This is a genomic window from Mycobacterium sp. ELW1 (assembly GCF_008329905.1).
Taxonomy (GTDB): domain Bacteria; phylum Actinomycetota; class Actinomycetes; order Mycobacteriales; family Mycobacteriaceae; genus Mycobacterium.
On record NZ_CP032155.1, the window covers coordinates 3,887,374 to 4,002,408 of the forward strand.

Annotated in this window: 108 protein-coding genes and 3 pseudogenes (2 of these 111 cut by a window edge); 39 read left to right on the top strand and 72 right to left on the bottom strand. The window is 67.6% G+C overall.

Annotation, left to right across the window (positions count from 1 at the left end; all coding sequences use genetic code 11):
• Positions 1-2,711, top strand: the 3' portion of a protein-coding gene (locus tag D3H54_RS18440; protein ID WP_149380277.1) for an FAD-dependent oxidoreductase. 346 nt of this gene lie to the left of the window's left edge; the window shows 2,711 of its 3,057 coding nt (coding positions 347-3,057); its start codon lies off the left edge, out of view; the stop codon is at positions 2,709-2,711.
• Positions 2,712-2,718: 7 nt separating this feature from the next.
• Here the strand turns inward: D3H54_RS18440 and D3H54_RS18445 are convergent, their stop codons facing one another.
• Genes D3H54_RS18445 through dapB form a run of 4 tightly spaced genes read right to left on the bottom strand, consistent with a single transcriptional unit; the run spans position 2,719 to position 4,868 of the window.
• Complete coding sequence (locus D3H54_RS18445) at positions 2,719-3,171, bottom strand: flavodoxin family protein (protein WP_149380278.1); 453 nt, start codon at positions 3,169-3,171, stop codon at positions 2,719-2,721.
• 25 nt (positions 3,172-3,196) lie between these two features.
• Positions 3,197-3,679, bottom strand: a complete 483-nt coding sequence (locus D3H54_RS18450) for a nitroreductase family deazaflavin-dependent oxidoreductase (protein WP_149380279.1) — start codon at positions 3,677-3,679, stop codon at positions 3,197-3,199.
• Positions 3,676-4,098: a tetratricopeptide repeat protein gene (locus tag D3H54_RS18455; protein WP_149383615.1), complete on the bottom strand. Its 423-nt coding sequence runs from the start codon at positions 4,096-4,098 to the stop codon at positions 3,676-3,678. The genes D3H54_RS18450 and D3H54_RS18455 overlap by 4 nt, the downstream gene beginning before the upstream one ends.
• Positions 4,099-4,133: 35 nt before the next feature.
• Positions 4,134-4,868, bottom strand: a complete 735-nt coding sequence (gene dapB, locus D3H54_RS18460; protein WP_149380280.1) for a 4-hydroxy-tetrahydrodipicolinate reductase — start codon at positions 4,866-4,868, stop codon at positions 4,134-4,136.
• 100 nt (positions 4,869-4,968) lie between these two features.
• Here dapB and D3H54_RS18465 point away from each other — a divergent pair, with 100 nt between their 5' ends.
• Entirely contained in the window at positions 4,969-5,868 is a 900-nt protein-coding gene (locus tag D3H54_RS18465; RefSeq protein WP_149380281.1) for a PE-PPE domain-containing protein, read from the top strand.
• A gap of 67 nt (positions 5,869-5,935) precedes the next feature.
• Here D3H54_RS18465 and aldR read toward each other — a convergent pair whose 3' ends face one another.
• Entirely contained in the window at positions 5,936-6,448 is a 513-nt protein-coding gene (gene aldR, locus D3H54_RS18470) for an HTH-type transcriptional regulator AldR (protein ID WP_149380282.1), read from the bottom strand.
• A 95-nt stretch (positions 6,449-6,543) separates the two neighbouring features.
• Between aldR and ald the strand changes: the two genes are divergently transcribed.
• Positions 6,544-7,671, top strand: coding sequence for an alanine dehydrogenase (ald, locus tag D3H54_RS18475; protein WP_149380283.1), 1,128 nt, complete (start codon positions 6,544-6,546; stop codon positions 7,669-7,671).
• 76 nt (positions 7,672-7,747) lie between these two features.
• Here ald and D3H54_RS18480 read toward each other — a convergent pair whose 3' ends face one another.
• The 6 genes and pseudogenes from D3H54_RS18480 to rpsO form a co-directional block, all read right to left on the bottom strand.
• The gene (locus D3H54_RS18480; RefSeq protein ID WP_149380284.1) at positions 7,748-8,542 is read right to left on the bottom strand and encodes a VOC family protein; all 795 of its coding nucleotides are present in this window, start codon (positions 8,540-8,542) and stop codon (positions 7,748-7,750) included.
• A 60-nt stretch (positions 8,543-8,602) separates the two neighbouring features.
• Positions 8,603-9,519 (bottom strand): annotated as a pseudogene (gene bla / locus D3H54_RS18485) (class A beta-lactamase).
• Positions 9,516-10,541: a nitronate monooxygenase gene (locus tag D3H54_RS18490; RefSeq protein ID WP_149380285.1), complete on the bottom strand. Its 1,026-nt coding sequence runs from the start codon at positions 10,539-10,541 to the stop codon at positions 9,516-9,518. Before D3H54_RS18490 ends, bla begins: the two are co-directional and overlap by 4 nt.
• Positions 10,542-10,543: 2 nt before the next feature.
• A complete protein-coding gene (locus D3H54_RS18495; RefSeq protein WP_149380286.1) occupies positions 10,544-11,890 on the bottom strand; it encodes a M16 family metallopeptidase in 1,347 nt (448 codons plus the stop codon).
• Positions 11,868-14,117: a polyribonucleotide nucleotidyltransferase gene (locus D3H54_RS18500; protein WP_149380287.1), complete on the bottom strand. Its 2,250-nt coding sequence runs from the start codon at positions 14,115-14,117 to the stop codon at positions 11,868-11,870. Before D3H54_RS18500 ends, D3H54_RS18495 begins: the two co-directional genes overlap by 23 nt.
• Positions 14,118-14,383: 266 nt before the next feature.
• Positions 14,384-14,653 carry a 30S ribosomal protein S15 gene (gene rpsO / locus D3H54_RS18505; protein WP_115321047.1) on the bottom strand — a complete coding sequence of 90 codons (270 nt, stop codon included), beginning with the start codon at positions 14,651-14,653 and terminating at the stop codon, positions 14,384-14,386.
• A 177-nt stretch (positions 14,654-14,830) separates the two neighbouring features.
• Between rpsO and D3H54_RS18510 the strand changes: the two genes are divergently transcribed.
• On the top strand, positions 14,831-15,181 hold the full coding sequence (locus D3H54_RS18510) for an ArsR/SmtB family transcription factor (RefSeq protein ID WP_286198922.1): 351 nt from the start codon (positions 14,831-14,833) through the stop codon (positions 15,179-15,181).
• Positions 15,181-15,767, top strand: a pseudogene (locus D3H54_RS18520) (SRPBCC family protein). The gene D3H54_RS18510 and the pseudogene D3H54_RS18520 overlap by 1 nt, the downstream one beginning before the upstream one ends.
• Positions 15,768-15,773: 6 nt before the next feature.
• Here the strand turns inward: D3H54_RS18520 and D3H54_RS18525 are convergent.
• Positions 15,774-16,751 (bottom strand): bifunctional riboflavin kinase/FAD synthetase, encoded by a 978-nt coding sequence (locus D3H54_RS18525; RefSeq protein WP_210419572.1) that lies wholly within the window; start codon positions 16,749-16,751, stop codon positions 15,774-15,776.
• Between the two features lie 80 nt (positions 16,752-16,831).
• Here D3H54_RS18525 and mntR point away from each other — a divergent pair, with 80 nt between their 5' ends.
• Positions 16,832-17,536, top strand: coding sequence for a manganese-binding transcriptional regulator MntR (gene mntR / locus D3H54_RS18530; RefSeq protein ID WP_149380291.1), 705 nt, complete (start codon positions 16,832-16,834; stop codon positions 17,534-17,536).
• 14 nt (positions 17,537-17,550) lie between these two features.
• On the opposite strand, the gene truB is transcribed toward mntR, so the two are convergent.
• Genes truB through pptH form a run of 3 tightly spaced genes read right to left on the bottom strand, consistent with a single transcriptional unit; the run spans position 17,551 to position 20,041 of the window.
• Positions 17,551-18,444, bottom strand: coding sequence for a tRNA pseudouridine(55) synthase TruB (gene truB, locus D3H54_RS18535; RefSeq protein ID WP_286198923.1), 894 nt, complete (start codon positions 18,442-18,444; stop codon positions 17,551-17,553).
• Complete coding sequence (pptT, locus tag D3H54_RS31515) at positions 18,441-19,109, bottom strand: 4'-phosphopantetheinyl transferase PptT (RefSeq protein WP_149380292.1); 669 nt, start codon at positions 19,107-19,109, stop codon at positions 18,441-18,443. The genes truB and pptT overlap by 4 nt, the downstream gene beginning before the upstream one ends.
• A complete protein-coding gene (gene pptH / locus D3H54_RS18545; RefSeq protein ID WP_149380293.1) occupies positions 19,106-20,041 on the bottom strand; it encodes an ACP phosphodiesterase PptH in 936 nt (311 codons plus the stop codon). Before pptH ends, pptT begins: the two co-directional genes overlap by 4 nt.
• A gap of 181 nt (positions 20,042-20,222) precedes the next feature.
• On the opposite strand from pptH, the gene D3H54_RS18550 reads away from it, so the two are divergent.
• Positions 20,223-21,866: a CocE/NonD family hydrolase gene (locus D3H54_RS18550; protein ID WP_353620029.1), complete on the top strand. Its 1,644-nt coding sequence runs from the start codon at positions 20,223-20,225 to the stop codon at positions 21,864-21,866.
• Here the strand turns inward: D3H54_RS18550 and D3H54_RS18555 are convergent.
• Positions 21,777-22,322: a DUF1802 family protein gene (locus D3H54_RS18555; RefSeq protein ID WP_149380295.1), complete on the bottom strand. Its 546-nt coding sequence runs from the start codon at positions 22,320-22,322 to the stop codon at positions 21,777-21,779. The two genes, D3H54_RS18550 and D3H54_RS18555, sit on opposite strands and share 90 nt — an antisense overlap.
• Positions 22,319-22,582: a DUF2277 domain-containing protein gene (locus tag D3H54_RS18560; RefSeq protein WP_149383617.1), complete on the bottom strand. Its 264-nt coding sequence runs from the start codon at positions 22,580-22,582 to the stop codon at positions 22,319-22,321. The genes D3H54_RS18555 and D3H54_RS18560 overlap by 4 nt, the downstream gene beginning before the upstream one ends.
• A gap of 143 nt (positions 22,583-22,725) precedes the next feature.
• On the opposite strand from D3H54_RS18560, the gene D3H54_RS18565 reads away from it, so the two are divergent.
• The 3 genes from D3H54_RS18565 (at position 22,726) to D3H54_RS18575 (ending at position 25,517) form a co-directional block, all read left to right on the top strand.
• Positions 22,726-23,277: a TetR/AcrR family transcriptional regulator gene (locus tag D3H54_RS18565; RefSeq protein WP_149380296.1), complete on the top strand. Its 552-nt coding sequence runs from the start codon at positions 22,726-22,728 to the stop codon at positions 23,275-23,277.
• A gap of 134 nt (positions 23,278-23,411) precedes the next feature.
• Complete coding sequence (locus tag D3H54_RS18570; protein WP_149380297.1) at positions 23,412-24,737, top strand: hypothetical protein; 1,326 nt, start codon at positions 23,412-23,414, stop codon at positions 24,735-24,737.
• A gap of 21 nt (positions 24,738-24,758) precedes the next feature.
• Entirely contained in the window at positions 24,759-25,517 is a 759-nt protein-coding gene (locus D3H54_RS18575; RefSeq protein WP_149380298.1) for an enoyl-CoA hydratase, read from the top strand.
• A gap of 6 nt (positions 25,518-25,523) precedes the next feature.
• On the opposite strand, the gene D3H54_RS18580 is transcribed toward D3H54_RS18575, so the two are convergent.
• Positions 25,524-28,193 carry a Calx-beta domain-containing protein gene (locus D3H54_RS18580; RefSeq protein WP_286198924.1) on the bottom strand — a complete coding sequence of 890 codons (2,670 nt, stop codon included), beginning with the start codon at positions 28,191-28,193 and terminating at the stop codon, positions 25,524-25,526.
• A 447-nt stretch (positions 28,194-28,640) separates the two neighbouring features.
• Here D3H54_RS18580 and D3H54_RS18585 point away from each other — a divergent pair, with 447 nt between their 5' ends.
• Positions 28,641-29,201: a class I SAM-dependent methyltransferase gene (locus D3H54_RS18585; RefSeq protein ID WP_149380300.1), complete on the top strand. Its 561-nt coding sequence runs from the start codon at positions 28,641-28,643 to the stop codon at positions 29,199-29,201.
• Here D3H54_RS18585 and D3H54_RS18590 read toward each other — a convergent pair.
• The 8 genes from D3H54_RS18590 to rimP form a co-directional block, all read right to left on the bottom strand.
• On the bottom strand, positions 29,198-30,499 hold the full coding sequence (locus tag D3H54_RS18590; protein ID WP_210419748.1) for an MATE family efflux transporter: 1,302 nt from the start codon (positions 30,497-30,499) through the stop codon (positions 29,198-29,200). The two genes, D3H54_RS18585 and D3H54_RS18590, sit on opposite strands and share 4 nt — an antisense overlap.
• Positions 30,500-30,670: 171 nt before the next feature.
• Positions 30,671-31,669: a DHH family phosphoesterase gene (locus D3H54_RS18595; protein WP_286198925.1), complete on the bottom strand. Its 999-nt coding sequence runs from the start codon at positions 31,667-31,669 to the stop codon at positions 30,671-30,673.
• On the bottom strand, positions 31,644-32,177 hold the full coding sequence (gene rbfA / locus D3H54_RS18600) for a 30S ribosome-binding factor RbfA (protein WP_149380303.1): 534 nt from the start codon (positions 32,175-32,177) through the stop codon (positions 31,644-31,646). Before rbfA ends, D3H54_RS18595 begins: the two co-directional genes overlap by 26 nt.
• Positions 32,177-34,972: a translation initiation factor IF-2 gene (infB, locus tag D3H54_RS18605; RefSeq protein WP_149380304.1), complete on the bottom strand. Its 2,796-nt coding sequence runs from the start codon at positions 34,970-34,972 to the stop codon at positions 32,177-32,179. The genes rbfA and infB overlap by 1 nt, the downstream gene beginning before the upstream one ends.
• Before the next feature lie 80 nt (positions 34,973-35,052).
• Positions 35,053-35,436, bottom strand: a complete 384-nt coding sequence (locus D3H54_RS18610) for a YlxR family protein (RefSeq protein WP_149380305.1) — start codon at positions 35,434-35,436, stop codon at positions 35,053-35,055.
• A gap of 49 nt (positions 35,437-35,485) precedes the next feature.
• Positions 35,486-36,892: an NAD(P)-binding protein gene (locus D3H54_RS18615; protein ID WP_168214907.1), complete on the bottom strand. Its 1,407-nt coding sequence runs from the start codon at positions 36,890-36,892 to the stop codon at positions 35,486-35,488.
• A gap of 101 nt (positions 36,893-36,993) precedes the next feature.
• The gene (gene nusA / locus D3H54_RS18620; RefSeq protein WP_149380307.1) at positions 36,994-38,028 is read right to left on the bottom strand and encodes a transcription termination factor NusA; all 1,035 of its coding nucleotides are present in this window, start codon (positions 38,026-38,028) and stop codon (positions 36,994-36,996) included.
• A complete protein-coding gene (gene rimP, locus D3H54_RS18625; RefSeq protein ID WP_149380308.1) occupies positions 38,025-38,558 on the bottom strand; it encodes a ribosome maturation factor RimP in 534 nt (177 codons plus the stop codon). The genes nusA and rimP overlap by 4 nt, the downstream gene beginning before the upstream one ends.
• A 114-nt stretch (positions 38,559-38,672) precedes the next feature.
• Between rimP and D3H54_RS18630 the strand changes: the two genes are divergently transcribed.
• Positions 38,673-39,203: a hypothetical protein gene (locus D3H54_RS18630; RefSeq protein ID WP_149380309.1), complete on the top strand. Its 531-nt coding sequence runs from the start codon at positions 38,673-38,675 to the stop codon at positions 39,201-39,203.
• On the top strand, positions 39,200-39,697 hold the full coding sequence (locus D3H54_RS18635; RefSeq protein ID WP_149380310.1) for a ferritin-like domain-containing protein: 498 nt from the start codon (positions 39,200-39,202) through the stop codon (positions 39,695-39,697). The genes D3H54_RS18630 and D3H54_RS18635 overlap by 4 nt, the downstream gene beginning before the upstream one ends.
• On the opposite strand, the gene D3H54_RS18640 is transcribed toward D3H54_RS18635, so the two are convergent.
• Positions 39,698-41,443, bottom strand: a complete 1,746-nt coding sequence (locus tag D3H54_RS18640) for a proline--tRNA ligase (RefSeq protein WP_149380311.1) — start codon at positions 41,441-41,443, stop codon at positions 39,698-39,700. It lies immediately after the preceding gene.
• Positions 41,444-41,499: 56 nt separating this feature from the next.
• Positions 41,500-42,174: a 4a-hydroxytetrahydrobiopterin dehydratase family protein gene (locus tag D3H54_RS18645; protein WP_286198926.1), complete on the bottom strand. Its 675-nt coding sequence runs from the start codon at positions 42,172-42,174 to the stop codon at positions 41,500-41,502.
• Between the two features lie 114 nt (positions 42,175-42,288).
• Between D3H54_RS18645 and D3H54_RS18650 the strand changes: the two genes are divergently transcribed.
• From D3H54_RS18650 to D3H54_RS18660, 3 genes are all read left to right on the top strand, one after another.
• On the top strand, positions 42,289-43,011 hold the full coding sequence (locus D3H54_RS18650; protein WP_286198927.1) for an ATP-binding cassette domain-containing protein: 723 nt from the start codon (positions 42,289-42,291) through the stop codon (positions 43,009-43,011).
• Positions 43,012-43,013: 2 nt separating this feature from the next.
• Positions 43,014-45,020 (top strand): YhgE/Pip domain-containing protein, encoded by a 2,007-nt coding sequence (locus D3H54_RS18655; RefSeq protein WP_286198928.1) that lies wholly within the window; start codon positions 43,014-43,016, stop codon positions 45,018-45,020.
• A 94-nt stretch (positions 45,021-45,114) separates the two neighbouring features.
• Complete coding sequence (locus D3H54_RS18660) at positions 45,115-46,449, top strand: purine-cytosine permease family protein (RefSeq protein WP_149383620.1); 1,335 nt, start codon at positions 45,115-45,117, stop codon at positions 46,447-46,449.
• On the opposite strand, the gene D3H54_RS18665 is transcribed toward D3H54_RS18660, so the two are convergent.
• The 9 genes from D3H54_RS18665 to mqo all read right to left on the bottom strand — a co-directional run bounded on the left by D3H54_RS18665 (position 46,446) and on the right by mqo (position 57,047).
• Positions 46,446-46,709 (bottom strand): hypothetical protein, encoded by a 264-nt coding sequence (locus tag D3H54_RS18665; protein ID WP_149380313.1) that lies wholly within the window; start codon positions 46,707-46,709, stop codon positions 46,446-46,448. The two genes, D3H54_RS18660 and D3H54_RS18665, sit on opposite strands and share 4 nt — an antisense overlap.
• Positions 46,710-46,812: 103 nt before the next feature.
• Positions 46,813-48,306, bottom strand: a complete 1,494-nt coding sequence (locus D3H54_RS18670) for an MFS transporter (protein ID WP_149380314.1) — start codon at positions 48,304-48,306, stop codon at positions 46,813-46,815.
• A gap of 52 nt (positions 48,307-48,358) precedes the next feature.
• A complete protein-coding gene (locus tag D3H54_RS18675) occupies positions 48,359-49,927 on the bottom strand; it encodes an MFS transporter (protein WP_149380315.1) in 1,569 nt (522 codons plus the stop codon).
• Between the two features lie 33 nt (positions 49,928-49,960).
• The gene (gene cobA / locus D3H54_RS18680) at positions 49,961-51,184 is read right to left on the bottom strand and encodes a uroporphyrinogen-III C-methyltransferase (protein WP_149380316.1); all 1,224 of its coding nucleotides are present in this window, start codon (positions 51,182-51,184) and stop codon (positions 49,961-49,963) included.
• A complete protein-coding gene (locus D3H54_RS18685) occupies positions 51,181-52,554 on the bottom strand; it encodes a cobyrinic acid a,c-diamide synthase CobB (protein ID WP_149380317.1) in 1,374 nt (457 codons plus the stop codon). The genes cobA and D3H54_RS18685 overlap by 4 nt, the downstream gene beginning before the upstream one ends.
• Before the next feature lie 2 nt (positions 52,555-52,556).
• Positions 52,557-53,171 (bottom strand): cob(I)yrinic acid a,c-diamide adenosyltransferase, encoded by a 615-nt coding sequence (gene cobO, locus D3H54_RS18690; RefSeq protein WP_149380318.1) that lies wholly within the window; start codon positions 53,169-53,171, stop codon positions 52,557-52,559.
• Between the two features lie 20 nt (positions 53,172-53,191).
• The gene (locus D3H54_RS18695; protein WP_149380319.1) at positions 53,192-55,009 is read right to left on the bottom strand and encodes a VWA domain-containing protein; all 1,818 of its coding nucleotides are present in this window, start codon (positions 55,007-55,009) and stop codon (positions 53,192-53,194) included.
• Positions 55,006-55,479: a GNAT family N-acetyltransferase gene (locus tag D3H54_RS18700; protein ID WP_149380320.1), complete on the bottom strand. Its 474-nt coding sequence runs from the start codon at positions 55,477-55,479 to the stop codon at positions 55,006-55,008. The genes D3H54_RS18695 and D3H54_RS18700 overlap by 4 nt, the downstream gene beginning before the upstream one ends.
• A complete protein-coding gene (mqo, locus tag D3H54_RS18705) occupies positions 55,476-57,047 on the bottom strand; it encodes a malate dehydrogenase (quinone) (protein ID WP_149380321.1) in 1,572 nt (523 codons plus the stop codon). Before mqo ends, D3H54_RS18700 begins: the two co-directional genes overlap by 4 nt.
• Positions 57,048-57,229: 182 nt before the next feature.
• On the opposite strand from mqo, the gene D3H54_RS18710 reads away from it, so the two are divergent.
• The 7 genes from D3H54_RS18710 to D3H54_RS18740 all read left to right on the top strand — a co-directional run bounded on the left by D3H54_RS18710 (position 57,230) and on the right by D3H54_RS18740 (position 66,210).
• Entirely contained in the window at positions 57,230-58,189 is a 960-nt protein-coding gene (locus D3H54_RS18710; RefSeq protein WP_149383621.1) for an alpha/beta hydrolase, read from the top strand.
• Positions 58,190-58,199: 10 nt separating this feature from the next.
• Positions 58,200-59,612, top strand: coding sequence for a mycothione reductase (gene mtr / locus D3H54_RS18715; RefSeq protein ID WP_149380322.1), 1,413 nt, complete (start codon positions 58,200-58,202; stop codon positions 59,610-59,612).
• Positions 59,613-59,710: 98 nt separating this feature from the next.
• Positions 59,711-60,502 (top strand): DeoR/GlpR family DNA-binding transcription regulator, encoded by a 792-nt coding sequence (locus tag D3H54_RS18720; protein WP_149380323.1) that lies wholly within the window; start codon positions 59,711-59,713, stop codon positions 60,500-60,502.
• 95 nt (positions 60,503-60,597) lie between these two features.
• The gene (locus tag D3H54_RS18725) at positions 60,598-62,142 is read left to right on the top strand and encodes an amino acid permease (protein WP_432246347.1); all 1,545 of its coding nucleotides are present in this window, start codon (positions 60,598-60,600) and stop codon (positions 62,140-62,142) included.
• Complete coding sequence (locus tag D3H54_RS18730; RefSeq protein ID WP_149380325.1) at positions 62,139-63,566, top strand: FGGY family carbohydrate kinase; 1,428 nt, start codon at positions 62,139-62,141, stop codon at positions 63,564-63,566. The genes D3H54_RS18725 and D3H54_RS18730 overlap by 4 nt, the downstream gene beginning before the upstream one ends.
• Positions 63,566-64,963, top strand: a complete 1,398-nt coding sequence (locus tag D3H54_RS18735; RefSeq protein ID WP_149380326.1) for an NAD(P)/FAD-dependent oxidoreductase — start codon at positions 63,566-63,568, stop codon at positions 64,961-64,963. Before D3H54_RS18730 ends, D3H54_RS18735 begins: the two co-directional genes overlap by 1 nt.
• Positions 64,960-66,210, top strand: a complete 1,251-nt coding sequence (locus D3H54_RS18740) for an NAD(P)/FAD-dependent oxidoreductase (RefSeq protein ID WP_149380327.1) — start codon at positions 64,960-64,962, stop codon at positions 66,208-66,210. The genes D3H54_RS18735 and D3H54_RS18740 overlap by 4 nt, the downstream gene beginning before the upstream one ends.
• 6 nt (positions 66,211-66,216) lie before the next feature.
• On the opposite strand, the gene D3H54_RS18745 is transcribed toward D3H54_RS18740, so the two are convergent.
• The 5 genes from D3H54_RS18745 to D3H54_RS18765 form a co-directional block, all read right to left on the bottom strand.
• Positions 66,217-66,957: an energy-coupling factor ABC transporter ATP-binding protein gene (locus tag D3H54_RS18745; protein WP_149380328.1), complete on the bottom strand. Its 741-nt coding sequence runs from the start codon at positions 66,955-66,957 to the stop codon at positions 66,217-66,219.
• Positions 66,954-67,730: a cobalt ECF transporter T component CbiQ gene (gene cbiQ / locus D3H54_RS18750; RefSeq protein ID WP_149380329.1), complete on the bottom strand. Its 777-nt coding sequence runs from the start codon at positions 67,728-67,730 to the stop codon at positions 66,954-66,956. The genes D3H54_RS18745 and cbiQ overlap by 4 nt, the downstream gene beginning before the upstream one ends.
• A 1-nt stretch (position 67,731) precedes the next feature.
• A complete protein-coding gene (locus D3H54_RS18755) occupies positions 67,732-68,088 on the bottom strand; it encodes a PDGLE domain-containing protein (protein WP_149380330.1) in 357 nt (118 codons plus the stop codon).
• Positions 68,085-68,789 carry an energy-coupling factor ABC transporter permease gene (locus tag D3H54_RS18760; protein WP_149380331.1) on the bottom strand — a complete coding sequence of 235 codons (705 nt, stop codon included), beginning with the start codon at positions 68,787-68,789 and terminating at the stop codon, positions 68,085-68,087. The genes D3H54_RS18755 and D3H54_RS18760 overlap by 4 nt, the downstream gene beginning before the upstream one ends.
• Positions 68,790-68,887: 98 nt before the next feature.
• Complete coding sequence (locus D3H54_RS18765; protein ID WP_083116861.1) at positions 68,888-69,220, bottom strand: ArsR/SmtB family transcription factor; 333 nt, start codon at positions 69,218-69,220, stop codon at positions 68,888-68,890.
• Between the two features lie 78 nt (positions 69,221-69,298).
• Between D3H54_RS18765 and D3H54_RS18770 the strand changes: the two genes are divergently transcribed.
• The gene (locus D3H54_RS18770; RefSeq protein WP_149380332.1) at positions 69,299-70,009 is read left to right on the top strand and encodes a zf-HC2 domain-containing protein; all 711 of its coding nucleotides are present in this window, start codon (positions 69,299-69,301) and stop codon (positions 70,007-70,009) included.
• An 18-nt stretch (positions 70,010-70,027) separates the two neighbouring features.
• Here the strand turns inward: D3H54_RS18770 and D3H54_RS18775 are convergent, their stop codons facing one another.
• Positions 70,028-70,696, bottom strand: coding sequence for a DUF5134 domain-containing protein (locus D3H54_RS18775; protein WP_149380333.1), 669 nt, complete (start codon positions 70,694-70,696; stop codon positions 70,028-70,030).
• 106 nt (positions 70,697-70,802) lie between these two features.
• On the opposite strand from D3H54_RS18775, the gene D3H54_RS18780 reads away from it, so the two are divergent.
• Positions 70,803-72,713, top strand: coding sequence for a cytochrome c oxidase assembly protein (locus tag D3H54_RS18780; protein WP_149380334.1), 1,911 nt, complete (start codon positions 70,803-70,805; stop codon positions 72,711-72,713).
• A gap of 9 nt (positions 72,714-72,722) precedes the next feature.
• Here the strand turns inward: D3H54_RS18780 and D3H54_RS18785 are convergent, their stop codons facing one another.
• On the bottom strand, positions 72,723-73,343 hold the full coding sequence (locus tag D3H54_RS18785) for a superoxide dismutase (RefSeq protein WP_149380335.1): 621 nt from the start codon (positions 73,341-73,343) through the stop codon (positions 72,723-72,725).
• Between the two features lie 160 nt (positions 73,344-73,503).
• Positions 73,504-74,649, bottom strand: coding sequence for a GDSL-type esterase/lipase family protein (locus D3H54_RS18790; RefSeq protein ID WP_149380336.1), 1,146 nt, complete (start codon positions 74,647-74,649; stop codon positions 73,504-73,506).
• Between the two features lie 193 nt (positions 74,650-74,842).
• On the opposite strand from D3H54_RS18790, the gene D3H54_RS18795 reads away from it, so the two are divergent.
• Complete coding sequence (locus D3H54_RS18795; protein ID WP_149380337.1) at positions 74,843-76,126, top strand: amidohydrolase; 1,284 nt, start codon at positions 74,843-74,845, stop codon at positions 76,124-76,126.
• 3 nt (positions 76,127-76,129) lie between these two features.
• Here D3H54_RS18795 and D3H54_RS18800 read toward each other — a convergent pair whose 3' ends face one another.
• The 3 genes from D3H54_RS18800 to D3H54_RS18810 are packed head-to-tail and all read right to left on the bottom strand — an operon-like array spanning position 76,130 to position 79,283.
• Complete coding sequence (locus D3H54_RS18800) at positions 76,130-76,756, bottom strand: trimeric intracellular cation channel family protein (RefSeq protein ID WP_149383622.1); 627 nt, start codon at positions 76,754-76,756, stop codon at positions 76,130-76,132.
• 41 nt (positions 76,757-76,797) lie between these two features.
• Positions 76,798-77,013 carry a heavy-metal-associated domain-containing protein gene (locus tag D3H54_RS18805; protein WP_149380338.1) on the bottom strand — a complete coding sequence of 72 codons (216 nt, stop codon included), beginning with the start codon at positions 77,011-77,013 and terminating at the stop codon, positions 76,798-76,800.
• 20 nt (positions 77,014-77,033) lie between these two features.
• Positions 77,034-79,283, bottom strand: a complete 2,250-nt coding sequence (locus D3H54_RS18810) for a heavy metal translocating P-type ATPase (RefSeq protein WP_149380339.1) — start codon at positions 79,281-79,283, stop codon at positions 77,034-77,036.
• A gap of 136 nt (positions 79,284-79,419) precedes the next feature.
• On the opposite strand from D3H54_RS18810, the gene sigC reads away from it, so the two are divergent.
• From sigC to D3H54_RS18825, 3 genes are all read left to right on the top strand, one after another.
• The gene (sigC, locus tag D3H54_RS18815) at positions 79,420-79,971 is read left to right on the top strand and encodes an RNA polymerase sigma factor SigC (protein ID WP_149380340.1); all 552 of its coding nucleotides are present in this window, start codon (positions 79,420-79,422) and stop codon (positions 79,969-79,971) included.
• 84 nt (positions 79,972-80,055) lie between these two features.
• Complete coding sequence (locus D3H54_RS18820; RefSeq protein WP_149380341.1) at positions 80,056-81,120, top strand: sodium:calcium antiporter; 1,065 nt, start codon at positions 80,056-80,058, stop codon at positions 81,118-81,120.
• A gap of 71 nt (positions 81,121-81,191) precedes the next feature.
• Complete coding sequence (locus D3H54_RS18825) at positions 81,192-82,250, top strand: glucose 1-dehydrogenase (protein ID WP_149380342.1); 1,059 nt, start codon at positions 81,192-81,194, stop codon at positions 82,248-82,250.
• Here D3H54_RS18825 and D3H54_RS18830 read toward each other — a convergent pair.
• The 6 genes from D3H54_RS18830 to D3H54_RS18855 form a co-directional block, all read right to left on the bottom strand.
• Complete coding sequence (locus tag D3H54_RS18830; RefSeq protein WP_149380343.1) at positions 82,247-83,092, bottom strand: class I SAM-dependent methyltransferase; 846 nt, start codon at positions 83,090-83,092, stop codon at positions 82,247-82,249. The genes D3H54_RS18825 and D3H54_RS18830 overlap by 4 nt on opposite strands.
• An 88-nt stretch (positions 83,093-83,180) precedes the next feature.
• On the bottom strand, positions 83,181-83,903 hold the full coding sequence (locus D3H54_RS18835; RefSeq protein ID WP_149380344.1) for a FadR/GntR family transcriptional regulator: 723 nt from the start codon (positions 83,901-83,903) through the stop codon (positions 83,181-83,183).
• A 3-nt stretch (positions 83,904-83,906) separates the two neighbouring features.
• Positions 83,907-84,680 carry a 3-oxoacyl-ACP reductase gene (locus tag D3H54_RS18840; protein WP_149380345.1) on the bottom strand — a complete coding sequence of 258 codons (774 nt, stop codon included), beginning with the start codon at positions 84,678-84,680 and terminating at the stop codon, positions 83,907-83,909.
• On the bottom strand, positions 84,681-86,045 hold the full coding sequence (locus D3H54_RS18845) for an aldehyde dehydrogenase family protein (protein ID WP_149380346.1): 1,365 nt from the start codon (positions 86,043-86,045) through the stop codon (positions 84,681-84,683). It abuts the gene before it with no gap.
• Complete coding sequence (locus D3H54_RS18850) at positions 86,042-86,794, bottom strand: gamma-glutamyl-gamma-aminobutyrate hydrolase family protein (RefSeq protein ID WP_149380347.1); 753 nt, start codon at positions 86,792-86,794, stop codon at positions 86,042-86,044. Before D3H54_RS18850 ends, D3H54_RS18845 begins: the two co-directional genes overlap by 4 nt.
• Entirely contained in the window at positions 86,781-88,103 is a 1,323-nt protein-coding gene (locus D3H54_RS18855; RefSeq protein ID WP_286199300.1) for a glutamine synthetase family protein, read from the bottom strand. The genes D3H54_RS18850 and D3H54_RS18855 overlap by 14 nt, the downstream gene beginning before the upstream one ends.
• Before the next feature lie 265 nt (positions 88,104-88,368).
• Between D3H54_RS18855 and D3H54_RS18860 the strand changes: the two genes are divergently transcribed.
• The 4 genes and pseudogenes from D3H54_RS18860 (at position 88,369) to ngg (ending at position 93,756) form a co-directional block, all read left to right on the top strand.
• Positions 88,369-89,940: an amino acid permease gene (locus tag D3H54_RS18860; protein ID WP_149380349.1), complete on the top strand. Its 1,572-nt coding sequence runs from the start codon at positions 88,369-88,371 to the stop codon at positions 89,938-89,940.
• A 204-nt stretch (positions 89,941-90,144) separates the two neighbouring features.
• Positions 90,145-91,326, top strand: a pseudogene (locus D3H54_RS32370) (N-acetylglutaminylglutamine amidotransferase); the annotation flags it as partial.
• A 22-nt stretch (positions 91,327-91,348) separates the two neighbouring features.
• On the top strand, positions 91,349-92,002 hold the full coding sequence (locus tag D3H54_RS32375; protein ID WP_502707683.1) for an asparagine synthase-related protein: 654 nt from the start codon (positions 91,349-91,351) through the stop codon (positions 92,000-92,002).
• Entirely contained in the window at positions 91,999-93,756 is a 1,758-nt protein-coding gene (ngg, locus tag D3H54_RS18870) for an N-acetylglutaminylglutamine synthetase (protein WP_149380350.1), read from the top strand. The genes D3H54_RS32375 and ngg overlap by 4 nt, the downstream gene beginning before the upstream one ends.
• 2 nt (positions 93,757-93,758) lie before the next feature.
• Here ngg and D3H54_RS18875 read toward each other — a convergent pair whose 3' ends face one another.
• The 5 genes from D3H54_RS18875 to D3H54_RS18895 form a co-directional block, all read right to left on the bottom strand.
• Positions 93,759-94,322: an alpha/beta fold hydrolase gene (locus tag D3H54_RS18875; RefSeq protein WP_149380351.1), complete on the bottom strand. Its 564-nt coding sequence runs from the start codon at positions 94,320-94,322 to the stop codon at positions 93,759-93,761.
• Between the two features lie 61 nt (positions 94,323-94,383).
• Positions 94,384-95,052 carry a hypothetical protein gene (locus tag D3H54_RS18880; RefSeq protein ID WP_149380352.1) on the bottom strand — a complete coding sequence of 223 codons (669 nt, stop codon included), beginning with the start codon at positions 95,050-95,052 and terminating at the stop codon, positions 94,384-94,386.
• A 10-nt stretch (positions 95,053-95,062) separates the two neighbouring features.
• Positions 95,063-96,568, bottom strand: coding sequence for a cobyric acid synthase (locus tag D3H54_RS18885; RefSeq protein ID WP_149380353.1), 1,506 nt, complete (start codon positions 96,566-96,568; stop codon positions 95,063-95,065).
• A gap of 73 nt (positions 96,569-96,641) precedes the next feature.
• Positions 96,642-97,502: a type I methionyl aminopeptidase gene (gene map, locus D3H54_RS18890; protein WP_149380354.1), complete on the bottom strand. Its 861-nt coding sequence runs from the start codon at positions 97,500-97,502 to the stop codon at positions 96,642-96,644.
• A gap of 9 nt (positions 97,503-97,511) precedes the next feature.
• Entirely contained in the window at positions 97,512-98,087 is a 576-nt protein-coding gene (locus tag D3H54_RS18895; protein WP_149380355.1) for a DUF1707 SHOCT-like domain-containing protein, read from the bottom strand.
• A gap of 43 nt (positions 98,088-98,130) precedes the next feature.
• On the opposite strand from D3H54_RS18895, the gene D3H54_RS18900 reads away from it, so the two are divergent.
• The gene (locus tag D3H54_RS18900; RefSeq protein ID WP_168214910.1) at positions 98,131-98,532 is read left to right on the top strand and encodes a QcrA and Rieske domain-containing protein; all 402 of its coding nucleotides are present in this window, start codon (positions 98,131-98,133) and stop codon (positions 98,530-98,532) included.
• 1 nt (position 98,533) lies between these two features.
• On the opposite strand, the gene D3H54_RS18905 is transcribed toward D3H54_RS18900, so the two are convergent.
• On the bottom strand, positions 98,534-99,448 hold the full coding sequence (locus D3H54_RS18905) for an NAD(P)H-dependent flavin oxidoreductase (protein WP_149380356.1): 915 nt from the start codon (positions 99,446-99,448) through the stop codon (positions 98,534-98,536).
• A gap of 138 nt (positions 99,449-99,586) precedes the next feature.
• Between D3H54_RS18905 and D3H54_RS18910 the strand changes: the two genes are divergently transcribed.
• Positions 99,587-99,880, top strand: a complete 294-nt coding sequence (locus tag D3H54_RS18910) for a DUF3892 domain-containing protein (protein ID WP_149380357.1) — start codon at positions 99,587-99,589, stop codon at positions 99,878-99,880.
• Positions 99,881-99,889: 9 nt separating this feature from the next.
• Here D3H54_RS18910 and D3H54_RS18915 read toward each other — a convergent pair whose 3' ends face one another.
• From D3H54_RS18915 to dxr, 6 genes are all read right to left on the bottom strand, one after another.
• On the bottom strand, positions 99,890-101,713 hold the full coding sequence (locus D3H54_RS18915) for a penicillin-binding transpeptidase domain-containing protein (RefSeq protein WP_149380358.1): 1,824 nt from the start codon (positions 101,711-101,713) through the stop codon (positions 99,890-99,892).
• Positions 101,714-101,812: 99 nt separating this feature from the next.
• Complete coding sequence (locus D3H54_RS18920) at positions 101,813-102,916, bottom strand: glycoside hydrolase family 16 protein (protein WP_149380359.1); 1,104 nt, start codon at positions 102,914-102,916, stop codon at positions 101,813-101,815.
• A gap of 309 nt (positions 102,917-103,225) precedes the next feature.
• Positions 103,226-104,080: a GNAT family N-acetyltransferase gene (locus tag D3H54_RS18925; RefSeq protein ID WP_149380360.1), complete on the bottom strand. Its 855-nt coding sequence runs from the start codon at positions 104,078-104,080 to the stop codon at positions 103,226-103,228.
• A gap of 43 nt (positions 104,081-104,123) precedes the next feature.
• The gene (gene ispG, locus D3H54_RS18930) at positions 104,124-105,275 is read right to left on the bottom strand and encodes a flavodoxin-dependent (E)-4-hydroxy-3-methylbut-2-enyl-diphosphate synthase (RefSeq protein WP_149383624.1); all 1,152 of its coding nucleotides are present in this window, start codon (positions 105,273-105,275) and stop codon (positions 104,124-104,126) included.
• Positions 105,276-105,322: 47 nt separating this feature from the next.
• Positions 105,323-106,552: a M50 family metallopeptidase gene (locus D3H54_RS18935; RefSeq protein ID WP_149380361.1), complete on the bottom strand. Its 1,230-nt coding sequence runs from the start codon at positions 106,550-106,552 to the stop codon at positions 105,323-105,325.
• The gene (dxr, locus tag D3H54_RS18940; RefSeq protein ID WP_149380362.1) at positions 106,549-107,715 is read right to left on the bottom strand and encodes a 1-deoxy-D-xylulose-5-phosphate reductoisomerase; all 1,167 of its coding nucleotides are present in this window, start codon (positions 107,713-107,715) and stop codon (positions 106,549-106,551) included. The genes D3H54_RS18935 and dxr overlap by 4 nt, the downstream gene beginning before the upstream one ends.
• 192 nt (positions 107,716-107,907) lie before the next feature.
• Here dxr and D3H54_RS18945 point away from each other — a divergent pair, with 192 nt between their 5' ends.
• From D3H54_RS18945 to D3H54_RS18960, 4 genes are all read left to right on the top strand, one after another.
• Positions 107,908-108,570 carry a fasciclin domain-containing protein gene (locus D3H54_RS18945; RefSeq protein WP_149380363.1) on the top strand — a complete coding sequence of 221 codons (663 nt, stop codon included), beginning with the start codon at positions 107,908-107,910 and terminating at the stop codon, positions 108,568-108,570.
• Positions 108,571-108,671: 101 nt separating this feature from the next.
• Positions 108,672-109,262, top strand: a complete 591-nt coding sequence (locus tag D3H54_RS18950) for a fasciclin domain-containing protein (RefSeq protein ID WP_210419749.1) — start codon at positions 108,672-108,674, stop codon at positions 109,260-109,262.
• A gap of 120 nt (positions 109,263-109,382) precedes the next feature.
• Entirely contained in the window at positions 109,383-110,726 is a 1,344-nt protein-coding gene (locus D3H54_RS18955) for a cryptochrome/photolyase family protein (protein WP_149380365.1), read from the top strand.
• A 57-nt stretch (positions 110,727-110,783) separates the two neighbouring features.
• The gene (locus tag D3H54_RS18960; protein WP_115319363.1) at positions 110,784-111,038 is read left to right on the top strand and encodes a DUF2631 domain-containing protein; all 255 of its coding nucleotides are present in this window, start codon (positions 110,784-110,786) and stop codon (positions 111,036-111,038) included.
• On the opposite strand, the gene rlmN is transcribed toward D3H54_RS18960, so the two are convergent.
• The 6 genes from rlmN to D3H54_RS18990 all read right to left on the bottom strand — a co-directional run.
• Entirely contained in the window at positions 111,039-112,130 is a 1,092-nt protein-coding gene (gene rlmN, locus D3H54_RS18965) for a dual-specificity RNA methyltransferase RlmN (protein WP_149380366.1), read from the bottom strand.
• A 17-nt stretch (positions 112,131-112,147) separates the two neighbouring features.
• Entirely contained in the window at positions 112,148-113,014 is an 867-nt protein-coding gene (locus D3H54_RS18970; RefSeq protein ID WP_149380367.1) for a phosphatidate cytidylyltransferase, read from the bottom strand.
• A gap of 23 nt (positions 113,015-113,037) precedes the next feature.
• On the bottom strand, positions 113,038-113,595 hold the full coding sequence (gene frr / locus D3H54_RS18975; RefSeq protein ID WP_149380368.1) for a ribosome recycling factor: 558 nt from the start codon (positions 113,593-113,595) through the stop codon (positions 113,038-113,040).
• 12 nt (positions 113,596-113,607) lie between these two features.
• The gene (gene pyrH, locus D3H54_RS18980) at positions 113,608-114,360 is read right to left on the bottom strand and encodes a UMP kinase (RefSeq protein WP_149380369.1); all 753 of its coding nucleotides are present in this window, start codon (positions 114,358-114,360) and stop codon (positions 113,608-113,610) included.
• 125 nt (positions 114,361-114,485) lie between these two features.
• Positions 114,486-114,839, bottom strand: coding sequence for a Fe-S protein (locus D3H54_RS18985; RefSeq protein ID WP_149380370.1), 354 nt, complete (start codon positions 114,837-114,839; stop codon positions 114,486-114,488).
• A 39-nt stretch (positions 114,840-114,878) separates the two neighbouring features.
• Positions 114,879-115,035, bottom strand: the final stretch of a protein-coding gene (locus tag D3H54_RS18990; protein WP_149380371.1) for a class I SAM-dependent methyltransferase. Its footprint extends 521 nt past the window's final position; 157 of the gene's 678 nt are visible here — the last part of the coding sequence; its start codon lies beyond the right edge, outside the window; its stop codon occupies positions 114,879-114,881.

Genomic DNA, 115,035 nt, shown 5'->3' on the forward strand with positions numbered 1-115,035 from the left:
CGTACTACCTACACATCTGGGACATGTTCCAGCGCATTCCGGTTTACCAGCATGTCCACCGCGCCGACGACACAGCTCACTGGACGCCGACCTCGCGCACCGTCTATGACAACGTCCGACGGGTGGTCACTCAGGGCGCCACAGCAGACGGTGCGCCATCGTTGGTGTTTCCCCGGGAACTCCCGCGCAGCCCCGCTGAATTCCTCGGCGTCCTGAGTCAATTGACGACTCTGGGGTTCGCCCCCAGCGACATCGCCACCTATGAGAGCAGGCTGCTCCGCTATCTCGTCACGAGCCCACTGCGCCGCGCGGAAGAACTGCAGAACGTATCGGCATACGACTTCTTTGTCGGATACGACCCCCAAACCGGAACCGCCAAATACTCCTACACCCCGCAGTGCGACAAGCTGTTACGCCAAATGCCAAGGGTTTTGGTCGCGCTCGACTCACGCTGGGGAGACGCGCGCACGAACCTCAGCACGAATCTGCAGCTGTACCTGAGCATGGACCGCCGCGACAACAAGGCCGACGGTGTGCTCAACGGTCCCACCACCGAGTCGTGGTTCGATCACTGGTATCACCACCTGGTCGCTCTCGGCGTCCGCTTCGCCCGTAAGGCGGCAACGCGCATCGACCCGCCCACCGTCGATTCGACGAAGCCGCCCCACCTGCGTCCCCGTGCACAGATCACGTTCGCCGACGGGTCGCGCGTCACCGCGGATTATGCCGTCGTCGCCGTCGACGCCCCGGCTGCCGAGCACCTCGCCACCGCGCTGCACGCCGCGGGCACGGGCGGTACCGCGGCCAAGCTCGACGGTTTCACGACCATCGCTCCCCCACCCGACGGCCCCCTGCAGCCCGGCGCGACCCGACCCACGCGGCGGCGCAACCCTTACTCGATGGACGAGCTGGGTCGAGTGCCATGGGATCGGTTCCAGACACTGGGCGGTATCCAGTTCTACTTCGATACCGAGTTCCAGCTGGTTCGAGGTCACATGCTCTACGTCGGCAGCGAATGGGGGCTGTCGTCGGTCAACCAGACCGGATTGTGGGAGAACCGCCCGATTCTGGATCGCGACGGCCACGTTTCGGTGCTGTCGGTCGATATCGGCGATTTCAATACGCCGTCGTCGCACGTGGTGAACGAGTTCGGCCTGGGCAAAGCGGCACGCGACTGCACTCCTGACGAGATCGCCGCAGAAGTCTGGCGCCAGATCACCTCCGCACTGGCCAGTAACTCCGGGTCAGGCGGCCAAGGGGTGGTTCCCATGCCGATGTGGTACGCGCTCGATCGCGGTCTCGTCATGGCCGCGGGACCCGGTCAGGGGCAGGGCCGGGTGATCCGTAACGACACCCCGTATCTGGTCCCCATCGTCGGTGATTGGGACAACCGGCCGAGCGCTGAGCCGTGGAACCCGCACGGAACATCGTGGAGTTACGTACCGCCCGAGGATGTTTGGCTCGACAACCTCGAACAGCACAACGTCTGGCAAGCGCGCCACGGTGGCTATCAAGTGCACAACAATTCCGTCGTCTTCGCAGGCACGTGGAACAAGACGTTCACTCGGTTGACATCGATGGAAGCGGCGTGCGAGTCGGGTCGCCATGCTGTCAATGCCATTCTCGACCACTACATCTGGGTCGAAACGGGCGGTGCCGATCGTCGCGAGAAGAGCCCGGCTCTCGATTGGGTGTTTCCCTACGGCTTCCTCGATCAGAGTCTGTCGAGCCCGATTCGGATGCCGACACCCGCCGGTGACTACTGTTACGTGTTCGACATCGAGAACCGTGAACCGGCCGACACCCGCGCCCTTCGCAATCTCGACTCAGACTTCTGCGAGCAGTCGCTGCCGCATCCGTTGGACACGCCGATCCTTCCGCTCGGCAGCCCTACCGCCGTTCCCACCGCACCTGCAGGAGGTTTTGGAATGTTCACTCCGTCACCGGACTACATGCAACAGCTGTTCGCCTATCTCCAAGCAGGACAACAGCTTCTGCAGCAGTGGGCTACCTTGGCGGGAAGCCCGCCACCGCCGGCCAATCCGTTTGTGACGCCCACCGCCACGGCGGGTGGACAGTCCCCACCGTTCATGGCACAGCCCATTCCTCCCGCGCCGGCTGACTATGCGCAGCAGCTTTTCGGTTATCTTCAGGCTTGGCGTCAGTATCTTGAGCAAGCCGGCGCGGCACCATCGCCACCGCAGACACCGACTCCAGCGCCCTCGGCCGTGCCGACGCCGTTGTTCGGCGGGCAGCTGTTTGCGCCTACCCCTCATCACGTCCATGGCCACGGACAGGACATCGGCAACGAGCCGGAGAACGGCGCCGGCAGTAAGAGCAATCTGCTCAGTGGCGATGGCAAAGGGTCGAATTCGACATTTCCACCGGAGCTCCGGATGGCACCCACCGCCACCAACACCCAGGCACCCGACTCCGATCAACAGATTGGACGCCAGCAGCAGCAGATCCTCATCCGGCCCGGCAACTTCAATGTCCACCAGATCGACGGCGTGGGACAGCAGATCCTCGGGCTGAACCCGACCACGTCATCCCTCCGGGCCACATCCACCAGCGAGCAGTCGGACATCGCCAGTCCTGTTGCCGCGTCGGCATTCACCAGTGCGATGAATCGGGTGGATCCGGCGTCCGTGCAACCGATCAACGCGAAATCGCTGTTCTCTCAAGCAGACCTCGAAACACCATCCGGCTAAGCGGTATTCACTCCATCAGCCCAGCAGCGACCGTCGCGCCGAGATTCCAGCACGCCTCCAGGTCATCCTTGGTCGGCTTGCCGGACACGATCACCGTCTCGGCGGCTCGCACCCAGCCCAACCCGGCGGTGATGCCGTCGATGGCGCGCTGCGCCCCCTCGGTGCCCTCGTTACCGTGCAGGTAGACACCGAACGGCCTGCCCCGTGTCGCATCCAGGATCTGGTAGTAGGACTGGTCGAAAGCGTGTTTGAGCGCGCCGCTGATGTAGCCGAGATTGGCGGGGCTGCCCAGCAGGTAGGCGTCCGCCTCCAGCATGTCGACCGCCGACACAGTGAGTGCCGGACGCCGAATGACGTCCACGCCGTCGATCTCGGGGTCGGTCGCACCGGCGAGCACCGCCTCGAACAGCTCCTGGCAGTGCGGCGACGGCGTGTGATGCACGAGCAGTAGGCGTTTCATCTCCGACACCATGGGCTCCCAGCGCTCACGTCGCCGTGGGAGTCAGAACGATGACCGGGAACTGGCGCGTCGTCCTTGTCTCGTAGTCGGCGAAGTACGGATACATCTGCACCAGTCGTCGCCAGAGCTCGTCGCGCTCATCAGCGCCGGCTTCGGCGGCCTCGACGCGGACAGTCGCGCCCCTAACCTGCACGAGCGCAGAGGGATTGGCTTTCAGGTTCAGCCACCACACGGGGTCGGTGTCACTGCCGGAGTACGCCGCCGCGATCACGAACCGGTCGCCGTCCTCGATGTAGATCAGTGGCACGGTTCGCGACTTGCCGGTCTTTCGTCCGGTCACGGTCAGCAGCATCGTCGGATATTTCGGGTTCTGGGCCTTGCCGCCACTCAGGCGGTACGCCGCGGAGTGCAGTCCGCTGATCACGCGGGTCACCGGTCGCATGGCCGGGCGCCGCAAGACGTTACTCACGGCGTTGAAGAGACGCGCACCCGGGGAATCAGTTGTCACCGCGTCACCTCCGCCTGCAAGGCAACGGCTTTACGCATCGTCTCACGGGCTCGGCCGCGATCCCCCGCATAGTCATAGGCCCGCGCCAACCGGTACCACCGCTGCCAGTTGTCCGGATCGGCTTCCAGTTCGGCCCGCACCGTGTCGAACAGCGCGTCCGCGGCGTCGCGTTCGATACGTCCCGAAGGCGTCCGCGGCAGCTGGCTCACATCGAGTTCCATCCCGGCCTCGGCGGCCAGCCGCGCCAGCCTCTGGTGGGCAAAGCCGGCCCTCAGCGTCGCCACCATCGCCCAGGCCCCGACGACGGGCAGGATCAACACCCCGATGCCGAATGCGACGGCGACGGGAGTGCCGGTGCCGATCAGAGTGACACCGGTGCGGCCCAGCAGCAGAAAGTAGACCACCAGGGCCGCACACATGAGGCCGATCAGGAGCTGGACGCGCAGGGCAGAGTTCACAGGTCGAGCAGCGGTTCGATTCCGATGGTGAGGCCGGGCCGGGTGGCGATCTGGCGGACCGCGAGCAGCACACCGGGCACGAACGAGGTGCGGTCCAGGCTATCGTGCCGGATTGTCAGCGTCTCCCCGAGGGTGCCGAACAGCACCTCCTGATGCGCGACCAGCCCGGTCAGCCGAATGGAGTGCACCGGCACGCCGTCGACATCGGCTCCGCGAGCTCCTTCCAAGCCGGTACTGGTGGCATCGGGGTTGGGCGGCAAGCCTTTTCGCGCTTCGGCGATCAACCGGGCGGTGCGGGTCGCGGTGCCGGAGGGGGAGTCGGCTTTGTGCGGGTGGTGCAATTCGATCACTTCGACGGATTCGAAGTAGGGCGCGGCCTTCTGCGCGAAGTGCATCGACAGCACGGCCCCGATCGCGAAGTTGGGTGCGATCAGAACAGCGGACTCGGGCTTGTCGGCCAACCAGGAACGGACGGTGTCCAGGCGCTCGTCGGTGAAGCCGGTGGTGCCGACGACGGCATGGATCCCGTTGTCGATCAGGAACTTCAGGTTGTCCATCACCACATCGGGATGGGTGAAGTCGATGACCACCTCGGTGTCGCTGTCGGTCAACAGCGACAGCGCATCCCCGGCGTCGACTTCGGCGCTCAGCGTCAGATCATCGGCCGCACGGACGGCGTCACACATCGTGGTTCCGACTTTGCCTCTGGCTCCCAGGACCGCAACTCGCATACCTGCAGCCTATCGAGGCGCAGTCCACCCTCACCTCAATGCACCAATCACCGTTCACCGCGGGTTGCTAGGACCTACCATTTCCCTGGGGAGGTCGGGGATGTTCACAAAAACTGGATTGGCCATAGCAATCAGCGCCGCGTTGATCGCGGCGGCTCCGGTGAGTAACGCCGCAACAGTGCTCACACTCGAAGGCGGTTTCGTCGGGATGCAGCATCTTGTGCATTTCGTGCCGACGCAGCTGCAGGGTGACCTGTGCAAGAGCCCAAATCATTGTCAGCCGGTCGACTACTTCGCGTTTCCTACCGGCGCCTTCACTGACCAGGGCGCGACGAAGGTGCAACAGGCAATCGCGAAACTTCCGGGCGACGAGCAAATCGTCCTGTTCGGCCATAGCCAGGGCGGACAGGTGGTCTACTCCGACCTGCGCCGGTTTGCCGCCGACCCCGCCAACGCACCCGACCCGTCCCGTCTGACCTGGGTCTCGATCGGCAACCCGGAGAATCCGTACGGGGGTCGGCGACCCAAGACCGAGAGTTCGACCACCCCCTGGCTGCCGGTGGACACCGCCTACACGGGCACCGAGGTCATCCGGCAGTACGACGGCTGGGCCGACTGGCCGGACGACACATCCAACCTGCTCGCGGTTGCCAACGCCGTCGCCGGCATGTTCTCCATCCACACGAACTACCGCAACGTCGACCTGGCCGATCCCAACAACCTGCGGTACACACCGGACGTGGCCGGACAGCCGGGCAACGTCACCTATGTGTGGGTGCCGACGAAGACGCTGCCCCTCGTCGCCTGGGCTGGACCACTGGCCCCGGCGCTGGACAAGAAGCTGCGCCCGATCATCGAGAAGGCCTACCACCGGCCGGTCGACATTCCCGATCCGCATACGCCGGCCAGCGCGTCCCAGCGCACTGCCACCAAGGTCGCGAAACCGGACAGTAAGCCGAAACCGAAATCGTCGACGGCGTCTTCGGCGCGCCGAAAGTAATGCCACGGCGATGATCGGCGCGATTTCCCGCCGTGGCGTTACGTTGGGCGCCAGGGGCATTGGCCGACTAGAGCGGAGCGGCACCGCGCAGGTGCTCGAAGATCAACGACGTCTGGGTTCCCGCCACGTCGGCGTCGGAGTTGAGGTTTTCGACGACGAACGAGCGCAGGTCGTCGGTGTCGCGGGCGGCCACATGGATGATGAAATCGTCGGCGCCGGCCAGGAAGTACACGTCCATCACCTGCGGCTTGCGCCGGATGTGTTCGATGAAGCTGAGGATCTTTCCGCGGGCGTTGGATTGCAGGCTCACCGAGATCATCGCCTGCAACGACAACCCGATCGCGGCCGGATCGATATCGGTGTAGAAGCCGCGGATCACACCGATGTCCTGCAGCCTGCGCACCCGGCCGTGACAGGTCGACGGCGCGATACCGACAGCGTCCGCCAGTGCGCTGTTGGAGATGCGGGCGTCCGCGTGCAGGGTGGCCAGAATCCGCCGGTCGACGTCGTCCAATTCGGCCCGAACATCCTTCGGCGCAGCTGCCGGACGAGCACCCAATATCGCCGATTCTTCAACCATCACGACAATCTATCGAATTTTCGGCAATACGATTGCATTGTGCTCGAATTTTCTTCACACTTCTTCCCAAGCCAATTTCCAATCGAGGAGCGATCATGCGCGTCGGCATTCCGACCGAGATCAAGAACAACGAGTACCGCGTCGCCATCACCCCGGCCGGCGTGTCCGAACTGGTCCGCCGCGGCCACGAGGTCATCGTCCAGGCCGGCGCCGGTGAGGGTTCCGCCATCCACGACGACGACTTCAAGGCCGCCGGTGCACAGATCATCAACAGTGCCGACCAGGTGTGGGCCGAGGCCGACCTGCTGCTGAAGGTCAAGGAGCCCATCGAGGCCGAGTACTCGCGGATGCGCAAAGACCAGACCCTGTTCACCTATCTGCACCTGGCCGCCTCGCGTCCGTGCACCGACGCCCTGCTGGCCTCCGGCACCACGTCGATCGCCTACGAGACGGTGCAGACCACTGGTTCAGACGGATCGGTGGCGCTTCCTCTCTTGGCCCCGATGAGCGAGGTCGCAGGCCGGCTGGCCGCACAGGTCGGCGCCTATCACCTGATGCGCACCCAGGGCGGTCGCGGCGTACTGATGGGCGGCGTGCCCGGTGTGGCTCCGGCCAAGGTCGTGGTGATCGGCGGCGGAATGGCCGGCGACAACGCCGCCGCCGTTGCCTGGGGTATGGGCGCGCACGTCACCGTGTTCGACCTCAACATCAACATCCTGCGCAAGATCGACGCCGAGTACGGCGGTGCCATCGAAACCCGCTACTCCTCGCGGCTCGACCTCGAAGATGCCGTGAAGCAGGCCGATCTGGTCATCGGCGCCGTGCTGGTCCCGGGCGCCAAGGCTCCGAAGCTCGTCACGAATGCGACTGTGGCACAGATGAAGCCCGGCGCGGTCCTGGTGGACATCGCCATCGATCAGGGTGGCTGCTTCGAGGATTCCAAGCCCACCACGCACGACGACCCGACCTTCCGGGTGCACGACGCGGTGTTCTACTGCGTGGCCAACATGCCCGGTGCGGTCCCGCGGACCTCGACCTACGCACTGACCAACGCGACCATGCCGTACGTCATCAAGCTCGCCGACAAGGGCTGGCAGGATGCCTGCGGGTCCGATCCGGCGCTGGCCAAGGGCTTGTCCACCCATCACGGGCAGCTGCTCAACCACGAGGTCGCCAACGACCTCAATCTGCCGTACACCGATCCGGCCGGCCTGATGGCCTGAAAACCTCAGTGAGCCAACAGCTCACTACTGCACAGCGAACCGGGACTGCTCACCGCAGCGTCCCGGTTCGTTGGTCTCACATCCCGGCCGGCGGATGGCCGAGGCAGATCAGCGCACCCAAGGGATCTTTGATCGCCGCCAAGGTTCCGTACGGCGTCTCTTCGACGGGCATCAGCAGCTGGGCGCCGAGTCCCTCGGCCTGCTTCACCGTGGCGGACACATCGTCGACGGTGATGTACACCTGCCAGAAGGACGGCACCTCAGCGGGCATGAGCTTGGCGGCGTCCATGATCCCCGAATATGCGCTCTCCCCGGCGAACACCTGGCCGTAGTGTTCGGGGCCGACGGCATCCGGGGCGCCGCCGGTGCCGATCTCCTCGATCCGCGCCCCGAGCGCCTGGCGGTAGAACGCCAGTGATGCGTCGTAGTCCTTGCTTTGACATTCGAACCAGTACGGCGTGCCGTGCTCACCCCACTCGGTGAACCCGGGATGCGTCCCGGGCTGCCAGAACCCGATGACCGCCCCGGCGGGGTCGGTGACCACCATCATCGAGCCCAGATCGCCGACGGCCATCGGGGGCACCATCACTGTCGCGCCCGCGGCCTCCGCCGCCGCAACGGTGGCGTTGCCGTCACTGGTGTGCAGGTACACCGACCAGATGCTCGCCGGGCCCTCACCCATCGGCGGGATCAGCCCGGCGACCCGCTTACCGTTGCGGGTGAAATTCTGGTAGCCCCCGAACTCCGGGTTCGCCGGTCCCTCGAGCTCCCAGCCGAAGATCGCCTGATAGAACTCCGCCGCCCGCGCGGGATCGCTGCTCATCAGGTCGAACCAGATGGGTGCCCCGACCGGGGCGGCGTACTCACTCACGATGGATCCTTTCGGCTGATGTCGTCGGTCCTCAGTACTGACACCCAGCGGGACCGAAACTCATCGCGGGCGGGTCACCTCCGGCAACACCAGGGTCGTCACCTCGGCGATGAGCTGGCGCAGCGGCTCGGCATGCGCATCGTCGGATCGTGTACGGGTCATGATCGCCAGAAGAACGCGTTCGCCGCCCGGCCCGAACGCGATCCCGACGTCATTGGTGCTGGCATAGTCGCCTGATCCGGTCTTGTCGGCGGTTGTCCAGCCCGCCGGCAACCCGCCCCGCATGCTCGAGGTGGTGTTGGCACGCATCCAGTCCTCGAGCTGCTTGCGGTGCGACCCGTCGAGGACGTCCCCGGTCAACACCCGCGCGAACCCGCCGCCGAGCGCGCGCGCGGCGTGCTGGTGTCGCGCGGATCGCCGGGAAGAGCCGAATTCAGCTCTGTCTCCCAGCGGTCCAACCGGCTGCGATCATCCCCGATGGACCGGGCGAACGCGGTGATCGCCGGCGGGCCGCCGATGGTGCGCAGCAACATGTTGGCGGCGGTGTTGTCGCTGACTTGCAGCGCCGCCGCGCACAGATCCGAAATAGCCATGGGCTGACCAGCATTGGGCTCGGTGCGCGGGGAATTGGGTTTCAGTTCCGCGGGGTCGACCAGCATCGTGTCCGTCAGCCGCAACTCGCCCGCCTGCGCCTTCTGCAGCACCCGCGCCGAGAGGTAGGCCTTGAACGTCGAGCACATCGCGAACGGGTCGCCATCTCGATGCGCCAGCTCCACCGCAGAATCCAGGTTCTGGGCATAGAGCCCCACAAATGCGTTGTGCCGCTTCTCCAGATCGCCGATGCGCTGCTCGACGGGCGGCAGTGGCTCGGCCGGATCGCTGAGTGTCGGACGGGCGGGTGAGGGTTTCGTGCCACAGGCTGCGAGGACTGTCAGCGCGGTGCCGGTGACCAGAAGACGGCGGCGAGACAGGCTCATCGAGCATCCCCAGCCAATGCCGCCACGATGTCGGCTGCACTGCCCCCGCTGATCTCCCGCCACGCGGTGCCCGCCCACAGGTTGGTGCCATGGGGATCGCCTGCGGCGACGGCGCCGCGGCGCAGCGGACCGGTCATCTGGTTGACTTCCGGATAGCCCAGCGGCGCCACATCGTCATAGCGCGCGGTGAAGTCATTCGCCAGGCCGCGCGCATACCGGCCCGAAAAAGCCCGTGTCACCACGGTTTCGGTGAAGTTCTCATCGGTCAGTGCCTCGCGGTGGGCGGAGTTGGTCCCGGCCTCGTCGGCCAGCAAGAACGCCGTACCAGCCTGCGCCGCGACCGCTCCCCCGTCCAGCACCCGCCGGACATCCGCCGCACTGGACAGACCACCCGCCGCGATCACCGGCAGGGCGTAGGCCGCGACGATCGCGGACAGCAGCGAATCCAGCGGCTCATCGCCGGGCCGGACGACCGGATCGAACGTCCCGCGATGCCCACCCGCTTCGGGGCCCTGCACCACCAGAGCGTCGGCGCCCGCGCCCACCGCCACCCCCGCTTCGTCCAGGCTGGTGACCGTCACCGCGACCAGCACGCCCCGATCACGCAGACGGGCAATGATTTCCGGTGCCGGGCAACCGAACGTGAACGAGGCCACCTCCGGTGCGGTATCGGCGACCACATCCAGCTTGGCTTGCCAGGCGTCGTCGTCGGGATGGGGCCGCGGGATCTCGGCACCGTAGTGTTCGGCAAGTGGGGCGAGCAGGTCGCGGTAGCGTGCCAGCTCATCGACGTTTGCCGCCGACGGCTGCGGCACAAAGAGATTCACCCCGATCGGTGCCGACGTCAACGCGCGAGCACCGGCGATCACCTCGGCGAACTTGTCCGCTGTCAGATAGCCGGCTGCCACGAATCCCAGGCCACCGGCGTTGGACACCGCGGCCGCCAGGGCGGGCGTGCTCGGACCGCCTGCCATTGGTGCACCCAGAATCGGTACTGCCAAGTCCTGCAGGCTGAGAGGCACGGCTAGCTCCTGATCGTCCGAAGTGGCTGCGGCAGAGATCGTTTGGACTTGTGCGGCCCCAGGACGGCCGCACCGAAAGGCTTGGTGAGCACCTGGCGGGCAACCGCGTTGACCTGATCCAGGGTGACTTCGTCGATGCGCTCCAGAGTGCTCGCGACGCTGCGGTATTCACCATAGTTCAGCTCGCTGCGACCGAGACGGTGCATCCGCGACGCCGAATCCTCCAGGCCGAGCACCATGCCGCCGCGGATCGAGCCCTTGGCGATGCGGCACTCGGTCTCGGTGATGCCATCACGCGCGACACCCTCGAGGACTTCGGTGGTCAACCGCACCACCTCGTCGAAGCGCTCGGGAAGGCATGCCGCATACACCGACAATGCCCCGGCATCCGAGAAGCTGTCAACCGAGGAGTACACCGAATACGCCAGCCCGCGGTTCTCCCGAATCTGTTGGAAGAGCCGGGAACTCAGTCCGCCGCCGAGGGCGGTGTTGAGCACGGACAGGGCCCAGCGGTTCGGCCAGTGCCGCCCCGGTACCCGAACACCCAGCGACAGATGGGTCTGCTCGGCGTCACGAGTGATCAGCTCCAGTCGGGGTGCGCCGGGAGCCCGGCCGGTGCCCTTGCGTGGAGCCCGCGGTGTGCGGCCCTTGATCAGGTGTGACCCGAAGTGCTTGCGCACCAACCGGACTACCTCGTCGTGATCGATATTGCCCGCGACCGCCACGACCATTCGCTCTGGGGTGTAGCGGCGCACATGGAATGAATGCAGCTGCGATCGGGTCATCCCCGACACCGAATCGACACTGCCGATCACCGGCCGTCCGACTGGATGGTCCCCGAACATCGCCGACAGGAACACGTCGCCCAGGGCGTCTTCGGGATCGTCGTCGCGCATCGCGATCTCTTCGAGCACGACGTCACGTTCCAGTTCGACGTCGTGGGGCGCGCACACACCGTTGAGCACCACGTCGGCCACCAGATCGACCGCCAACTCCAGATCGTCGTCCAGAACGTGGGCGTAGTAGCAGGTGTGTTCCTTGGCGGTGAACGCGTTGAGCTCACCGCCGACGGCGTCGACGGACTGCGCGATCTCGACGGCAGTGCGACTCGGCGTCGCCTTGAACAGCAGATGCTCCAGGAAATGCGCGGCACCGGCAACGGTCGGACCCTCATCGCGGGAACCGACGTTCACCCAGACGCCCACCGAGGCCGATCGCACCGATGGCACATATTCGGTGACGACCCGCAGTCCGCCGGGAAGTACCGTACGCCGCACCGCAACCGGCGCCTCAGCGAGGCGCCGGCCGCGGCGAAGTGCGGGGCTCTTAGCTGCTGGCGGTCGCGGCATCGGCATCAACGGGTGCCGGTGCAGCGTCCTCGGGAGCGTCTGCCCCGTCTTCGGACACCAGGATCAGCGAGATCTTGCCGCGGTTGTCGATGTCGGCGATCTCCACGCGGAGCTTGTCACCGAGCTTGACGACATCCTCGACCTTGGCGATCCGCTTGCCCTTGCCCAGCTTCGAGATGTGCACCAGGCCGTCGCGACCGGGCAGCAGCGAGACGAAGGCGCCGAAATCGGTGGTCTTGACCACGGTTCCGAGGAACCGCTCGCCGACCTTGGGCAGCTGCGGGTTCGCGATCGCGTTGATCATGTCGATCGCCGCCTGCGCCGACGGGCCGTCGGTGGCGCCGACGAACACGGTGCCGTCGTCCTCGATGGAGATCGACGCGCCGGTCTGCTCGGTGATCGAGTTGATCATCTTGCCCTTGGGCCCGATGACCTCGCCGATCTTGTCCACCGGCACCTTGATGGCGGTGACACGAGGCGCGTACGGGCTCATCTCGTCGGGCTCGTCGATGGCCTCGGCCATCACCTCGAGGATGGTCAGGCGAGCGTCCTTGGCCTGAGCGAGAGCACCGGCCAGCACCTGCGACGGAATGCCGTCCAGCTTGGTGTCCAGCTGCAGGGCGGTGACGAAGTCCTTGGTGCCTGCGCACTTGAAGTCCATGTCGCCGAAGGCATCCTCGGCACCGAGGATGTCGGTCAGCGTGACGAAGCGACGTTCACCATCGACGTCGTCGGACACCAGACCCATCGCGATACCGGCGACGGGAGCCTTGAGCGGCACACCGGCGTTCAGCAGCGACAGCGTCGAGGCGCACACCGAGCCCATCGACGTGGAACCGTTGGAGCCCAACGCTTCCGACACCTGGCGAATCGCGTACGGGAACTCTTCGACACTCGGCAGCACCGGCATCAGGGCACGCTCTGCGAGCGCGCCGTGGCCGATTTCCCGACGCTTCGGGGAGCCGACGCGGCCGGTCTCACCGGTCGAATACGGCGGGAAGTTGTAGTGGTGCATGTAGCGCTTGGAGGTTTCCGGCCCGAGCGAGTCGATCTGCTGAGCCATCTTGACCATGTCGAGCGTGGTGACACCCATGATCTGGGTCTCGCCGCGCTCGAACAGCGCGCTGCCGTGCGCCCGCGGGATGATCGCGACCTCGGCGGACAGCGCGCGAATGTCGGTGACACCGCGGCCGTCGATGCGGAAGTGATCGGTCAGAATGCGCTGGCGGACAAGCTTTTTGGTCAGCGAGCGGTAGGCTGCACCGATTTCCTTCTCGCGCCCGGCGAACGTCTCGCTGAGCTCTCCGAGGACCTCGTTCTTGATCTCGTCGGTGCGCTCGTCGCGCTCCTGCTTGCCGGCGATGGTGAGCGCCTGCGACAGCGAGTCGCCGGCCACGTGCGCAACGGCCGCGTACACGTCGTCCTGGTAGTCCGGGAACAGCGGGTAGTCGGCAACCGGCTTGGCGGCCTTGTCGGCCAGCGCCTGCTGCGCATCGCACAGCGCGGCGATGAACGGCTTGGCGGCTTCGAGACCTTCGGCCACCACAGCCTCGGTCGGTGCGCCCGCGCCACCGGCGATGAGCTCGATGACATTGTCGGTGGCCTCGGCCTCGACCATCATGATCGCGACGTCATCGCCCGCCTTGCGGCCCGCAACGACCATGTCGAACACCGCTCCCTCGAGCTGCTCGACGGTCGGGAACGCCACCCACTGGCCGTTGATGAGGGCGACGCGCACGCCGCCGACCGGACCGGAGAACGGCAGGCCGGAAATCTGGGTGGACGCCGATGCGGCGTTGATCGCCAGCACGTCGTAGAGATCCTTGGGATCCAGGCTCAGGATCGTGACCACGACCTGGATCTCGTTGCGCAGGCCCGAGACGAACGTCGGGCGCAGCGGGCGGTCGATGAGCCGACAGGTCAGGATCGCGTCGGTGGAGGGACGGCCTTCGCGGCGGAAGAACGAGCCGGGGATGCGCCCTGCGGCGTACATCCGCTCCTCGACGTCGATCGTCAGCGGGAAGAAGTCGAAATGATCTTTGGGGGTCTTGCTGGCGGTGGTCGCGCTCAGCAGCATGGTCTCGTCGTCGAGGTACGCGACGACGGAGCCCGCGGCCTGCTGCGCCAGCCGACCGGTCTCGAAACGTACGGTGCGGGTGCCAAAGCTCCCGTTGTCGATGACGGCGGTCGCTTCGAATACGCCTTCGTCGATTTCAGCTACAGACATGGATGCCCGTTCAGCCTTTCTGAATTCACTGTTCAGCTGTTTCGCGTCATCACAGGTGAGTCCAGTCGGCTACGGCCGTCGATCGAAGCGGCCGGGCGCTCCCCAATCGTTTGGGGCCCGGCAGCCACTACCGAAGACCGCCCGATCAGGGAAGCTTCGCGTGTGACACGCAGGAACGGGACACGCGGATATGCATGCACCGCACCCGTTGTTCGAGCCGAAACCCGGCTCGCAACGCCCCTATGTTACACGGCGGGTCGTGCGCCTCAGCGGCGCAGACCGAGCCGCTCGATCAGTGAGCGGTAGCGTGCGACGTCCAGGTCGGCGACGTACTTGAGCAGCCGGCGACGGCGGCCGACCAGCAACAGCAGACCGCGCCGCGAGTGGTGGTCGTGCTTGTGCTGCTTGAGGTGCTCGGTGAGATCGGCGATGCGCTTGGTCAGCAGCGCCACCTGGGCTTCCGGCGAACCGGTGTCCGTCTCGTGCAGACCGTACTGGCCCAGGATTTCTTTCTTCTGCTCAACGGTGAGAGCCACGAAAACATCTCCATCAGATCGGTGCCGCGAGAGTAATCGAATGCCATGACATACGTGGCCGCCGCGGACTGCAGCGCACGCTGATCGCCGACTTTAGCAGCGCACACACCGCGAACCGAAATCGCAGCGGGCCGCCCCCTTGACAACATACAACCATTTGGTTGTATGTTGTCGTGTGTGAGCGTAGCTGCCGAAGATCGTGCGGACGCCCTGTTCCACGCTCTCGCCGACCGGACCCGCCGCGACATCATGCGCCGGGCATTGGCCGGCGAGCATTCGGTTTCCGCGCTCGCGCTGAAGTACGACATGAGCTTTGCCGCCGTGCAAAAACACGTCGCCGTTCTGGAGAAGGCCGGCCTGCTCACCAAGCGACGCCACGGTCGCGAGCAGTTGGCCAGCGGAGACGTGACCGCCGTGCGGTCCGTCGCGGCGATGCTCACCGAACTGGAAGAGGTCTGGCGCGGCCGCATCGGCCGCATCGACGACCTCATCGCATCCGAGAAATCCGAGAAGAGGGAGAACGACTAATGCCTGTCACCGACGTGAAGCACGATCCAGAGAACCTGACGCTGACCATCACCGCTGACTTCGCGGCGCCGGTACAGCGGGTCTGGCAGATCTACGCCGACCCTCGACAGTTGGAGAAGGTGTGGGGCCGCGACGTCGACCACACTCACGCCCGGACGGCGCGACACACTCTACGCCCCGACGTGGAGAACGCGTACGCGACCGGCGCAGCGACACTACGCCGTGGGGGCCGCCCTCGCATCCGGCGACGTTCGTCGACCACAGCCTCACCCCGGGCAGCCGGGTCACCTACTACATGACCGGCCCGGACGGCGAGAAATACGCCGGGTACTGGGACATCACCACCGTCGACGAGCCGACGAGCTTCACGTTCCGGGACGGGTTCGCCGACGCGGACTTGAACCCGAACCCCGATATGCCGGTCTCGGAGAACACCTACACCTTCACCGAACACAACGGCGGCACCCGCGCGGTCTACGTCAGCACGTTCGCCTCCGCCGAAGGTCTTCAGCAGGTGCTCGACATGGGTGTGGTCGAGGGCGCCACGTCGGCGATCAACCAGATCGACGAGCTGCTCGCGTCCTGAGGGCCGTCAGTCCTGGGCGGAGAGGATCGCGCGAGCCTTCTCGGTGTCCTTGCCCATCGCCTGGATCAGATCGTCCACCGAATCGAACTTGAGCTGGCCACGCAGCCGGGCGACAAAGTCGACCGCGACATGCTGGCCGTACAGGTCGGCAGCGGTGTCCAGGACAAACGCCTCCACGGTCCGGGTCCGCCCGGAGAACGTCGGGTTGGTACCCACCGAGACCGCGGCCTGATACCGCTCCCCGGGCGTCACCGAACCCGTCACTGGGCCGTGGCCCAGCACGGTGAACCACGCGGCGTACACCCCGTCGGCCGGAATCGCGGAGTACATCGGCGGTGCGACGTTGGCGGTCGGGAAACCCAGCACCCGGCCGCGGCCGTCGCCGCGCACCACCACGCCTTCGACGCGATGCGGGCGGCCCAGCGCCTCGGCGGCGGTCACCACGTCACCGGCGTCGACGCAGGAGCGGATGTAGGTCGACGAGAACGTGACGGTTTCGCTCTGGTGGTGCTCGGCGACCAGCGACAGGCTCTCGACGGCGAAGCCGAACCGTTCACCGGCCCTGCGCAAGGTGCCGACGTTGCCGGCCGCCTTCTTGCCGAAGGTGAAGTTCTCGCCAACGATCACCTCGACGACGTGCAGCCGCTCCACCAGCAGTTCATGGATATAGCGCTCCGGGGTGAGCTTCATGAAATCGGTGGTGAACGGCACCACCAGGAACACGTCGATGCCCAATTCCTCGGCCAGTTCGGCGCGCCGGGTCAATGTGGTCAGCTGAGCCGGGTGGCTTCCCGGGAACACCACTTCCATGGGGTGCGGGTCGAACGTCATCAGCACCGTCGGGACCCCGCGCGACCGGCCGGCTTTGACCGCACGCCCGATCAGCTCCGCGTGCCCGCGGTGCACCCCGTCGAAGACGCCGATGGTCACCACGCATCGGCCCCAGTCCGAGGGGATCTCGTCCTGTCCGCGCCACCGTTCCACGACGGCAAGCCTACGGCGCGCCGGGCCGCCCGGACACGCCAGATCCCCAGATCAGGTGATGATTGCCTAAACTTTTGGATGTGAGTCCTGACGAGCGCCCCAACCTCGGGGTACACGACCTGACCACGGTCGCCCAGGACTACCTCAAGACGATCTGGTCGGCCCAGGAGTGGTCGCTCGACAAGGTCAGCACCAAGCTGCTCGCCGAGCGCATCGGGGTGTCGGCCAGCACCGCCTCGGAATCCATCCGCCGGCTCGCCGACCAGGGCCTGGTGGACCACGAGAAGTACGGCGCGGTCACCCTCACCGAACGCGGACGGCTCGCGGCGCTGGCGGTGGTCCGGCGGCACCGGCTGTTGGAGACGTTCCTGATGCGCGAGCTCGGCTACAGCTGGGACGAGGTGCACGACGAGGCGGAGATTCTCGAGCACGCCATCAGCGACATGATGCTCGACCGGATCGACGCCAAGCTGGGCCATCCGGTTCGCGATCCGCACGGCGACCCCATCCCGACCGCCGACGGGCTTGTCCCCACACCGCCCGCCCGGCAGCTGTCGGCATGTGTCGACGGCGAACTCGGCACCGTGGCACGGATTTCCGATGCCGACCCCGAGATGCTGCGTTATTTCGACACCGTCGGCATCAGCCTGGACTCGCGGCTTCGGGTGCTCGCGCGGCGCGACTTCGCCGGCGTCATCTCGGTGTCGGTGGAGGCACCCGACGGCGCGGCAAGCACCGTTGAGCTAGGCAGCCCTGCCGCCCAGGCGATTTGGGTCACCGGCTAGGCCCCAGCCGGCGACTACAGCGTGGCAGGCCGAATCACCACGACTGATCTGGTGCGACCGCCCTTGTCTTCCAGCAGTGCGATCACCCGGCGATCAGGATCGGTTGCGGCATAGACCCCGTCGATTCCCGCCGCGCTCAGCGACCGGCCGTGGCTGGCGTCCTCGGCTTCGGTAGCGGTGATGTCGCGGCACGGGAACGCCAACAGGCAGGCGTCGTCGAGGGAGTAGCTCAGTTGCGGATGTTCGGCGAGTTCGTCCAGCGACCTGGCGTGATCAAGGCCGTAGCCACCAACACGGGTGCGGCGCAACGCCGTCAGATGTCCGCCGACACCGAGTGCATCACCCAGGTCGCGGGCCAGTGCCCGGATGTAGGTACCCGACGAGCAGTCCACCGCGACGTCGAGGTCCACAAACTCACCGTCGCGCCGGATGTCACACACGTCGAACCGGTCGATCCGCACGGTGCGCTCGGCCAACTCCACCTGCTGGCCTTCGCGCACCAGCTGATAGGCACGCTTGCCGCCGATCTTGACGGCACTGACCGCGGACGGCCGCTGCGAGATCTCGCCGCGCAGGTCCGCGATACCGGCGTGGATCTGCCCGTCGGTGATGTCAGCCGCGGAAACATCCTGCAGGACTTCGCCTTCGGCGTCATCGGTGGTGGTGGACCGGCCCAGCCGGACCGTCGCGGTGTACGACTTCGACGTGGCGGTCACCAGTCCCAGGATCTTGGTTGCCCGTTCGATCCCGATGACCAGCACACCGGTCGCCATCGGGTCCAGGGTGCCGGCATGGCCGACCTTCCGGGTCCCGAAGATCCGCCGGCAGCGGCCCACCACATCGTGACTGGTCATACCACCGGGCTTGTCGACGACGACGATCCCGGGCTCCGGTCCGCCGGACGTCACAACACGATCGCCGTCAGTACCAGGCCACCGCCCACCGACCACCGGCCGGCCAGTTCGTGTAGCGGCGGGCCGGAGCGCGCGGCCGGGTCGATCAGGATTCGCGACACGAACGTTCCCGTGACCCCGGAGGAGTCGACATCGAACGTGATGTGAGCATCCTCGAATCCCAGCCAACGCTCGGTCAACGGGAACCACACCTTGTAGGTTGCTTCCTTGGCGCAGAACAAGATTCGATCCCAGTGCAGTCCGCCAGGGAGGGCGCCCATCTCATACCGCTCGGCGGGCAGGCTGACCGCGTTCAGAACCCCGTCGGGCAGCACGCCGTGCGGCTCGGCGTCGATGCCGACCGAACGGACCGCCGTCGTGCGTCCGACCACCGCGCCGCGGTAACCCTGGGTATGCGTCAGGCTACCTACTACGCCGTCGGGCCAGCACGGCTCACCCTTCTCCCCTTTGAGGATCGGCGCCGGCGGGAAACCGAGTTGCCCCAACGCCACCCGCGCACAATGGCGGACGGTGATGAATTCGTTGCGCCGCTTGGCCACCGACTTCGCGATCAGCGGCTCTTCCTCGGGCAGCGGAGCCAAATCCGGCGGATCGTCGTAGGTCTCGGCGAACACCAGACCGTCGAGTTCGGGCAGCACCGCCCGCATGAGCTCGCTCATTCGCGCCGACTGCGCAGACGCTCGCGCAGCTTCGTCGACTGCTCCTTCATCTCCTCGGTGATGACGAAGTGGCCGCCGAAATCGTTGAGATAGCCCGGCGCGTACTGAGGGTCGGGCAGGATCTGGCGCAACCAGCGATAAGGCTTGCGGCGCCGCCACTCTCGGGGATAGCCGACGGACACCTCCTCGAAGCGCACATCGTCGTACCAGGTGGTCCGCGGGATGTGCAGGTGACCGTAGACCGAGCAGACCGCGTTGTAGCGGGTGTGCCAGTCAGCGGTCTCGGTGGTCCCGCACCACAGCGAGAACTCCGGAAAGAACAACACGTCGCAGGGCTCACGCCGTAACGGGAAGTGGTTCACCAACACCGTGGGCGTCATCCAGTCGAGTTCGTCGAGCCGAGCCTTGGTGTGGCGCAGCCGATCCCGGCACCACGCGTCGCGGGTGGCGTAGGGCTCGCTGGACAGCAGAAATTCGTCGGTGGCCACCACATTGCGTTCCCGGGCGATCGCCAGGCCCTCGGCCTTGGTCGTCGCGCCCGGGGGCAGAAACGTGTAGTCGTAGAGCAGGAACATCGGCACGATCGTCGCCGGGCCGCCCTGCTCGGTCCACACCGGAAACGGATGTTCCGGGGTCACGATGCCCATCTCGTCGCACATGTTGACCAGATAGTCGTAACGGGCCCGGCCGAACACCTGAACCGGGTCCTTGCCGGTGGTCCACAGCTCGTGGTTGCCCGGCACCCAGATCACCTTGGCGAAGCGCCGGCGCAGCAGATCCAGCGACCAGCGGATGTCGTCGGTGCGCTCGGCGACGTCACCGGCGACGATCAGCCAGTCATCGGGGGTCGAGGGATACAGCGATTCGGTGACCGGCTTGTTGCCGGTGTGACCCGTATGCAGGTCGCTGATCGCCCAGAGCGTGGGTGCCACAACATGCCAGCCTACGTGCGCACGTCACGCCGCCCCAGTTCTGGGTGATGAACCCCACCGGTGAACACGCCGGTTCGCGCTACATATTCTGAGAGGCGTGCACAGCAGTCGGGTTCGAAAGATCGTCGACCGATCGCTTTCCCGCGCTCTTCGCATATCGCCGCCGACCACGGACTATGCCGTGCATCGCGGCGTCGGGGTGCCGATGCGCGACGGCGCGATCTTGCGGGCCACCCACTATGCGCCCGAGGGCACACCGCTGGGCACCATCCTGGTCCGCTGCCCCTACGGCCGGTCCTTCCCGTTCTCCCTGGTCTACGCCCAGCTCTACGCCGCCCGCGGCTACCACGTCCTGCTGCAGAGTGTGCGCGGCACATTCGGCTCCGGCGGCGACTTCGTGCCGATGGTCCACGAAGCCGACGACGCCGCCGACACCGTGGTCTGGCTGCGCCGCCAGCCGTGGTTCACCGGCACCTTCGCCACCATCGGGCTGTCCTACCTGGGCTTCACCCAATGGGCGCTGCTGTCCGACCCGCCGCCGGAGCTCGTCGCCGCGGTGATCACCGTCGGGCCGCACGACTTTCATGCCTCGTCGTGGGGCACGGGCTCGTTCTCGCTGAACGACTTCCTGGGCTGGTCGGACCTGGTCGGTCACCAGGAGCAGGCCAACCTACGCCGCCTGGCCTTCCAGATCCGTGCGGCCCGCCGGCTCGAACACGCCACCGAGGGGCTGCCGCTGGGCGCCGCCGGCCGCGATCTGCTGGGCGCCGCGTCCCCGTGGTACGAGTCCTGGATCGACCACCCCGAGGCCGACGACCCGTTCTGGGACTCCATGCGGATGACCGCCGCGCTCGACCGCTGCGACGTGCCGGTGCTGTTGCTCAGCGGCTGGCAGGACCTGTTCCTGGAGCAGACCCTCACGCAGTATCGCCACCTGCGCGGCCGCGGCGTCGACGTCGCGATGACGGTCGGTCCGTGGACCCACACCGACATGATCAGGAAGGCGGGCGGCACCGCCGCCACCGAGACGCTGGAGTGGCTCGGTACGCATCTCGCGGGTACTCCCACCACCGGCCGCCGCAGCCCGGTGCGGGTGCACGTCGCCCATCACGGCTGGATCGACCTGCCGGACTGGCCACCACCCACCGGCCCCGGTGTCATGTATCTGCAGCCGGGCGGGCGGCTCGCCGCCACCCCGCCGCCGGCCGACGCCGCACCCTCGACGTTCCGCTACGACCCTGCAGACCCGACCCCGACCATCGGCGGGCGGCTGCTGTCTCAGCTGAGCGGCTACCGCGATGACGCGCAGCTCGCCGAGCGGGCCGACGTGCTGAGCTTCACCAGCGGCCCGCTGGACGCCGACCTGTATGTGTTCGGCGAGCCGGTGATCGAACTGGCTCACCACGCCGACATCGCCCACGCCGACGTGTTCGTGCGCATCAGCGAGGTCGATGCCCGCGGGCGCTCCCGAAATGTCAGCGACGGCTATCGACGGCTCGATGCCGCGGCACCGGGGCCGATTCGCATCGAACTCGACGCCGTCGCACATCGCTTCGCCGCTGGGACACGGATCCGGGTGCTCGTCGCCGGCGGCTCACACCCCCGGTACGCCCGCAATCTCGGGACCGGCGAACCGGTGCTCACCGGAGCCCGGATGGTCCCGTCGCTGCACACCGTGCACCACGGGGCCGGTGGGGTCTCCACGCTGCTCCTGCCCGCCTCGGCGGAGCTGCCGTCAGGTGACGGCAGCGCGGACCCGGGCGGCGATCGCGGCCAGGGCCGCGGCGTCGTGCACCGGGGCACCGACCGCGGCGGTCGCGGGTAGCTGCACCCAGCTGGTGCAGCCGCGGTAGTGCGGCTCCCGCGCCAACCGGATCGGCTGGGCGAGCGGAAAAGCTTGCACCACCAGCACGGTCAACTGGTGACGGGGCCGGAAGTCCAGCCGGTCGGCCTGCACCGATTCGGCGGTCCAGATGTGCAGGTCCTCGATGTCGGACAGCCCCTGCGGATCGGAAACCGCCACGGCCGCAACCACTTTGGCGGCAGCCCTGATGACGACGTGGCCATCGGTGCTGTCCGGCTCCGCGCCGGCGAGCAGGTCCCGATGTTGCGGGCGCACCCGCTCGGCATGGCTGTGCGCAACGGTGGGGAACAACAAGAACTCCTCGGCCGCCACGGCGAACCGCTTCTCGTGGATGCCACCCTTGCGTAGCAGCACGGTCTGCCGACCGTCCAGCAGCGCGTGCACGGCCGCGCTCCACTCCTTGAGCGCGGTGGTCATTTCGCCAGACGAGCGATGACCTCGGGGCGGCGCAGCGGCGGAATGGTTTTCGGTGGCTGACGCCGGGCGGGCAACTCGTCGAGCAGCCGGGTCGTGGTGGCCGCGACCTCGGCGACCGCGATCTCGAACGCTTCGGCCACAGCATCGGAAGGCCGGGTGATCCCACTGACCTTGCGCACATACTGTCGGGCCGCCGCGGTGATCTCTTCGTCGGTGGCCGCCGGCTCCAGGCCACGCAACTCGGTGATGTTTCGGCACATGACCCCCAGCATGCCCGCCTTCACGCCGGACTTCACGGCCGAAGTGCTGATCGGATTGATATCCGGCACCCATCTGGCTCACACGTTCACGACCTAGCCTGGCCGCCAAGAGCGTCGAATTTGTGTGACGAGAAGGGTGCACCATGACCGCGGGAGTGGCGTCACCCCGGCCTCGAGTGATCAAACGGGCAGTCGGCCGGCCGCCCGGCTCGAACACCGATGCGCGGCGCGAGATGATCATCACCGCCGCGATCCGCGTCTTCGCCTATCGCGGGTACGACGCCGCCACCGTCCAAGAGGTCGCCGATCTCGTCGGCATCACCCGACCGGCGATCCACCACCATTTTCCGGGCAAGGCACCGCTCTACCGGGCGGCGCTGGACCGGGCGTACGACATTGCCATGACCCCGGCCGGGATAGGAGCGCAGCCGTTCGCCGGCCCCGAACACGGCGGTTTGCGCATGGCCTGCGCACTTTTGGGCACCTCGCTGGCCCACTCGCATCGGATAGCTGACGTCGCACCCCGAATCACCGGTGTCTCGGCCCACCTGCGCCGAATGTGTGCCCAGACAGTCGGCGCGCACGATGATGCAGATCAGGTGGATGCCCTGGTCACCACGATCGTCGGCCGGTGGGTTCTGACCGCGTGCGACCTCACCTGGATCGATCTGGAGATGGACCTGGACGTGCTGTGAGCAAACTCCCGGCCACTGGCTCGGCACGGCTGCAGCCCAAGGATGCTGCGCGGGAGTAGATTTGCGCCTGGTCTGCGCTGAGCGCGTCACGCAAGCCGCAGTCCATGCGACGAAGGGTTGGAGGTCCGTTGCGAATGCGACGATGGGGCCGAACCTTTTCAGCAGTCGCCCTGCTCGCCGGAGCCGCTGTCATTCCGGGGTGCGGTGGTCCCGGCAATCTCACCGAGATCGCCAACAACCTCCAATCCGAGCTGATGTCGATGCCGGGAGTGACCGACGCGTGGGTGTATCACGACCAGAGCTACGCCGACGGCATCGTCTTCACCGTCGCGGTCGACGTCCCCGACGCGACACGGCCGCAGCTCGTCGCCGTCGCGAGCCGCATCGCCGAGACCCGGATCAGCCTGGTCTCGAACTACATCGAGGACGTCGAGTTCTGGGTGACACCGGACAAACCTGTGACCGTCAGACGGCAGTCACACGTCGACCCCGCGCAGATCGCCGACGACGCAGACCGACTGCGGGTGATCGCCGCGCACACCGACGGCCGGATCGACTGGTTCCGGGACGACGCCGACGCCAACCAGTTGACGGTCACCGACAGCCACACCCCGGGATCCGACCTCCTCGACACCGTGCGCGGAACCGCCGGTGACACCGGCCTGACGATGACGGTATCGCCGTCGTCGCCCTCGCCCCGAACACCGCGGATGCGGGTGTCGTTCCCACTGAGCGCCGAGGACCAAAACTCGGTCGAGCAATTCCTCGACACCGTCCCCGTCGATGTCTTCGGGGTGCGGATCGACCACGGCGGCGTGAGCGTGCTGCAGGCCATGGTGCCCGCCGACCCGGCCGTCGCCGAGCAGAAACTGTCCACGGTCATCCAGGAGAGCAGGGCTGCCGCGGCGGGCCCGATGTGGTTGGCGTGGTACATCCCCAGTGCGGTCGGCGGCGTTCCCATGTTCGGTGGTGTCGTCGACGTTCACGACTGTTCCGTTGCGGCAGCGGCGATCCATCAGGCGTCCCTGCGCTCGGAACCTCAGGAGACTCACTCGCTGCAGGACCGTCTGCAATCCATGATCGACACCTGCGCGGCGCCGGAGCAGGTCAGCGCCGACGTGGCTGCACCACCGATCCAGCAGCCTGGTTATCCTTCTCCCCCAACACCATTGGTTCAACGCCAGGTGCCAGATCGGGTGCGGATCCCCGAATCTGTCGCCGTCGCCGTTGCCGACCGCGCGGCGCCGAGCGGCACCACAGCCGGCCGCTCATCGCCCGCGGGAGCCGTGCGTCCGCCGCTGCCTCCGCGAACCGGCTCGACGGTCCCGCGCCCGGCGTCGGCCGTCAATCCGGGCGTGCCCCAGCCCGATACCGGTCCGGCCATCACCGCCGGCGGTCCACCGCGTCCCGCGACGGCACCTCACCGCTTGACGAGCCGGAGCGCACGCCCGGGCCGTTAGGGGTGCCGATACGGTGTCCCTATGACCGGCGACGACATCCTGCTCATTGACACCACCGACCGCGTCCGCACGGTGACGCTGAATCGGCCCAACTCGCGTAACGCGCTGTCGAGCGCACTGCGCAGCCGTTTCTTCAGCGCGCTGCGTCAGGCGGAAGCCGACGAGGGCGTCGACGTCATCATCGTCACCGGCGCCGACCCGGTGTTCTGCGCGGGCCTGGACCTCAAGGAGCTCGGGGACACCACCGAACTGCCCGACATCTCCCCCAAGTGGCCGCCCATGACCAAGCCCGTCATCGGCGCCATCAACGGCGCTGCCGTGACCGGCGGACTCGAACTCGCTCTGTACTGCGACATCCTGATCGCCTCCGAGAACGCCCGCTTCGCCGACACCCACGCCCGGGTAGGGCTGCTGCCGACGTGGGGCCTGAGCGTGCGGCTGCCGCAGAAGGTCGGCGTCGGGATCGCCCGGCGGATGAGCCTCACCGGGGACTACCTGTCCGCCGACGACGCGTTGCGGGCCGGGTTGGTCACCCAGGTCGTCCCCCACGACGAGCTGCTGCCCACGGCGCGGGCGGTGGCCGCCTCGATCGTCGGCAACAACCAGAAGGCCGTCCGCGCGCTGCTGACGTCATATCACCGCATCGACGAGGACCAGACCGGCTCGGGACTGTGGATCGAAGCGATGTCGGCCAGGAAGTGGATGGCGGCGACGTCCGGTGACGACATCGCCGCCAGCCGCGCGTCGGTGATCGAACGCGGTCGCAGCCAGGTGAAATAGCTTCTGCTACACCGCTTTCGCGGCGGCGATGAGACTCTGCCACTTGGCCAGCGTGCCGGCGTCCTTGGCGATGATGTTGCCGGCCTGCAGCTGACTCAACCTCACCCCCGACAGGGTGTAACTGCTGTTGTTGCCGACGATGGTGATCACCGTCGATCCGGTCTTGTCGGAGACGTCGAACTGGTTCGCCTGCATCCAGACGAAGTCCAACGTGTCCTTGGCCGGGTCGAAGGCCAGCAACTGATTGGCGCCCCACGCCCAGGTGACGGTGGTGGTCGTGCCGCCGGTCACCGGGGTGCCGCCGCCACCGCCGCCGGTACCGCCGGTGCCGCCGGTACTGCTGTAGTCGACGACGTTGATCGTGCCGTAATCGTTGAACACCTTGCTGAATGCGCCCTGCGGATCACTCAATCCAGAAGCCCCGGTGCTCGCCTGCCCCAAGGTTCCCGGGGTGTCGCGGAGCACCTGCCACATCGACAGCATGCCGATGCCGTTGGCGCGGGCGAAGTCCTCCAGCGCCTGCGCGTCGGCCACGGTGAACACCTCGGTGAGAACGTCGTTGACGCCGAGCATCGGAGTCACACCGATCTGGCTGTAGCCGAAGCTCTGCCCGTACTTGCCGTACAGCGACTTCAGCTGCGTGTACGTCGACTGGGCTGATTGAATCGCATACGCGCCCATGGTTTTAGCGCCCGCACCGGTTGTCGGGGCTGCGGACTCGCCATAGTCCATCGCCATCACGTTCACGCCGTCGAGTTTGACCCCGGCCTTGACTGCGGAGTCCACGACGTTGAGCCCGTCGGCGGTCAGCCCGGTCGGCAAGACCGGCAGCGTGTACCAGATGTGCAGCTCCGGCTTCTGCTTCTGCAGCAGCGCGAGGGCTTGGCTGTTGAGCGCGACCGACGCCGGGTCGGCGACGGCGGCACCCTCGATGTCGAAGTCGATATGGGTGATGCCGTAGGTGTCGATCACCGCGGCGTAGGCGTTGGCCAACTCCTGGGCGCTGCGACCCTTGGCCGCATACGCCTGAGCCAGGCTGGTGCCCGACGCGCCGCCGAACGAGATCATCACGTCGCCGCCGGCCGCCTTGAACGTGGCGATCGACGTGTTGATGGCAACCGCCTGTTCGTTGGTCGAACTCGGTTCCAGCGCAGCCAATCCCGCCCAGGCGAGGTTGCCGTTCTGGTCGGCCTGCATGAAGCCGAGCGTCACCAGCGAGGTGCCGTAGGTCTTCGACAGCGCGAGCAGATTCGGCACCGGGTAGGCGCCCATGTCGATGTACGGCGCGAAGAAGCTCTTGCCCCACTGCGCGGTTCCGCCCGGTGTCGTCGCGGTGTCGTCGTTGGTGATCGTGCCGACCGCCGAGCCGTCGCCGATGGTGGCGCCGGACGCGTTGGACAGCGTGACCGTGAACGTTTCGGTCGGCTCCACCGTCGTGTCCCCGAGCACGCCGACGTTGACGACCTGGGACACGACGCCGGGCGCGAACGTGATGATGCCCGAGCCGGCCGTGTAGTCCTGGCCGGCGGTGGCTGTGCCGTTGACCGTCGTGTAGTTCAGGGTGACCGTGGTGGTCGACGCTTTGGACAGCGTCACCGTGAACCCCATCGAGGTGCTGCCGCTGTTGCCCTCGGCCGCGGTGGCGTCCGCGATCGAGATGCTCGGCAGCACCGGTGCGGCGTCGTCAGTGGTGATGGTGCCCGTCGCGGTGGCTCGTCCGATGGTGGCACCCGACGGGTTCGACAGCGTGACCGTGAACGTTTCGGTCGGCTCGACCGTCGTGTCGCCGAGCACGTTGATGTTCACCACCTGGGACACCTGCCCCGCGGCGAACGTCACGGTGCCGGAGCCGGCCGCGTAATCCTGGCCGGCGGTGGCCGAGCCGTTGGCCGTCGTGTAGTTCACCGTCACCGGTTTGGTGCTGGCCTTCGACAGGGTGATCGTGAACGCGGCCTTCGTCGTGCCGCTGTTGCCCTCGGTCACCGTCGTGTCGGCGACCGACACACTGGGAAGCGCGGTCTGCGCACCGCTGATCAGCGACTGCCACTTGGCCACAGTGCCCGCGTCCTTGGCCACGATGTTGGTCATCGACAGCTGCCCCAGGCTGACGCCTTGCAGTGTGTAGGAGTGGTTGTTGTCGACGACCCCGATCACCACGGATCCGGACTTCTCGACGACGGTGAACTGGCTCGGCTGCATCCAGCCGAAATCGAGTTTGTCGGTGGCCGTGTTGAACGCCAGCACCGGATTCGAGCCCCACGCCCAGGTGACCGTGGTCGTGGTGCCGGTGGTGGCGGCCGACAGGCTGCGGGTGGCCGGGGCGGCAGTCCACGCCGTCACCTGGTTGACCACGGACTCGAGGTCGCGCCTGATCAGTGCCAGCGCACCGGTCAGTAGCTGGATCGGGGCCGGCGGCAGGCCGGTGCCCGGTCGCAGACCCAACAGCGACAGGAATCCCGACACGATGTTCGGTGGGCGAATCGCGGTGGCCGCGGCGTGCCGCGCCGGCGCAACCAGGGCCGCCGGCACCGGCGCTGCCGACGGCACGGGGGTGGTAGCTGGCAAATCAGGGTCGATTGCAGACGACGTGGCAGCGGGAGTGGTCTGCGCGCCGAGATCCACCGGATCAGCGGCCTGCGCTTTCACCGCGGGCGCGGCGTCCGCGGGGCTGGTCACTGACGCGTCCGACCGAGCCGCAGCACTGGGCCGCGTTGCCGGCGTCCGGCCGTTCGACTTTTTCTGCGGGTCGGCGGCATCGCGGGGCTGCTGCGCCGCTCGCCGGGACGAGCCGACAGCGCGTGGCCCTGAACGGTCCGAATCAGCGCAATCCGACGGATCGGTCGACTTGGAGGATGCCGATGAATGCGCGGTCGAGCCCGAGTCCGGACCTTCAGCTACCGCGACTCCGGGGTTGCTGGCAACCGCCACACCCAAGCCCATGGCGAACGCTGCGGAACCGATACGAAATCCAAAGTTGGTCGAACTCATGGGGCCCCCGTCACGAATCGATGTACCAGCAACGTCATTAATAGCTCACCAGCGACGTGCGGGGAAGTAACTCAGCAAAAATCGATACATAGGCATACAACATATTTGACGGCCTATTCATTTATCGTTGGGCGCATGAACGAGGCGCACGAGGTCTGCGGAAGTGACGAATGGCGCCAGATCATGCGGGAGCAGATCTTGCCGTGGGTCCTCGGTGATGCCGACCTCGGCGATGACGTCCTGGAAGTCGGGCCTGGCTTCGGCGCCGCCACCGACGTGCTGAGCCGGACCGCGCCACAGGTGACATGCGTCGAGATCGACGAACGGCTCGCGACGATGCTCACCGAGCGGTTCGCCGGGATGCCGTCGGTCCAGATCGTGCGCGGCGACGCGACCGCGCTGGACTTCCCCGACGGACGGTTCTCGGGTGCGGCGTGTTTCACGATGCTCCACCACGTTCCGACCGCCGAGCTGCAGGACCGGCTGTTCGCCGAGGTGGCGCGGGTACTGCGGCCGGGCGCCGCACTGGTGGCCAGCGACGGCATCGGCGACGACGACATGGCCGCCGCACACGTAGGCGACACCTACAACCCGATCGATCCGGCCGGCCTTGCGGACCGATTGACCGCAGCGGGATTCGAGCGAATCGACGTGCGCACCAACGACTTCGGCTGGGCGGCAATCGCCCGAAGCTAGTTGGTGCCGGACACCAGCCAGCGCCCGGAGAACGCCCGCCACCCGACGAACACCAGTCGCAGCACCATGAACGCGCTCAGGCCCGACCAGATGCCGAGCAGCCCCCAGCCGAACGCCAGCGACAGCCAGATCAGCGGCAGGAAACCGACCAGCGCGCTGACCAATGTCGCGGTACGCATGAACGCGGCGTCGCCGGCACCCAACAGCACCCCGTCGAGAGCGAACACGAGTCCGGCGATGGGCAATTGGGCCACCATGAACCACCACGGCACCCCGATCTCCGCCAGCACCGACCGGTCGTCGGTGAACAGCGACGGCAGCACCGACGCGCCGGCGGCGAACACGAAAGCCAGCATCGCGGCGGCGACCGCGGAGAACACCGTCACCCGCCACGCGACCGACTTCGCGTGCTCCGTCCGGCCCGCGCCGAGCGCGGCGCCGACCAGCGACTGCGCGGCGATCGCGAGTGAATCCAGCACCAGCGCAAGGAAATTCCACAGCTGCAGCACGACCTGATGCGCGGCGACCGCCGCGGCACCGAACCGGGCGGCCACGGCGGCGGCCGACACGAAACAGGCCTGGAAAGCCAGGGTCCGCAGCACCAGATCGCGACCCATCACCACCTGCGCGCGCAGCACCGACGTGTCCAGGCGCAGCGGAACCTTCTCGGCAAGCAGCGCCCAGCAGAAGAGAATCGCGGCCAGCCACTGCCCCACCAGATTGGCGATCGCCGAACCGGCCAGTTCCAGCCGCGGCAGGCCCAACCAGCCGTAGACGAGCAGCGGGCACAGCACCGCCGAGACACCGAAACCCACCAGCACGTAGCGCAGCGGGCGCATGGTGTCCTGCACACCGCGCATCCAGCCGTTGCCCGCCGCGGAGATGAGGATGGCCGGCACACCGAAGATCGCGATACGCACCCAGGGCAATGCGGCACCGGCGATGTCGCCGCCCCCGGACGTCGTGCCCGCGATCGCCGACACAATCGGAACCGCGGCCACCTGCACGGCAGCCACGATCGCGACGCCCATCCCGAGCGCCAGCCAGGTGGCCTGTACCCCTTCGCCGACGGCCGCGACCCGGTCACCCGCGCCGTAGAAGCGCGCGGAGCGAGCCGTCGTACCGTACGACAGGAAGGTGAGCTGGGCGCTGACGACCGACAGGATCAGGCCGCCGATCGCCAGGCCGGCCAGGCTCAGCGCACCGAGCCGACCGACAATCGCGATGTCGAACAGCAGATAGATCGGTTCGGCGGCAAGGACACCCAACGCGGGAAGCGCCAGCGCCGCGATCCGCAGGCTGGTTACCGGGCCTGCGTCGTCGTCGGCGTCGTATGCCGAGTCAGTCAAGCCAGACCACCGTCTTCGTCGTAGTGAGATCGAGTTTCACCTTGTGCACTCGAAGTACGAGTAGATCGCTACCAAAAGTGAAATTCGATGGTGCGGCAGCGGCGCCAGCCAAAACCAGACTCAGCCAAGGGCGGCGGTCAGCTGCGCCACCACGTCGTCGATCGGTCCGGCCGCGGAGTACCCGGCGGCCAACGTGTGCCCGCCGCCGCCGAAACCGCTGGCGACCGCCGCCAAGTCGAGGCTCTTGGCTCGCATCGACACCGACCAGTGCCCGGGTTCGATCTCCTTGAAGACCGCGGCGACCTCGGCTTCGTGCGTGGTGCGCACGATGTCGACGATGCTCTCGACCTCTTCGGAGCGGTTCTCCATCCACTCCTCGTGGGCGACCACCGCGTAGACCAACCCGCGCCCGCCTGCCGCCTCGGGCACCAGCTGCGCGCGGGACAAAACGCGCGACAGCAGAGGAAGCCACACGAACGGATGGGTGTCGAACAGCTCACGACTGATCGCGGCGTTGTCCACGCCGAGCTCGACCAGTCGGGCGGCCAGCCGCAACGCGCCCGGCGAAGCCCACCGGAACGAGCCCGTGTCGGTGGTCAGTCCTGCGTACAGGCACGACGCGACATCGCAGTCGATCGTCTTGCCCCACGCGTCGAGCAGCTCGGCCACCACCATGGTGGTCGAATCTGCCTTCGGATCAACAAGATTCACGCTGCCGAACAGGGTGTTGGACTTGTGGTGGTCGATGACGAGCACCGCGCAGCCGAGCTGAGTGAACTCCGACAGCGCGCCGAGCCGGTTCACGCTCGGGGCGTCGACCGTCACCACCAGATCGACGTCACGGCGCATCTCCCCGGGTGCCACCAGCAGGTGTCCACCGGGCAGCATGCGCAGCGATTCCGGCAGCGTCGACGGCGTCGCGAAACTCACTTCGACATCGACACCGTCACGCTCGAGAATCAACGCCAGCGCCAGCCCGGCCCCCACACTGTCGGCGTCGGGGTGGACGTGGCAGATGACGCTGACCGCGCCGGCGCCGCGCAGGACCTCGACGGCGCCGTGCGCGTCCACCCGCCGCGAGGGGCGGGTGATCTCAGTCGTCGAGTCGATCGCGGTCACCGGCGTCCTGGTCGTCCTGCGGGAGGGAAACGTTGTCATTGCCCGGGTCGCTGGGCTCCTGCCCAACGTCCCCCTCTTCTCCTACCACACGGTACGGCTGCGCGTCTCCCGCAGGAGTGGCCCCGGCCCGAATCCGGGCCACATCGGCATCAGCAGCCCGCGCCTTGGCGAGCAGCTCCTCCATCTTCTGCGCGGTGTCGGGCACCTTGTCCAGAACGAAGGACAGCGTCGGGGTGAACCGCACGCCGGTGCCCGCACCGACCTTGGTACGCAGTGTGCCTTTGGCGCGTTCGAGCGCCGCGGCCGCGCCCGCATAGTCCGGCTCGTCATCGAGGGTATTGCCGCGCACCGTGTAATAGACGGTGGCGTCGTGAAGGTCACCAGTCACCTTGGTGTCGGTGACCGTCACGAACGCCAGCGGCGGATCCTTGATCTCGAACTCGATGGCCGAGGCGACGATGGTGGCGATGCGCTTGGAGAGCCTGCGGGCCCTGCCAACATCAACCACTAGACGCGCTCCTTCTCGACCAGCTCGTAGGTCTCGATGACATCGCCTTCCTTGATGTCGGAGTACGTCAGCGTGAGACCGCATTCGTAACCCTCGCGCACCTCGGTGGCGTCGTCCTTCTCCCGCTTGAGCGAGGAGACCGTGAGGTTCTCGGCGATGACGACGTTGTCACGCAGCAACCGCGCCTTGGCGTTGCGCCGCATGATCCCGGACTGCACGAGGCAGCCGGCGATGTTGCCGACCTTCGACGACCGGAAGATCGCGCGGATCTCGGCGCGGCCGAGCTCCTTCTCCTCGTAGACCGGCTTGAGCATGCCCTTGAGCGCGCTCTGGATCTCGTCGATCGCCTGGTAGATCACCGAGTAGTACCGGATCTCCACACCCTCGCGGTTGGCCAGTTCGGTGGCCTTGCCCTCGGCGCGCACGTTGAACCCGATGATGATCGCGTCCGATGCCGACGCCAGGTTGACGTTGGTCTCGGTGACGCCACCGACACCGCGGTCGATGACGCGCAACTCCACCTCGTCGTCGATCTCGATGCCCAGCAAGGCTTCCTCGAGCGCCTCGACGGTGCCCGAGTTGTCGCCCTTGAGGATCAGGTTCAGCTGGCTGGTTTCCTTCAGTGCCGAATCCAGGTCTTCCAGGCTGATGCGCTTGCGAGTACGAGCGGCCAGTGCGTTGCGCTTGCGCGCGCTACGCCGGTCGGCGATCTGGCGTGCGATGCGATCCTCGTCGACAACCAGGAAGTTGTCGCCGGCACCTGGCACCGACGTGAAGCCGATGACCTGCACCGGTCGCGACGGCAACGCCTCGGTGACGTCCTCGCCGTGCTCGTCGACCATCCGGCGAACCCGGCCGTAGGCATCGCCGGCGACCACGGAGTCGCCGACCCGCAGCGTGCCGCGCTGGATCAGCACGGTCGCCACCGGGCCGCGGCCGCGGTCCAGGTGCGCCTCGATGGCCACACCCTGGGCTTCCATATCGGGGTTGGCCCGCAGGTCCAGTGCCGCGTCGGCGGTCAGCAGGACCGCCTCCTCCAGCGCCTCGATGTTGGTGCCGTTCTTGGCCGAGATGTCGACGAACATGGTGTCGCCACCGAAGTCCTCGGCAACCAGGTTGTACTCGGTGAGCTGGGCCCGGATCTTGGCCGGGTCGGCGCCCTCCTTGTCGATCTTGTTGACCGCGACCACGATCGGCACGTCAGCGGCCTGCGCGTGGTTGATGGCCTCCACCGTCTGCGGCATGACGCCGTCGTCGGCGGCGACCACCAGGATCGCGATGTCGGTGGCCTTCGCACCGCGCGCACGCATGGCGGTGAACGCCTCGTGACCCGGGGTGTCGATGAAGGTGATCGGGCGCACGACACCGTCGTGCTCGACGGTCACCTGGTAGGCACCGATGTGCTGAGTGATGCCGCCGGCCTCGCCCTCGCGGACGCTGGCCTTGCGGATCGTGTCCAGCAGTCGGGTCTTGCCGTGGTCGACGTGACCCATGACCGTGACCACCGGCGGACGGACCTCCAGGTCGCCCTCGTCGCCTTCGTCCTCGCCGTAGGTGAGGTCAAAGGACTCCAGCAGCTCGCGGTCCTCGTCTTCGGGCGACACGACCTGCACGACGTAGTTCATCTCGCCGCCGAGCAGCTCGAGCGTCTCGTCACCGACCGACTGCGTCGCGGTCACCATCTCACCGAGGTTGAACAGCGCCTGGACCAATGCGGCCGGGTTGGCGTCGATCTTCTCGGCGAAGTCGCTCAGCGACGCGCCGCGGGCCAGCCGGATCGTCTCGCCGTTGCCGTGCGGCAACCGCACGCCACCGACGACGGGCGCCTGCATGCTCTCGTACTCGGCGCGTTTGGCCCGCTTCGACTTGCGGCCACGACGCGGGGCACCGCCGGGACGGCCGAACGCGCCGGCCGCGCCACCGCGCTGACCGGGACGACCACCGCCACCACCGGGACCACCGCCACCGGGACGGCCTCTGAAACCGCCGGCAGCCGCGCCACCTCCGGCGCCACCGGCGCCGCCGGGACCGCCGGTGCGGTAGTTACCGCCACCGCCGCCGCCGGGACGACCACCGCCACCGGGGCCACCGCCGGGACGGGGACCGCCACCGGGACGCGGGGCACCGGGCCGACCGGGCGCACCGGGTCGGGCGCCGGGCGGACGAGGAGGCATGTTGCCGGGTGTGGCTCCACCCGGACGCGGCGCGCCGGGACGCGGGCCACCGGCACCGGGCCCGGGACGCGGGCCCTGGGGTCGCGGCGCGGGACGCTCGACCGGCTGAGCCGAGGAGAACGGGTTGTTGCCGACGCGCGGCGGCCGAGGCATGCCCGGCTTCGGTGCGGCCGGTCCCGGACGGGGACCGGGCGTCGGCCCGGGGCTGCTCGGCGCAGGTGCCGCGGGGGCGGCGGGGGCCGCCGAGGCCGCGGGTGCCGCCGGGGCTGCCGGCGCGGGGGGCGCCGGAGTCGGCGCAGCCGGGGCTGGGGCCGGAGCCGGAGCGGCCGGCTTGGGTGCCGGCGTCGCGGGCGGCGCGGTCGCGACAGCGCTATCGGAGACGGGGGCGGGCTTGGGTGCCGGCGCTCCGTTCCCGGCCGCGCTGGCCGGTGCGGCTTTCGCCGGGGCCTTGTCGGGCTTACCGCCGCCGAACGATTCCCTCAGCCGGCGTGCGACGGGGGCTTCCACCGTCGATGATGCGGATTTGACGAATTCGCCCTGATCGCTCAGTCGGGCGAGAACTTCCTTGCTGGTGACACCGAGTTCCTTGGCCAACTCGTGTACGCGGGCCTTACCTGCCACTACATCTCCTACTCAAGAGGCGACAGCGGTGGTAGGCCGCGCCTCGGGTTTAGCTACGACGCATGGTCATCGTCGGGACTTCACGGTGTGCTCATGTTCTTCGCTGCCTGTTCTCTTGCCGGGCTGGTCTGGCCCGTCGATTTCTCGACGTACTCGACCACCGCGGATGTATCCGGTGAACCGGTGATGCGCAACGCTCGGCCGAAAGCTCGCCGTCGGAACGCTGCCTGTAGGCACCGGTCGTCGGGGTGCAGCCACGCACCCCGCCCCGGGAGGTTACCTGCCTGATCAACGGTTAGGGCGCAATGGCCGTTCCCGTTCGACACAGCCACCACTCGGAGGAGATCGACGGCCAACTCTCGCTTCCGGCACCCGACACATGTCCGCACCGGACCTTCGGTACGTCGATGCGGTCTCTCGGGAGTCGGAGTCTCGCGCTGGATCACGGCACAGTCTACCGTCATCGCGGCGCCGCTCAGAACCACCCTTGCCTGGGCGATCCGAGTCCGGCCGTCAGCCCGCTTGCTCCTGATACCGCGAGTAACCGTCCCGCCCGACCACGCCCGCACAGTGGGCGGGCAAGGTGCCCACCCGGGTGCCCAGCTCCCTGGCCTGGTCGAGGTTGATGTAGATCCCGGCTCCCTGACGCCCCGTTGCGATGATCCCCTCGCCGAACCGGCGAAGCGCCGTGTCGAGCTCGCCGAACAGGTCGGCGGCGGCGTCGAAGTTGGAATACGCGTCGGCGGTCATCTCGGATCCGAGGAACTCGAAGGAACCCCCGTTGAGCAGGATCGACATGTCATTCGACGCGGTGGACCGGACGTCGAACATCTCCCCGGACGGCACGGCGTACTCCAGGCCGATGACGCCCGGCGGGCAGTTCAACGTCTTCCACTCGCCGTAGTTGTTGAACCGGTGCGCCCGCACGCCGGCGTCGTGGGTGTACAGCCACTGGTAGCCGTGCCAGGTCGGCGGCGCGTCCGGCAGTCGCACCACGCCGACGACGAGGTCTCGGCGTCCCGAGGCCTGCGAGATCGCCGTGGACAGCTCGGTCAGCCCCAGGCTTGCGGCCAGGTCATCAGGTCGCCCGGTCCAGATGATCCGGCCGCAGGACACGACATGTTCTCCGCCGGGCCCCGACACGGCGACGGTGAATCGTCCGTCCCCGGATCTGCTGATGGCAGCCACGGTGGAGTCGAACAGCCAGTCGACTTTCCTTCCCAGCGATGCGGCCAGGCGCGACCACAGGACTCCTGCCCCGCCGTGCGGGTAGATGAATTTGTCGGTCGGCTGATCGGGGCGCGTCGAGTCCCGCAGCCGCGGCAGCGCGGTGGCCAGTACCGAGGCGAGTCGCGGCGAGAGGATCCGCTGGGAGGCCCACGCCGCCGGAATGTTCTTCGGGTCGATCCCGAACACCTTCCGGGCGTGCGGGGCCATGAATTTCTCCGACAGGTACGGCCCATACCGGTTCTTGACCCAGTCGTCCAGGGTGTCGTCGGTGCGACCGGCCGGCGCCGTCAGCTTCCAGGCGATGAGTGAGGCTGCCCCGCGGGCACGCACTGACAGCGGCGCCGAATGGCGGAACTGCCGCCAGTCGAAGGGATAGCTGACGACGTAGCCTTCCCGCAGGATCCCGCTGTGCCGGTCGATGTCCGACATCGAGATACCGCCGAGCCGGTCGGCGAAGTCCAGCCACACCTGGCGCTGCTCCGGCGTCGCCGACAGCAGCCGGTGACCGCCGAGGTCGACGTCATGCCCGGCCACGGTCGCCGGACGGGCCAACCCGCCGACGTATCCGGTGCGCTCCACGACGGCCACCGAAGACCCGGCCGCCACACACGCATCGGCTGCCGTCAGGCCGGTCGGACCCGCTCCGGCGATGAGCACGTCGACGGACTGCGCAGCGCCGAGTTCAGCCAACGAATTCCCCCCTTTTGACGATGGTGCACCCACCAAATTGACGATGGTGTACCCACCAAACACCGATGCGGCTACATCAGCGGCTCAGCGCTCGGCTCGCGTCAGTGCTCCACGTCGTGCGACGCGGCAGGGTGCGGGTCCGCTTCCGGCGCCGCCGCGTCGCTGCGGATGTCGATGCGCCACCCGGTCAAGCGGGCGGCCAGTCGGGCGTTCTGCCCTTCCTTGCCGATCGCCAGCGACAGCTGGAAGTCGGGCACCACCACCCGCGCCGCGCGGGTGTTCGCATCGATCACGGAGACGGAGACGACCTTCGCCGGCGACAGTGCGTTGGCGACGAATCGCGCCGGGTCCTCGTCGAAGTCGATGATGTCGATCTTCTCGCCGGACAGTTCGCTCATCACGTTGCGCACCCGCTGGCCCATCGGGCCGATGCAGGCACCCTTCGCGTTGAGTCCCGGAACCTTCGAGTTGACGGCGATCTTGGACCGGTGTCCGGCCTCCCGAGCCACCGCGACGATCTCGACCGAGTTATCGGCGATCTCGGGCACCTCGAGAGAGAACAGCTTGCGAACCAGGTTCGGGTGGGTGCGCGACAGCGTGATAAGAGGTTCGCGCGCACCGCGGCTGACTCCGACGACGTAGCAGCGCAACCGGTCGCCGTGCTCGTAGGTTTCTCCGGGCACCTGCTCGGCGGCCGGGATGACACCTTCGGCGCCCTTGGTTTCACTGCCGAGCCGCACAACGACCAGGCCGCGTGCGTTCGCGCGGGCGTCGCGCTGGATGACACCGGCGACGATGTCGCCCTCGCGGGCGGAGAACTCCCCGTAGCTGCGCTCGTTCTCGGCGTCGCGGAATCGCTGCAGCATGACCTGGCGGGCCGTCGTCGCCGCCACCCGGCCGAATCCCTCTGGCGTGTCGTCCCATTCGCTGATCAGGTTGCCGTCGTCATCAGTCTCGCGCGCAATCACCTGCACCGCACCGCTTTTGCGGTCGATCTCGATGCGCGCGTCGGGCTGATGCCCCTCGGTGTGCCGGTAGGCGGTCAGCAACGCAGTCTTGATGGTGTCGAGCAACTCGTCGACCGAGATGCCGCGATCGATCTCGATCGCATGCAGGGCGGTCATGTCGATGTTCATGCTTCGGCCTCCGTTCCGGCTGCTCCCGCAAGTTCGAGCTCGCGTGGCTTTGGTGGTGAAAACTCAACTTGGACAACAGCTTTGACGATGTCAGCCAGCGGAACCCGGCGCACCGTCCAATCGTTGCGTTCGCGCACCACCAGGTCGACGGCGTCGTCGGACACCATGCCCAACCGGGCGGTGACTGTCGTTCCGTCGGCCAGTTCGGCGTCGACCAAGCGGGTGTGCGCACGGCGAAAATGCTTTTCGGCGGTCAACGGCCGGTCCACCCCGGGCGATGTGACTTCGAGAACGTAAGCGTCGTCGCCGCTGATCAGGTCGTCCAGCAGTGCCGCGGCCGAGCGGGACAGCGCGGCGACGGCGTCCAAGTCCAGCGGCTTGTCGCCGTCGGCGATGACGGTGATGCGCGGCGGCTGCGGGCGGCTGTCGATGAGGACGTCTTCGATTTCGTATCCGGCGCGCACGAACTCACCATCGAGTAGCTCGATCACCTGCTTCTGGGTTGGTAGCCCCGTAGAACGGCCAGCCACGGCGAGCTCCTCATCTTGAGTTGTCCTGATCAGCTGCGTCGGATGCAGGGCTCTCGAGAGAGCCAGCCCTCCACGATACGCCAGCACGGGGCGCCGCAATGGCAGGATGTTGGCGTGCTGAGCCGAGATCCCCGCCCGTTCGTCGGGATATCCCGACGACGAGTTCTCATCGACGGCGGCCGCGGGTTGGCGCTGCTCGCGGTGTTGGGCGCGGCGGCGACCGCCTGCGGAAACCCTGCGCCACCCGAGCCCGATCCGCTGGAGCAGCAGGCCGAGCTGGCCCGCCGTGACAGCGAACTGGCGGCCGCCGCGGCCAAGACTGCTCCCCCTGCGCTGGCGCCGGCATTGACCGAGCTGGCGGCCGAGCGCGGCACGCACGCCACGGTGCTGGCAGCCGAGGTCGCACGACTGTCCGGCAAACCGGAATCGACGACGAGTTCCACCGCTGCGACCACCACGTCGGCGCCCGGAGCGCCGGCGCCGACGGTGGGCGATGTGGTCGCCGCGCTGCGCAGCTCGGCGGACAGCGCCACCGCACTGGCGCCGACCCTGTCCGGGTACCGGGCCGGCCTGATCGGTTCGATCGCGGCGTCCTGCGTCGCCGGGTACACGGTGGCGCTTGCCGCCGGAAAGGCCGGGCAATGACGTCACCGACCTCACCGACATCTCCGACTCCGTCGACCACCCAGAATCCCGACCGCCCGTCCGATGCCGCCGCGGCGGCGCTGTTCGACGCGGTGGCCACCGAGCACGCGGCGATCTACGGGTACGGCATCGTGTCGGCCCACAGCTCCCCCGACGAGAACGACCTGGTCTCCGACGCGATGGCGCAGCACCGGGAGCGACGCGAAGCCGCCATCGCGATGCTGACCGGCCGTTCGGTCAAGGCCCCGGTGCCGGCCGCCGGATATCAGCTGCCGATGGCGGTGAACACCCCGACCGACGCGGGCAATCTCGCCATCCGCATGGAAGATGACTGCGCGACCGCCTGGCGTGCGGTGATCGAGCACGCGACGACCGATCAGGACCGCGTCTTCGGGGTCAGCGCGCTGACCGAGACAGCGGTTCTGACGGCACGCTGGAAGCAGGTGCTGGGTATCCGGCCGCTGACCGAGGCGTTCCCGGGCGGCACCGAGTAATCAGGACGCCAGCGTCGCCGCGATGTCTGCGACGGCACCGTCGGCAGCGACCTCGCGCTTCTCCCCGGTGAACCTGTTACGCAGCTCGACCACCCCGTCGGCCCAGCCACGCCCGACCACGACGATCCACGGCACCCCGAGCAGCTCGGCGTCCTTGAACTTCACCCCCGGCGAGGCGGTGCGGTCGTCGAGCAGCACCTCGATTCCCAGGCGATCCAGGTCGCGGGCCAACTCCTCGGCACCGGCGCGGGCCTGCGCGTCCTTGTTGGCGATCACCACGTGCACGTCGAACGGTGACACCGACGCCGGCCAGCGCAGCCCCAGTTCGTCGTGCTGCTGCTCGGCGATCACCGCGACCAGCCGGGACACCCCGACGCCGTAGGAACCCATCGTGAGCCGCACCGGCTTACCGTCCTCGCCGAGCACGTCGGCGGCGAAGGCGTCGGTGTACTTGCGGCCCAGCTGGAAGATGTGACCGATCTCGATGCCACGCGCCGACACCAGCGGTCCGGCACCGTCGGGCGACAGGTCGCCGTCGCGCACCTCGGCAGCCTCGATGGTGCCGTCGGCGACGAAATCGCGGCCGGCGACCAGGCCGACGACGTGCTTGCCGGTCTCATCGGCACCGGTGATCCACGCCGTCCCGTCCACCACCCGGGGATCCACCAGATAGCGAACTCCGTTGGCCAGCAAGCCTTTCGGGCCGATATACCCCTTCTTCAAGAACGGGTTCTTGGCGAAGTCGGCGTCGTCGAGCAGCGCGTATTCGGCGGGCTCCAGTGCGGCGCCGAGGCGCTTGTCGTCGACCTCGCGGTCACCGGGCACGCCGATGGCCAGCAGCTCCCAGTCGCCACCGGGCTCGCGGACCTTGAGCAGGACGTTCTTGAGGGTGTCGGCGGCGGTGACCTCCCGGCCGAGGCCGGCGGAGTTCGCCCAGTCGACCAGGGTGGCGATGGTCGGAGTGTCTCCGGTGTCGTGCACGGTCGGCTCCGGTAACCCGTCGAACGGCATCGCCTCGGGCACCGCGGTGACCACCGCCTCGACGTTGGCCGCGTACCCGGATTCCAGGCATCGGACAAAGGTGTCCTCGCCGATCTCGCTTTCGGCCAGGAATTCCTCGGAGGCCGAACCGCCCATCGCGCCGGACACCGCCGAGACGATCACATAGCGAATTGCCATGCGCTTGAACATGTTCTGGTATGCCTCGCGGTGCGCGTGGTACGCGGTCTTGAGGCCGTCGTCGTCGACGTCGAACGAGTACGAGTCCTTCATGATGAACTCGCGCCCGCGCAGGATCCCGGCCCGCGGGCGGGCCTCGTCGCGGTACTTGGTCTGGATCTGGAACATCAGCAGCGGGAAGTCCTTGTAGGAGCTGTACTCCCCCTTCACCGTCAGGGTGAAGAACTCTTCGTGGGTGGGCCCCAGCATGTAGTCGTTGCCGCGGCGGTCCTTGAGCCGGAACACCCCGTCGCCGTATTCGGTCCACCGGTTGGTGGTTTCGTAGGGCGCCTTCGGCAGCAGCGCCGGGAACAGGATCTCCTGGCCGCCGATCGCGACCATCTCCTCACGCACGATCTTCTCGATCTTGCGCAGCACCCGCAGGCCCAGCGGCAGCCAGGTGTACAGCCCCGGTCCCACCGGCCGGACGTAACCGGCGCGGATCAACAGTTTGTGGCTGGGCACTTCGGCGTCTGCTGGGTCGTCACGCAGGGTGCGCAAGAACAGCTCGGACATGCGGGTGATCACAGTGGGCAAGCCTAGCGATGAGCGCGTGCGCGACGAGCCGAGGACTCCGGTTGCCCTCAGTCGCGGCCCTGCCAGGTGCAGATGCAGGCTTCGTTGCCCTCGGGATCGGCCAGCACCCAGAACGCCGGCGCCTGGGCATCGGACAGAAGCGTTCCGCCCGCGGCGATCGCCGCGGCGATGCGCATCGACGCCATGTCGTGCGGCACGTCGATGTCGAGGTGGATGCGGTTGCGTTGTGGCCGCGGCGCGTCCATCTGCTGAAACCAGATCGCCGGACCGCGCCCGGCCGGGTCGATCAGACCGTCGGTCAGGTCCGACGGCCCGGCCTCGTCGACGTAGCCGGTGATCGCCTGCCAGAACGGCCGGACAGCGTCGATGTCCAGTGCATCGATGGCGATCTCGAGCGCCTGCACCGAGCCCGGCGAAAGGTGCAGGTCTCGTTCCGACAATGCCGATGAAATGGCTTGTGCCAGAGCGATATCCACATCCGTGACCGCCCCGACGGATGCCGACTGCAGCCGCACCACCACCCGATCGTCCCTGATGTCGATGCCCACGTGGCCCTGGCCACCCGCGCCGACAGCGGCCACCACCAGCGCGGCCGTCTCACCGGCGTCAGCCAGCGACGACACCGCCACCTCGGTGTAGATCGCCCCGAGCACCAGCCCCCAGCCCAGGCCGGTGACCGCGTCGGAGATTTCGTGGCGACTCGGTCGGTCCGACGGGCTCACAAAGGTCAGCCTAGCGATCTCGCCGGTCGCGCCCGCGGCATGCATAATTTCCCGCGCGCGCCACCGCCACGGCGTGTTCTGATGTGCGGGCACGCACGACGCGGGAGGTGCGCAGTGTTACCGGAACAGCCCGACAGCAACGACGACTCCGGTCCACCCGCTGTCGTCGCCCGTGGGATCAGGGTGCGTGGACCGTGGGGGCCGGTCTACGGTCCCGTCGACCTCGAGATCCCGGCCGGCGGCGCCAACGTCCTGATCTGTCCGGCGGGCTCGGGACGCACGGCGCTGCTGATGACGATTGCCGGACGGATGGCACCCCAGTCCGGCGAGCTGACCGTCTTCGGCGACAGCGACATCCGCAGCATCTTCGCCAAGTCCGCCCTCGCGGGGATCGACGAACTCGACACGGTTCCCGAGTCCGTCACCGTCCGCGATCTGATCACTGAACAATTGCGTTGGGACGCACGGTGGTATCGCCTCGTGCGCAAGGCCGACATGGCCGCACTGACCGCCATCTGCGCGCCGGTATTCGGTCCGCATCCGTTGCCTCCCCTCGACGAGTACTTCGAGGAGCTCTCCGAGCTCGACCGGCTGCTGCTTCGTATCGCCCTGGCCAACACCAAACGCCCGCCGTTGCTGGTCGTCGGCAACCTCGATTTCGTCACCAGCGACCTCAACCGGGACCTGCTCATCGAGCGGCTGGTCGACCTCGGCCGCGAACAGACTATCGTCACCGCGACGGTGAACGGGGTGACCGGCCACGACGTCCGGTCACAGATTCCGGTCGCCAACGCCGACCGCGCCGAATTGTCGGAATCCCAGAAAGGGACGGGTTGACCATGCTCGCCGGAATGTCACTGGGCACCGACCTCAAGCGATACTCCCGGGGCGTCCTGCCCCGCATCGCCCTGATCACCATCATCCTGATGCCGCTGCTGTACGGCGCGATGTATCTGTGGGCATTCTGGAACCCGTTCGCCGCGGTCGACAAGGTTCCCGCCGCCCTGGTCAACGAGGACCGCGGCGCCCAAGCTCAGGGCAAACCCCTGCGGGCCGGAGACCAGGTGGCCAAGGCGCTCAAGGATTCCGGCCAGCTGCAGCTGCACGAGACGTCGGCCGCCGACGCCGCCCGCGGACTCGCCGACGGCACCTACTACTTCACGATCACGATTCCGGCCGAATTCAGCGCCGACATCGCCTCGCCCTCCGGCAATGAGCCCACCCAGGCCAGCCTGAAGTTCACCTTCAACGACGCCAACAACTACCTCGGCTCGATCATCGGTCAAAACGCCGCGCGGGAGGTCATCAATCAGGTCAACTCCAGCGTCGGCGAACAGACTGTCGGCACGGTGCTGACCGGGCTCACCGACGCCGGCGCCGGCCTCAAGGCCGCTGCCGACGGCGCCGACCGGCTGGCGTCCGGATTGGACACCGCCGACGCCGGCGCCCATCAGCTCGCCGCCGGATCGACCACCCTGGCCACCAGCATGGCCACCGCTCGAGATGGTGCAGCCCAATTGGCCACCGGTACAAAGCAATTGAATGCTTCTGTCACCACGGCGACTGATCCGCTGGTGCACGTGCTGGAGCGGGTCGACGGGCTGGGACTGGATCCGGCCGAGGTCGGCGCGGTCGCCGAACACCTCAGCGGAGCGGTGCGCTCGACCTCCGACCGAATCGCGGCGTTGAACATCGACCAGCGGCAGGCCGCAGCCCTCGTCGATCAGGCGGTGGCCACGTTGTCGAACAATCCGGACCCCACGGTGCGCGATGTCGGGACAGTCCTCGCCGGCGCCCAGCGCCTGCTTCGGGCACAAGGTATCGATCCCGCGACCGACGACGGGCTCGCCCGACTGCGGGACAGCGCCGCCCAACTCGAAACCGAGCTGGGCGACCCCAAGAGCAAGTTGCGGACCTTCCTCACCGCGGCGGTCGACGGCACGCTGCGCGCTGATGTCCTGAAGCTGCGCAGCGGCGTCCAGCAGCTCGATTCCGGCACCCAGCGGCTCAGCGCGGGGCTGGTGGCTCTGACCGACGGCAGCCGTCAGCTGGCGGCGGGCGCACAGCGACTGGCCGACGGCACCGGCCAGTTACGTGACGGCAGTCAGGAGCTGGCCGGCAAGCTACGCGACGGCTCGACGCAGGTTCCGTCGTGGACGCCGCAGCAGCGCCAAGTGGTCGCCAAAACCGTTGCCTCCCCGGTGAATCTGGACATGGTCACGCACAACCCGGCGGCCACCTTCGGCACCGGATTCGCCCCGTTCTTCCTGCCGCTGGCGCTGTTCATCGGGGCGCTCATCATCTGGATGCTTCTGACGCCGTTGCAGTCCCGGCCGATCATCAACGGGCTCGGCGCGCTGCGCGTGGTACTGGCGTCGTACTGGCCCGCCCTTCTGGTCGCGGTGAGCCAGGTGTTGGTCATGTACGTCGTGGTGCACTACGGCGTCGGGCTGAAGGCCCGCTATCCGCTGGCGACGGTGGCGTTCCTGATCCTGGTCATCGCCGCATTCCTCGGCATCATCCAGGCGTTCAACGCCGTGTTCGGGGTGGCGGTCGGGCGCGTGGTCACGCTGGCGTTCCTGATGCTGCAGCTGGTGTCGGCCGGTGGCATCTATCCGGTGGAGACCACCGCCAAACCCTTCCAGGTGATCCACCCGGCAGACCCGATGACCTACGCCGTCAACGGTCTACGACAACTCATCAACGGTGGGATAGACCACCGATTGTGGATCGCGGTGGCGGTACTGTCCGGCGTCCTCGCCGCATCGCTGACGGCCACCGCCTGGGCCGCCCGGCGAAACCGCCAATACACGATGGAGCGGTTGCACCCACCCATCGAGGTGTGAGCCCGGCGGCCTCTAGGGTGGGTGAGTGACAACCGAATCGTCGCCCACAGGTTCTGCCGGGTCTTCGCTGGCCGCCCAGACGTACGCCGGCCGGATGCCGTCCCACGTCGGTGACATGGCAGTCGAAACCCACGGGATCGCCCCCATCCCGCCCGGCAACCGGTACGGCGGCGCGCGCCGGCTGTTCACCGTGTGGTTCGCCCCGCAGGTGAACATGACGGTGGTGTTCACCGGCACGCTGGCCGTGGTGCTCGGGCTGGGCTTCTGGCTGGGCCTGCTGGCGATGGTGATCGGCACGGTGATCGGCTCGCTGGCCGTCGCGTACCTGTCCACCTGGGGGCCTCGCACCGGTACCGCGCAACTTCCCAACGCGCGCATGGCATTTGGCGGCACCGTCGGCGTGGTGGCGGTGATCCAGTGGTTGTCGTCGATCGCCTGGGACGGCCTGGTCGGGTTGTTCGGCGGTGAGGCGCTCGCCGAACTTCTGGGCATGCCGTTCTGGTTGGCGGTGGTGATCGTGCTGGCGGCCCAGGGTGCGGTCGGCGTCTTCGGCTACGAGGTCATCCACCGGGTGCAGGCGGTGATGACGGTCGTGCTGATCGTTACGTTCGCGGTGTTCGCGTGGAAGCTGATCAGCGGTCATCAGGTGATCTCATTGCCCACCCTGGGCGGCGCGGACCTGGCCGGAGCATTCGCTCTGGAGGTCACCATCGCGCTGAGCCTGGCGATCTCGTGGGCCAGCTACGCCTCGGACTACAGCCGGTATCTGCCCGTCACCACCTCCCGCACGGCCGTGTTCGGCTACACCTTCGGCGGTCTGGCGGTGGCCTACATCGCCGTGCAGGCGATCGGGGTGGCCGCGGCGGGCACGCTCACCGACCAGACCGCGCAGGGCGTGCGCGACATCATGGGCGGCGGCGTGCTGGGCGCGGTGGCGCTGCTGGTGATCGCGCTGGGGTCGGTGGCCTCCAATGCGATGAACGACTACAGCGGCTCGCTGGCGTTGCAGACCGTCGGGGTGCGGGTGCGCCGGCCGGTGTCGGCGGTGGTGGTGGTGGTGATCGCGTTCGCGCTGATCATGTGGCTGCACTCCGGTGACCTGGCATCGCGCTTCCAGGGTGTGCTGTTGTTCGTCAGCTACTGGATTCCGGCGTTCGTGGCGATCGTGGCGATCGATTGGCGGTTCCGCAGCGCCGGTCGTGACGTCGTGAACCCGGCCGACGAGGTCACCCCCCGCACCGATGCGGTCGTCGCGTTGGCGGCGTTCTTCGTGGCGTTCGCGGCGGCGGTTCCGTTCATGCACACAAATCTGATCGTCGGCCCCGTGGCGACGGCCCTGCACGGCGCCGATCTGGCGTATTTCGTGAATTTCCTTGTCGCAGCAGCGGTTTACGGCGGCTATCGAATCTTAAGCGCGCGCAGGCCCTAGAGGTCGAAGCGGCGCTCCAGCGCGTCGAGGAGTCGACGCACCTCGTTGATCCGTGCGTTGAACCGTTGCAGGTCGTGACGCAGCCGGATCTCACTGTGATTGCTCCGCGCGGTCCGGATACGCGCGGCCTGGCTGCCGAGTTCGTCCAGCTCACGCAGCAGCATCTGCTCGAACACCCGCGCCTGCGCCTGATCGCCGGGATGTGCCGACCCGGCAGATCCGGCCCCGAGGTCCTCGTGCGAAACGGCCAACACGCTCATCGGCACAGCCTGGCCCGCGTTGGGCCCCGGGCAGTTACCGCGCCGTACCGGTCGGGTAAGCATCAGTTCACCCCGGCGCCGGCTGCGGTGTGAGGCGACGGTCCTAGAGCTCGCCGGCCTCGACGGCCTCACGGGTGTGCTGGGCGGCGGCGATGTCGCGGGTCGAGAACCCGATGCCCAGCGCGGCCACCCCCACCAGCACGGCGATGCCGGCCACCCACAGCAGCGAATACGTATAGCCCTGGCCCAGCGCATCGAGCTGGGCGGGCGTCATGTACTTGACCGGCCCCGTCGTCCCGCCCAGGTACAGCGTTCGCGACGTCTGCACCGCCTGGACGATCACCAGGACCAGCGGACCACCCAGGTTGAAGACCATCAACGTGACCGATGAGACGGGACCGATCTCGCGCGGTCCGACTCCGGCAAGCGTGCACAGCGGCAAGATCACCGAGATGATCCCGATGCCAAGACCACCGACGACGATCGGGACGAACAGGTCGGGGAAATACGGGATCGACCGATTCAACGTCGACCCGTAGAGCATCGCCGCCAGCACCAGCAGACCACCGCCCAGGATCACCCACCGCGGCGCGATCCGCAGCGCCAGTTTGGTGGCCGCGACATTGCCCACCACGAACGCCGCAGCGAACGGCATGAAGCAGATCCCCGCGCGCAACGGCGAGTAGCCGAGCACATCCTGGACCAGCAGGCCGATCATCACGCTCAGCGTGAGCATCACGCCGCCGGCCATGAAGTACGCCGCGAAAGACGCGACGCGGCTGCGATTGTCGAAGATCGAGAATGGCACCAGCGGGTTGTCGGCACCGCGCTCGACGATCAGGAACGAGATGAAGAACACCGCCGCGGCCACACCCGCCCCGATCACCCACGGATCAATCCAGCCGCGCGGCGGGCCCTGGGTGAAGACCAGCACGGCCGAGGTGCACGCCAGCGTGGCCAGCAGCGCGCCGGTGATGTCGAGCTTGAGTCTTTCGTGCCGGGTCTCCTCGAGCCGGGTCAGACCCACGACGATGATGAAGATTCCGATCGGGACATTGACCAGGAAGGCCAGCCGCCAGGACAGGCCGGTCACCGCACCGCCGGCGACGAGACCGAGCACCGACCCCAGGCCCTGCATGGCGGCCGAGACGGCGAGCGCCTGATTGCGGGCATGCCCGACGGCGTAGGTGGTGGCGATCAGCGCCAGGCCCGTCGGTGCGGCCACCGCGGCGCCCATCCCCTGCACGGCGCGCGCCACGATCAGCGTCCACTGGTCGTTGGCCAGACCGCAGGCCAGTGATGCGATGGTGAACACCCCGACGCCGGAGATGAATGCGCGTTTGTGGCCGACGGCGTCGCCGACACGACCACCGAGCAGCAGCAGGCCACCGAAGGCCAGCACGTAGGCGGTGATCACCCAGCTCTTGGAGGCATCCGACAGGCCGAGCTCGGCCTGCATCCGCGGCAGCGCGACGATCACGATCGTGCCGTCCAGCGTGGACATCAGCTGCATACCGGTGATCGCGACGATCGCCAGCCCCAGCACTCTGGAGGAAAGTGGTCTGGTGGTCGGCTGACGACCACTCACACCAGACATGGGTTACTACCCTACTGTCCGCCACGGCGGACGTTGGTGAACCCTCGCGGAGTTACAGCTCTCCGGCGTCGATCGCTTCCTTGACTTCCTGGGCGTGCGCGACCTGCTCAGCGGTGTAGCCGATGAACAGCGCGACGGCGCCGACGATCACCGCGACGGCGGCGACCCACAGCAAGCCGTAGGTGTAGCCCTGGTCCAGGGCGTGCAGCTGCACCTCGTTCATCTTCTTCACCGGACCGGTGGTGCCGCCCAAGTACAGGGTGCGCGAGGTGATCACGGCCTGGACGATGGCGAGCACGACGGGTCCGCCGAGGTTCTGCAGCATCAGCGCGATCGCCGACACAGGGCCGATCTGATCGAAGCCGACACCCGCGATGGCCGAGACGGTCAGCGGCACGACGATCATGCCGATGCCGAAGCCGCCGACGGTGATCGGCAGGACCAGGTTCGGGAAGTACGGGATACCGCCGTTGAGCGTGGAGCCGTAGAGCATCGCGGCCAGCACCAGCACACCACCGGCAATCACGAGGATCCGCGGCGGGAAGCGGGAAACCAACTGCGAGGATGCGCCGAGACCGATGCCGAGGGCGATCACGAACGGAATGAAGCCGATCCCGGCCTTCAGTGCGCTGTAGCCCATGATGTCCTGCACATACAGGCCGATCAGCACGGTCAGCGTGAACATCACGCCGCCGGCCAGGAACACTGCGGCGAAGGTGGCCAGCCGGTTGCGGTCGCGGAACAAGGTGAACGGCACCACGGGGTTGACCGCGCGCCGTTCGACGAACGCGAACGCGACGAAGGCCAGCACGGCCGCCACGCCGGAGGCCAGGGTGATGGGTGACTGCCAACCGTTCTCGGGCGCCTGGGCGAAGCCGAAGACCGCCGCGGTGCAGCCCACCGTGGCCAGCAGCGCGCCTGCGGCATCCATCTTCATGCGCTCGCGGTGGGTCTCGCGCAGGGTCCTTCGAGCCAGGTAGATCATCAGCAGGCCGATCGGCACGTTCACCAGGAACGCCAGCCGCCAGGACGCCTCGACCAGCGCGCCGCCGACCACCAGGCCCATCACCGAGCCGATGCCCGTCATCGCTGCGAACACCGCGGTCGCCGCGTTGCGCGCCGGGCCTTTCGGGAAGGTGGTGGCCACCAGGGCCAGCCCGGTCGGTGAGGCGATCGCGGCACCGACACCTTGGAGCAGCCGTGCGATCACCAGCGTCGCCTCGTCCCACGCGACACCGCACAGGACGGACGCGATAGTGAACAGCGCGACGCCGACGATGAAGGTGCGCTTGCGGCCGATGGTGTCGCCCAGTCGACCGCCGAGCAGCATCAGCCCGCCGAAGGTCAGCACATAGGCGGTGATGACCCAGCTACGGCCGGCATCGGACAGCGCCAGTTCGTCCTGGATCTTGGGCAGCGCGACGATCGCGACCGTACTGTCCATCGTGGCCAGCAGCTGCATGCCACCGATGGCGGTCACCGCGGCGAAGAACCGCCGAGACGGTAACCAGCTGGGGATGTACTTGTTGGTCTTCGCTAGAGCTGCCGGCTCGAGGCGCATAGGGACCGCGCGCTCAGAACTGTTGGCGGTCGCCCGCGCAGCGTCGTTGAGGGCCGTCATACCGAGCTACCCTACAGTAATCTTAAGGAATCTTTAAAGGCCGAAAGCTCCGGGAAGGCCCGCAACGGGGCCGATGACGATGATTGCCGGGGGCCTAATACCGTCGGCTCGAATCCGATCCGGCGCATCGCGCAGTGTGGTCCGGAGTACGCGTTCGGCGGCCGTGGTGCCGTGTTGCACCACCAATACCGGTGTTTCCGCAGGTCGGCCGCCCGACATCAGTGCTTGGGCAAACAACTCGATGCGTTCGACCGCCATCAACAAAACTAGCGTTCCCGACAATTGCGCCAGCGCATTCCAATTCACTAACGATTCCGGATGGTCGGGTGCCAAATGGCCGCTGACCACCACGAATTCGTGATTGACGGCGCGGTGGGTGACGGGAACACCAGCCATGGCCGGCACCGATATGGCACTGGTCACACCGGGTACGACTGTGACCGGGATACCGGCCTCGGCGCAGGCGAGAACTTCCTCATATCCGCGGGCGAACACGAACGGATCGCCGCCCTTGAAGCGCACCACGAACCGCCCCTCCCGGGCGCGATCTATAAGGATTTTGTTTATCGCCTCCTGCGCCATCGCCCGGCCGTACGGGATCTTCGCGGCGTCGATGACCTCGACGTGCGGGCCGAGTTCGGCGAGCAGTTCCGGCGGAGCCAACCGGTCGGCGACGACGACGTCGGCCCGGGCAAGCAGCCGCCGGCCGCGCACGGTGATCAGCTCGGGGTCACCGGGACCGCCGCCGACCAGGGCGACGCTGCCGGGCGTGACGTCGTCGGGAGCGTCGGTGGTGATCAGTCCCTGCTGGAAGGCTTCGCGGATGGCCGTGCGGATCGCCGCCGACCGGCGGTGCTCCCCACCGGCCAGCACACCCACGAGAAGCCCGTCGTGGTCGAACGAGGCCGGGGTGACCGCGCTGCCTTCGCGGGCGATGTCGGCGCGCACACAGAAAATCTGCCTGCGGTCGGCCTCGGCGACGATGGCGGCGTTGACGTTCGCGTCGTCGGTCGCGGCGATGGCGTACCAGGCGCCCTCGAGGTCACCGTCGCGGTAGTCCCGCAATTCCAGTGTGATGCCGGGGTCCGTGGTGGTCAGTACCTCGACGGCCGGCGTCGCGGCCCGCGCGATCACGTGCACATCGGCGTCGCGGGCCATCAGGAGCGGAATCCGCCGCTGGGCCACTGTTCCGCCGCCGATCACGACGACCTTCTTGCCGCCCAGGCGTAAGCCGACGAGGTAGGCGTTCTCGGTCACCGGGGCAGCCTAGTCAAGGTTGCGTGCGCGACAAATCGAGCGACCGAGTGCGGTTGGCCCACCGGGTGGGTGTGCAGATACGACGCGTGCACCCCGGCGTGGATCGCGCCCTCCCGCACGGGCTGGCCGCCAAGGTTCCGGAAGGCCCAGGCCGACTCGGGCGCTTGAGTGAATTCTGCTGTGGTGCGGTGGAATTCGTGGCCGACGACGCGTTGACCCGCGGGATACAGCGATGAGTCGCAGACCGCGACGGCCTCCCGGTAGCCCAGTGTCAGCCGCGGGGTGAACCGGGCAGAGCCGGCCAGCACGCCGCACATCGGGTGACCGTCCAGATCGTCCATCAGATAGGCCAGGCCGCCGCATTCGGCCTGCACGGGGGCGTGGCGGGCCAGCTCGTGGATCTGGGCGCGCAGTTCGGAATTCGCCGACAGGTCGGCCAGATGCTGCTCGGGAAAGCCGCCCGGCAGGATCAGTGCCGCGGTCCGCGCGGGCAGGCTGTCGCTGAGCGGATCGAATTCGACGACCTGCGCGCCGGCGGCCCGCAGCAGCTCGCGATGTTCGGCGTAGCCGAAGCTGAAGGCCTTGCCCGCGGCCATCGCGACCACCGGACGCCCCTCGCTCGGGTCCCCGACCACGTCCTCGGGTGTCCACGCCGGCACCGGAACCCGCGAGGCGCCGAGTGTGACGACGGCGGGCAGATCCACATGGCGGGCAACCAGTTCGGTCATCGCCGACACCGCGGCGCGGGCCTGCTCGCCGTGCTCGACGGCCGTGATCAACCCCAGATGCCGTGACGGCACCGCCAACTCGTCGTGGCGCGGGATCGAGCCCAGCACCGGTACCCCGACCGCCTCGCAGGCTTGGCGCAACACCTGTTCGTGGCGGTTGGTACCGACCCGGTTGAGAATCACCCCGCCGATGTGCACACCGGGGTGAAAGGTGGAGAAGCCCTGCAGCACCGCGGCGATGCTCTGCGACTGGCCGCGAGCGTCGACCACCAGGACGACGGGAGCGCCGAGCAGTTGGGCGACGTGGGCGGTGGAACCGCGCGCGGGTGTGACCGGGTGCTCGTCGATGCGGCCGTCGAAAAGGCCCATCACGCCTTCAATCACGGCGATGTCGGCATCGCGGCTGCCGTGCCGGTACAGCGGGCCGATCAGCTCCTCGGGCACCAGAACCGGGTCGAGGTTGCGGCCCGGCCGGCCGGCGGCCACGGCGTGATACCCGGGGTCGATGAAGTCCGGCCCTACTTTGAACGGGGCGGGCCGGTGACCGGCCGCCCGCAGTGCGCCGATCAATCCGGTTGCGACGGTGGTCTTTCCGCTGCCCGACGCGGGCGCGCCGATGATGACGGCGGGAATGCTGGTCATGCTCACCACTCGATGCCGCGCTGGCCCTTACGGCCGGCGTCCATCGGATGTTTGACGCATGCCATCTCGGTCACCAGGTCGGCGGCGTCGATAAGCCGCTGCGGCGCATCACGACCGGTGATCACCACGTGCTGGCCACCCGGCCGGTTGAGGAGCACCTCGACTACGTCTTCTACGGCAACCCAGCCCCATTTGAGCGGATAGGTGAACTCGTCGAGGACGTAGAAGTCGTGTCGTTGTTCGGCAAGGCGTCGGGCGATTTCGGTCCAGCCCTCGGCGGCTGCCCCGGCGTGATCGTCGGCGGTGCCGGCTTTCCGGGTCCAGGACCAGCCCGAGCCCATCTTGTGCCATTCCACCGCGCCGCCGAGTCCCTGCTCGTCGTGCAGCCGGCCGAGTTCGGCGAACGCCGACTCCTCACCGACCTTCCATTTGGCACTCTTGACGAATTGGAAGACCGCCACGCTCATTCCGGCGTTCCACGCGCGCAATGCCATTCCGAACGCCGCGGTGGATTTACCCTTGCCCGGCCCGGTGTGCACGGCCAGCACCGGGGTGTTGCGGCGGGCCCGGGTGGTCAGCCCGTCGTTCGGCACGGTGAGCGGCTGACCCTGCGGCATGGACGTTGACCTTTCGACGTTCAGGCAGCGCGGCGCACGGCCTGTGCCAGATAGTCTGCGCGCAGCTGCTCCAGTTGCAGCAGCGGGGCTTCCAGATGCTCGGCCAGATCAGCGGCCAACCCCAGCCGCACATACGACGTCTCGCAGTCCACCACCACCGCGGACGCGCCCTCGGCGACCAGTCGGCGAGCCGCGGAACGGCTGCGGCCCAACGGATCCGGTCCACCGGTGGCCCGACCGTCGGTGAGGACCACCACCAGCGGGCGGCGGGTGCGGTCCCGCACTCGTTCGCGGACCACGACGTCACGCGCTGCCAGCAGTCCTTGTGCCAGCGGCGTGGTGCCGCCGGTGTCGAACCGGGTCAGCCGCCGCGAGGCGATGTGCGCGGACGTCGTCGGGGGCAGCAGTTCCCGTGCGCCGTCCTGCCGGAAGGTGATGACGGCGACCTTGTCTCGGCGTTGGTAGGCGTCCCGCAGCAGCGACAGCGCCGCACCGGACACTGCCGACATCCGGTCCCGCGCCGCCATCGACCCGGAGGCGTCGACGACGAAGATCACCAGGTTGCCTTCCCGGCCGACCCGGATGGCGCGGCGGATGTCCTCGGGTTGCGGACGCAGCCGGCGGTTGCCCGCGGCGGTCAGCACGGTGGCGAACAGGTGCAGGCCGTGCCCCTGCCCGGGAGCATCAGTGGCGGTGACGACGGCTCCGGAGCGGTTACGGGCCCGCGAGCGCCTACCCGGGTTGCCCTCCCCCACACCGGGCACGGTCAGCGCCCGGGTCCGAAACGTCGCCGCGGGCGGCGCAGAAGGCTTCGGCGCCGACGAGGAATTACCTTGCGGTGCAGACGATTGCGACGAACCATCGACGGATTGCCCGCCACCGGGCGGATCCGGGTCGGGCTCCGGCTCGGGACTGGGGTCGGTGGCGGCCAACGCTTCGTCGAGCTGCGCCGGATCCAGGCCCGGGTCGTCGAACGGGTCGCGGCGGCGGCGATGCGGCAACGCCAGCTCGGCAGCCACCCGAATGTCTTGCTGCTCCACGACGTCGGCTCCACGCCAGGCCGCATGTGCCACCGCGGTGCGTGCCACCACCAGGTCAGCCCGCATGCCGTCGACGTCGAACGCCGCGCACAGCGCCGCGATCCGGTTCAGTTCGGCATCGGGCAACACCACCGCGGCCACCCGTGCTCGGGCGGCGGCGATCCGGGCGGCCAGCTCGCTGTCCTGACCGGCGTGCAGAGTGGCGAATGCGGTGGGATCGGCCTCGTAGGCGAGCCGCTGGCGAATCACCTCGCTGCGCACCGAGACATCCCGGGAGGCGTGTACGTCGACGGTCAACCCGAAGCGGTCCAGAAGTTGCGGACGCAGTTCGCCCTCTTCGGGATTCATGGTCCCGATGAGCACGAATCGCGACTCGTGGGAGTGGGAGATGCCGTCGCGTTCGATGTGCACGCGGCCCATCGCGGCGGCGTCGAGCATGATGTCGACGAGGTGGTCGTGCAGCAGGTTGACCTCGTCGACATAGAGGACGCCGCCGTGGGCGCGGGCCAGCAGGCCCGGTGAGAAGGCGTGCTCGCCGTCGCGCAGCACCTTCTGCAGGTCCAGCGATCCGACCACTCGGTCCTCGGTCGCCCCGATCGGCAACTCGACCAGGCGGGCACCGGCATCCACCTCGGCCAGGACCGCGGCCAACGCCCGCACCGCCGTCGACTTCGCGGTGCCCTTCTCGCCCCGGATCAGCACCCCGCCGATCTCGGGCCGAACGGAACAGAGGATCAGCGCCAGGCGCAGCTGGTCGTGCCCGACGATCGCACTGAACGGAAAGGCGGGGGTGCTCATGGCTTTTCGGTCAAAATCGGGGCGGCTGGGCGCAACATCGGAACGTGCGGGATCCCGTCCTCGACGAACTCGGCACCGTCGACCACGAATCCGTGGTTGCCGTACATGTCGACCAGGTAGGTCTGGGCGTTGATCCGGCAGGCGTGATCACCGACATCGGCCAGCGCGGCCTGCATCAGCCGGCTGGTGTGGCCCTGGCCGCGGGCCGCGCGCTGGGTGCACACCCGGCCGATGCGGAACGCCTTCTCTCCCCCGCCGTGCTCCTCCATGAGTCGCAGGGTGGCGATCACGGTGCCGTCGGGTTGCTCCAACCAGAAATGCCGGGTCTCGGCCAGCAGGTCGCGGCCGTCGAGTTCCGGGTAGGGACAGGCCTGTTCGACGACGAACACCTCGACCCGGAGCTTCAGCAGCTCGTAGAGGGTGGCCGCGTCGAGGTCCTTGGCCCAGGACCGGCGCAAGGCGACCGTCACACCACTCCCGCGGGTTCCGGATCACCGGAATCTGACGCGACCGCAGTGCTGTCGGGGCCGGCGGCACGTGCGGCGCGGCCGGCGTGGGTTCCGCTCTCCAACCCGAGCACCTTGGTGCCGTGCGCCCACACCTCGGCGAACAGGTCCGGATTCTCCGAGAGCTTGACGCCCAGCGACGGCACCATCTCCTTGAGCTTGGGCAGCCAGCCCTGGTAGCGGTCGGCGAAGCAACGTTCGAGAACCTCGATCATCGCCGGGACCGCGGTGGAGGCACCCGGGGAGGCGCCGAGCAGGCCGGCGATCGAACCGTCGGCCGCCGCCAGCACGGTGGTGCCGAACTCCAGCACACCGAGCTTCTTGGAATCGCGGCGGATCACCTGCACCCGCTGGCCGGCGATATCCAGCTCCCAGTCGGAATCCCTTGCGGTGGGGGCGAATTCGCGGAGATTGTCGACCCGGTCGGCTTCGCTGAGGGCCAGCTGGCCGATCAGGTACTTCAGCAGGCCCATCTCGGTGAGCCCCACGCCGATCATCGAGGCGAGGTTGTTGGGCTTCACCGACAGCGGCAGGTCGGTGACCTTTCCTTCCTTGAGGAATTTCGGCGACCACCCGGCGAACGGGCCGAACAGCAGCCAGGAGCGCCCGTTGATCACGCGGGTGTCCAAGTGCGGCACCGACATCGGCGGAGCGCCCAGCGGAGGCAGACCGTACACCTTGGCCTGGTGCGCGGCGGCTAGTTCCGGGTCGCCGGTGCGCAGCCACTGGCCGCTGACCGGGAAACCACCGAAGCCCTTGGCCTCGGAGATCCCGGCCTTCTGCAGCAGCGGAAGAGCGCCGCCGCCGGCTCCGACGAACACGAACTTGGCCGACAGTTTGCGTTTCTGCCCGGTGCGACGGTTGTGGATCTTGACCGTCCAGCCGCCGCCGGACTCCTTGTGCAGATCGAGGACGTCGTGACCGAACAATGTGCTCATGCCGCGCTCGGTGCCGAAGGAGAGCAGCTGACGGGTCAGCGAGCCGAAGTCGACGTCGGTGCCGTCCTGGGTCCAGTTCAGGCCGACCGGCTCGGAGAAGTCGCGACCCTTGGCCATCAACGGCAGTCGGCGGGTGAACTCGTCGCGGTCGTCGATGAACTCCATCGTGGCGAACAACGGGTTGCGCACCAGGGTCTCGCGGCGGCGGCGGAGGTAGTCGACGTGTTCGGCGCCCTGCACGAAGCTGACGTGCGGGATGGGATTCAGGAAGCTGCGAACATCGGGCAGGATGCCGTGTTCGTGGGCGTAGCTCCAGAACTGGCGGGTGACCTGGAACTGCTCGTTGACGGTGATGGCCTTGGCGATGTCGATGGTGCCGTCGGCCTTTTCCGGCGTGTAGTTCAGTTCGCACAGCGCGGAGTGCCCGGTGCCCGCGTTGTTCCACGGGTCGGAGCTCTCGGCGGCCGCGGCGTCGAGGCGTTCGACCAGCGTGATCGACCAGTCCGGCTGGACCAGCCGCAGCAGGGCGCCCAGCGTCGCGCTCATGATTCCCGCGCCGACCAGTACGACATCGGTCTTGGTGGTATCTGACACCGGATCGTCGTCCTTTACTTGTGACAGCTGTATAGACAGTCAGGTTATCCCGCCCGACACCGACTTATTCGCGAGAGTCGCCAGCACCACACCCCGCACTGCTCACAGCTAGGGTAGGGGCTGTGACGCCACGGCAGGCCGACTGGGTTGACGACGTCCTCTCCGGCTACCAACAGGCAACGATGGCGTTGGGGCCCGACCCCGACGGTGAGGGCGATCTGTTCGCCACTCTGGTGCGTCGTTCGGACGGCGAGCCGGCCCGCCACACCGTGCTGGCGGTGCACGGATTCACCGACTATTTCTTCAACACCGACCTGGCCGACCACTTCACCGGCGCCGGGTTCCGGTTCTACGCGCTGGATCAACACAAGTGCGGCCGGTCCTGGCGCGACGGCCAGACCCCGCACTTCACCACCGACCTGGCCCGCTACGACCGGGAACTGGAGCGTGCGGTGGCGGTGATCGCGACCGAGAACCCCGGCACGACGATCCTGGTCTACGGCCACTCGGCCGGCGGGCTGATCGTGTCGCTGTGGCTCAACCGGGTGCGGCGGCGCTCCGCGACCGCGGCGCTGTCCATCGGCGGCCTCGTGCTGAACAGCCCGTGGCTGGATCTGCACGGACCCGCGATCCTGCGCACCCGGCTGACCTCGACGGCCATCGGCGCGATGTCGCGGGTTCGCAAGACGCGGGTGGTGCGCAGCACCAGCAAGGGCGGCTACGGGTTGACACTGCACCGCGACTACCACGGTGAGTTCGACTACAACCTGGAGTGGAAACCGCTGGGCGGCTTCCCGGTGACGTTCGGCTGGATCCACGCGATCCGCCGCGGTCACGCCACGTTGCACCGCGGTCTGGATGTCGGCGTGCCGAACCTGATCCTGCGCTCCGATCACAGCGTCACCGAGAGCGCGGACGCGGCGAGCATGCAGCGCGGCGACGCGGTGCTCGACGTCACGCAGATCGCGCGCTGGGCGGGCTGTATCGGCAACCGCACGACGGTGGTGCCGATCCGCGACGCCAAGCATGACGTGTTCCTGTCGCTGGCCGAGCCACGCGCCGCAGCCTACGACGAGCTGTCGGGCTGGCTGGACTTCTACCGCGCGCACCACACCGCCGCGTCGGCCGCAGGTCAGGGATAAGGGGAAGTTGTTGGAGCACTTCGACATTGCGATCATCGGGACCGGTTCGGGCAACACGATCATCGACGAACGGTTCAGCGGCAAGAAGATCGCGATCTGCGAGCAAGGTGTGTTCGGCGGCACCTGTCTGAATGTGGGGTGCATCCCCACCAAGATGTTCGTCTACGCCGCCGAGGTGGCCCAGACCGTCCGCGACGCCGCCCGATTCGGCGTCGACGCCCACATCGACGGCGTGCGCTGGACCGATATCGTCTCGCGGGTGTTCGGCCGGATCGATCCGCTGGCGGCGGGCGGTGAGAACTATCGGCGCTCCTCGCCGGACGTGACGGTGTACGACAGCCACACCCGATTCACCGGGCGCGAGGGTGACGGCTACCGGCTGCGGACCGACGCCGGTGACGAGTTCACCGCCTCGCAGGTGGTGATCGCCGCGGGCGCGAGGGCGATGGTGCCCGACGCGATCGCCGGTTGCGGCGTCGACGTCCACACCAGCGACACGATCATGCGTATCCCCGAGCTACCCGACCATCTGGTGATCATCGGTGGCGGGTTCGTCGCGGCCGAATTCGCGCACGTCTTCTCGGCATTGGGCAGTCGGGTGACCATCGTCATCCGCGGCGCCGCGATGCTGTCGCACTGCGACGACACGATCTGCGAGCGCTACACCGACATCGCAGGCAAGAAGTGGGAGATCCGCAGCCACCGCAACATGACCGGTGCGCATGTGGACGGGTCCCAGACCGTGGTCGAACTCGACGACGGATCGCAGTTGCACGCCGACGCCGTGCTGGTGGCCACCGGCCGCCAGCCGAACGGCGATCTGATGGACCTGCACCTGGCCGGTGTGGAGATCGACGAGGACGGCCTGGTCAAGGTCGACGACTACCAACGCACAACGGCGCGAGGCATTTTCGCGCTCGGTGACGTGTCGTCGCACTATCAGCTCAAGCACGTCGCCAACCACGAGGCCCGGGTGGTGCGGCACAACCTGCTGCAGGACTGGGACGACACCGATGCGTTGATGTACTCCGATCACCGCTTTGTGCCGTCGGCGGTGTTCACCGATCCCCAGATCGCCTCGGTCGGACTGACCGAAAACGAAGCCCGCGCAGCCGGATACAAGATCAGCGTCAAGGTGCAGGACTACTCCGACGTGGCGTACGGCTGGGCAATGGAGGACAACACGGGTTTCGCCAAGATCATCGTCGAGCAGGACAGCGGCAAGATCCTGGGCGCCCACATCATGGGGCACCAGGCCTCCTCGTTGATCCAGCCGCTGATCCAGGCGATGAGTTTTGGATTGCCCGGTCAGGAGATGGGCCGTGGCCAGTACTGGATCCATCCGGCCCTGCCCGAGGTGATCGAGAACGCGCTGCTGGCGTTGTGTGGTGAGCCGCCCTGGCCGCCGTCGCGCCGGCACTGAGGCACCACTGCGTCGCGCGCTCGGCTTGACGTGATGCACACAACACTCCACACTTGCAGTCATGTGCGGTCAAAAATCCACAAAACCGGTCAGCTGAGATGCTCCCGGTCGCACGGCAAGAAGCCATCGTGGAGGCCGTCAGCAGCTCCGGCCAGGCCGTCAGCACCGACGACCTGGTCCGCCGACTGGGCGTCTCGGCGGAGACCGTGCGCCGCGATCTCGCGCTGTTGGAGGAGCGTGGCGTAATCCGCCGGGTTCATGGCGGTGCGGCCGCGGTCGACCAGCGCCGAGCGATGGAGCCGTCGTTCACCGAACGTTCGGTCATCCGGCATCAGGCGAAGGCCCAAATCGCGAAAGTCGCTGTGGGACTGTTGGAGAACGGTCAGACCGTGGTCCTGGACATCGGCACGACCGCGGTCGCCGTCGCCCGGGCGATCCCGCGCGGATTCACCGGCACGATCGTCACGCCGTCACTGCCGGTGGCCGTCGAATTGGCCGACCGCCCCGGCATCCAGGTACTGCTGGCCGGCGGTCGGGTCCGGCCCGGCGACCTCGCGTGCTCGAACGCCCATACGAAGGCATTTTTCGCGGACATCTACCCCGATATCGCCCTGATCGGCTCCGGCGGAGTCGACGCCCGCTCGGGTCTGACCGATTTCCATCTCGACGAGATCGACGTCCGGCGCACCATCATCGCCAACAGCGCGCGGAGCTACATATTGGCCGACTCCTCCAAGCTCGGCCAGGTCGCGCCGCACCGCGTGTGTGCGCTCAGCGAGGTCGAGGGCCTGATCACCGACCAAAGCACCGATGCGGCTGTTGCGGCAGCCTTCGACGAGACGGGAGGTGTGGTCTTGTCAGCGCGGCCGCCGGCCGCAGCCACTGCCTGAATCGCTCCCCCCACATGGGTGCGGGCGGCGTTGCAGCGCCGCCCGCGGGACCGAACCTCATATCCGAAACACTCAGAGTCAGAAAGACCGATCCAGTGACACATTCTTCCACACCGCCACCCGGCGGAATCGTTTCCCAGGGCATCTCGCAGGTCATTCCCGAGGGCACCTACACCGACACCCTGGAGCGCTCCACCGGGCGATTCGCCTCCTTCGCAGTGGCATTCGCCTTCGTCTCGATTGCCACCGGTATCTTCACCACCTACGGCAGCGTTCTGAAAAGTTCCGGCCCACTGGGCATCTGGACGTGGCCCATCGTGATCGTCGGCCAGCTGGCGGTCGCCCTGCTGCTCGGCGCGCTGGCCGCCCGGATCCCGGTGACCGGCTACGCCTATCAATGGGTTTCGCGGCTGGCCAACCCCATCCTGGGGTGGATCACGGGCTGGATCTCGTTCACCTTCCTCGCGATCGTCGCCGTCGCGGTGGACTACACCGTCGCCGCGACCGTCGTCCCGGCGTTGTTCGACTTCACCGGCACGGCACTGACGTCGTTCCTGATCACCGCCGGCATCCTGCTGTTGCAGGGTCTTCTGGTCGCGGTGTCGACCAAGTGGACCGAACGGGTGAACAACTTCGCGGTCAGTGCTGAACTGATCGGCATGGTGGCGCTGGTCGTCCTGCTGTTCATCGTGGGTGTGGTCACCCACAAACTGTCGGCGGGCAACTTGTTCTCCCGCGGCGACATTCCTGCCGAGGGCTACTGGAACTTCGGTACGGCAACCGCCGCAGGCCCCTGGATGCTGGGCTTCCTGCTCGGTGCGTTCACCATCGTCGGCTTCGAATCCGCGGCGAACCTGGCCGAGGAGACCAAGCGACCGGAAGTTGTTGTGCCACGGGCGATGTGGCAGGCCGTACTGGCCTCCGGTGTGCTGGGCTTTCTGTTCCTGCTGGTGGTGACCGCCGCCGTCAACGATCCGACGGCTCTGGCCGAGTCGGGAACTCCGATCGCCGACGTCATCCGAGACATCCTCGGCTCGTTCGTCGGCACTGCCCTGCTGATCCTGGTCGCGATTGCGATCTTCGCCTGCGGTCTGGTGATCGTGATGAGCGGTGTCCGACTGACCTGGGCGATGTCTCGTGATCAGCGCTTCCCCGGTTGGCAGGCGCTGCACAAGGTGTCCCCCCGCACCAAGACCCCGCTGAATGCCACCATCGCGATGACCACCATCTCGGCGGTGATCCTCGGCGTCTTCTCCACCAGTACCGACGCACTGTTCATCCTGTTCTCCGCGGCGACCCTGCTGCCGGCCGTCATCTACGCCATCACCGTGGCGCTCTACATCGCCAAGCGGCGTCAGCTGCCGCAGAGCGCCGCGTTCAGCCTCGGCCGGTGGGAGGTCCCGATCATCGTCGTGGCGGTGGCATGGCTGGTGTTCGCGCTGTCGTTGTTCCGCGACGCATCGTTCCGGCAGCCGTGGCTCTACGTCCTGGTGATGGTGGCCATCGGTGGGGTCTATCTGGGCTACCTGTTGGTCACCCGCGGACGCGACGGGCTGAAAATGCCCGAATTACGTTCCATCGATACCGAACTCGACCAGGCGGCCAACGCACGAGACGTCGCCGAGGACGTGCCACGATGACCGTCCTGGCCATCGACCAGGGCACGTCCGGCACCAAGGCCATCGTCGTCGACCCCGACGAAGGCGTGGTGGGGCTGGCCGAGGTCGCCGTCCATCCGCGGTATCTCGAGGGCGGTGGCGTCGAACAGAGCCCGGACGAATTGCTCGAGTCGGTCCTGACCGCCGGGCGCGCGGCGGTGACGCAGGCGAACCGCCCGATCGACGCGGTCTCGTTGGCCAATCAAGGCGAGACCGTCCTGGCCTGGGATCCCGATACCGGCCGTGCCCTGACGCCCGCGATCGTGTGGCAGGACCGCCGTGCCGAATCGCTGTGCGCGGCCATGAGCGAGAAGGGCGAGATGCTGGCCGCGCGCACCGGGCTGGTGCTCGACCCGTACTTCTCGGCACCGAAGATGGCCTGGCTGCGCCGCAATGTCGAAACCGCCGGCGTGGTCACCACATCGGACACCTGGCTGCTGCACCAGCTGACCGGAGCGTTCGTCACCGACGCCACCACCGCGAGCCGCTCACTGGTCGTCGATCTGGGCGCCAAGGAATGGAGCCGCGAGTTGCTGGCGCTGTTCGGGCTCGACGGTGAACGACTCCCCGACATCGTCGGCAACGACGAAACCGTCGGCGCGACAACGGTATTCGGCGGTGAAGTTCCGGTGGGCGGGATCGTCGTCGATCAGCAGGCAGCCCTGCTGGCCGAGGCCTGCTTCGAGCCGGGCATGGCCAAATGCACCTTCGGGACCGGTGCATTCCTGCTGGCCAACACCGGGACCACCGGCGTGCACTCGACCACCGGGTTGACCTCCTCGGTGGCGTGGCGGATCGGCGGCCACGACATGTTCTGCGTCGACGGCCAGGTCTACACCGCAGCCTCCGCGGTGCGGTGGCTCAGCTCGCTCGGCATCATCGGCGGCGCCGAGGAGATGGACGGCATTGCGGCCCCGGACAGCAACGGGGTGCTGTGCGTGCCCGCACTGGCAGGGCTGGCCGCACCGTGGTGGAAATCTCAAGCGAAGGCCATCATTTCGGGGATGACGTTGTCGACTGACCGCGGGCACCTGGTGCTGGCCGTACTGCAGGGCATCGCCGCCCAGATAGCCGAACTGGTCACCGCCATCAACGCCGACACCCCGACGCCGCTGACCACACTGCGCGCCGACGGTGGCCTGACCCAGTCCACCGTCCTCATGCAGACCTGTGCCGACATCCTGCAGGTGCCCATCGAGGTCTACCCGTCCGCCCACGCCACCGCGCTCGGCGCGGCGGCTCTCGCACGGCTGAGCCGGCATCCGAATCAGTCGCTGTCCGACGTCGTTCCGGACTGGACACCTGCGGCGACCTACGAACCGAGCTGGACGGCACAGCGGGCCACCGAATTTCGTGATCAGTGGCGTGAACTCGCCGCCACCAGCTACCCCTCCCAGGAGATGTGATGACCACCGCCACCGCCTACGACGTCGTCGTCATAGGCGCGGGCATCGTCGGATCGGCGATTGCCCGTGAACTGTCCGGCCACCAGCTCTCGGTCGCGCTCATCGAAGCCCGCAGCGACGTCGGCGACGGCACCAGCAAGGCCAACACCGCGATCCTGCACACCGGGTTCGATGCGAAGCCCGGCACACTCGAGTCGGCGATGGTGCACCGCGGCTACCACCTGCTCTCCGACTACGCGACGCACACCGGCATCCCGGTCGAACACACCGGCGCCATCCTGGTGGCCTGGGACCAGGAGCAACTCGACGCCCTGCCCGGCTTGAAGAAGAAAGCCGAAGACAACGGCTACCACGACTGCGAGATCATCGACGCTGCAGCGGTGTACGCCGATATCCCGAACCTCGGACCGGGCGCACTCGGCGGCTTGACCGTCCCCGACGAATCGATCATCTGCACCTGGACGGTGAACCTCGCACTGGCCACCGATGCCGTCAACCGCGGCGCCGTGTTGCTGACCGACCACCGCGTCGACGGCGTCGACATCGGAGCGGATGCCACCGCTGTTCACACCAGCGGCGGAGAGGTCACCGCGCGCTGGATCGTCAACGCAGCGGGACTCGGCGCCGATCTCGTCGACGCCCTGTTCGGCTATCAGCGGTTCACGGTCACCCCGCGCCGCGGCGAACTCATCGTGTACGACAAGCTCGCCCGTGCTCTGGTGGACAAGATCGTCTTGCCGGTGCCGACCGCGCGGGGCAAGGGCGTGCTCGTCAGTCCGACCATCTACGGCAACGTCATGCTCGGACCCACCTCCGAGGACCTGCAGGAGCGCACCGCCACCGGCACCTCCGAAGCCGGCTTCGATTTCCTGCTGGGCAAGGGCAAGGCTCTGATGCCACGCCTTCTCGATGAAGAAGTCACCGCCACCTACTCCGGACTCCGCGCGGCCATCGACAACGGTGACTATCTGATCGAGGCCGACCCTGCTCAGCGCTACCTGCTCGTCGGCGGCATCCGCTCCACCGGCCTGACCGCCGGTATGGCAATAGCCGAATACGTCCGCGATCAGCTTGCCGACGCCGGACTGTCGTTGATACCGAACACGGAGCTGCCTGCTCCCCCGCAGATGCCGAATCTGGGCGAGGCATTCCCCCGCCCCTTCCAGCTGCCCGACGCCATCGCCGCCGACCCCGCCTACGGGCGCGTCGTGTGCTTCTGCGAACGCGTCACCGAAGGTGAGATTCGCGATGCCTGCCATTCGGTGATCCCGCCCACCACCGTGGAAGGACTGCGGCGACGCACCCGCGTGATGAACGGCCGCTGCCAGGCGTTCTTCTGCGGTGCCGAAGTTCAGTCGTTGTTCGACCGTGAGACCCACCAGGAGAGCAGGCGATGACCGCCACCGAAACGGTCGACGTCGCAATCGTCGGCGCCGGCCCCGCCGGACTGACCGCCGCCGCCGACCTGGCGCGCAACAGCATGCTGAATGTCGTTGTACTGGAACGTGAATCGGAAGCCGGCGGGATCCCGCGGCATAGCGATCACCCGGGCTACGGAATGCGTGACCGCAAGACGTTCATCAGCGGGCCCGCCTACGCTGCGCGGCTCACCCGGGATGCCCGGGCCGCCGGCGCGGCGATACGCACCAGCGCCATGGTCACCGGCTGGGCCGACGATCAGACTCTCGAGATCACCTCTCCGCAGGGCCGCTACGAGCTCACCGCCAGGGCCGTCGTCCTGGCCACCGGCGCCCGTGAACGCCCCCGCGCGGCCCGGTTGATTCCCGGGGATCGCGGGGCGGGCGTCTACACCACCGGCCTGTTGCAGAACGCGGTGCATCTGAAGCATCGCACCGTCGGTCGGCGTGCCGTCGTGGTCGGCGCCGAGCTGGTCAGCTACTCGGCGGTGCTCACCCTCAAACACGTCGGCTGCCACACCGTCTTGATGACAACCGAATACCCCTCGCCGGAATCCTATGGCGTATTCAACCTCGCCGGCCGCTCGCCGGTGATGCGACTGCAGATCGCTACCCGCACCCGAGTGGTTCGGATCATCGGCAAGCCGGCGGTCACCGGCGTCGAGGTAGAGAATCTCGACACCGGCGACCGCCGAATCGTCGACTGCGACACCGTCGTCTTGACCGGCGATTGGATTCCCGATCACGAGCTCGCCCGCAGCACCGGCCTCGACATCGATCCCGGAACGCTCGGTCCGGTCGTGGACACCGCGCTGCGCACCAGCCGACCCGGGGTCTTCGCCATCGGCAACCTGCTGCACCCCGTCGACACCGCCGACATCGCCGCGCTCGACGGTCGCCACGTCGCCGGCCAGGTCCGCGCCCACCTCGCGGGACACCGGCCCGCCGATGCGGGAGTTCCGATCCAGGCCGAGGCACCGTTGCGCTGGGTGGCCCCCAACCTGCTGCGTCCCGGCGACCCGGCGCCCGCCCGGCACCGACTCCTGTTGTGGACTGATCGGCTGGTACGCATTCCCAAAGTCGTTGCCCGCCAAGATGGTGCCGTCATCGGCCGCACGACCCTGCCCTGGCCCGCATCTCCCGGGCGAGTGTTCCGAGTCCCGTCCAGGATCCTGGACGGTGTCGACGCACGTGGCGGCCCGGTCGTTCTGTCGCTCGCCGACTGAGAATTCTCAGCGGGCGGGAACCACGAAACCCCAGGGCAATTCGAGCCGATGGGCAGCCAGGAGTTCGGCGTTGGACAGCACCGCGGTGACGGTGTCGTCGGCGACCACCGCGCCCCCGTCGAGCACGATCGCCCGGTCGCACAGCTGCGCGGCATAGGGCAAGTCGTGGGTGACGATGACCATCGTCGCCGGCAACGTCGCCAGCGTCTCGGCCAGTTCCCGGCGGGCGACCGGATCGAGGTTCGCCGAGGGCTCGTCGAGCACCAGTATCTCTGGCTCGCAGGCCAGGACGGTGGCCAGTGCGGCGCGGCGGCGCTGCCCGCCGGACAGGTGGCCGGGACTGCGGTCGGCGTGCTCGGTCATCGACACGACCTCCAGCGCAGCGGCCACCCGGGTGGCCAGCGCGTCGCCGGTGAGCCCGAAGTTCGCCGGGCCGAACGCGACGTCCTGGGCAACCGTGGGCATGAAGAGCTGATCGTCGGGATCCTGGAAAACCAGCCCAACTCGGCGCCGAATGTCGCGAAGGCTCTTGCGGGTCAACGTGATTCCGCTGATCTCGACGGTGCCCGACGTGGCGGTGAGTACGCCGTTGAGATGCAGCATGAGCGTGGTCTTACCCGCCCCGTTGGGGCCGAGGATGGCCACCCGTTCGCCGGGCGCGATGCGCAGATCGACACCGTCGAGCGCCACGCGGCCGTCGGGATATCGGTAGTGCAGACCCTCGACGCGGACCGCCGGCGTACTCATCGCAGCACCCAGGCCGAGGCCGCCACCGCGGCCGCCGCCACCGCCGGCGTCAGCGCGTACGCCCACTGCGCCCCCGAGGCCCGCGGGCCGGCCCCGACGATCGCCAATTCGGGCACCTTGCCGTCGAAGCCGCGTGACGTCATCGCCAGGTACACGCGCTCACCCCGTTCATAGGAGCGGAGGAACAGCGCCCCAACGCCTTTCGCGATCGCACTGATCTGATGGAGGGCGCGCGGGGAATCGCCGCGGGAGATCCGTGCCATCCGCATCCGGCTGACTTCCGCCGACAGCAGGTCGATGTAGCGGATCATCAACACGAGCATCGAGGTCACCAGCCCGGGCACCCCAAGCCGGCTCAGCGCCAACGGCAGTTCGCGCGCCGACGTGGTGGCGGCGACGGTGAGCGAGGCGGCCACGCCGAGCGTGCCTTTGACGACGATCCCCCACGCGGCCCACAACCCGGCAACCGACAGCTGCACTCCGGCCACCGCGACCCGTTCGCCGCCTTCGGCGAACGGCAGCAACACGGCCAGCACGATGAACGGCGCTTCTATCAGCATCCGCGGCAGAATCCATCGCAGCGGGATCGTGGCCACCCGCCAGACCACCAGCACGATCACGGCGTAGGCGGCGAACGGCCAGATCATCTCCCGCGGGGTGGCCACCACCGCGAGGACGAACAACACGAGTCCGGCGATCTTCACTTCCGCGGGTGCGCGGTGCACCACTGATTCGCCGTCCCGGTATAGCGGGTGGGAGTGCCCGGCTCCCATCTCAGTCCTTCGCGCGGCGACTGCGGGCGATCAGCCAGAATCCGCCGAACGCGAGGACCAGAACGACGACGGCACCGATGACGCCTGCGAGTCCGCTCGTCGCGGGTTGGCCGAAGATCGTGTAGTCGGCCAGCGGCGACGCCGACATCGGGTGTGCGGTCGCGTGCTGGGCAATGCACTGGCCGGTCAGCTGTTCACCGTGGTCGGTGTCGACGACCTGACAGCCCTGCAGGGTGGCCGAGTCCAGCCCGTCCGGGCTCTTGCTGGCGAAATAGGACACCACACCGGCGATCAGCAGGATCGCCACCCCGAAGCCGACCCAGAACTGCCAGCGCCGGGCACCCGCCTGCGCGCTCACGCCGGCACCGTCAGACGCTCACGGTCACGGCGCAGCAGATAGACCAGGTCGGGACGGGACCGGGCGACGGCCATCACCGTCACCGCCGTGATCAGCCCCTCCCCGATGCCGATCAGGATGTGGGTGCCACCCATGTAGGCAGCGACCGTGCCCAGTGACGTCGGCGCGGAGCCCCCGATCGCATATTCGGCTACGAATCCCATTGCCGCGCAGACCGTCCCGACCAGCGCTGAGAGGAAACCCACGACGCCGAGCGCCGGCACCGAGCCGGGACGACGCCGGCGCACCAGCGCGTAGAGCACCCGCGCGGCGGCGTATCCGGCGGCGACACCGATCACCGCCATGTTGGTGATGTTCATCCCCAGTGCGGTCACCCCGCCGTCGGCGAACAACAGGGACTGCACCACTAGCACGATCGTGATGCACAGCACGCCGGTGTACGGGCCGACCAGGATCGCGGCGAGCGCGCCACCGAGAAGATGCCCGCTCACGCCGGGCAGTATCGGGAAGTTGATCATCTGGACCGCGAAGATGAAGGCGGCGACCAGTCCGGCCAGCGGGACGGTGCGCTCGTCGAGCTCGGTGCGCGCCCGCCAGCCGCACAACGCCACCGCAGCGATCGCCAGGACCCCGAACAGCACCGAGGTGGGCGCGTTGACCAGGCCGTCGCTCATATGCATGGCCGTGATCTGGACGCTCAACGTGTCTCCTCGCGGTCGGGTCCGTCCCCAACGGTCAACCCTAATCGGCCGGCGAGATATCTGTCTACCTGTACAGATAATGGAGTGAAGAGTTCTACTCACTCGGAGTGGGCGGCGCCGATCCAGTGCAGCAGATCGTGCACGGTGTGATCCTCCAGCCGGTAGCTCACCTGACGCCCCACTCGCGTCGAGGTGACCCAGCCCTGCTGACGCAGCACCCGAAGTGCCTGTGAGACAGCATTTTCCGACCGGCCGACGGCGGCGGCGAGATCACCGACGCAGATGCCGGGCGCCCGGTGCAGCCCGAGGAGGATCTCCAGCCGGTGCGGGTCGGACAACAAATCGAAGCGTTGCGTCCAACTGTGGATGTCCACATCGGCCAGCGCGGACGAGGCAAGCTCGACCTTCGCCGTATCGCCCGGGGCATCCATGACTAGGAATCTAGCCCAGCAGGCGGGCTGGGCCCGGGACGCTGGAACAATCCGGCCTCCGTACGCGACTATTGATCCGTGGACTGCGATGTCGCCCGGGAGGCGTTGTCAGCCCGGATCGACGGCGAACGTGAACCCGTTCCCGCGGCCCGGGTCGACGAGCATCTCACCACCTGTGACCAGTGCGGGGCGTGGTACGCCCGGGCCGTCGAGCAGACGCAGCAGCTGCGCCGGCTGGCCGGCCGGTCCCAGGTGGCGGCTGTCGCTGCGCCGAATCCGCCGCCGCGGGCGGTCCGACCGCCGGCCGGCATCTTGCTCCGGTGGACGCTGGCGGCGGTCGGGGTGGTGCAGATCGCGCTCGCGGCGGCCCAGGCGCTGGGTCTCGACGTCGGCACGTCCGGGGCGGCTCACCACGCCATGATGGGCGGGCATCTGCTCAACGAGTCCACCGCGTGGTCGGCGGCGTTGGGTGTGGTGATGATCGTCGCGGCGGCGCGACCGACCGCGGCCGCCGGCCTGGCCGGGGTGCTGTCGGTGTTCACCGCAATCCTCATCGCCTACGTGGTCAGCGATGCGGTATCCGGTGCGGTGAGCCTCGACCGGGTGCTCTCCCACCTCCCGGTGCTGGCCGGCACTGTCGTGGCGCTGCTCGTGTGGCGCACGACTCAGGCGCCGGGTCCCGAGCCTCGATCCGACAGCGTGGGCGTCACCGCCGATGTGGTGTTGCCCGACAACGCCTCTCGCGGGCGCCGCCGCGGGCACCTCTACCCCACCGACGGGGCTGCGTGATCTTCTCGGCGCACAAGGTCAGAGCATGACGCCGAACATGATCGCCATCCCGGCGGCCATCATCGACTGACACAGGATGCCGAGTGGCCGCGCCGTCGCAGCGGGTTCGCGGTCCATCCGCACCGCCAGGTAGCGATACAGCCAGAACACCGCGGCGCCCGCGAACCCAATCGTGCAGATCCAGTTCAGCGTGTCGATGTAGGGCGGGTATCCGCCGCCGGAGCTGTCCGCCGCGGCCGCGGTCCCGGACATGTCCATGCCGGGCATGTTCATCCCTGCGTGACCGGCATGGCCGGACGACCCGGACGTCGACGCCGGGTCCCCGGCATAGGACGCCTGCCCCGGCAGCAGCCGGCCGTTCATCACGGCATACATCCAGGCCATCGCCAGCATCATCAGTGCGTGATACACACCCGCGATCCGGTGACCGGCGCAGATCGGGCTCGCCGTGACAGCGACGAACCAGACGGTAGCGAGCAGGAAGAACACCATCGGTGCGACTGTCGGCAGCGCTGCGCCCCACGGCCAGGCCATCACCGCCATCGCCACCGCCATGACGACGTGCAGCAGTTGGCTGACGACGGCCGCCGGGCGCCGGTCACCGACGACGAGGGTCGAGAGGCATTCCGCCGCCGCGAGCACGAACAGCAGCGTGACGACCCAGCGCAGCGTCAGGTCAGCAATCACCGGTCACTCCTCCTCCGCTCCGCACGTCAGCAATGGTCGATTCATCGCACCAGAAAGTTCCCACCACGGCGACTTGACTACGACGGCCAGTCGTAGACTCGCGACGATGGACGCCACCCACACAGACACCCGTTCACCGGGTCGGTGGATGCTGGGCGGCTACCTGGGCCTGCTCGCAGCTCTCGTCGCCTACGCGGTGGCATCCGGTGATCGTCGCTTCACCGCGACCGGCGACTCCTACCCCGGCCTGGCGACCAGCGCCGCCGGGCTGATCGGTTACTTCACCGCGACGCTGGCCGCGGCGATCTGTCTGGGCGCGCTGGTGTTCGTCGTCATCACCGCCGAGCCCGACGACCGTGGCGTGATCGACCCCGCGTCGTTCCGGGTGCATCTGCTGGCCGAACGCATCGCACCGGTCTGGTTGGTCACGGCGCTGGCGATGATTCCGGTCCAGGCCGCCAACGCGGCCGGGGTGCCGGTCACCCGGCTGATCGCCGGCGGCGGTCTCGGAAGTGCGCTCGGCGCATCGGAAATGGGCCGCGGCTGGATCGCCGTCGCCGTCGTCGCGGCCACGGTGACCGTCAGTCTGCGGGCCACCGTGCGCTGGTCGTGGCACGCCGTGCTGCTGATTCCCACGTTCATCGGGGTGATCGCGCTGCCGGTCAGCGGCAACGCCGGCCAGGGGCCCGACCACGACTACGCAACCAGCGCCGTGATCGTCTTCGCTGCCGCTCTGGCTGTGCTGACCGGTGTGGCGGTGAGTGCGGCGCTGGCCCCGCCGAAAGCCGAACTGCGCAGCCGGATTCTGCTCACCGAGCGGGTGGCCGGCGCGGTGGCGCTGATGTACGGGGCGGTGCTGTGGTTCCTGCTGGCGGCGCCGGCCGGATTGGCGTCGGACTATGGACGATTCGGTGCGCTGGCCGCGGTCGCCCTGCTCGTGAGCCTGGTGATCGGCGCCAGGAGCGCCGTGACCGGCGCGGTGGCCGGTGTCCTGGCGGTCGCCGCTGTGTCGGCGATGGCGGTTCAGACCGCGCCCCGGCTGCTGGCCCACCAGTTCACCGCGTGGGACGTCTTCCTCGGCTACCCGCTCCCCGACCCGCCGACTGCGCTTCGGCTGCTGACGGTCTGGCGTTTCGACGTGCTGCTCGGCGTTGCGGCGGTGGTCTTGGCGCTCGGCTACGTGATCGGGTACGTCCGGCTGCGCCGGCGCGGCGACGCCTGGCCGCCCGGCCGGTTGGTGGCCTGGCTGCTGGGTTGCGCCGCGCTGCTGTTCGCCACCAGCTCCGGGGTGCGCGCCTACGGCTCGGCGATGTTCAGCGTGCACATGGCCGAGCACATGGCGCTGAACATGTTCATCCCGGTGTTCCTGGTGCTGGGCGCACCGATCACCCTGGCGTTGCGCGCGCTGCCGGTGGCCGGCGCCGGCCGGCCGCCGGGGCCACGGGAATGGCTGCTGTGGCTGGTGCATTCACCGGTGTCACGGTTCCTGTCCCATCCCGCAACGGCTTTCGTCTTGTTCGTCGGGTCGCTGTACGCGGTGTACTTCACCCCGATCTTCGACACCCTGGTGCGCTACCACTGGGGTCACGAGTTCATGACCCTGCACTTTTTGATCACCGGGTACCTGTTCTTCTGGGGGATCATCGGCATCGACCCGGGCCCGAAGCGGTTGCCGTTCATCGGGCGACTGGGCTTGCTGTTCGCGGTGATGCCGTTTCACGCGTTCTTCGGGATCGCGACCATGACCATGACCTCGGCGCTCGGCGGCACGTTCTACCGCAGTCTGCACCTGCCGTGGCTGGCGAGCCTGGGCGACGACCAGCATCTCGGCGGGGCCATCGCCTGGGGCTCCAGCGAACTCCCGGTGATCGTCGTCGTGGTGTCCCTGGTGGTCCAATGGGCACGCCAAGACCGCCGGACCGCCACCCGCACCGACCGGCACGCCGACGCCCACTACGACGACGATCTCGACGCCTACAACGCGATGCTGCGGGAGCTGGCCAAGAACCGGCGCTGAATCACCCTGTCAGGCAAGGCCGCCGAGCGGTCTGCCGGTCGCGGCGGTGAACCGGTCCTGAACGTCGGCCCAGTTCACGACATTCCAGAATGCCGTGACGTAGTCGGCCTTGACGTTCTTGTACTGCAGGTAATAGGCGTGCTCCCACATGTCGACCTGCAGCAGTGGCACGATCCCCGGCGGCACGTTCGCCTGTTGGTCGTAGAGCTGGAAGGTCAGCAATCTGCCGGCGAGCGGCTCGTAACCCAGCACCGCCCAACCGGAACCCTGTAAACCGTTGGCGGTAGCGGCGAATTGAGAGCGGAACGCATCGAACGACCCGAACGCGTCGTCGATGGCAGCCGCCAGCTCACCGGTCGGCTTGTCACCTCCGTCCGGCGACAGGTTCTTCCACCAGATCGAGTGGTTGAGGTGACCGCCGAGATGAAAAGCCAGGTTCTTCTCGTTGAGGAAGATCGCGGCGTGGTCGGCGGTGGCACGAGCTTCCTCCAGTTTGGCCAACGCGTCGTTGACGCCTTTGACGTAGGTCGCGTGGTGCTTGCTGTGGTGAATCTCGTTGATCTCGCCGGAAATATGGGGCTCGAGCGCGCTGTAGTCGTAGTCCAAGTCAGGCAATGAGTAATCAGTCATGCCATCAACTTATCTGTTCAGGTGTTCAGATGATAGGGTGAATTGGTGGCAGGTCGGTCGCGGTCGACGAGTCGATGCAGCACATCGCCAGACCCTCAACCCCGAGGTGGTAGCCCGCGACCGGCCCTGCCCGCCCTGTGTTGCGCGACAAGGGTTCCCGCTAGGACGTGATCGTCTCGCGGATGACCGCGGCGAAGCGCCGGCCCATGCGTTCGTGGGCCTGCGGACCGGGGTGCAGACGGTCGGGCAGCGGGAATTCGTCGGAGTCCGCGGGACCGTACAGGTCCAGGCCGTCGACGTAGCGCAGGTTCGGATCGGTGACCGCGCGGTGGCTGACGATGCGCGCGAGCTCGTCGCGAATGACCCGCAGCGTGAGCTTTCCCGCCGACACCTCCGTCGGGTTTCCGGTGGCGGCGAATGCCAGTGTCCCCCCGCTGAAGTCGGGGGCTAACGGTCCCGGCGTGTCCTCGTGGATCGGACAGTGCACCGCGGAGACGACTACGATCGGCGTGACGGGATGTCCATCGCGGATGGTGTCGAGGAAGCCGTGGACGGCCGGACCGAATGCGCGCAGGCGCATCAGGTCGGCGTTGACGATGTTGATTCCGATCTTGACGCTGATCAGGTCGGCCGGGATGTCGCGCATCGTGCGGGCGGTGAAGGGATCGAGCATCGCCGCCCCGCCCATTCCGAGATTGATCAGCTCCACGCCGGCACCGGCGGCCGCAACAGCGGGCCAGGTGCCGGTGGGGTGCACGGCGTTGGAGCCGTGACTGATGGAACTGCCGTGGTGCAGCCACACCGGCCGCGCGATCGGGCTGGGCTCCAGCGGGTGGTCGCTGCTCAATGCGATCAGTTCGGTGATCTCGTTGTGCGGCAACCACATTTCGACGGACTTGCGCCGGTCCGGTAGGCCGGTGAAGCGAATCGTTCCGGGCGGCCCGGCCACGAGTTCCTCGGTACCGGCGGCGGCATCCTTCATCAGCACGTTGCCGCCGGTCAGGCTGGCCTGCGCCGTCAACTCGCCGTCGATCAGCAGGTCGTAGACGCCGTCGGGTCGCATGGGCATTCCCACATAGGCGGGACGGGTGCGTAGCGCGTCCAGTTCGATTTCGGTAGAGCGGGTTTCGAACACCAATCGGCAACCGGCCGGCTGCGCTTCGGCCATCGCCAGTTGCGGGTCGGCGCATTGCGCTCTGGCCCAGCCGGGCAGCCGGTGCGGCAGCAGACCATGGCTCGTGGACTCGAGCTCACATGCTCCTCGCAACAGGTCCGTTGTGATCGGGACTTCGAACAGATTGGGCATTGCTCGCTTTCTCGTCTCGATGTCCGCCGAGTGAGCGCCCGGCACGCTCCAAGGTTATCGGAGTCCGGCATGGTGGATTTGTGTGGCACGTAATGCGTTGCTGGCCAGCATGATCGATGGATCGCGGCATATCGCATGATCCGTGTCGTACGTTGGGTACTGCGTAACTCACCGCGGACAGAAGGAGCGGCGAATGACTGAGGTGTCGCCCACAGATTCGACGGCTGGTCACGACGCCGCCATTCTCGCCGCGCTACCCACCGTCCGGGTATGGCAGGAAGATCTCTATCGCGACCTGCACCAGCATCCAGAGCTCTCCCACCAGGAACACCGGACCGCCGGCCTGGTCGCCGACAAGCTACGCGAGTCGGGATTCGAGGTGCACGAGGGTATCGGCGGCACGGGGGTGGTGGGCATCCTCCGGTCCGGCACCGGCCCGACAGTCTTGATACGTGCCGACATGGACGCGTTGCCCGTGGCGGAGGCAACCGGTCTGGCCTACGCCAGTACGGTGCACGCGACCGACAACGCCGGTCACGACGTTCCTGTGATGCACGCCTGCGGACACGACATTCACGTCACGTGTCTGCTCGGCGCCGCGGCATTGCTCGCCCACGCGACCGACCAGTGGCGCGGGACGGTCGTCGCCCTGTTCCAACCGGCTGAAGAAGTCGGCGATGGCGCGCGCGGAATGGTCGATGACGGCCTGCGCGAGGCTCTTCCGGCCGTCGACGTCGCTCTGGCGCAACATGTGTTTCCCATACCGGCCGGCATGGTCGGAACGCACCGCGGTCCGTTCCTGGCAGCGGCCGACAGCATGCGGATCACGGTGTTCGGCCGCGGTGCGCACGGTTCGATGCCTCAGGCGGCGGTCGACCCGGTGGTCCTGGCGGCGATGATCGTGATCCGCCTGCAGACGATCGTCTCTCGAGAGATCGCTCCCGCCGACACCGTCGTCCTGACCGTCGGCAGCATTCGAGCAGGGACGAAGAGCAATGTGATCGGCGATCGTGCCGTCCTCGAACTCAATCTGCGCACGTTCGACGAGTCGGCGCGCAGCGCGGTACTCAACGCGATACGGCGCATCGTCGTGGCCGAGTGTCAGGCGTCCGATTCGCCCCGAGAGCCGGAATTCGAGCTCTACGACTCGTTTCCCCTCACCGTCAATGACGATGATGTCACCGACCGGGTGAATGACGCGTTCGTGCGATATTTCGGCGAACGCCTTCAACCCATGCCGCAGGGGTCGGCGAGTGAGGATTTCAGTGACATCCCCACCGCACTCGGTGTGCCGTACACGTATTGGGGTTTCGGCGGAATCGACGAGCAGCACTACCGCGCGGCGGCCGAGGCCGGGCGGGTCAGCCAGGACATTCCCGTCAACCACTCACCGGCTTTCGCACCGGTCATCCAGCCGACCCTGGACACCGGCACCCAGGCCCTCGTCGTAGCGGCGTTGGCCTGGCTGGCCCGCTGACCCTCAGCGTTCGGGGTGGCGCTCCGCGCCGAGTGGCCCTGGAGCATTCAGGCCGAACCGAACGCCGAGCATCCGGATGGCGAAGCAGACCGCCGCGGCCACCGAGGCGGCCGCGAGACCGTAGACATCCAGCCGGATGGCCCCGATCGTGATCGCCGCTGCCGCCAGCGCCGGAATCGCATACAACTCGCTACGCAGAACCGTGGGAATCCGCCCGATCAGGACGTCGCGAATGGTGCCGCCACCCACCGCAGTGGTCACACCCAGCAGCAACGACGGTGCGATGCCCAGACCGAAAGCCGCCGCCTTACTGGTTCCGATGACCGCGAAGACGCTCAGGCCCACCGCATCGAACACCGTGATCGCCGCCTCCAACCGGCTCAGTAACTTGCTGAGCGCAAAGGCCAGCAGGCCACCGGCAATGGCGAGCGCAAAGTATCGCCAGTCTCGGAATGTGGCGGGCGGGATGTCTCCGATGATCACATCGCGGATGACGCCGCCGCCCAGCGCGGTCATCATGCCGAGAGTGACCACACCGACGATGTCCAGGCGCGCGGCACGCACCGCGGTCAGCGCTCCGTTGAGCGCGAACACGAAGGTGCCCGTCAGATCTAGCGCCAGCCACAACATCGGTGCAGGATTCACTGAGTCATCCTCGGGCGCTATAGATCTCAGCCGACGACGACGTAGTCGCCCTCGTCGGCGAGTGCTTCGCGTACCTGCTCGACACTGACGTCACCGTCGGAGTCGACTCGCACGGTCGATGCACCGTCGGGGTCGAGGTCGATGTCGACGGCACTGACCGTCGGCAGCGCGGCCAGCGCACCGGTCACCACCCGAACACAACTCTGGCAGTGCAAGCCGGTGACCTTGAACGTGTGGGACATGGAGATCTGCCTTCCGGTGGCTATCGGGAGTCGAAGTTGCGCAGCCGCAGGCTGTTCGAGACGACGAAGAACGACGAGAACGCCATCGCCGCACCGGCGATGAGCGGATTGAGGAATCCGGCGGCGGCGATCGGGATGGCCGCCACGTTGTAGCCGAATGCCCAGAACAGGTTCGTCCGAATCGTGCGCATGGTCGCACGGGCCAGGTCGAGTGCCTGCGGGACGATGTCGAGATCGTCGCGCACCAGGATGATGTCGGCGGCGCCGATCGCCACGTCGGTGCCGCGCCCGATGGCCAGGCCCAGATCTGCCGATGCCAGCGCGGGTCCGTCGTTGATGCCGTCACCGACCATGGCGACCACCCGGCCGTGCTCGCGCAGTTGCTCGATCACGTCGACCTTGCCTTCGGGCAGCACGTCGGCGATGACCTCCTCGATGCCGACCTGCGCGGCCACCGCACCCGCGGCGGCGGCATTGTCGCCGGTGAGCAGCACCGTGCGCATCCCCCGGCGGTGCAGCGCGGCCACCGCATCGGCGGCCGATTCCTTCACCGCGTCGGCGACCGCCACGGCCCCGCACACCTGTCCGTCGACAGCAACGAATACGACTGTCTCGCCGCGAGATTCACCGCGGCGCCGCGCCGCCTGCACCGACTCGGGGACATCCGCCTGGCCGGCGACCCACGACGGGCGGCCCACTGTCACGTCGTGCCCGGACACCGTTCCGACGACCCCGCGGCCGGGGTGGGCGCGGAAGTCCTCCACCGGCCGGCGCTCGTCGGTGGCGGTCGTGATGGCCACCGCCACAGCATGTTCGGAGGCCACCTCGACCGCCGCGGCGAGCGCCAGAACCTCGTCGGATTGCGCGCCGTCGGCCACCGTCACCTCCGTGACCGCCAGGTGCCCGGTGGTCAGCGTGCCGGTCTTGTCGAACACCACGGTGTCCACCGCGCGGATGGCTTCGAGCGCACGGTAGCCCTTGAGGAAGATGCCGAGCTGCGCGCCGCGTCCGGAGGCCACCATCATCGCGGTCGGGGTCGCCAGTCCCAGCGCACACGGACACGCGATCACCAGCACCGCCAGCGCCGCCGAGAACACCCGGTCGGCGTCGGCCCCCGCCAGCCACCAGCCCGTCGCCGTCAGCGCCGCGATTCCGAACACCACCGGCACGAACACTCCGGCGATCCGGTCGGCCAGCCGTTGCGCATCGGCCTTCTGGGCTTGCGCTTCTTCGACCAGCCGCACCATCCCGGCGAACTGGGTGTCGGCGCCCACGGCAGCCGCCTCGACGATCAGCCGGCCGTCGAGCACCACCGTTCCGCCGACCACCGGCCCACCGGGATGGGCACGCGCCGGCTTGGCTTCGCCCGTCATCGCACTCATGTCGATGGCGGCGTCACCCTCGATCACCAACCCGTCGGCGGCGATCGTCTCGCCGGGGCGCACCACGAATTTCTGCTGCTCTTTGAGTTCGTCTGCCGGCAGCACCATTTCGCTGCCGTCGGCCAGCAGCACCGTCACGTTCTTGGCGCTCAGCGCGGCCAGCGCGCGCAACGCGCTGCCGGCCCGCGACTTCGCCCGCGCCTCGAAGTAGCGCCCGGCCAGGATGAAGACGGTGACGCCGGCGGCCACCTCCAGGTAGATCGAATCGCTGCTCAGCAGCGCCTGCCAGATGCCGTCACTGCGTCGTTCGCGATGCCCGATGAAGATCGTGTAGAGCGACCACAGTGTGGCCGCGGTGACCCCGACGGAGATCAGCGTCTCCATCGACGCGGTGCCGTGGCGGGCGTTGCGCAGGGCGACCCGGTGGAACGGCCAGGCCGCCCATGTGACGATCGGCGCCGCCAGCGCGGTGAGCAGCCAGCCCCAGCCGGCGAACCGGGTACTGGGCACGACCGCGAACATCACCGACAGGTCGGCCAGCGGCACGAACAGCACGGCGGCGATCGCCAGCCGCCGCAGCAGGCTGCGGGCCAGCTTGTCGTCGGGATCCACCGTCTCGGCGGCCGAGGTGGAGCGCGGGGCGGCGTCGTACCCGGCCTTGCGGATCACGTCGCACAGGTCCTCGACGGCCACCGATTCGGGCGCATCGACACTGGCCACCCGGGTGGCGTAGTTGACCGAGGCGCGCACGCCGTCGACCTTGTTGAGCTTGGTCTCGACTCGGGCCGCGCACGCCGCGCAGGACATCCCGGAGACGTCGAGTTCGACCCGGTGCGCGGCGCCGGACACGTTCGGAGCGGTTGGACCGCCCACGACCGATACCGTCATCGCCCTCCTTGGCTGTGTTGCGGACCCGAGGGATGAGTCGGCTGCCATGGCCGTCGGGTTCCCCGGCCTCCCAAAATACGCGCAGGCAACAGGCCGGGAATGTGCCGGCCATGGTGATCCCCTAGTCTCACTGAGCGTGGCCGAACGCGACGACGACCCCGTGACTGCGCTGGCCCTGGCCGCGGGCCGGGGCGATGCGGCCGCACTCGAGGCGTTCATCAGGGCCACTCAGCGAGATGTGTGGCGTGCGGTCGCCTTCCTCGGTGATCCCGGTCACGCCGACGACCTGACGCAGGAGACGTTCCTGCGGGCGTTGGGCGCACTCCCCCGGTTCTCCGGCCGGTCCTCGGCCCGGACCTGGCTGCTGTCGATCGCCCGCCGTGTCGTCGTCGACCAGATCCGCCGTAATCAGGCACGACCACGCACGACCTCTGCGATCGATCTGGAGCAGGTGCTCGACGCCCGGCGCAGCGCCGGCCGATTCGAGGACATCACCGAAATCCGGATGCTGCTCGACGGCTTGGACACCGACCGCCGCAACGCGCTGATGCTGACCCAGGTGCTGGGGTTGTCCTACTCCGAAGCCGCCGAGGTCTGCGGATGCCCGGTGGGCACCATCCGCTCCCGGGTCGCGCGAGCACGCGAGGATCTGCTCGGCGCCGCCGGCCGCGACGATCAGGTCGGCTGAGCGGCTCGACGCCCGCGCCGATTGTTTGTCGTCGGACAACTGTTGCCCTCTGGTTAGCATTGCGTCCGGCGGGAACATATCGCCATGACATCTTTGCCATCGGCAGTGCTGGTCGCCGTCTTCGCCGCCTGCGCCGTCGTCATTTGGTTCGCGGGAATCAAGTTGTCCCAGATGACCGATGTGCTCTCGCAGCGGTGGAATCTCGGCTCGGCGTTCGCCGGCGTCATACTGCTCGCGATTGCGACCAACCTGCCGGAGATCGCCATCACGGCCAGCGCCGCACTGTCCCATCACATCGATGTGGCGGTGGGCAACATCCTCGGTGGAATCGCGATCCAGACCGTCGTGCTGGCCATCCTCGACGCCGCCGGCACGCGTCCGCGTAAGCCGTTGACCTACCTCGCGGCCTCTCTGACCCTGGTGCTGGAGGCCGGTCTCGTGGTGGCGCTGCTGGTGATCGTGGTGATGTCGACACAACTGCCCGGTTCGCTGATCGCCTGGCGGCTGACTCCCGGCGCCGTCCTGATCGTCGTCGTTTGGGCGATCGGCCTGTACCTGGTCCGCCGCGCCCGTCGAGGCCTGCCGTGGCACCAAGAAGGTCATGCGCCAGGCAGCCAGGACAAGCCACCGGGCCACTCCACCGCGGCCAACGAAAAGACCGCTGCGCAACGGGGTATGGGCACCGGTCGCGCAGTCGCCGTGTTCGGCGTCGCGGCTCTGGCCACGCTGATCGCCGGCGTTCTGATCGAACGCAGTGGTGAGGAGGTATTCGGCCGCTGGGGAATGTCGGGGGTGCTGTTCGGTGCCACGGTGCTGGCCGCCGCAACGTCGCTGCCCGAGCTGTCGACCGGCCTGGCGTCGACCCGGATGGGTGATTACAAGCTGGCGATGAGTGACATCTTCGGCGGCAACGCCTTTCTGCCCGTGCTGTTCCTGCTCGCGACCCTGCTGTCCGGTGACGCCGTCCTGCCGACCGCCCATCACACCGACATCTATCTGACCGCGCTGGCCGGCCTGCTCACCGTGGTCTACATGGCGGGACTGATTTTCCGCCCGCAGCGCCAATGGCTGCGGATGGGGCTGGATTCCCTCGCCGTGGTCGTTTTGTACATCGCCGGCATCGTCGGGTTGGCGTCCATCACCAATTAACTGTTGCCTGACAGCAATCATTGATCGGCAACAAGGGGATGAGCACACAGACTGTTGGGTAAGCCACGAGTATGCGCGCGTTGACTGTGCAACCCGGACAAGCCGATTCCCTAGCTGTCGAAGATATCGACGAACCCCAGGTTGGGCCAGGTGAATTGCTGGTAGCCGGCCTGGCCGTCGGTGTGTGCGGAACCGATAAGGAGATTGCCGCCGGTGACTACGGCTGGCCCCCACCCGGGCGTGACCGGTTGGTGTTGGGTCACGAATCCCTGGGCCGGGTGCTGACCGCTCCCCCGGGCAGCGACTTCGCCGAAGGCGATCTGGTGGTAGGGGTGGTGCGCAGGCCCGATCCGGTGCCCTGTGGCGCGTGTGCCCATGGCGAGTTCGACATGTGCCGCAACGGTCGATACACCGAGCGCGGCATCAAGGAGTTGGACGGATACGGCAGCGAACGCTGGTGTGTGGAAAACGACTATGCGGTCAAACTCGACGACGGGCTTGCCGACGTCGGCGTGTTGATGGAGCCCACCACCGTCGTGGCCAAAGCCTGGGAACAGGTGTACCGCGTGGGGCAGCGAGCCTGGTTCGAGCCGCGCACCGCACTGATTACCGGCGCGGGCCCGATCGGGCTTCTCGCCGCACTGGTCGGCGTCCAGCACGGTCTCGACGTTCACGTGCTCGACCGGGTCACCGCGGGGCCGAAACCAGACATCGTCAACGCCTTGCACGCCACCTACCACCACGGCAGCGTCGAGGACGCCCTCGGAGCGATTGGTCCGGACATCGTGATCGAAGCCACCGGCGTCGGATCGCTGGTCTTCGACGCCATGAGCGTCACCGGCTCGTACGGCATCGTCGCGCTGACGGGTGTCTCCCCGAAGGGTCGGGCCTTCACCGTGGATGCCGGCGGCCTCAATCGCGACATCGTTCTTCAGAACGATGCGGTGGTGGGTTCGGTCAATGCGAACCTGCGTCACTACCGGCAGGCCGCCGAAGCGTTGGCCAAGGCCGATCCGAATTGGTTGGCCAGCTTGATAACCCGGCGTGTCCTTCTTGCCGACGCGACGAAGGCATTCACCGCCGAATCCGACGACGTCAAGGTGATCGTGACCCTCCAGGAGGCGACTTAACGCTTCGTCGCCGTCACCACCAGATACTCGGCCGAGTAGGCAGTGCGGCCGGGCTGATCCGACTGGTTCCACTGCTCGAGGAACGCCAGGAAGTCGCGGTCGAGGCTCGCCACCTGGTCGGGGCGGTCCGCAGTCAAGCTGTACACGGCGATTGTGGGTCCGTAGTTGCGTTTCCAGTATTCCCGGAACTCCAGCGGGCTGGGGCTGTGCGCCATCTGAAGGGTCCTGCGTTCCATGGTGAGGTCGGTGACCTTGTCGCCGAACAACTCTCGTACATGGTTCTCGTCACCCCACAGCGGTGCGGGCGAGGCGCCCGGGGGCGGCGGCGCGGCATAGGGCTTCATGGTGGCGAACAACTGGCCGATGAATCCTTGCGGCGTCCAGTTGATCATCCCGATCGACCCACCCGGCCGGCACACCCGCACCAACTCGTCGGCGGCCGCCTGGTGATGCGGGGCGAACATCGCGCCCAAACAAGACAGGACGACATCGAAGTGGTTGTCGGCGAACGGAAGCGCCTCCGCGTCGGCCTCCACCCACTCCAGCTCGACACCGCGCGCGGCGGCGATCCGGCGGCCGGCGTCGAAGAGCTCCGGAGTGAGGTCACTGGCGGTCACTCGCGCGCCGGCTTCGGCGGCCGGAATCGAGGCGTTGCCGGCGCCGGCGGCCACGTCCAGCACCACGTGATCGGGCCGGATGCCGACAGCGTCGACGAGCTCTGGGCCGAGTGCGGCGACCAACTCGGCGGCCACCGTCGGGTAGTCACCGGACGCCCACAGGGCACGATGCTTGGCCTTCAGCGCCCGATCGGCGGAATCATCGTCTTCTGGTCTGGTACCCATTGCAGATCTCCTTCACAACGGCCATGGGCACAGGATGCGCGCACGCGTTGCGACAGAAGCGGAAATGGCAATAACGCCGCGGGCGAATTCAGTCCAGGAAGCCGTGCAACAGCGCTGCCGATCCGGCGATGTGGGCCTGCATCGCCGCTCCGGCGGCATCCGGATCGCCGGCGAGGATGGCGATGACGATGGCCTCGTGCTGTTCGTCGGAATGCGCAATGTTGCGCCGCAGCAACGGAATCTGATCCAACAGCGCGTTCAGCCGCATCCGGTTCTCGGCTACCAGCGGCACCAGCGATGCCGATCCGGCGGCCTCCGCGATGGCCAGATGCAGCCGGGAGTCCAGCCGCCGATAGTCCTCGGCGCACGAGCAACGCACATCGGTCAACCGGGACCACAGCCCTTCCCGCTCGGCCGCGGTCAGCGTCCGGGTCGCGGCCATCCGGGCTGCGCCGACCTCGAGGATCTCGCGCAGCCGCAGCGCATCGTCGATGTCGGCGCGGCTGAACCGCACCCGGCCTTCGGTGGGGGCGGGTAGCGACTCGGACAGGAAGGTGCCGCCGTAACGGCCGCGCCGCGACACCAGGTAACCAGCGTCGGCCAGCGACTTGATCGCCTCCCGGACGGTGTCGCGGCTGACGCCGAGCCGGGTGGCGAGTTCCCGTTCCGGGGGCAGCGAGTCACCCGGGGTGAGCACGCCGAGCTTGATGGTCTGCAGCAGCCGGCCGACGGTGTCCTCGAAGGCGTTGCCCAGGCGCACCGGACGCAGCAGTGCCTCGTGGGCCTGCTGCGGTTCCGGTACGGCTGTCATGGTTTACAGCGGGGTGACGTAGTGGCCGGTGATGCCGCCGTCGACCAGGAAGCTGGAGCCGGTGATGAACGAGGAGTCGTCGCTGGCCAGGAATGCCACCGCGGCGGCCAGTTCCTCCGGCTCGGCGAACCGGCCCATCGGCACGTGCACCAGTCGGCGGGCGGCCCGCTCCGGATCCTTGGCGAACAACTCCCGCAGCAGCGGGGTGTTCACCGGGCCGGGGCACAGCGCGTTGACCCGAATTCCCTGGCGCGCGTACTGGATTCCGAGTTCGCGCGACATCGCCAGCACACCGCCCTTGGACGCGGTGTAGGAGATCTGGGAGGTGGCCGAACCGTTGACCGCCACGAACGAGGCGGTGTTGATGATCGAGCCGCGCTGCGCGGGCACCATGTGCCGTAGCGCGGCCTTGCAGCAGAAGAAGACCGACTTCAGGTTGACGTCCTGCACCCGGTCCCAGGCGTCGATGCCGGTGTTCTCGATGAGGTCATCGTCAGGCGGGCTGATACCCGCGTTGTTGAACGCGATGTCGACGCCGCCGTGCAGCTCGAAAGCGGTGTCGAACAACTTGTCCACCGCGACCTGATCGGACACGTCGACCTGGACGAACGTCACGTTCAAGTCGTTGGCCACGGTCTTGCCGGTCGTCTCGTCGAGATCCCCGATGACGACGATCGCGCCCTCGTCCCGCATCCGTTTGACGGCTGCGAGTCCGATACCGCTCGCGCCACCCGTGACGACGGCGACCTTGTCCTTGAGTCGCTGGGACAGATCCATCTAGCTCTCCTCTACTGCAAAAAAGACGTTCTTGGTTTCGGTGAAGTGCAGGGGTGCGTCCGGGCCGAGTTCGCGACCGAGCCCGGATTGTTTGAACCCGCCGAACGGGGTGTTGTACCGGACCGACGAATGCGAGTTCACGCTCAGGTTGCCTGCCTCGACCGCGCGGGACACCCGCACCGCCCGCGACAGGTTGTCGGTCCAGATCGACCCGGACAGACCGTATTCGGTGTCATTCGCCAGGGCGATGGCGTCGGCCTCGTCGTCGAACGGCAGCACCGCGACGACCGGTCCGAAGATCTCCTCGGTGACGGTGCGATCGGTGCGTTGCGGGGTGAGCACGGTCGGCGGAAACCAGAAACCGGGCCCACTGGGCGCCGAGCCGCGAAACGCGACGCATCTGTCATCGGGTACGTAGGCGGCCACCGACTCGAAGTGCTTGCGCGACACCAGCGGTCCCATCTCGGTCTCCCGGGCCGCGGGATCACCGACGACCAGGCCCTTGACAGCTGGTTCGAGCAGCTCCATGAACTTGTCGAACACGCTGCGCTGCACAAGAATCCGGCTGCGCGCACAGCAGTCCTGCCCGGCATTGTCGAACACGCCGTAGGGCGCGGTGGCCGCGGCCTTCTCCAGATCGCAGTCGGCGAACACGATGTTGGCGCTCTTGCCGCCGAGCTCCAGGGTGACCCGCTTGACCTGGTTGGCCGCCCCGGCCATCACCTTGGTCCCGACCTCCGTCGAGCCGGTGAACACGATCTTGCGGACATCGGGGTGGCTGATGAACCGCTCGCCGACCACCGAACCGCGCCCGGGCAGCACCTGGAACAGGTCCTTGGGCAGACCGGCTTCCAGAGCAAGCTCACCGAGCCGCATCGAGGTCAGCGGCGTCCACTCGGCCGGTTTGAGCACCACCGCATTACCTGCGGCCAGGGCGGGCGCGAAACCCCACGCCGCGATCGGCATCGGGAAATTCCACGGCGTGATCACCCCGATCACACCCATCGGCTCGTTGAACGTCACATCCAGGCCACCGGCCACCGGAATCTGCTTGCCCGACAAGCGCTCCGGGGTGGCCGAATAGAACTGCAGCACGTCGCGCACATGGCCGGCCTCCCACTCGGCCGCGCCGATCGGATGACCGGAGTTGGCCACCTCCAGGGCGGCCAGCTCCCCGACATGCGCCTCCACCGCGGCGGCGAACGCCCGCAATGCGGCCGCCCGTTCGGCGGGTGCCTTTGCGGCCCAGACCTTTTGCGCGACCTTGGCGCGCGCAACGGCGTCATCGACGCCGGCGACGTCGGTCAGCTCGACCGTGCGCAGCGACTCTTCCGTGGCCGGATTGACCAGTTCGGTTGTACTCAATTCACTCTTTCCGTTGTGTAGGCCCGGGCCGCCTCGACCAGGCCGGCGAACACGCGAAGATCGTCCAGGGTTTCCTCGGGATGCCATTGCACGGCCAGGACGAATTCGTCGCCCGGCAGCTCGACGGCCTCGATGACGCCCTCATCGTCAAACGCGCTGATCATCAGTCCGTCACCGAGCCGGTCGATGGCCTGGTGGTGGTAGCACTGCGCATTCGTGCTCTCGCCGATCAGGCCGGCCAGCCGGCTACCCGCCACGGTGCGGATCGACGAGGTGGTGAACACCGCGTTGCCCTGCTGATGACGGGTGTGCCCGACGACGTCGGGCAGGTGCTGGTGCAGGGTGCCGCCCAGCGCGACGTTGAGCACCTGCGCCCCGCGGCAGATGCCGAGCACCGGCAGGTGCCGGCGTATCGCCGCGGCAACCAGCATGAGTTCCCACGCGTCGCGGACGCGGTCCGGTTCGTCCGTGGCGGGGTGCGCGTCGTGACCGTACGCGGACGGATCGACATCCCTGCCGCCGGTGATGATCAGACCGTCGATGCCGTCGAGGATCTGCTCGACGATGCCGGCGTCGACCGGCTGCGGCGGAAGCAGCGTGGCGATACCCCCGGCCAGCGTGACGCCTTCGATGTAGATGCCGGGCAGGAAGCTGGCGTGCACATCCCAGACACCGGTCTGGGCCTGCTGGAGATACGTCGTGAGGCCCACGACGGGGCGGAGCCTGGCCTCCCTGTCAGAGCCGCTCAAAACCGCGCACCCTCTCCCAGTCGGTGACCGCGGAGTTGAACGCCGCCAACTCGACGCGGGCGTTGTTCAGGTAGTGCTCGACGACCTCGTCACCGAACACCTCGCGCGCCACGGTCGAACCCTCGAACAGCGCAGCGGCCTCGGCCAGCGTGGTCGGCAGCCGCTCGGCGCCACTGGTGTAGGCGTTGCCGTCGACCGCATCGGGCAGCTCCAGCCCGTTGTCGATGCCGTGCAAGCCACCGGCGATCAGTGCCGCCACCGCGAGGTACTGGTTGACGTCACCGCCGGGTGCCCGACACTCCATCCGCATCCCGGACCCGTGGCCCACCACCCGCAACGCGCAGGTGCGGTTGTCCATACCCCACGCGATCGCGGTCGGAGCGAAGCTGCCGTCGACAAACCGCTTGTAGGAGTTGATGTTCGGTGCATAGAACAGCGTCAGCTCGCGCAGCGTGGCGACCTGGCCGGCGATGAAGCTACGGAACATCGGCGACATGCCGAGTTCGTCGGAGTCATCAGCGAACACCGCCGAGCCGTCGGTACCACGGAAGGAGATGTGAATGTGGCAGCTGTTCCCTTCCCGCTCATCGAATTTCGCCATGAACGTCAGGCTCTTGCCGTGCTGATCGGCGATCTCTTTCGCGCCGTTCTTGTAGATCGTGTGGTTGTCGCAGGTGACCAGCGCGTCGGCGTACCGGAACCCGATCTCCTGCTGGCCCAGGTTGCATTCGCCCTTGACGCCCTCGCAGTACATGCCGGCACCGGCCATCCCGTTACGGATGTCGCGCAGCAGCGGCTCCATCCGGGTCGACGCCAGCATCGCGTAGTCGATGTTGTAGTCGGTGGCCGGAGTGATGTTGCGGTAACCGGACTTCCAGGCGTCGCGGTAAGTCGTGTCGAACGCCATGAATTCGAGCTCGGTCGCGGCGACCGCACACATATCGCGCTCGGCGAGCCGGTCGAGCTGCTTGCGCAGGATGCTGCGCGGCGCCTGGCTCACCGGCGTGCCATCGGTCCAGGACAGGTCGGCCATCACCAGCGCGGTGGCCGGCAGCCACGGAATGCGGCGCAGCGTGCTGAAATCCGGGGTCATCACCATGTCGCCGTAGCCGGTTTCCCAGCTCGAGATCGCGTAGCCGCCGACGGTGTTGTTGTCGACGTCCACCGCGAGCAGGTAGTTGCAGCACTCGGCGCCGTGCGCGGCGACATCGTCGACGAACAGTTCGGCCGAGATCCGCTTGCCGGTCAGCCGGCCCTGCATGTCGGCAAAGGCCACGATCACCGTGTCGATCTCACCGGCGGCCACCATGGTTTCCAGTTCGGCCTGCAGCAACAGACCTGGCCGGCGGCGGCTTGCACCATCAGGCGTCACGCGTGCCCCTCTCGATAGCCCGGGATCGGGTTGATTCGACGGAAAGTCAACCATTGGATGCCGCCGGCGCGGCGGCGTCGTCGTCCAGGTTTACATAAACGTCACTCCAAAGGTAGGACACCAGACCAATAGCACTCTATTGTCCCTACTCAGGAGAGCGCCGGTGGGCGCCTCTTCGTCATCACGCCCAGAAGGAGACACCGTGCCAGAGGGTCACGAACTACTCGACGACGACGAAAAGCACCTCGCCAGCCTCGGGTATACCCAGGAGCTGCACCGGTCCTGGTCCGGCTTCAGCAATTTCGCCATCTCGTTCTCGATCATCTCGATCCTGGCCGGCTGCTTCACCTCGTTCGGCCTCGGCTGGAACAACGGTGGGCCCGCCGCCATCGCCTGGGGCTGGCCGATTCTGTCGGCGTTCATCCTGCTCATCGGACTCTGTATGTCGGAGTTGGTGTCGGCGTTCCCGACATCCGGCGGAATCTATTGGTGGGCAGCCAAACTCGGCGGTCCCAAAGCCGGCTACTACACCGGCTGGCTGAACCTGGTCGGACTGATCGCCATCCTGGCGTCGGTGGCCTACGGGTCGGCGACGTTCCTCGACCTGACACTGGGCACGTTCAGCGAGAGCTGGCTGGCCGGCTACAGCCTGACCCGGACATTCATCATGTTCCTGGTCATCCTGGTGATCGTCGCGACGATCAACATCTTCTCGTCCCACCTGCTCGCCGTCATCAACAACATCTCGGTGTGGTGGCATGTCATCGGCGCTGCGGCTGTCATCGTCATCCTGTGGCTGATCCCCGCGCAGCACGCCAGCTTCTCCACGGTGTTCGCCACGACCGTCAACAACACCGGCTTCTTCGGCGGATCGACCTCGGGCTTCGGCTTCCTGCTGTTCGTGCTGCCGATGTCGGCGATCCTGACCCAGTACACGATCACCGGCTACGACGCCTCTGCTCACCTGTCCGAGGAGACCAAGAGCGCCGCTGACGGTGCCGCCAAGGGCATCTGGCGGTCGATCTTCTACTCGGCGATCGGCGGCTGGATCCTGCTGCTGACCTTCCTGTTCGCCGTTCAGGACGTCGACGGCGTGACCAAGGGCGGTGGTGCCGTCGCGACGATCTTCAGCCAGGCGATGGACTCCAAGTGGGTCGCCATCGTGCTGCTGATCTCGACGGCCGGCCAGCTGTTCTGCACCACCGCGTGCCAGACCAGTGCCTCGCGGATGCTGTTCGCGTTCAGCCGTGACCGTGCGGTGCCGGGACATCAGCTCTGGTCGAAGCTCAGCAGCAGGAAGGTGCCCGCCAACGCGGTGATCGTGACCGCCGCGATTGCGGCGATCCTGACCCTGCCCGCGCTGGTCGAAGTCGACATCAACGGCGCCCCGGTGCCGATCGCCTTCTTCGCCGTGGTGTCGATCGGCGTGGTGGGTCTGTACCTGTGCTTCGCGGTGCCGATCTACTTCCGCTGGAAGGCCGGCGATTCCTTCCCGCTGGGCAAATGGAATCTGCGGGGCCACCACAAGTGGATGGCGCCGCTGGCGTTGGCCGAGATCGTCATCACCTCGATCATCGCGATGTTCCCCACGTCGATCGGCGGCGCGCCGTGGGACGCCAGCTTCGAGTGGAAGTTCGTCAACTACACGCCCCTGGTGGTTGGCGGCGTGCTGATCCTGCTCTTCATCTACTGGCACGCATCGGTGAAGAACTGGTTCACCGGCCCGATCAAGCAGGTGGACGCATCGGGCGAACAGCTGGAGGGGGTTTCCTAACACGCAGGAGACCAACACCCCAGGCCCTCCGTGAGGCGGGCCCCGCGCCCCTCGTGCCCAGGCCGAGGGGCGCGGTTTGTGTGGAGCCCTGCCTTGTCTGAGCCTCCGTCTGGTGTGAGCACCGTCTCGGCCCGGGTTAAGACTCGTTCGCCGCGGGTAAGTGGAAGCCGAGGACAGCGAAACAGACGGGATTGGTCGGGAACGATGTGTGGAGCGGCAGGTGAAGTCCGTCTCGACAATCAGGCCCCCGATGTGGCCGCGGTGGCTGCGATGGCGGAGACGATGGAGCCCCGTGGGCCGGACGCGTCGGGTGTGTGGTCACAGGGCCGGGTGGCGCTCGGCCATCGCCGGCTGAAGATCATCGATCTCTCCGAAGCCGGGGCTCAGCCCATGGTCGATGCCGAGCTCGGACTGACCATCGCCTGGAATGGCTGCATCTACAACTACGAGGCCCTGCGCGACGAACTCGCCGGTCACGGCTACCGGTTCTTCTCCCACAGTGACACCGAGGTGTTGCTCAAGGCCTACCACCACTGGGGTGACCGGTTCGTCGACCGCTTGTACGGGATGTTCGCCTTCGCGATCACCGAACGTGACAGCGGCCGCGTACTGCTCGGTCGCGACCGACTCGGCATCAAACCGCTGTACATCAGCGAGGATTCCCGCCGCATCCGGTTCGCGTCATCACTGCCCGCCCTGCTCGCCGGCGGTGGCGTCGACACCCGCATCGACCCGATCGCGCTGCACCACTACCTGACCTTCCATTCGGTGGTCCCGGCACCGCGCACCATCCTGTGTGGCGTCCGCAAGCTCTCCCCCGGCACCCTGCTGGCCATCGAACCCGACGGCACGCGACGCGAGATCACCTACTGGGAACCGGATTTCAGCCGTCGCGCGGACCGGTCCGACTGGAGCGAACGCGATTGGGAGGACGCGGTTCTCGACTCGTTGCGGGCCGCCGTCAAGCGCCGCCTGGTCGCCGACGTGCCCGTCGGCTGCCTGCTCTCGGGCGGGGTGGACTCCAGCTTGATCGTCGGCCTGCTCGCCGAAGCGGGCCAGCAGGGACTGTCGACCTTCTCCATCGGCTTCGAATCGGTCGGCGGCGTCAAGGGTGACGAATTCGTCTACTCCGACATCGTGGCCGAGCGGTTCGGCACCGACCACCATCAGATCCGCATAGACACCGCCCGGATGCTGCCCGCGCTGCAGGGCGCGATCGGCGCGATGAGCGAGCCGATGGTGTCCCACGACTGCGTCGCGTTTTATCTGCTGAGCCAGGAAGTCGCCAAGCACGTCAAGGTGGTTCAGTCCGGTCAGGGCGCGGACGAGGTGTTCGCCGGCTACCACTGGTATCCCCGATGGCCGAGCCGGACGCGGCCAGCGTCGACGGTTCCCCTGGCGCACCCCGATGGCCGAGCCGGACGCGGCCAGCGTCGACGGTTCCCTGGCGCGATACCGCGGAGCGTTCTTCGATCGCGACCACGACGGCGTGGCCGCACTGCTCGCCGACGACCGGCTCACCGGCCGGGAGGATCCCAGCCTGTCATTCGTCGCCGAGCACTTCGCCCGGCCCGGCGCGCAGACCGGCGTGGACCGCGCCTTGCGGCTGGACACCACCGTGATGCTGGTCGACGATCCGGTCAAGCGCGTCGACAACATGACGATGGCGTGGGGGCTGGAGGGCCGGGTGCCCTTCCTCGACCACGATCTGGTGGAGCTCGCGGCAACCTGCCCGCCCGAGCTCAAAACCGCCCACGGCGGCAAAGGCGTGCTGAAAGAGGCTGCCCGCCAAGTTATTCCAGCCGAAGTGATCGACCGGCCGAAGGGCTATTTCCCGGTGCCCGCGCTCACCCATCTGGAAGGGCCGTATCTGGAGATGGTCCGTGACGCGTTGTACGCGCCGGCGGCCAAGGAGCGCGGCCTGTTCCGGCCCGAGGCAGTGGAGCGGTTGCTGGCCGATCCCAACGGGCGGCTGACCCCGCTGCGCGGCAATGAACTCTGGCAGATCGGACTCCTCGAGCTATGGCTGCAGCAGCACGGCATCACGGGGCCGGCCGCATGAGCACCTCGTCGCACACCGAGGCCATCACGATGAGCCTGCACGAGGCCTCGCCCGAAGACCTGGTCCGCGAGATGTCCGACGATGTGGTGCTCGAATTGGGTTGGGGCCGACTGATTTTCGGGCAGACCTTCGAGAGCCCCGACAAGCTGGCCGCGGTGCTGCAGCAGGAGGAGCAGGGCCGGCGCGACATCTGCATCTACGCCCGCGAATCGCATGTGCTGGTGGCCAAGTCGCCGGCTGAGCTGTTCATCGACCCCAGCCACACCTACCGCTGGCGGCTGCACCCCGACGACCCCGAGGTGCCGACGCCGGCCGGGTTCAGTGTGCGCCCACTGCGCGATCAGGGCGAAGCCGACGAGATGAACCGGGTGTACGTGCGCTGCGGCATGGTGCCGGCCCCTACCGAACTGATCTGGAACAACCATCTGCACTCCGACGCGGTGGAGTATCTCGTCGCAGTGCGCGACGACGACGGGTCGGTGGTCGGCACGGTCACCGGCGTCGACCACAAACGGCTGTTCAACGACCCCGAGGACGGATCCAGCCTGTGGTCACTGGCGGTCGACCCGACTGCCAGCCTGCCCGGCATCGGCGCATCGCTGACCCGCACGCTGGCCGCCATCTTCCGCGGGCGCGGCCGTGCCTACCTGGACCTCTCGGTGGCCTACGACAACGACGCCGCGATCGCGCTGTACGAGAAGCTCGGCTTCCAGCGCGTTCCGGTGCTGGCCGTCAAGCGCAAGAACGCGATCAACGAGCCGCTGTTCACCCCGGCGTCCGAGACGGTCGACGATCTGAACCCGTACGCGCGCATCATCGCCGACGAGGCCATGCGCCGCGGAATCCGTATCGAGGTCCTCGACGCGGAGACCGGTGAGATGCGATTGTCCTACGGCGGCCGCAGCGTGGTGACGCGAGAGTCGTTGAGCGAATACACCTCTGCGGTCGCGATGAGCCGCTGCGACGATAAGCGACTGACCCGTCGCATCGTCTCCGAAGCCGGCATCATCGTGCCGCGGGGCCGCCTGGCCACCTTCGATCACGACGATCACACCTTCCTGGCCGAGGTCGGCGACGTCGTCGTCAAACCGACCCGTGGCGAGCAGGGCAAAGGCATCACCGTCGGGATCGACAGCCCCGAGGCGTTGGACGCCGCCCTGGCCCGGGCCCGTGAACAGCACCCCGAGGTGCTGATCGAACAGCGCGCCTGCGGTGACGATCTCCGCCTGGTGGTCATCGACGGCAAGGTCGTCGCCGCGGCTCTGCGCAAACCGGCCGAGATCATCGGCACCGGCAAACACACCGTCCGGGAACTCATCGAGACCCAGAGCCGCCGCCGCGCCGCGGCCACCGGCGGCGAATCGCGTATCCCCCTCGACGACGTCACCGAAGCGACTGTGGCCGAGGGCGGTTGGTCGTTCGACGACGTCCTTCCCGAAAGCGAGCGGCTGCGGGTACGCAAGACCGCGAACCTGCACCAGGGCGGCACCATTCACGATGTGACGGCCATCGTTCATCCCGAGCTGTGCCGGGTCGCCGTGGTAGCGGCAGAGGCCATCGGCATCCCGGTCACCGGCATCGATCTCCTGGTGCCCGACGTGACCCGCGACGAGTATGTGTTCATCGAAGCCAACGAGCGGCCCGGGCTGGCCAATCACCAGCCACAGCCCACCGCACAGGCTTTCGTCGACTTCCTGTTCCCCGGACAGCCGGGTCTACCGCAGGCGTGGACTCCGGAAGAGCCCCAGCGCTGAACTCACCAGGTGCTGGTGCGCAACACGATCTCCGCGGCCAGCTGCGCGGTGGACTCGGCGGCGTTGCGCCTGCCGGTGAACTCCACCAATCGATAGTCGCTGTACACGTAGCGCTGACTGGCCCTGGCCAGTGCGCGGGCGGCGGGGGTACTGACCAGCGCGGTGGTGTTGATCTCCACCGGCGGGCAGTCCTCATCGCGGACCACACCGTTCTGATCGGGGACGCGCGGATGTCCGCGGTCGATCACGACCAGGCCGGTGAACCGGTCGAGCCGGGTGGCGGCCAATTCCCACGCGAGCTCGGCGCCCGCGCGATCCCCCACCAGGATTCCCCACCGGACGTCAAGGGCGTCGAGAATGCCGATGACCGCTTTCGGATGTAGCCGCGGGTCGGCGCCGATGACGACCGTGCGTACCGACGCCGTGTGCAGGCGCTGACAGACCCCGTCGTAGGCAGCCGGTGCATGCTGGGCTGCACCCAGCAACACGACATAGGGGCCCTTCTCCGGACCGGTCACGCTGACCGGCACGGGGAACCCATCGACAGTCACCATCGTCGAAGGCATTTCGCCACGTTACTGCGAAAGTGGCGTTCCCGAGGCAGTTTCCGCAGGGTTCCTCATCTCCTCAGATCGCGTTACGGATCTTCACAGCTTGCTTGTTGAACACGTCCAGGAACGTCTGCGGCAGTGACGCTTTGGCAGCGATGCTGGGATCAGATGTGGGAAAAGCGATTCCGAAAACTCCATACCGGCCCACATTCTGGAACGCCATGTAAACACTACTGGCCGAACCCATCAGCTGCATCGTTTGCTGATACGCCAGCGCATCGTCACTCAAGCCGGGAAGCTCCGTGGTGGTGATCGGGATGCCCTTGCTCCGGGTGTCGAAGTAGGTCTCGAACTGGGCGCAGCGGCCTGCCGCCGCCTCGAGCTTGTCCAGATCCAGGGGCCACGACAGGACCGTCATCACGATGCGTGTGCCGTTGTAGGTGGCCGCGTACTTGGCCGCGCTGCCCGGCCCGCGTTCGGCCGAGTCGGCGATCACATTGGTCAGGGCGTTCGCGCAGCCCTCCGGTCGCGAACGCATCGACGGCGGACTACCGGTGTTGTCAGGTTGACCGAGCTGCTCGACGATGCGGTCGTACTGCACGCCGGGCGGGAAATCGGCCGGCGCCAGCGTGGCCTTCTCCAGCGTGGCGCCCGGCCATGTCGCGGTTCCCGACACCGTCGACCCGCAACCGGTGACCAGGACCGCAGCCACCGACAGGGTGACCAGAACCGCCCGAGCCGACATGAGTGTCAGGCTACCGACCCAATCGGGTGCTCACCGTCGGACGCACCGGCACACCGCCGCTGATCAGGGACAACAGCGCATCGATATCAAGGTGGGCGACCAGCAGATCCGCCATCAGATCGAGTTGGGCATCCCGGCGCCCCGGCACGCTGACATCGGTCGCGACCTCGAAACCGGACCGGCCCGCCGCCGCCGCGACGGTGGCGAGCCACCCCCGCCGGAACTCGTCGTTGTCCAGTAGGCCGTGCCAGTGGGTGCCGAACACCGCGCCTCGCAGGTAACCCTGGACGGCGCCGTCGGCGTCGAACCAGCTGTCCTCGCCACACCTGGAAACCCGACCGTGGTGGATTTCGTAGCCACTCAACGGACTCTCCCAGTGCCGCAGCACCTTCTCGGGCGCGAAGTCGATCTCGGCATCGAGCAGTCCCAACCCCTCGACGTCACCCGTCCGGGTTTCCACGGTGTCACCGATGCGCCGTGCCAGCATCTGAAAGCCGCCGCAGATGCCGAGCACCGGGCGACCGGAGTTGGCATGCGCGGTGACCGCATCGGCGAGGCCCCGCTCCCGCAGCCAGCCGAGGTCGGCGACGGTCGCCTTGCTTCCGGGGATGACGACGACGTCGGCGTCGGACAGCTCCGCAGGCTCGCTGACCCACCGGACCAGCACACCCGGTTCGCAGGCCAGTGCTTCGACGTCGGTGGAATTGGAGATGCGCGGCAGCCGGATCGCCGCGACGCGCAGCCGCTGTTCACCGCGCGGCGGAGCCGGAACACCGACCACATGCCCGGCCACCACCGATACCGAATCCTCGGCGTCGAGCCACAGCCCGTCGCTGTACGGCACGATGCCGTAGGTGGGCCGACCGGTGAGCTCGGCGAGCTGGTCGAGGCCGGGGGCCAAGAGCGCCGGATCCCCGCGGAACTTGTTGACGATGAAGCCCGCGATCAGCGCCTGGTCTTGCGGCGACAGCACGGCGACGGTGCCGAACAGGTGAGCCAGCAGACCACCGCGGTCGATGTCGCCGACGATCACGACCGGCAGGTCGGCCGCCCGGGCCAACCCCATGTTGGCCAGATCGGTTGCCCGCAAGTTGATTTCGGCCGGCGATCCCGCGCCTTCGCACAGCACGACGTCGAACTCCGCGCGCAGCGACGCCAGTTCGTCGGCGACCACCCCGGCGAGCCGGTCGCGATGCTGGATGTAGTCGGCCGCGCCGACCGTGCCGACCGGGTGGCCCCTGACCACCAACTGGGAGGTGCGGTCACTGCCGGGTTTGAGCAGCACCGGGTTGAACCGGGTAGTGGGCGCCAGTCCCGCCGCCCGCGCCTGCATACCCTGGGCCCGGCCGATCTCGCCCCCCTCGACGGTGACCACCGAGTTGTTGCTCATGTTCTGCGCCTTGAACGGCGCCACGCGAATTCCCTTGCGCACCAACAGTCGGCACAGTCCGGCGACGACCATCGACTTGCCGGCATCCGATGTGGTGCCGGCGATCAGCAGCGCGCCGCCGCTCACGTCGTGGCGCCGAGCGTGCGGTTTCGTCCGCAACACGCCGCTGATCGCGTACGAGGACGCACACTCGCCACGATTACGGCGCCAGCGTCAGAATTTCCGCGCCGTCTTCGGTGACGACCAGCGTGTGCTCGAACTGCGCGGTCCACTTGCGATCCTTGGTGGCGACCGTCCAGCCGTCGTCCCAGATCTCGTAGTCCAGCGCCCCGAGGTTGATCATCGGTTCGATGGTGAACGTCATCCCCGGCTCCAGCACGGTCTCCACCTCAGGCTGGTCGTAGTGCAACACCACCAGTCCGTTGTGGAACGTGGTGCCGATTCCGTGACCGGTGAAGTCGCGAACAACGTTGTAGCCGAACCGGTTTGCGTACGCCTCGATGACCCGGCCGACCACCGACAGGGCCCGACCGGGCTTGACGGCCTTGATCGCGCGCATCGTCGCCTCGTGCGTGCGCTCGACCAGCAGGCGGTGCTCCTCGCTGACCTCACCGGCCAGGAAGGTGGCGTTGGTGTCACCGTGCACACCGTTGATGTAGGCCGTCACGTCGATGTTCACGATGTCGCCGTCCTCGACGACCGTAGAGTCGGGGATGCCGTGGCAGATGATCTCGTTCAGCGACGTACAGCACGACTTCGGAAATCCCTTGTAGTGCAATGTCGAGGGGTAGGCGCCGTGATCGATCATGTAGTCGTGGGCGATGCGGTCCAGCTCGTCGGTGGTGATTCCCGGCGCGACGGCCTTACCCGCCTCGGCCAGCGCGCCCGCGGCGATCCGCCCGGCGATGCGCATCTTCTCGATCACCTCGGGCGTTTGAACCCAGGGCTCGCTGCCTTCGGCGACCGTCGACTTACCGACGTATTCCGGTCGCTCGATCGCCTTCGGGACAGGCAGTTCCGGTGCAACGGTTCCGGGCCGGAGTGCGGTACGTACGGGCATGTTGCCAGCCTAATGGCGCCGTAGCAGCGGACGCTTGGGGCCGCGAACGTTGACCGACCCCATGACCACCCGGCCGGTGAGCACGACGTGCGGGGTGCCTTCGGCCGGGGCGTCCTTGCGGCGATCGCGGGCGCTGCCGGCGTACACGGTGACGTCGTCGATGGAGGCGCTGGCGCCGTCGGGCAGCCGCAAATCCAACGACCCGCGCACCATGTCGAGCTCGATCACGACGACGGGTCCGGCGAACCGGGCGGTGGTCAGGTCGAGGTCGACCGAACCCAGGCGGCGCACCAGCGCCAGCCGGGTCGGCACCGTCCACTCGCCCTGCCGCCGCAGCGAGCCCATCCAGCCGCGCAGTTCGACCCGGTCGGCGGCGGAGGTGACGATGGCACCGGGCCCCGGCAGATCGTCGACCAAGACCTCGAGATCGGAGTGCATCCGCGCCGCCGACACCTGCGCCGAGCGCTCCTCGAATTCGCCGATGTCGATCAGCCCGAGCGCGACGGCGTTGTGCAGCCGCCGCAGCGTTCCGTTGCGGTCGGCGTCGGAAACCCGCAGTCCAGGGGTGTGTTCGGTTCCGGTCATGGCTTATCCACGGTACCTGCTCGACCTCGACTAGCCTGGGCCGATGAGTGCGTCGATCTCTGGGCTGCCGCGCCGAACAGTCCTGATCGGGGCAGCCGTCGCCCCGATCGCGGCCTGCAATTCCAATACCGGTGAACTGGTGTCTCCGCCGACGACCACTGCCCCGGGCCAGGTGCTGGCGGCCACCACCGACATCCCGGTGGGCTCCGGGAAGGTGATCGGCGACACCGTCGTCACCCAACCCACCGCGGGCGTCTTCGAGGGATTCGTGGCCCGGTGCACGCACGCCGGCTGCAAGCTGTCCACGGTGACCGACGGCGCGCTCGACTGCCCGTGCCACGGCAGCAGGTTCGGCCTGGACGGCGCGGTGCTGCGCGGTCCCGCCGTGACGCCGTTGACCCAGGTCGCGGTGAAGGTCGCGGACGGCAACATCGTCGCCGGCTGACTCAGAGCCGCGCCGCGGCCCCGGTGAGCACATCCTGCGCGCCGAGCCAGGTCTCGCGGACGATGTCGGCGACCGGCAAGACCTCGCCGATGCGCGAGGAGACCTGGCCGGTGTTGGCCACGCTGGCCTCCATGTCGCCGTCGAAATAGAGCTCGGTGACGCCGCTGATCAGCGGCGCGGTGGCCCCCTCGGTCGACACCCGACGGGCCAGCCCGACGTGCAACACCCGCATCGTGGGATTGCCGGGAAGGTCGAGCAGGATCGTCCCGGAATCGTCGGCTGCGACGATGGCGTCCTTGAAGTTGGCGTGCACCGCCGCCTCTCGGCTGGCCAGCATGCGGGTGCCCATCTGGACGCCCTCGGCCCCCAACACCACCGCCGCGGCGGCTGACCGGGCGTCGCAGATTCCGCCCGCCGCGATCAGGGGCAGGTCGACCTGATCGGCGATCAGCGGCAGCAGCACCAAGGTGGACGCCCCGAGCGCCGATTTGAATCCCCCACCCTCGACGCCCTCGACCACCAGCGCATCCACTCCGGCGTCGACGGCTTTGTGGGCGCCCCGCAGCGATCCCACGACGTGCACCACCGTCATCCCCGCGTCGTGCAGCCGCGCGGTGAACACCGCCGGGTCGCCCGCCGAGGTGAAGACGTGGCAGATGTTCGCCTCCGCCAGCACATCGACGATCGACGGGTCCCGTTTCCAGCCCTGGATCATCAGGTTGGCGGCCACCGGCCGGTCGGTCAGATCACGTACGCGCAGCAGGTCGGCGCGACCTTCCGGAGTGAGGGTTTCGATCACTCCGAGTCCCCCGGCCTCGGACACCGCAGCGGCCAGCGACGCCCGCGCGATGTAGGTCATCGGGGCCTGGACGACGGGATAGGCAACGCCCAGCAGACTCTGAATCCGGTTGGCCACGCCTCATCTAAACACCGGGTGCCAGGGGGTCCCGATCAGGCACCGACTCGCAGAAACTTCTTACCCGACCGTGCATTTTTGGCAAACCGAGGTAAACTGATCTGCACGCTGTCTAGCTGCATAATTAGAGGTGTTTTGATGCGCTATCAAATAATTGCCCGGCGTATGTCGCCCGCCGAGAGCGACGATTATCGCCATCTGGTGGCGGTTCAATATCAAGTCGGGAACGATGTCGACACGTGTCCGCGCGAGCACATGGTCCGGCGGCTCGAGCGTGGCGACACGGCGATCGTCGCGAGCGATCAACACCACTCCGAAGTCGGTGTCTTCGACCTGAACACTGCAAGGGCGTTGCGGCGGTCCAAGTATCTGCGCACCTACGGTGACGACGACTTCTGGAACGAGAGCCTGTCGTACCTGCCGACGTTCTGAGGCCGCCGGTCAGGCCAGATAATCGGCGGGAAGCTCCTGCAGCATCATCTTGACCATCCGGACCGCATACTCCGAACTTCCGCCGCCCACGATCAGCGCCGCGAACGCCATATCGCCGCGATAGCCGGCGAACCAGGCGTGCGAGCCACCCGCGAACTCGGCCTCGCCCGTTTTACCCCGCACGTCGCCCGCGTCGTTGATGTCCTTGGCGGTGCCGTTGGTGACCACCAGGCGCATCATCGGGCGCAGACCGTCGAGCATCGCCGGGGAGATCGGCGGATGATCACCGGTCTCGGAGGTCTGGCTACCCACGATCAGGTGCGGGGTCGGCGTCTTGCCCGCGGCCACAGTCGCGGCCACCAGCGCCATCCCGAACGGCGTGACCAGGACCTTGCCCTGGCCGAATCCGTCCTCGGTACGTTCGGCCAGGTTCACCGTCGGCGGCACCGTGCCGGTCACCGTGGTCAACCCGTCGATGGTGTAGTCCGGGCCGATGCCGTACTGCGAGGCCGCCACGGTCAGCGCCGTCGGGGGCATCCGGCTGGCCAGTTCGGCGAACGTGGTGTTGCAGGAGTTGGCGAACGCCTTCGACAACGGGACCGTGCCCAGGTCGAACTTGTTGTAGTTCGGCACCGTCCGGTGGCCGATGTCGATCTCGCCCGGGCAGCCGAGCAGCGTGTTGGGGGTGGCCATGTTGCGGTCGATGGCCGCGCCGGCGGTGACGATCTTGAAGGTCGAGCCGGGCGGATAGAGGCCGGTGGTGGCCGCCGGCCCGTCGGCGTCGGCCGCCGCGTTCTGCGCGACACCGAGGATCTCGCCGGTCGACGGCCTGATCACCACCAGCATTGCCTTGCGGCCCTGGGTGTCGACGGCGTGCTGGGCGGCGTTCTGCACGGACCGATCCAGGGTGATCGAGATCGACGGGGCCGGGGTGGGCGCCACCTCGTGCAGCACGTCGATGTCGGCGCCGTTCTGGTTGACGCTGACGACTCTCCAGCCGGCCTCGCCGTCGAGTTCGTCGATCACCGCCTTCTTCACCTGGCCCATGACGGCCGGGGCGAATCGCTCATCGGTGGGCAGCAGGTCGGCCTGCGGAGTGACGACGACGCCGGGCAGCATGTCCAGCGCCTGGCCGACCTTGTCGTGGTCCACCGGCTTCAGGGTGACCAGGTCCAGCGGGGCGCTCGACGAACTGGCCTGCTCGGCGAGCCGCTGCGGGTCCAGGGTGTTGTCGAACTGGCGCAGCTGGTCGGCGACCACCCGCGAGGTGGACATCAGCGCGGAGCCGGCCTTGGCGGCGTCGAGCTGGTAGCGGTAGAGGTTGGCCGGAGCGAGCACGTCGGTGCCGCCGAGTTCATTGACCGACGCCCGCCGCGGCGGATCGGACCGCAGCGAGAAGTGCTGGTGCTCACCAAGTTTCGGATGCAACCCGGCCGGGGTCCAGCGGACGTGCCAATTGCCCTCGTCGCGGATCATCTGCAGCACGCCGTCGTAGGTCCAGGTTCGTTTCTTGGGCAGCTGCCAGGTGAAGCGGTAGTTCACACTGCCGGTGTCCTCGGTGTAGCGCGAGCCGAGGATCTGGGCGTCGAGGTGGGTGGCCTGCAGGCCAGCCCACGCCTCGTTCAGCGCGGCCTGCGCGTCGGCCGGGCGGTCAGAAAGCTGGGCGGCCGACGCGGTGTCCCCCTTGGTGAGGTCGGCGAAGAACTTCTCCGCCGCCGGGCCCGGCCCATCGGGGCGCGGGGTGCACGCCGACAGGGTCGCCGACGCCGCCACCACCGCCAAAACCGAGATGACGCCTGTTACTCGTGTTGCTAATGAGGTGCAAGTAGCCATTGGGGCAAATGTTATGAGGCCGTGACCGGAAAAGGCCGCAAACACACCGACGCCCGACTCCCCAGTCGGAAGTCGGGCGCGCGGGCGGCAGCCGGGATCTCAGGTGACCGCGGTAAGCGAGTACTGCTTGGCCCAGGCGACTTCCATCTGGGCACCCGCGGCGATGTCGGGACCCATGGTGTCGAGCTGGATGCACAGGTGCATGGCGCCGGGCGGGAATTGCGACTTGTTGGTCGAGGTGAACAGCGGTACACCGTCGACGTAGGTGGTGATCTGCGTCGGCGTCCACTTCACCGCGTAGGTGTGCCACTGCGTGGCGTCGACCGCCACGCTGGCTTTGATCTGCTTGTTCGACGGCCCATAGTGCAGAACGGAATTCACCGTCTGGCGGGTCGGGTCGTCCCACATCTCCATGAAGTCGACCTCGCCGCCCTTGGGCCAGTTCTCGGCGTCCGGCCACAGCAGCAGGACGGGATCGTAGTTGGCGGCGCCGGCCGGCACCCGAAGGCGAACTTCCCAACCGCCGTACTTCTGGCCGGGCGTCCACGCGATGCCCTCGTCGTTGCCCTGCGCGTCGCCGGTGATGGTCATCGTGCCGTTCGAGAACGACAGCGCGCTCGGCGTGCGGGTGCCCTCCGGATGGGTGCCGGTGTAGACGACGAACTGGGACAGAACCGAGGCGTCGGTGAAATTCACCGTGCGGGTCGGCGCCCCCCACGTACTGGGACCGGTGCGTGGCGCCGTCGTGCCTGTCGACGGGGCCGCGGTCCTGGTCGCCGCGGTCAACGCGGTCTGGACCTGGCGGAAGAAGGAGTGCAACGCAGACGTCACCATGGCCATCGGGTTGGGTACCGCAGACTTGGCGGCCGACGTCCTGCTCACGGCTGGCGAGTCGGTCGGCGTGGCAGTGATCGCCGACGATGTCAGCACCCCCGCGCTGCGGGTGGCCGGCACGGTGGCGGATCGCGTGGTCGACGTGGCGGAAGTGGCAGGCTTCGCCGGCCGAGCCGAGTGCGCTCCGGCAGCCGGGCCTGCCGAACTCCGCGGAGCCGAGTGTGCTGACGGCGACGTGCCCGATCCTGATGAGGTGTCAGCCGCGGCGGCGCCGGCACCGGACAGGATTGCCGCACCGATTCCGAGGGCGGCGACTGCGCCGCCGGTCCACCCCGCACAGATGGCCGGCGTGAAAGATTCTCGCCCCATGTTTCCCCCTACCCTGCCGGCGGCACAGGCACCACCACGGCGGTCACCCCGATACCGGCCTCGGCTGGCGCGACTTTGTCGCGCAACAAACATAGCGCGAATTGACGCCCGCAGAACCCGACTCGCGTAATCCGTTCGCCCACACCCGCCTCGGGTCGGTCACAGGATCGACGCCCGAATACTCCTTGACCCGGGTTGTGCGATGACGGCTTGGCATGTGCCGCAGCGGATTTCGGTCCGGGTTTGACGCGGACGACGGCAATGACGGCGACGTGCGATCAGATCGAGCAAATGTGAGTATGACGAAACTCAGTCGAGCAGGACGGTCGCGAACATCCCGACCTCGGCGAAACCCACGCGCGCATACGCCGCACGGGCGACCGCGTTGAAGCTGTTGACGTACAGGCTCGCAATGCGCCCGCCGTTGACCACCGCGGCGGCGACCGCCGCGGTGCCCGAGGTGCCGAGCCCGTGGCCGCGCCACTCCGGATGCACCCACACGCCCTGGATTTGGCCGACCACCGGAGACTGCGAACCCACCTCAGCCTTGAACACCACCTGCCCATGCTCGAAACGCGCATAGGCCCGGCCGGCCGCGATCAGGCTGGCGACCCGGCGGCGATAACCCCGGCCACCGTCGCCGATCCGCGGATCGATACCGACCTCGCCGATGAACATGTCGATCGCGGCGACCAGGTAGGCGTCGAGTTCGTCGACCCGCACGCGTCGCACCGCCGGGTCGATCCGTGCGGACGGCGACACACCCAGAGCCATGAGCGGTTGGTGGTCGCGCACATCGCGCGCGGGCCCCCAGGCGTGCTGCAGACGGTCCCAGAGCGGCAGCACCAGTTCGGCCCGGCCGACCAGAGACGAGCAGCGCCGCGCGGTGCTCATCGCCTTGTCGGCGAACGCATACAGATCGGGTTGCGCACCGCGCAGCGGAATCAAATTCGCCCCGGCGTAGCAGAGGGATTCCTCAGCGCGCCTGCGTGTCCAGAGCTCGCCACCGATCGCCTGCGGCTCGACGCCGTGGTCGGCGACCCGCGCGGCGACCATGCACAAGCCGACCGGATCGTCGGCCAGCACCCGGCCCACCGCCGCGGCGTCGCGCACCACCGATACCCGTCGCTCGTCGACCAGACGAAACAGTGGCGGAGCCGACATGGGCCTTACTTTCTGCGGTGTGACACCCCGGCGGGTTACGCCATCAGCTTACGGTCACGACAGGCGAACCGCTGGCAGATGTGCCGCTGTCACGCTGGGCGTCGCCGATCTCGGCGGCCAGTCTCATCGCCTCTTCAATCAGCGTCTCGACGATCAGCGCCTCGGGCACGGTCTTGATCACTTCGCCCTTGACGAAAATCTGACCCTTGCCGTTGCCCGACGCCACGCCGAGATCGGCTTCACGCGCCTCCCCCGGACCGTTGACGACGCATCCCATGACGGCCACCCGCAGCGGCACGTCGAGTCCGTCCAGGCCGGCCGACACCGCGTTGGCCAGCGTGTAGACATCGACCTGGGCCCGCCCGCACGACGGGCAGGACACGATCTCGAGACCGCGGGGCCGCAGATTCAGCGACTCCAGGATCTGGATGCCGACCTTGACCTCTTCCACCGGAGGGGCCGACAGCGAGACACGGATGGTGTCGCCGATCCCGCGGGACAGCAGCGCGCCGAACGCGACCGCGGACTTGATGGTGCCCTGGAACGCCGGCCCCGCCTCGGTGACGCCGAGATGCAGTGGGTAGTCACACTTTTCGGCCAGCTGCTCGTAGGCGGCCACCATCACGACCGGATCGTTGTGCTTGACGCTGATCTTGATGTCGCCGAAGCCGTGCTCCTCGAACAGCGAGGCTTCCCACAGCGCGGACTCGACGAGGGCTTCCGGGGTGGCCTTGCCGTACTTCTCCATGAACCGCTTGTCCAGGGAGCCGGCGTTGACCCCGATGCGGATCGGAATGCCGGCGGCGCCCGCCGCCTTGGCGACCTCGCCGACCCGGCCGTCGAACTCCTTGATGTTGCCGGGGTTGACACGCACGGCCGCGCAGCCGGCGTCGATCGCGGCGAAGATGTACTTCGGCTGGAAGTGGATGTCGGCGATCACCGGGATGTTGCTGTGCTTGGCGATCTCGGCCAGCGCGTCGGCGTCTTCCTGGCGCGGACACGCCACCCGCACCATGTCGCAGCCGGCGGCGGTCAGCTCGGCGATCTGCTGCAGCGTCGTGTTGACGTCGTGAGTCTTGGTGGTGCACATCGACTGCACCGAAATCGGGTAGTCGCTGCCGACGCCGACATCGCGCACCATCAGCTGACGGGTCGTGCGGCGTGGCGCCAGAACGGGTGCGGGCGGGGCCGGCATACCGAGGCCGATGGAAGTCACGTCTTCGTCTCCAAACTTCAGGGCGACTACTGGAACAGTCGAATCGGGTTGACCAGGTCGGCAGTGACGGTCAACAGCATGTAGCCGACCACCACGACGAGGATCACGTAGGTGGCGGGCATCAGCTTCAGGTAATTGACCGGCGCCGCGGCGACTTTGCCGCGCGCCGACCGGAGCAGGTTGCGGATCTTCTCGAACACCGCGATCGCGATGTGACCGCCGTCGAACGGCAACAGCGGAACGAGGTTGATCGCGCCGAGCACGAAGTTCAGCTGGGCCAGGAAGAACCAGAACGCCACCCACAGACCGTGATCGACGGTGTCGCCGCCGATGATGCTGGCGCCCACCACGCTGATCGGGGTCTCGGGGTCACGCTCGCCGCCGCCGATGGAGTGCACCAGCGCGCCGACCTTGGTCGGGATCTTGGCCAGCGACTTGCCCAGTTCGACGGCCAGGTCACCGGTGAACGCGAATGTCGCAGGGACCGCCGACAGCGGGTTGTACTGCGTGGGCCCGAATACCTCGGGCGCGACGCCGATCGCACCGACCGTAGTGGGCGCGGTCGCGTCCTTCGACGTCCACCGCTGGGTCGCGGTGACGTCCACGGTGGTGGTGAATTCGCGAGACTGCCCGTTCTCGACACGATCGACGGTGAACACGGTGGGACCGTTCACCTTGCGCACGGCGGCGACGAGTTCGTCGAAGGTTCCGACGCGCGAATCACCGACTTTGGTGATGACGTCGCCCTTCTTGATGCCGGCCAGCGCGGCCGGGCCGGGCCCGGTGCAGTCCCCCGCCTTGTCTTTGCTGACTTGTGGTGCCACACAAGCGGTTTCACCGACCATCGCATTGGTCGGTTGATGCAGGTTGGGCAAACCCCACACAACGGCGATCCCGTAGATCAGCACCAGACCGATGATGAAGTTCATCGCCGGCCCGGCGAACAGCACCGCCACCCGCTTCCAGGTGTCCTGCCTGAACATCGCGTAGGGACGGTCTTCGGGCGCGAGTTCCTCCACCGACGTCATGCCGGCGATATCGCAGAAGCCACCGAGCGGGACGGCCTTGACGCCGTACTCGGTGGAGCCGAGCTTGTTGGGCCGGTGCGTCGACCACAGGGTCGGCCCGAAGCCCACGAAGTAGCGGCGCACCTTCATCCCGGTGGCGCGGGCCACCCACATGTGACCGCACTCGTGCAGCGCCACGGAGATGAGGATGCAGAGTGCGAACAGCACAATGCCGATAACGAACATCATCGGATTGAAGCGACCTCCTGTGTGACGGCCTCGCGGGCCCGTTGCCGTGCCCAGCGCTGCGCGTCAAGTACTTCTTCCACGGTAGCGGGTTCGGCGGCCCACTGGTCCGCGGCGTGCAGCACGTCGGCGATTGTTCGCACGATGGCCGGGAACCGGATCTTTCCGGCCAGGAAGGCCTCGGCGGCCTCTTCGTTGGCGGCGTTGTAGACCGCGGTCAGACAGCCGCCGGCCTGGCCTGCCTCGCGAGCCAGATCGACGGCGGGAAACACCGAGGCGTCCAGCGGCTCGAACTCCCAGGTGGAGGCCGTGGTGAAGTCACAGGCCGCGGCCGCGGCGGGCACCCGGTCGGGCCAGCCCAGCGCGAGCGAGATCGGCAGTTTCATGTCCGGCGGGCTGGCCTGGGCGATCGTCGAGCCGTCGGTGAACGTCACCATCGAGTGCACGATCGACTGCGGGTGCACCACGACTTCGATGCGCTCGTAGGGAACACCGAACAGCAGGTGCGTCTCGATCAGCTCCAGACCCTTGTTGACCAGCGACGCCGAGTTCAGCGTGTTCATCGGGCCCATGTTCCAGGTGGGATGGGCGCCGGCCTGCTCGGGCGTGACGGGCTCGAGCTGGGCCGCCGACCAGCCGCGGAACGGACCGCCGGAAGCAGTGAGCACCAATGCGGCGACCTCGTCGGGGGTGCCCGAGCGCAGGCACTGGGCCAGCGCCGAGTGCTCGGAGTCGACGGGCACGATCTGTCCAGGACTGGCTGCCTTGACCACCAGCGGTCCCCCGGCGACCAGCGATTCCTTGTTGGCCAGGGCCAGGCGGGCGCCGGAGGCCAGCGCGGCCAGGGTCGGTTCCAGCCCCAGGGCCCCGACCAGAGCGTTGAGCACGACGTCGGCCTGCGTGTTCTCGACCAGCCGGGTAACCGCGTCGGGCCCGCTGTAGGTGACCTCGCCGACCTTGTCCGCTGCGACCGGGTCGGCGACGGCGATGCTGGTCACGCCGGTCTCGGCCCGCTGCCGGGCCAACAGCTCGGGGTTACCGCCACCGGCGGCCAGGCCGACGACTTCGAACCGGTCCGGATTCTCGGCGATGACCTCCAGCGCCTGGGTTCCGATGGAACCGGTGCTGCCCAAAATCAGGACCCGGAGACGATTGGCGGCGCTCACCTCTCAATTGTGCCGCGTGCGGACCGCAATGCCGGCATCGCCGCCGATTCGTGCCCGCTGAGATGTGACGCGTTTGTGACCCCACCCCGGGTGCACCCGTCCGGAACGCGGCGCGTGCCGAATTGCCTGTGCATTGCCGATCAAGACCGGTCGGACCGACTGGAAACGATTCACACGACAAGGGAGTCACCTATGGCATTTCATCGCACCGTTCTGAGCGCTGTCGGACTGACGGCGGCGGCCGTGCTCTTCGCAGGCTGTTCCTCGACCAGTACGACCGCGGAGTCCTCGTCGTCGAGCACCTCGCCTGCGGCGACCACCACAACCACGACCACCACCTCGGCGGCGGCCGCTCCCGCCGGCACTCTCGTCGGCCCCGGGTGCGCGAGCTACGCCGAGCAGGTCCCCACCGGACCAGGTTCGGTGTCCGGCATGTCGAAGGACCCGGTGACGGTGGCAGCCAGTAACAACCCGCTGCTGAAGACGCTGACCTCCGCGCTGTCGGGCAAGCTCAATCCGAACGTCAACCTCGTCCAGACTCTCGACAGCGGTCAGTTCACGGTCTTCGCCCCGACCGACGACGCCTTCGCCAAGCTCGATCCCGCCACCGTCGAGAAGCTCAAGACGGACTCGAACCTGTTGACGTCGATCCTGACCTACCACGTGGTTCCGGCGCAGGCCAGCCCCGCTCAGGTCGTCGGCCAGCACAAGACCGTCCAGGGCGCAGAGGTGACGGTGACCGGCTCGGGTGACGCACTGAAGGTCAACGACGCCAACGTCGTCTGCGGCGGTGTGCAGACGGCCAACGCCACCGTCTACCTGATCGACACGGTGTTGATGCCGCCCGCCCAGTAACTCGGCGCGCTCCGCTCATCGCACGACAACTCGCAACACATCTCAACGGTGCGCTGACCTCTTCCGGCGCAACGTATTACGAAAGGAATGATCGAATGTCGATGAAAGTATCCACGAAGGTGGCTTCGATGGCCGGCCTCACCATGGCCGCGGTTTTCTCGGTCGGGTTGGCTCCCGTCGCCGCCGCCGACAACCACTCGGGACCGGTTGGCCCCGGCTGCGCGGCGTATGCCGAGCAGGTGCCCACCGGGCCGGGTTCGGTGAGCGGTATGTCGATGGCCCCGGTGGCCACAGCCGCATCCAACAATCCGATGCTGACCACCCTGACGGCTGCGTTGTCCGGCAAGTTCAACCCTGAGGTCAATCTGGTCGACACCCTCAACGGCGGACAGTTCACCGTGTTCGCGCCGACGGACGCCGCGTTCGCGAAGATCGACCCGGCCACGATCGACCAGCTCAAGACCAACAAGGATCTGCTGACCTCGATCCTGACCTATCACGTGGTCCCGGGTCAGGCCACACCCGACAAGGTGGTGGGGACGCACAAGACGGTCCAGGGCGCGGACGTAACGGTCACCGGCTCGGGCGATCACCTGCAGGTCAACGGGGCCAACGTGGTGTGCGGCGGCGTGCGCACCGCCAACGCCACGGTGTACCTCATCGACACGGTCCTGATGCCGCCGGCGCAGTAGACAAGCGGGACCCGCACGCCGGCCGGCTCGGTCATCGAGCGCGTCGGCGGCGTGCGGGTCACCCCGCGGGCGCGGGCCGCGTCGCGCATACCTTCGGCACGGAAAGGGCAGCATAGAAACATGCCCGCACTGCTGTGGTTCCGCCGCGACCTGCGCCTGAACGATCTGCCCCCGCTGTTGGAGGCTGCCGCCGACGGCGCGGACGTGCTCGCCTGCTTCGTGCTGGACCCTCGCCTGGAGAAATCATCAGGCCCACGTCGACTGCAATTCCTCGGGGACTCGTTGCGTACGCTCGCCGACTCCCTCGACGGCCGCCTGCTGATCACCCGCGGGCGGCCCGAGGAACGAATTCCGTTGCTGTGCAAGCAGATCAATGCCACCGAAGTACACATCTCGGCCGACTTCACTCCGTTCGGGGTGCGGCGCGACGCGGCGGTCAAGGCCGCACTCGCCGAGACGGGGGCGACGCTGCAGGCCACCGGATCGCCCTACCTCGTCACGCCGGGTCGTGTCACCAAGGACGACGGCACCCCGTACAAGGTCTTCACCCCGTTCCTCGCCCGGTGGCGGGAAGTCGGCTGGCGCGGGCCGGCCGCCTCGGCGACGGCGTCGGTGAAATGGATCGATCCGGCGGACCTGCCGGCGAAGCTACGGGTAGAGGCCCCCGACCCGGGCGCCGATCTGGACCTCGAGGCCGGTGAGGCGGCGGCGCTGGCCGGGTGGAAAGAGTTCGTCCACTCCCATCTCTCCGACTACGACGAGGACCGCAACCGGCCGGACAAGGCGGCGACCAGCCGCATGTCGGCGCATCTGAAGTTCGGCACGATCCACCCGAGGACGATGGCCGCCGATCTGGACTTCCGCGCCAAGGGCCCGGCCTCGTATCTGCGGGAGCTGGCGTTCCGGGACTTCTACGCCTCGGTGCTCGACCAGTGGCCGGACAGCGCGTGGTGGAACTGGAACCGCAATTTCGACGCCATCGAGGTGGACACCGGCCCGGAGTCGACGAAGGCCTTCGAAGCCTGGAAGGAGGGCCGCACCGGCTTCCCGATTGTCGACGCCGGGATGCGCCAGCTGCGCGACTCGGGATTCATGCACAACCGGGTGCGGATGATCGTGGCGTCTTTCCTGGTCAAGGACCTGCATCTGCCGTGGCAGTGGGGTGCGCAGTGGTTCCTCGAGCAGCTGGTCGACGGCGACATGGCCAACAATCAGCACGGCTGGCAGTGGTGCGCCGGCTCGGGAACCGACGCGGCCCCCTACTTCCGGGTGTTCAACCCGACCACCCAGGGCCAGAAGTTCGACCCCGACGGCGAGTACATCCGGCGCTGGGTGCCCGAGTTGGCCGATGTCGATGACGTCCACAAGCTCAAGGGCGGCCCGCCGCCCGGTTATCCGGAGCCGATCGTCGACCACTCCGCCGAGCGGGTCGACGCGTTGCGGCGCTACAGCCAGATCGGCTGAGCTCGCGGTGAAGCGGTGTGCCAGAATTACCGCAATTGCCGAGTGACAGGAGCCGCAATGGTCAGCACCGAGGTGGAGCGCTATTCAGAGGTCGATCCGGCCGACGTACCCTCAGCTGCCTGGGGCTGGAGCAAGATCAACCCGCGCACCTGGCACGCTCTCGGCATCTTCGTCACGGTCTTCCTGCTGGCGATGCTGAAGGGTAACCACGTCGGCCACGTCGAGGATTACGTGCTGATCGTGTTCGCGGTGCTGGTGTTCGGCGCGACCGTGCGCGACTGGTGGGGTCGTCGCCGCGGCTGGATCCGCTAGCTACCCGCTCGCGGCGAGCTGACCGCACGCCGCCGCGATCTCACGCCCGCGGGTGTCCCGCACGGTGCACGAGACCCCTTGCGCCTTCACCCGGCGGACGAACTCGCGTTCCACCGGTTTGGGGCTGGCATCCCACTCACTGCCCGGCGTCGGGTTGAGCGGGATCAGGTTCACATGCACCAACGGACCGAGGGCCTGATGCAGCTTCTTGCCGAGTAGATCAGCGCGCCAGGCCTGATCGTTGACGTCGCGGATCAACGCGTACTCGATCGACACCCGCCGGCCGGTCTGGTCGGCGTAGTACCGCGCGGCGTCAAGGACTTCGCGCACCTTCCATCGCAGGTTCACCGGCACCAGGGTGTCGCGCAGCTCGTCATCCGGGGTGTGCAGTGACAGGGCCAGCGTCACACCGAGGTGTTCGTCGGCGAGCTTGCGCATCGCCGGTGCCAGCCCGACGGTCGACACCGTGACCGACCGCGCGGAGATCCCGAAGCCCTCCGGAGGCGCCGCGGTGATGCGCTGCACGGTGGCAAGCACCCGCGCATAGTTGGCCAGCGGCTCGCCCATCCCCATGAACACCACATTCGACAGGCGCTCGCCGAATTCGTCGCGCGACGTCACCGCCGCCGCCCGAACCTGCTCCAGGATCTCGGCGGTGCTCAGATTGCGGGTCAACCCGCCCTGTCCGGTCGCGCAGAACGGGCACGCCATGCCGCAGCCGGCCTGCGACGAGATGCACACCGTGTTGCGGTTCGGGTAGCGCATCAGCACCGACTCGAAGGTGGTGCCATCGTGGGCGCGCCACAACGTCTTTCGGGTCTCGCCCGCGTCGCACTCGATCTCTTTGGCCACCGAGAGCAGCTTCGGGAACAGCGCATCGGCGACGGCGTCGCGGACCGCCGCGGGCAGATCGGTCATCTGCTGCGGGTCGGCGAGCAACCGCCCGTAGTACTGCTGCGCGAGCTGCTTGGCCCGGAATGCCGGCAGCCCGAGTTCGGCCACCGCGGCCGCGCGGGCGTCGGCGTCCAGGTCGGCGAGATGCCGCGGCGGTAACCCACGCCGCGGCGCCTCAAAGACGAGCTCTTGTTTCATTGGCTCCAGTATGGCGGTCAGGCCAGCAGAGTCAGGACTATCCAGCCGGCGACCGCCGACGGCAGCATCGCGTCGATGCGGTCCATGATCCCGCCGTGGCCCGGCAGCAGCGTGCCCATGTCCTTGATGCCGAGGTCGCGTTTGACCTGGGATTCGACCAGGTCGCCGAGCACGCCGGTGATCACCAGCATCAGCCCGAGCGGCAGGCCGACCCAGGCCGGTTTGTGCAGCAGGAACGTGACCGAAAGCACGGCCGCGGTGATGCCGAACAGCAGTGAGCCGCCCAGCCCTTCCCAGGATTTCTTGGGGCTGATCGCCGGGGCCAGCAGGTGCTTGCCGAACAGCACGCCGGCCGTGTAACCGCCGATATCGGCGAACACGACGGTGGCGATCACGGTGAAGACCCGGGCGCCGCCGTTGTCCTGGAAGATCAGCAGTGCGGTGAAACTCGCGAACAACGGCACCCAGGTGGCCAGCAGCACCGAGGCGGCGATGTCGCGAAGGTAGTTGACGGGCTGCTCGCGCAGCCCCTGGCCGAGCAGGCGCCACACCATGGCGACGACGATCGTGCCGCCGTAGGCGCCCAGCGTTCCCGCCACGCCCCACGGCCAGGCCAGCCAGATCATCGCCTGCCCGCCGACCAGCAGCGGCACGACGGGCATCACATACCCGTGCTCGCGAAGCCGGCGGACCACCTCATGCGTGGCGATCGCCATCGCGATGGCCAGCAGCGGCATCCACCACTTCGGGGCGAACAGCAGGCTGCCGATCGCCATCGCGCCGAGCACGGCGCCGACGGCGATGGCGGCGGGCAGATCACGCCCTGCGCGCGAGCTCTTGGGCGCTGGCTGCGCGGCCGCGCCGCCGGTATCGGTTTCCGCCACTTCGATGCGTTGCTGAAAGGTGGCTACACCTCCAGCAATTCGCCTTCCTTGTGCTTGACCAACTCGTCGATCTGGCCGACGTAGGTGGCGGTGGACTTGTCCAGATCCTTCTCGGCGCGCCCGACCTCGTCCTCGCCGGCTTCGCCGTCCTTGCGGATTCGGTGCAGTTCCTCCATGGCGCGACGGCGCACGTTGCGCACCGACACCTTGGCGTCCTCGCCCTTGGACTTGGCCTGCTTGACCAGATCGCGGCGGCGTTCCTCGGTCAGCTGCGGGATCGACACCCGGATGATGTTGCCGTCGTTGGTGGGGTTCACACCGAGATCGGAGTGACGGATCGCGTCTTCGATCGCCCGAAGCTGCGACGCCTCGTAGGGCTTGATGACGACCATCCGCGCCTCGGGCACGTTGACGCTGCACAGCTGCGTGATCGGCGTCGGCGACCCGTAGTAGTCGACGACGACGCGCGAGAACATTCCCGGGTTGGCCCGTCCGGTCCGGATGGACGCCAAGTCGTCGCGGGCGACCGCGACGGCCTTCTCCATCTTCTCTTCGGCATCGAAGAGAGCCTCTTCAATCATGTAGTGGTCCTCTCAACCGCTGACCAGAGTTCCGATCTTCTCACCTGCGACCGCTCGGGCGATATTCCCGTCGGTGAGCAGGTTGAAGACCAGGATCGGCATTCCGTTGTCCATGCACAAACTGAACGCCGTGGCGTCGGCGACCTGAAGCCCGCGGTCGAGCACTTCGCGGTGGCTGATCTCGGTGAGCATCTCGGCGTTCGGATCCTCCCGCGGGTCGGCGGTGAACACACCGTCGACCGCCTTGGCCATCAGCACGATGTCCGCACGGATCTCCAGGGCACGCTGCGCGGCGGTGGTATCGGTGGAGAAATACGGCAGGCCCATGCCGGCGCCGAAGATGACGACGCGGCCCTTCTCCAGGTGCCGCACCGCGCGCAGCGGAATGTAGGGCTCCGCGACCTGCCCCATGGTGATGGCGGTCTGGACCCGGGTGACGATGCCTTCCTTCTCCAGGAAATCTTGCAGCGCAAGGCTGTTCATCACCGTGCCGAGCATGCCCATGTAATCGGAGCGGGTGCGCTCCATCCCGCGCTGCTGCAACTGCGCACCGCGGAAGAAGTTCCCGCCGCCAATGACGACGGCGACCTGGACGCCACTGCGGACCACCTCGGCGATCTGGCGGGCCACCTGGGCGACGACGTCAGGATCGAGCCCGACCGATCCGCCGCCGAACATCTCCCCGCCGAGCTTGAGTACCACCCTGTTGAAATGCGGACGCAATTCCCTCGTGCCGGCACCGTTGCTGTCGGCCGTCTCCCCCATCAGACTCCTCGGACTAGTCGGGCTCCTGGCATGAGAGTGCCATCCCGGCGACATTCGGGACGGCACTTCCATCCTGCCTCATCGCCGAACATGCCGATTTCTCGGGTTCACACCTGATGCGCACGTCACCACAGCACAGCGATACCCGCTGCCGCCAGCGATAAGACCCCCACCGAGAGGAAAACCGGGCGCGGGACGGGCTCGCCGGTGCGCCGCTGCCGGGCGTTGCCCATACCGAGCAGGCCGCCGATCACCACCAGGATGGCCAGCTTGACCCCGATCTTGGGGTAGTTGAGGACGGTTCCGGCGGGCCACGGTGCGGCCAGCGCCAGCCCGGTCAGCAGTGACACCAGCAGCCCATAGTCCATCAACCGGGTGGTACGAAACCTCCGGGCGGCCCCCTCGGCCGCCCAGGCGCCGAACGTCATCGCGAACCCGACGATGTGCACCAGCACAACTACGTGGCGTAGTAGTTCCATGCGGTGAGCCTACGATACGGCGTGCCCTGACGGCAGCAATCAGCCCAGGTGCGCCGAGAGCAACCAGGCCGGCATCGACTTGCGGCCCTTGGCCTCCTCGCGCAGGTCACCGCCCGCGAACTCCACCATGTGCGCCATCTCCTCCGGCACGTTCGCGTGAATGCGCGCCGGCCGGATCTCGTCGATCACCCAGTAC

Bases quoted from the DNA above. Each gene is read 5' to 3' on its own strand.
- D3H54_RS18445 (WP_149380278.1), bottom strand. From the start codon at position 3,171: ATGAAACGCCTACTGCTCGTGCATCACACGCCGTCGCCGCACTGCCAG.
- D3H54_RS18455 (WP_149383615.1), bottom strand. From the start codon at position 4,098: ATGTGTGCGGCCCTGGTGGTCTACTTTCTGCTGCTGGGCCGCACCGGT.
- dapB (WP_149380280.1), bottom strand. From the start codon at position 4,868: ATGCGAGTTGCGGTCCTGGGAGCCAGAGGCAAAGTCGGAACCACGATG.
- D3H54_RS18465 (WP_149380281.1), top strand. From the start codon at position 4,969: ATGTTCACAAAAACTGGATTGGCCATAGCAATCAGCGCCGCGTTGATC.
- aldR (WP_149380282.1), bottom strand. From the start codon at position 6,448: ATGGTTGAAGAATCGGCGATATTGGGTGCTCGTCCGGCAGCTGCGCCG.
- ald (WP_149380283.1), top strand. From the start codon at position 6,544: ATGCGCGTCGGCATTCCGACCGAGATCAAGAACAACGAGTACCGCGTC.
- D3H54_RS18495 (WP_149380286.1), bottom strand. From the start codon at position 11,890: ATGCCGCGACCGCCAGCAGCTAAGAGCCCCGCACTTCGCCGCGGCCGG.
- D3H54_RS18500 (WP_149380287.1), bottom strand. From the start codon at position 14,117: ATGTCTGTAGCTGAAATCGACGAAGGCGTATTCGAAGCGACCGCCGTC.
- pptT (WP_149380292.1), bottom strand. From the start codon at position 19,109: ATGAGCGAGCTCATGCGGGCGGTGCTGCCCGAACTCGACGGTCTGGTG.
- D3H54_RS18555 (WP_149380295.1), bottom strand. From the start codon at position 22,322: ATGACCACCGCGCTCAAGGAGTGGAGCGCGGCCGTGCACGCGCTGCTG.
- D3H54_RS18560 (WP_149383617.1), bottom strand. From the start codon at position 22,582: ATGTGCCGAAACATCACCGAGTTGCGTGGCCTGGAGCCGGCGGCCACC.
- D3H54_RS18565 (WP_149380296.1), top strand. From the start codon at position 22,726: ATGACCGCGGGAGTGGCGTCACCCCGGCCTCGAGTGATCAAACGGGCA.
- D3H54_RS18570 (WP_149380297.1), top strand. From the start codon at position 23,412: ATGCGACGATGGGGCCGAACCTTTTCAGCAGTCGCCCTGCTCGCCGGA.
- D3H54_RS18575 (WP_149380298.1), top strand. From the start codon at position 24,759: ATGACCGGCGACGACATCCTGCTCATTGACACCACCGACCGCGTCCGC.
- D3H54_RS18585 (WP_149380300.1), top strand. From the start codon at position 28,641: ATGAACGAGGCGCACGAGGTCTGCGGAAGTGACGAATGGCGCCAGATC.
- D3H54_RS18610 (WP_149380305.1), bottom strand. From the start codon at position 35,436: ATGACGGTAGACTGTGCCGTGATCCAGCGCGAGACTCCGACTCCCGAG.
- nusA (WP_149380307.1), bottom strand. From the start codon at position 38,028: ATGAACATCGACATGACCGCCCTGCATGCGATCGAGATCGATCGCGGC.
- D3H54_RS18635 (WP_149380310.1), top strand. From the start codon at position 39,200: ATGACGTCACCGACCTCACCGACATCTCCGACTCCGTCGACCACCCAG.
- D3H54_RS18655 (WP_286198928.1), top strand. From the start codon at position 43,014: ATGCTCGCCGGAATGTCACTGGGCACCGACCTCAAGCGATACTCCCGG.
- D3H54_RS18660 (WP_149383620.1), top strand. From the start codon at position 45,115: ATGCCGTCCCACGTCGGTGACATGGCAGTCGAAACCCACGGGATCGCC.
- D3H54_RS18665 (WP_149380313.1), bottom strand. From the start codon at position 46,709: ATGAGCGTGTTGGCCGTTTCGCACGAGGACCTCGGGGCCGGATCTGCC.
- D3H54_RS18670 (WP_149380314.1), bottom strand. From the start codon at position 48,306: ATGTCTGGTGTGAGTGGTCGTCAGCCGACCACCAGACCACTTTCCTCC.
- D3H54_RS18675 (WP_149380315.1), bottom strand. From the start codon at position 49,927: ATGACGGCCCTCAACGACGCTGCGCGGGCGACCGCCAACAGTTCTGAG.
- D3H54_RS18685 (WP_149380317.1), bottom strand. From the start codon at position 52,554: ATGACCAGCATTCCCGCCGTCATCATCGGCGCGCCCGCGTCGGGCAGC.
- cobO (WP_149380318.1), bottom strand. From the start codon at position 53,171: ATGCCGCAGGGTCAGCCGCTCACCGTGCCGAACGACGGGCTGACCACC.
- D3H54_RS18695 (WP_149380319.1), bottom strand. From the start codon at position 55,009: ATGAGCACCCCCGCCTTTCCGTTCAGTGCGATCGTCGGGCACGACCAG.
- D3H54_RS18710 (WP_149383621.1), top strand. From the start codon at position 57,230: ATGGCGTTGGGGCCCGACCCCGACGGTGAGGGCGATCTGTTCGCCACT.
- D3H54_RS18720 (WP_149380323.1), top strand. From the start codon at position 59,711: ATGCTCCCGGTCGCACGGCAAGAAGCCATCGTGGAGGCCGTCAGCAGC.
- D3H54_RS18730 (WP_149380325.1), top strand. From the start codon at position 62,139: ATGACCGTCCTGGCCATCGACCAGGGCACGTCCGGCACCAAGGCCATC.
- D3H54_RS18735 (WP_149380326.1), top strand. From the start codon at position 63,566: ATGACCACCGCCACCGCCTACGACGTCGTCGTCATAGGCGCGGGCATC.
- D3H54_RS18740 (WP_149380327.1), top strand. From the start codon at position 64,960: ATGACCGCCACCGAAACGGTCGACGTCGCAATCGTCGGCGCCGGCCCC.
- D3H54_RS18745 (WP_149380328.1), bottom strand. From the start codon at position 66,957: ATGAGTACGCCGGCGGTCCGCGTCGAGGGTCTGCACTACCGATATCCC.
- cbiQ (WP_149380329.1), bottom strand. From the start codon at position 67,730: ATGGGAGCCGGGCACTCCCACCCGCTATACCGGGACGGCGAATCAGTG.
- D3H54_RS18765 (WP_083116861.1), bottom strand. From the start codon at position 69,220: ATGGATGCCCCGGGCGATACGGCGAAGGTCGAGCTTGCCTCGTCCGCG.
- D3H54_RS18780 (WP_149380334.1), top strand. From the start codon at position 70,803: ATGGACGCCACCCACACAGACACCCGTTCACCGGGTCGGTGGATGCTG.
- D3H54_RS18785 (WP_149380335.1), bottom strand. From the start codon at position 73,343: ATGACTGATTACTCATTGCCTGACTTGGACTACGACTACAGCGCGCTC.
- D3H54_RS18790 (WP_149380336.1), bottom strand. From the start codon at position 74,649: ATGCCCAATCTGTTCGAAGTCCCGATCACAACGGACCTGTTGCGAGGA.
- D3H54_RS18795 (WP_149380337.1), top strand. From the start codon at position 74,843: ATGACTGAGGTGTCGCCCACAGATTCGACGGCTGGTCACGACGCCGCC.
- D3H54_RS18800 (WP_149383622.1), bottom strand. From the start codon at position 76,756: ATGTTGTGGCTGGCGCTAGATCTGACGGGCACCTTCGTGTTCGCGCTC.
- D3H54_RS18805 (WP_149380338.1), bottom strand. From the start codon at position 77,013: ATGTCCCACACGTTCAAGGTCACCGGCTTGCACTGCCAGAGTTGTGTT.
- D3H54_RS18810 (WP_149380339.1), bottom strand. From the start codon at position 79,283: ATGACGGTATCGGTCGTGGGCGGTCCAACCGCTCCGAACGTGTCCGGC.
- D3H54_RS18820 (WP_149380341.1), top strand. From the start codon at position 80,056: ATGACATCTTTGCCATCGGCAGTGCTGGTCGCCGTCTTCGCCGCCTGC.
- D3H54_RS18825 (WP_149380342.1), top strand. From the start codon at position 81,192: ATGCGCGCGTTGACTGTGCAACCCGGACAAGCCGATTCCCTAGCTGTC.
- D3H54_RS18830 (WP_149380343.1), bottom strand. From the start codon at position 83,092: ATGGGTACCAGACCAGAAGACGATGATTCCGCCGATCGGGCGCTGAAG.
- D3H54_RS18835 (WP_149380344.1), bottom strand. From the start codon at position 83,903: ATGACAGCCGTACCGGAACCGCAGCAGGCCCACGAGGCACTGCTGCGT.
- D3H54_RS18840 (WP_149380345.1), bottom strand. From the start codon at position 84,680: ATGGATCTGTCCCAGCGACTCAAGGACAAGGTCGCCGTCGTCACGGGT.
- D3H54_RS18855 (WP_286199300.1), bottom strand. From the start codon at position 88,103: ATGGTGGCCGCCGGTGAGATCGACACGGTGATCGTGGCCTTTGCCGAC.
- D3H54_RS32375 (WP_502707683.1), top strand. From the start codon at position 91,349: ATGGCCGAGCCGGACGCGGCCAGCGTCGACGGTTCCCTGGCGCGATAC.
- ngg (WP_149380350.1), top strand. From the start codon at position 91,999: ATGAGCACCTCGTCGCACACCGAGGCCATCACGATGAGCCTGCACGAG.
- D3H54_RS18875 (WP_149380351.1), bottom strand. From the start codon at position 94,322: ATGCCTTCGACGATGGTGACTGTCGATGGGTTCCCCGTGCCGGTCAGC.
- D3H54_RS18880 (WP_149380352.1), bottom strand. From the start codon at position 95,052: ATGTCGGCTCGGGCGGTTCTGGTCACCCTGTCGGTGGCTGCGGTCCTG.
- map (WP_149380354.1), bottom strand. From the start codon at position 97,502: ATGCCCGTACGTACCGCACTCCGGCCCGGAACCGTTGCACCGGAACTG.
- D3H54_RS18895 (WP_149380355.1), bottom strand. From the start codon at position 98,087: ATGACCGGAACCGAACACACCCCTGGACTGCGGGTTTCCGACGCCGAC.
- D3H54_RS18900 (WP_168214910.1), top strand. From the start codon at position 98,131: ATGAGTGCGTCGATCTCTGGGCTGCCGCGCCGAACAGTCCTGATCGGG.
- D3H54_RS18910 (WP_149380357.1), top strand. From the start codon at position 99,587: ATGCGCTATCAAATAATTGCCCGGCGTATGTCGCCCGCCGAGAGCGAC.
- D3H54_RS18915 (WP_149380358.1), bottom strand. From the start codon at position 101,713: ATGGCTACTTGCACCTCATTAGCAACACGAGTAACAGGCGTCATCTCG.
- D3H54_RS18920 (WP_149380359.1), bottom strand. From the start codon at position 102,916: ATGGGGCGAGAATCTTTCACGCCGGCCATCTGTGCGGGGTGGACCGGC.
- D3H54_RS18925 (WP_149380360.1), bottom strand. From the start codon at position 104,080: ATGTCGGCTCCGCCACTGTTTCGTCTGGTCGACGAGCGACGGGTATCG.
- ispG (WP_149383624.1), bottom strand. From the start codon at position 105,275: ATGCCGGCCCCGCCCGCACCCGTTCTGGCGCCACGCCGCACGACCCGT.
- D3H54_RS18935 (WP_149380361.1), bottom strand. From the start codon at position 106,552: ATGATGTTCGTTATCGGCATTGTGCTGTTCGCACTCTGCATCCTCATC.
- D3H54_RS18945 (WP_149380363.1), top strand. From the start codon at position 107,908: ATGGCATTTCATCGCACCGTTCTGAGCGCTGTCGGACTGACGGCGGCG.
- D3H54_RS18950 (WP_210419749.1), top strand. From the start codon at position 108,672: ATGAAAGTATCCACGAAGGTGGCTTCGATGGCCGGCCTCACCATGGCC.
- D3H54_RS18955 (WP_149380365.1), top strand. From the start codon at position 109,383: ATGCCCGCACTGCTGTGGTTCCGCCGCGACCTGCGCCTGAACGATCTG.
- D3H54_RS18960 (WP_115319363.1), top strand. From the start codon at position 110,784: ATGGTCAGCACCGAGGTGGAGCGCTATTCAGAGGTCGATCCGGCCGAC.
- rlmN (WP_149380366.1), bottom strand. From the start codon at position 112,130: ATGAAACAAGAGCTCGTCTTTGAGGCGCCGCGGCGTGGGTTACCGCCG.
- frr (WP_149380368.1), bottom strand. From the start codon at position 113,595: ATGATTGAAGAGGCTCTCTTCGATGCCGAAGAGAAGATGGAGAAGGCC.
- pyrH (WP_149380369.1), bottom strand. From the start codon at position 114,360: ATGGGGGAGACGGCCGACAGCAACGGTGCCGGCACGAGGGAATTGCGT.
- D3H54_RS18985 (WP_149380370.1), bottom strand. From the start codon at position 114,839: ATGGAACTACTACGCCACGTAGTTGTGCTGGTGCACATCGTCGGGTTC.